This is a genomic window from Denitratisoma sp. agr-D3, assembly GCF_054658675.1.
Genome location: NZ_BAAGIA010000003.1, coordinates 1 through 112862, shown reverse-complemented (window position 1 = coordinate 112862; position 112862 = coordinate 1). Strand labels below are relative to the sequence as shown.

Annotated in this window: 107 protein-coding genes and 7 tRNA genes (1 of these 114 running past the window's edge); 49 read left to right on the top strand and 65 right to left on the bottom strand. The window is 62.2% G+C overall.

Going from position 1 to position 112862, the window contains the following annotated elements:
• Positions 1 to 731, bottom strand: the start of a protein-coding gene (locus ACYQ2U_RS09085) for a DUF748 domain-containing protein (protein WP_459950042.1). Its footprint begins 2224 nt before the window's first position; the window shows 731 of its 2955 coding nt (coding positions 1-731); it begins with the start codon at positions 729 to 731; the stop codon falls past the left edge of the window.
• 170 nt (positions 732 to 901) lie between these two features.
• Between ACYQ2U_RS09085 and ACYQ2U_RS09080 the strand changes: the two genes are divergently transcribed.
• Positions 902 to 1810 carry a cation diffusion facilitator family transporter gene (locus tag ACYQ2U_RS09080; protein WP_459950041.1) on the top strand — a complete coding sequence of 303 codons (909 nt, stop codon included), beginning with the start codon at positions 902 to 904 and terminating at the stop codon, positions 1808 to 1810.
• A gap of 232 nt (positions 1811 to 2042) precedes the next feature.
• Complete coding sequence (locus ACYQ2U_RS09075) at positions 2043 to 3668, top strand: methyl-accepting chemotaxis protein (RefSeq protein ID WP_459950040.1); 1626 nt, start codon at positions 2043 to 2045, stop codon at positions 3666 to 3668.
• An 18-nt stretch (positions 3669 to 3686) separates the two neighbouring features.
• Here the strand turns inward: ACYQ2U_RS09075 and ACYQ2U_RS09070 are convergent, their stop codons facing one another.
• The 3 genes from ACYQ2U_RS09070 to ACYQ2U_RS09060 are packed head-to-tail and all read right to left on the bottom strand — an operon-like array spanning position 3687 to position 6645.
• Positions 3687 to 5204: a 3-hydroxyacyl-CoA dehydrogenase gene (locus ACYQ2U_RS09070; protein ID WP_459950039.1), complete on the bottom strand. Its 1518-nt coding sequence runs from the start codon at positions 5202 to 5204 to the stop codon at positions 3687 to 3689.
• Positions 5205 to 5214: 10 nt separating this feature from the next.
• Entirely contained in the window at positions 5215 to 5898 is a 684-nt protein-coding gene (locus tag ACYQ2U_RS09065) for a nitroreductase (RefSeq protein WP_459950038.1), read from the bottom strand.
• A 27-nt stretch (positions 5899 to 5925) separates the two neighbouring features.
• Positions 5926 to 6645 (bottom strand): response regulator transcription factor, encoded by a 720-nt coding sequence (locus tag ACYQ2U_RS09060; protein WP_459950037.1) that lies wholly within the window; start codon positions 6643 to 6645, stop codon positions 5926 to 5928.
• Positions 6646 to 6835: 190 nt separating this feature from the next.
• Here ACYQ2U_RS09060 and ACYQ2U_RS09055 point away from each other — a divergent pair, with 190 nt between their 5' ends.
• Both ACYQ2U_RS09055 and scpB read left to right on the top strand, forming a co-directional pair.
• The gene (locus ACYQ2U_RS09055; protein ID WP_459950036.1) at positions 6836 to 8476 is read left to right on the top strand and encodes an acyl-CoA synthetase; all 1641 of its coding nucleotides are present in this window, start codon (positions 6836 to 6838) and stop codon (positions 8474 to 8476) included.
• Between the two features lie 7 nt (positions 8477 to 8483).
• Positions 8484 to 9263: a methylmalonyl-CoA decarboxylase gene (gene scpB, locus ACYQ2U_RS09050; protein ID WP_459950035.1), complete on the top strand. Its 780-nt coding sequence runs from the start codon at positions 8484 to 8486 to the stop codon at positions 9261 to 9263.
• An 11-nt stretch (positions 9264 to 9274) separates the two neighbouring features.
• On the opposite strand, the gene ACYQ2U_RS09045 is transcribed toward scpB, so the two are convergent.
• From ACYQ2U_RS09045 to ACYQ2U_RS09010, 8 genes are all read right to left on the bottom strand, one after another.
• Entirely contained in the window at positions 9275 to 9550 is a 276-nt protein-coding gene (locus tag ACYQ2U_RS09045; RefSeq protein WP_459950034.1) for a hypothetical protein, read from the bottom strand.
• 23 nt (positions 9551 to 9573) lie between these two features.
• A complete protein-coding gene (locus tag ACYQ2U_RS09040; protein ID WP_459950033.1) occupies positions 9574 to 10608 on the bottom strand; it encodes a class I SAM-dependent rRNA methyltransferase in 1035 nt (344 codons plus the stop codon).
• A gap of 69 nt (positions 10609 to 10677) precedes the next feature.
• A complete protein-coding gene (locus tag ACYQ2U_RS09035; protein ID WP_459950032.1) occupies positions 10678 to 11409 on the bottom strand; it encodes an LrgB family protein in 732 nt (243 codons plus the stop codon).
• Positions 11406 to 11759 carry a CidA/LrgA family protein gene (locus ACYQ2U_RS09030; RefSeq protein WP_459950031.1) on the bottom strand — a complete coding sequence of 118 codons (354 nt, stop codon included), beginning with the start codon at positions 11757 to 11759 and terminating at the stop codon, positions 11406 to 11408. The genes ACYQ2U_RS09035 and ACYQ2U_RS09030 overlap by 4 nt, the downstream gene beginning before the upstream one ends.
• Before the next feature lie 119 nt (positions 11760 to 11878).
• Positions 11879 to 12082, bottom strand: coding sequence for a YjfB family protein (locus ACYQ2U_RS09025; protein WP_459950030.1), 204 nt, complete (start codon positions 12080 to 12082; stop codon positions 11879 to 11881).
• 135 nt (positions 12083 to 12217) lie between these two features.
• The gene (locus ACYQ2U_RS09020; RefSeq protein WP_459950029.1) at positions 12218 to 14827 is read right to left on the bottom strand and encodes a bifunctional aconitate hydratase 2/2-methylisocitrate dehydratase; all 2610 of its coding nucleotides are present in this window, start codon (positions 14825 to 14827) and stop codon (positions 12218 to 12220) included.
• Between the two features lie 55 nt (positions 14828 to 14882).
• The gene (locus tag ACYQ2U_RS09015; RefSeq protein ID WP_459950028.1) at positions 14883 to 15884 is read right to left on the bottom strand and encodes an HpcH/HpaI aldolase/citrate lyase family protein; all 1002 of its coding nucleotides are present in this window, start codon (positions 15882 to 15884) and stop codon (positions 14883 to 14885) included.
• 42 nt (positions 15885 to 15926) lie between these two features.
• A complete protein-coding gene (locus ACYQ2U_RS09010) occupies positions 15927 to 16916 on the bottom strand; it encodes a malate dehydrogenase (RefSeq protein WP_459950027.1) in 990 nt (329 codons plus the stop codon).
• Between the two features lie 241 nt (positions 16917 to 17157).
• On the opposite strand from ACYQ2U_RS09010, the gene ACYQ2U_RS09005 reads away from it, so the two are divergent.
• The 12 genes from ACYQ2U_RS09005 (at position 17158) to ppk2 (ending at position 31093) form a co-directional block, all read left to right on the top strand.
• Positions 17158 to 17886, top strand: a complete 729-nt coding sequence (locus ACYQ2U_RS09005; RefSeq protein ID WP_459950026.1) for a GntR family transcriptional regulator — start codon at positions 17158 to 17160, stop codon at positions 17884 to 17886.
• Positions 17887 to 17988: 102 nt separating this feature from the next.
• A complete protein-coding gene (gene sdhC / locus ACYQ2U_RS09000) occupies positions 17989 to 18381 on the top strand; it encodes a succinate dehydrogenase, cytochrome b556 subunit (protein WP_459950025.1) in 393 nt (130 codons plus the stop codon).
• Positions 18381 to 18728 (top strand): succinate dehydrogenase, hydrophobic membrane anchor protein, encoded by a 348-nt coding sequence (gene sdhD / locus ACYQ2U_RS08995; RefSeq protein WP_459950024.1) that lies wholly within the window; start codon positions 18381 to 18383, stop codon positions 18726 to 18728. The genes sdhC and sdhD overlap by 1 nt, the downstream gene beginning before the upstream one ends.
• Positions 18729 to 18730: 2 nt before the next feature.
• Positions 18731 to 20515, top strand: a complete 1785-nt coding sequence (sdhA, locus tag ACYQ2U_RS08990) for a succinate dehydrogenase flavoprotein subunit (RefSeq protein ID WP_459950023.1) — start codon at positions 18731 to 18733, stop codon at positions 20513 to 20515.
• A 13-nt stretch (positions 20516 to 20528) separates the two neighbouring features.
• Positions 20529 to 21233, top strand: coding sequence for a succinate dehydrogenase iron-sulfur subunit (locus tag ACYQ2U_RS08985; RefSeq protein WP_459950022.1), 705 nt, complete (start codon positions 20529 to 20531; stop codon positions 21231 to 21233).
• 12 nt (positions 21234 to 21245) lie between these two features.
• Entirely contained in the window at positions 21246 to 21518 is a 273-nt protein-coding gene (locus ACYQ2U_RS08980; protein WP_459950021.1) for an FAD assembly factor SdhE, read from the top strand.
• A 37-nt stretch (positions 21519 to 21555) separates the two neighbouring features.
• Positions 21556 to 22845 (top strand): citrate synthase, encoded by a 1290-nt coding sequence (gene gltA, locus ACYQ2U_RS08975; protein ID WP_459950020.1) that lies wholly within the window; start codon positions 21556 to 21558, stop codon positions 22843 to 22845.
• Between the two features lie 74 nt (positions 22846 to 22919).
• Complete coding sequence (locus ACYQ2U_RS08970; RefSeq protein ID WP_459950560.1) at positions 22920 to 25766, top strand: 2-oxoglutarate dehydrogenase E1 component; 2847 nt, start codon at positions 22920 to 22922, stop codon at positions 25764 to 25766.
• 17 nt (positions 25767 to 25783) lie between these two features.
• Complete coding sequence (odhB, locus tag ACYQ2U_RS08965; RefSeq protein WP_459950019.1) at positions 25784 to 27034, top strand: 2-oxoglutarate dehydrogenase complex dihydrolipoyllysine-residue succinyltransferase; 1251 nt, start codon at positions 25784 to 25786, stop codon at positions 27032 to 27034.
• 130 nt (positions 27035 to 27164) lie between these two features.
• Positions 27165 to 28589: a dihydrolipoyl dehydrogenase gene (gene lpdA, locus ACYQ2U_RS08960; protein ID WP_459950018.1), complete on the top strand. Its 1425-nt coding sequence runs from the start codon at positions 27165 to 27167 to the stop codon at positions 28587 to 28589.
• Positions 28590 to 28656: 67 nt separating this feature from the next.
• Positions 28657 to 29763 carry a cell division protein ZapE gene (gene zapE, locus ACYQ2U_RS08955; RefSeq protein ID WP_459950017.1) on the top strand — a complete coding sequence of 369 codons (1107 nt, stop codon included), beginning with the start codon at positions 28657 to 28659 and terminating at the stop codon, positions 29761 to 29763.
• Between the two features lie 100 nt (positions 29764 to 29863).
• On the top strand, positions 29864 to 31093 hold the full coding sequence (gene ppk2, locus ACYQ2U_RS08950; protein WP_459950016.1) for a polyphosphate kinase 2: 1230 nt from the start codon (positions 29864 to 29866) through the stop codon (positions 31091 to 31093).
• An 81-nt stretch (positions 31094 to 31174) separates the two neighbouring features.
• Here ppk2 and ACYQ2U_RS08945 read toward each other — a convergent pair whose 3' ends face one another.
• The 6 genes from ACYQ2U_RS08945 to ACYQ2U_RS08920 form a co-directional block, all read right to left on the bottom strand.
• Positions 31175 to 31600, bottom strand: a complete 426-nt coding sequence (locus ACYQ2U_RS08945) for a DUF1178 family protein (protein ID WP_459950015.1) — start codon at positions 31598 to 31600, stop codon at positions 31175 to 31177.
• 67 nt (positions 31601 to 31667) lie between these two features.
• Positions 31668 to 32138, bottom strand: coding sequence for a ubiquinone anaerobic biosynthesis accessory factor UbiT (gene ubiT, locus ACYQ2U_RS08940; RefSeq protein ID WP_459950014.1), 471 nt, complete (start codon positions 32136 to 32138; stop codon positions 31668 to 31670).
• The gene (locus ACYQ2U_RS08935; RefSeq protein WP_459950013.1) at positions 32135 to 33043 is read right to left on the bottom strand and encodes a U32 family peptidase; all 909 of its coding nucleotides are present in this window, start codon (positions 33041 to 33043) and stop codon (positions 32135 to 32137) included. The genes ubiT and ACYQ2U_RS08935 overlap by 4 nt, the downstream gene beginning before the upstream one ends.
• Before the next feature lie 59 nt (positions 33044 to 33102).
• Positions 33103 to 34116, bottom strand: a complete 1014-nt coding sequence (ubiU, locus tag ACYQ2U_RS08930) for a ubiquinone anaerobic biosynthesis protein UbiU (protein WP_459950012.1) — start codon at positions 34114 to 34116, stop codon at positions 33103 to 33105.
• Between the two features lie 217 nt (positions 34117 to 34333).
• Positions 34334 to 34409, bottom strand: a tRNA-Asn gene (locus tag ACYQ2U_RS08925).
• Positions 34410 to 34473: 64 nt separating this feature from the next.
• Positions 34474 to 35679, bottom strand: a complete 1206-nt coding sequence (locus ACYQ2U_RS08920) for an amino acid aminotransferase (RefSeq protein ID WP_459950011.1) — start codon at positions 35677 to 35679, stop codon at positions 34474 to 34476.
• Between the two features lie 217 nt (positions 35680 to 35896).
• Between ACYQ2U_RS08920 and ACYQ2U_RS08915 the strand changes: the two genes are divergently transcribed.
• From ACYQ2U_RS08915 to ACYQ2U_RS08895, 5 genes are all read left to right on the top strand, one after another.
• Positions 35897 to 37531: a CTP synthase gene (locus ACYQ2U_RS08915; RefSeq protein ID WP_459950010.1), complete on the top strand. Its 1635-nt coding sequence runs from the start codon at positions 35897 to 35899 to the stop codon at positions 37529 to 37531.
• Positions 37528 to 38355, top strand: a complete 828-nt coding sequence (gene kdsA / locus ACYQ2U_RS08910) for a 3-deoxy-8-phosphooctulonate synthase (RefSeq protein WP_459950009.1) — start codon at positions 37528 to 37530, stop codon at positions 38353 to 38355. The genes ACYQ2U_RS08915 and kdsA overlap by 4 nt, the downstream gene beginning before the upstream one ends.
• A 28-nt stretch (positions 38356 to 38383) precedes the next feature.
• On the top strand, positions 38384 to 39670 hold the full coding sequence (eno, locus tag ACYQ2U_RS08905; RefSeq protein ID WP_459950008.1) for a phosphopyruvate hydratase: 1287 nt from the start codon (positions 38384 to 38386) through the stop codon (positions 39668 to 39670).
• 3 nt (positions 39671 to 39673) lie between these two features.
• Positions 39674 to 39952 carry a cell division protein FtsB gene (ftsB, locus tag ACYQ2U_RS08900; protein WP_459950007.1) on the top strand — a complete coding sequence of 93 codons (279 nt, stop codon included), beginning with the start codon at positions 39674 to 39676 and terminating at the stop codon, positions 39950 to 39952.
• Between the two features lie 59 nt (positions 39953 to 40011).
• A tRNA-Arg gene (locus tag ACYQ2U_RS08895) sits at positions 40012 to 40088 on the top strand.
• 126 nt (positions 40089 to 40214) lie between these two features.
• Here the strand turns inward: ACYQ2U_RS08895 and ACYQ2U_RS08890 are convergent.
• From ACYQ2U_RS08890 to ACYQ2U_RS08860, 7 genes are all read right to left on the bottom strand, one after another.
• A complete protein-coding gene (locus ACYQ2U_RS08890; protein WP_459950006.1) occupies positions 40215 to 41729 on the bottom strand; it encodes an acetyl-CoA hydrolase/transferase family protein in 1515 nt (504 codons plus the stop codon).
• A gap of 243 nt (positions 41730 to 41972) precedes the next feature.
• Positions 41973 to 42048, bottom strand: a tRNA-Gly gene (locus ACYQ2U_RS08885).
• A 17-nt stretch (positions 42049 to 42065) separates the two neighbouring features.
• Positions 42066 to 42139: transfer RNA gene (locus ACYQ2U_RS08880), tRNA-Cys, on the bottom strand.
• Between the two features lie 65 nt (positions 42140 to 42204).
• Positions 42205 to 42280: transfer RNA gene (locus ACYQ2U_RS08875), tRNA-Gly, on the bottom strand.
• A gap of 37 nt (positions 42281 to 42317) precedes the next feature.
• Positions 42318 to 42881, bottom strand: coding sequence for a CDP-diacylglycerol--glycerol-3-phosphate 3-phosphatidyltransferase (gene pgsA / locus ACYQ2U_RS08870; protein WP_459950005.1), 564 nt, complete (start codon positions 42879 to 42881; stop codon positions 42318 to 42320).
• Positions 42882 to 42895: 14 nt separating this feature from the next.
• The gene (gene uvrC / locus ACYQ2U_RS08865) at positions 42896 to 44722 is read right to left on the bottom strand and encodes an excinuclease ABC subunit UvrC (protein ID WP_459950004.1); all 1827 of its coding nucleotides are present in this window, start codon (positions 44720 to 44722) and stop codon (positions 42896 to 42898) included.
• Positions 44715 to 45365, bottom strand: a complete 651-nt coding sequence (locus tag ACYQ2U_RS08860) for a uracil-DNA glycosylase (protein ID WP_459950003.1) — start codon at positions 45363 to 45365, stop codon at positions 44715 to 44717. The genes uvrC and ACYQ2U_RS08860 overlap by 8 nt, the downstream gene beginning before the upstream one ends.
• A gap of 133 nt (positions 45366 to 45498) precedes the next feature.
• Here ACYQ2U_RS08860 and earP point away from each other — a divergent pair, with 133 nt between their 5' ends.
• Positions 45499 to 46611, top strand: coding sequence for an elongation factor P maturation arginine rhamnosyltransferase EarP (gene earP / locus ACYQ2U_RS08855; RefSeq protein ID WP_459950002.1), 1113 nt, complete (start codon positions 45499 to 45501; stop codon positions 46609 to 46611).
• Positions 46612 to 46651: 40 nt separating this feature from the next.
• Positions 46652 to 47209: an elongation factor P gene (gene efp / locus ACYQ2U_RS08850; RefSeq protein WP_459950001.1), complete on the top strand. Its 558-nt coding sequence runs from the start codon at positions 46652 to 46654 to the stop codon at positions 47207 to 47209.
• Between the two features lie 82 nt (positions 47210 to 47291).
• Here efp and ACYQ2U_RS08845 read toward each other — a convergent pair whose 3' ends face one another.
• The 13 genes from ACYQ2U_RS08845 to smpB form a co-directional block, all read right to left on the bottom strand.
• Entirely contained in the window at positions 47292 to 47783 is a 492-nt protein-coding gene (locus tag ACYQ2U_RS08845; protein WP_459950000.1) for a hypothetical protein, read from the bottom strand.
• 70 nt (positions 47784 to 47853) lie between these two features.
• Complete coding sequence (locus ACYQ2U_RS08840; protein WP_459949999.1) at positions 47854 to 49281, bottom strand: sensor domain-containing diguanylate cyclase; 1428 nt, start codon at positions 49279 to 49281, stop codon at positions 47854 to 47856.
• 98 nt (positions 49282 to 49379) lie between these two features.
• Positions 49380 to 49574 (bottom strand): DUF1289 domain-containing protein, encoded by a 195-nt coding sequence (locus ACYQ2U_RS08835; protein WP_459949998.1) that lies wholly within the window; start codon positions 49572 to 49574, stop codon positions 49380 to 49382.
• Positions 49571 to 50623 (bottom strand): beta-N-acetylhexosaminidase, encoded by a 1053-nt coding sequence (nagZ, locus tag ACYQ2U_RS08830; RefSeq protein WP_459949997.1) that lies wholly within the window; start codon positions 50621 to 50623, stop codon positions 49571 to 49573. The genes ACYQ2U_RS08835 and nagZ overlap by 4 nt, the downstream gene beginning before the upstream one ends.
• The gene (gene acpS / locus ACYQ2U_RS08825) at positions 50620 to 50997 is read right to left on the bottom strand and encodes a holo-ACP synthase (RefSeq protein ID WP_459949996.1); all 378 of its coding nucleotides are present in this window, start codon (positions 50995 to 50997) and stop codon (positions 50620 to 50622) included. The genes nagZ and acpS overlap by 4 nt, the downstream gene beginning before the upstream one ends.
• Positions 50994 to 51746 (bottom strand): pyridoxine 5'-phosphate synthase, encoded by a 753-nt coding sequence (locus tag ACYQ2U_RS08820; protein WP_459949995.1) that lies wholly within the window; start codon positions 51744 to 51746, stop codon positions 50994 to 50996. Before ACYQ2U_RS08820 ends, acpS begins: the two co-directional genes overlap by 4 nt.
• Positions 51746 to 52462, bottom strand: coding sequence for a DNA repair protein RecO (gene recO, locus ACYQ2U_RS08815; RefSeq protein WP_459949994.1), 717 nt, complete (start codon positions 52460 to 52462; stop codon positions 51746 to 51748). The genes ACYQ2U_RS08820 and recO overlap by 1 nt, the downstream gene beginning before the upstream one ends.
• A gap of 15 nt (positions 52463 to 52477) precedes the next feature.
• A complete protein-coding gene (gene era / locus ACYQ2U_RS08810) occupies positions 52478 to 53377 on the bottom strand; it encodes a GTPase Era (RefSeq protein WP_459949993.1) in 900 nt (299 codons plus the stop codon).
• A 3-nt stretch (positions 53378 to 53380) separates the two neighbouring features.
• Positions 53381 to 54067, bottom strand: a complete 687-nt coding sequence (rnc, locus tag ACYQ2U_RS08805) for a ribonuclease III (protein WP_459949992.1) — start codon at positions 54065 to 54067, stop codon at positions 53381 to 53383.
• Positions 54064 to 54444: a DUF4845 domain-containing protein gene (locus ACYQ2U_RS08800; protein ID WP_459949991.1), complete on the bottom strand. Its 381-nt coding sequence runs from the start codon at positions 54442 to 54444 to the stop codon at positions 54064 to 54066. The genes rnc and ACYQ2U_RS08800 overlap by 4 nt, the downstream gene beginning before the upstream one ends.
• 10 nt (positions 54445 to 54454) lie before the next feature.
• Positions 54455 to 55243 carry a signal peptidase I gene (gene lepB, locus ACYQ2U_RS08795; RefSeq protein ID WP_459949990.1) on the bottom strand — a complete coding sequence of 263 codons (789 nt, stop codon included), beginning with the start codon at positions 55241 to 55243 and terminating at the stop codon, positions 54455 to 54457.
• A gap of 25 nt (positions 55244 to 55268) precedes the next feature.
• Entirely contained in the window at positions 55269 to 57062 is a 1794-nt protein-coding gene (gene lepA, locus ACYQ2U_RS08790; RefSeq protein WP_459949989.1) for a translation elongation factor 4, read from the bottom strand.
• A gap of 113 nt (positions 57063 to 57175) precedes the next feature.
• Entirely contained in the window at positions 57176 to 57622 is a 447-nt protein-coding gene (gene smpB / locus ACYQ2U_RS08785; protein WP_459949988.1) for an SsrA-binding protein SmpB, read from the bottom strand.
• 59 nt (positions 57623 to 57681) lie between these two features.
• On the opposite strand from smpB, the gene ACYQ2U_RS08780 reads away from it, so the two are divergent.
• From ACYQ2U_RS08780 to guaA, 4 genes are all read left to right on the top strand, one after another.
• Positions 57682 to 58113 (top strand): type II toxin-antitoxin system RatA family toxin, encoded by a 432-nt coding sequence (locus ACYQ2U_RS08780; RefSeq protein WP_459949987.1) that lies wholly within the window; start codon positions 57682 to 57684, stop codon positions 58111 to 58113.
• A complete protein-coding gene (locus tag ACYQ2U_RS08775; protein WP_459949986.1) occupies positions 58106 to 58417 on the top strand; it encodes an RnfH family protein in 312 nt (103 codons plus the stop codon). Before ACYQ2U_RS08780 ends, ACYQ2U_RS08775 begins: the two co-directional genes overlap by 8 nt.
• 108 nt (positions 58418 to 58525) lie before the next feature.
• Positions 58526 to 59986 (top strand): IMP dehydrogenase, encoded by a 1461-nt coding sequence (gene guaB / locus ACYQ2U_RS08770; RefSeq protein WP_459949985.1) that lies wholly within the window; start codon positions 58526 to 58528, stop codon positions 59984 to 59986.
• A gap of 74 nt (positions 59987 to 60060) precedes the next feature.
• The gene (gene guaA, locus ACYQ2U_RS08765) at positions 60061 to 61695 is read left to right on the top strand and encodes a glutamine-hydrolyzing GMP synthase (protein ID WP_459949984.1); all 1635 of its coding nucleotides are present in this window, start codon (positions 60061 to 60063) and stop codon (positions 61693 to 61695) included.
• A 90-nt stretch (positions 61696 to 61785) separates the two neighbouring features.
• Here the strand turns inward: guaA and ACYQ2U_RS08760 are convergent, their stop codons facing one another.
• Positions 61786 to 63696 carry a site-specific recombinase gene (locus tag ACYQ2U_RS08760; RefSeq protein WP_459949983.1) on the bottom strand — a complete coding sequence of 637 codons (1911 nt, stop codon included), beginning with the start codon at positions 63694 to 63696 and terminating at the stop codon, positions 61786 to 61788.
• A gap of 203 nt (positions 63697 to 63899) precedes the next feature.
• Between ACYQ2U_RS08760 and ACYQ2U_RS08755 the strand changes: the two genes are divergently transcribed.
• Positions 63900 to 66173, top strand: coding sequence for an NADP-dependent malic enzyme (locus ACYQ2U_RS08755; protein WP_459949982.1), 2274 nt, complete (start codon positions 63900 to 63902; stop codon positions 66171 to 66173).
• Positions 66174 to 66245: 72 nt separating this feature from the next.
• On the top strand, positions 66246 to 66446 hold the full coding sequence (locus tag ACYQ2U_RS08750; RefSeq protein WP_459949981.1) for a SlyX family protein: 201 nt from the start codon (positions 66246 to 66248) through the stop codon (positions 66444 to 66446).
• A 59-nt stretch (positions 66447 to 66505) separates the two neighbouring features.
• Here the strand turns inward: ACYQ2U_RS08750 and ACYQ2U_RS08745 are convergent, their stop codons facing one another.
• Positions 66506 to 68398, bottom strand: coding sequence for a peptidase U32 family protein (locus ACYQ2U_RS08745; protein ID WP_459949980.1), 1893 nt, complete (start codon positions 68396 to 68398; stop codon positions 66506 to 66508).
• A 144-nt stretch (positions 68399 to 68542) separates the two neighbouring features.
• Between ACYQ2U_RS08745 and ACYQ2U_RS08740 the strand changes: the two genes are divergently transcribed.
• A complete protein-coding gene (locus tag ACYQ2U_RS08740) occupies positions 68543 to 69403 on the top strand; it encodes a sulfurtransferase (protein ID WP_459949979.1) in 861 nt (286 codons plus the stop codon).
• Positions 69404 to 69572: 169 nt separating this feature from the next.
• Entirely contained in the window at positions 69573 to 69854 is a 282-nt protein-coding gene (locus tag ACYQ2U_RS08735; RefSeq protein ID WP_459949978.1) for a hypothetical protein, read from the top strand.
• Positions 69855 to 69953: 99 nt separating this feature from the next.
• Here the strand turns inward: ACYQ2U_RS08735 and ACYQ2U_RS08730 are convergent, their stop codons facing one another.
• From ACYQ2U_RS08730 to ettA, 3 genes are all read right to left on the bottom strand, one after another.
• Positions 69954 to 70928: a tRNA dihydrouridine synthase gene (locus ACYQ2U_RS08730; RefSeq protein WP_459949977.1), complete on the bottom strand. Its 975-nt coding sequence runs from the start codon at positions 70926 to 70928 to the stop codon at positions 69954 to 69956.
• Positions 70929 to 71180: 252 nt separating this feature from the next.
• The gene (locus ACYQ2U_RS08725; protein ID WP_459949976.1) at positions 71181 to 71882 is read right to left on the bottom strand and encodes an outer membrane beta-barrel protein; all 702 of its coding nucleotides are present in this window, start codon (positions 71880 to 71882) and stop codon (positions 71181 to 71183) included.
• Between the two features lie 164 nt (positions 71883 to 72046).
• Positions 72047 to 73711: an energy-dependent translational throttle protein EttA gene (gene ettA, locus ACYQ2U_RS08720; RefSeq protein WP_459949975.1), complete on the bottom strand. Its 1665-nt coding sequence runs from the start codon at positions 73709 to 73711 to the stop codon at positions 72047 to 72049.
• A gap of 175 nt (positions 73712 to 73886) precedes the next feature.
• On the opposite strand from ettA, the gene ACYQ2U_RS08715 reads away from it, so the two are divergent.
• Together ACYQ2U_RS08715 and ACYQ2U_RS08710 are read left to right on the top strand one after the other, a co-directional pair.
• Positions 73887 to 74504, top strand: coding sequence for a c-type cytochrome (locus ACYQ2U_RS08715; RefSeq protein ID WP_459949974.1), 618 nt, complete (start codon positions 73887 to 73889; stop codon positions 74502 to 74504).
• Positions 74505 to 74955: 451 nt separating this feature from the next.
• Positions 74956 to 75486 (top strand): hypothetical protein, encoded by a 531-nt coding sequence (locus tag ACYQ2U_RS08710; RefSeq protein ID WP_459949973.1) that lies wholly within the window; start codon positions 74956 to 74958, stop codon positions 75484 to 75486.
• 121 nt (positions 75487 to 75607) lie between these two features.
• On the opposite strand, the gene ACYQ2U_RS08705 is transcribed toward ACYQ2U_RS08710, so the two are convergent.
• The 4 genes from ACYQ2U_RS08705 to ACYQ2U_RS08690 all read right to left on the bottom strand — a co-directional run bounded on the left by ACYQ2U_RS08705 (position 75608) and on the right by ACYQ2U_RS08690 (position 78518).
• Entirely contained in the window at positions 75608 to 76330 is a 723-nt protein-coding gene (locus ACYQ2U_RS08705) for a hypothetical protein (RefSeq protein WP_459949972.1), read from the bottom strand.
• A gap of 103 nt (positions 76331 to 76433) precedes the next feature.
• Positions 76434 to 76643, bottom strand: a complete 210-nt coding sequence (locus ACYQ2U_RS08700) for a hypothetical protein (RefSeq protein WP_459949971.1) — start codon at positions 76641 to 76643, stop codon at positions 76434 to 76436.
• A 269-nt stretch (positions 76644 to 76912) separates the two neighbouring features.
• Positions 76913 to 78190 carry an FCSD flavin-binding domain-containing protein gene (locus ACYQ2U_RS08695; protein WP_459950559.1) on the bottom strand — a complete coding sequence of 426 codons (1278 nt, stop codon included), beginning with the start codon at positions 78188 to 78190 and terminating at the stop codon, positions 76913 to 76915.
• A gap of 19 nt (positions 78191 to 78209) precedes the next feature.
• On the bottom strand, positions 78210 to 78518 hold the full coding sequence (locus tag ACYQ2U_RS08690; RefSeq protein WP_459949970.1) for a c-type cytochrome: 309 nt from the start codon (positions 78516 to 78518) through the stop codon (positions 78210 to 78212).
• A 170-nt stretch (positions 78519 to 78688) separates the two neighbouring features.
• Between ACYQ2U_RS08690 and soxC the strand changes: the two genes are divergently transcribed.
• From soxC to ACYQ2U_RS08650, 8 genes are all read left to right on the top strand, one after another.
• On the top strand, positions 78689 to 80032 hold the full coding sequence (gene soxC / locus ACYQ2U_RS08685) for a sulfite dehydrogenase (RefSeq protein ID WP_459949969.1): 1344 nt from the start codon (positions 78689 to 78691) through the stop codon (positions 80030 to 80032).
• A complete protein-coding gene (locus tag ACYQ2U_RS08680) occupies positions 80016 to 81104 on the top strand; it encodes a c-type cytochrome (protein WP_459949968.1) in 1089 nt (362 codons plus the stop codon). The genes soxC and ACYQ2U_RS08680 overlap by 17 nt, the downstream gene beginning before the upstream one ends.
• Positions 81105 to 81139: 35 nt before the next feature.
• Positions 81140 to 81610, top strand: a complete 471-nt coding sequence (soxY, locus tag ACYQ2U_RS08675) for a thiosulfate oxidation carrier protein SoxY (RefSeq protein ID WP_459949967.1) — start codon at positions 81140 to 81142, stop codon at positions 81608 to 81610.
• A 21-nt stretch (positions 81611 to 81631) separates the two neighbouring features.
• Positions 81632 to 81943 carry a thiosulfate oxidation carrier complex protein SoxZ gene (gene soxZ, locus ACYQ2U_RS08670; protein ID WP_459949966.1) on the top strand — a complete coding sequence of 104 codons (312 nt, stop codon included), beginning with the start codon at positions 81632 to 81634 and terminating at the stop codon, positions 81941 to 81943.
• A gap of 89 nt (positions 81944 to 82032) precedes the next feature.
• Entirely contained in the window at positions 82033 to 82830 is a 798-nt protein-coding gene (soxA, locus tag ACYQ2U_RS08665; protein ID WP_459949965.1) for a sulfur oxidation c-type cytochrome SoxA, read from the top strand.
• An 11-nt stretch (positions 82831 to 82841) separates the two neighbouring features.
• Positions 82842 to 83504, top strand: coding sequence for a sulfur oxidation c-type cytochrome SoxX (gene soxX / locus ACYQ2U_RS08660; protein ID WP_459949964.1), 663 nt, complete (start codon positions 82842 to 82844; stop codon positions 83502 to 83504).
• A gap of 3 nt (positions 83505 to 83507) precedes the next feature.
• The gene (gene soxB, locus ACYQ2U_RS08655; RefSeq protein WP_459949963.1) at positions 83508 to 85232 is read left to right on the top strand and encodes a thiosulfohydrolase SoxB; all 1725 of its coding nucleotides are present in this window, start codon (positions 83508 to 83510) and stop codon (positions 85230 to 85232) included.
• A 21-nt stretch (positions 85233 to 85253) separates the two neighbouring features.
• On the top strand, positions 85254 to 85868 hold the full coding sequence (locus tag ACYQ2U_RS08650) for a rhodanese-like domain-containing protein (RefSeq protein WP_459949962.1): 615 nt from the start codon (positions 85254 to 85256) through the stop codon (positions 85866 to 85868).
• Between the two features lie 139 nt (positions 85869 to 86007).
• Here ACYQ2U_RS08650 and ACYQ2U_RS08645 read toward each other — a convergent pair whose 3' ends face one another.
• From ACYQ2U_RS08645 to ACYQ2U_RS08625, 5 genes are all read right to left on the bottom strand, one after another.
• Positions 86008 to 86676: a Clp protease ClpP gene (locus ACYQ2U_RS08645; RefSeq protein WP_459949961.1), complete on the bottom strand. Its 669-nt coding sequence runs from the start codon at positions 86674 to 86676 to the stop codon at positions 86008 to 86010.
• 112 nt (positions 86677 to 86788) lie between these two features.
• Positions 86789 to 88666 carry a GGDEF domain-containing protein gene (locus tag ACYQ2U_RS08640; RefSeq protein ID WP_459949960.1) on the bottom strand — a complete coding sequence of 626 codons (1878 nt, stop codon included), beginning with the start codon at positions 88664 to 88666 and terminating at the stop codon, positions 86789 to 86791.
• A 92-nt stretch (positions 88667 to 88758) separates the two neighbouring features.
• On the bottom strand, positions 88759 to 90468 hold the full coding sequence (locus ACYQ2U_RS08635) for a methyl-accepting chemotaxis protein (protein ID WP_459949959.1): 1710 nt from the start codon (positions 90466 to 90468) through the stop codon (positions 88759 to 88761).
• A 109-nt stretch (positions 90469 to 90577) separates the two neighbouring features.
• Entirely contained in the window at positions 90578 to 91087 is a 510-nt protein-coding gene (gene mobB, locus ACYQ2U_RS08630; protein WP_459949958.1) for a molybdopterin-guanine dinucleotide biosynthesis protein B, read from the bottom strand.
• A 59-nt stretch (positions 91088 to 91146) separates the two neighbouring features.
• A complete protein-coding gene (locus ACYQ2U_RS08625) occupies positions 91147 to 92121 on the bottom strand; it encodes an MBL fold metallo-hydrolase (protein ID WP_459949957.1) in 975 nt (324 codons plus the stop codon).
• Positions 92122 to 92218: 97 nt separating this feature from the next.
• On the opposite strand from ACYQ2U_RS08625, the gene ACYQ2U_RS08620 reads away from it, so the two are divergent.
• Positions 92219 to 93196, top strand: coding sequence for a hypothetical protein (locus ACYQ2U_RS08620; RefSeq protein WP_459949956.1), 978 nt, complete (start codon positions 92219 to 92221; stop codon positions 93194 to 93196).
• Between the two features lie 16 nt (positions 93197 to 93212).
• On the opposite strand, the gene ACYQ2U_RS08615 is transcribed toward ACYQ2U_RS08620, so the two are convergent.
• The 11 genes from ACYQ2U_RS08615 to tig form a co-directional block, all read right to left on the bottom strand.
• Entirely contained in the window at positions 93213 to 93791 is a 579-nt protein-coding gene (locus ACYQ2U_RS08615; protein ID WP_459949955.1) for a chemotaxis protein CheX, read from the bottom strand.
• Positions 93788 to 94135, bottom strand: coding sequence for a methyl-accepting chemotaxis protein (locus ACYQ2U_RS08610; RefSeq protein ID WP_459950558.1), 348 nt, complete (start codon positions 94133 to 94135; stop codon positions 93788 to 93790). Before ACYQ2U_RS08610 ends, ACYQ2U_RS08615 begins: the two co-directional genes overlap by 4 nt.
• A 587-nt stretch (positions 94136 to 94722) precedes the next feature.
• Positions 94723 to 95088, bottom strand: a complete 366-nt coding sequence (locus ACYQ2U_RS08605; protein ID WP_459949954.1) for a response regulator — start codon at positions 95086 to 95088, stop codon at positions 94723 to 94725.
• A gap of 25 nt (positions 95089 to 95113) precedes the next feature.
• On the bottom strand, positions 95114 to 96094 hold the full coding sequence (locus ACYQ2U_RS08600) for a chemotaxis protein CheX (protein WP_459949953.1): 981 nt from the start codon (positions 96092 to 96094) through the stop codon (positions 95114 to 95116).
• A 19-nt stretch (positions 96095 to 96113) separates the two neighbouring features.
• Entirely contained in the window at positions 96114 to 98537 is a 2424-nt protein-coding gene (locus ACYQ2U_RS08595; RefSeq protein WP_459949952.1) for an ATP-binding protein, read from the bottom strand.
• Positions 98538 to 98919: 382 nt separating this feature from the next.
• Positions 98920 to 98996 (bottom strand) — tRNA-Asp (locus tag ACYQ2U_RS08590).
• 13 nt (positions 98997 to 99009) lie between these two features.
• Positions 99010 to 99085: transfer RNA gene (locus tag ACYQ2U_RS08585), tRNA-Val, on the bottom strand.
• Positions 99086 to 99144: 59 nt separating this feature from the next.
• On the bottom strand, positions 99145 to 101481 hold the full coding sequence (gene lon, locus ACYQ2U_RS08580; protein WP_459950557.1) for an endopeptidase La: 2337 nt from the start codon (positions 101479 to 101481) through the stop codon (positions 99145 to 99147).
• Between the two features lie 192 nt (positions 101482 to 101673).
• Complete coding sequence (gene clpX / locus ACYQ2U_RS08575; protein WP_459949951.1) at positions 101674 to 102939, bottom strand: ATP-dependent Clp protease ATP-binding subunit ClpX; 1266 nt, start codon at positions 102937 to 102939, stop codon at positions 101674 to 101676.
• A gap of 38 nt (positions 102940 to 102977) precedes the next feature.
• Positions 102978 to 103604 (bottom strand): ATP-dependent Clp endopeptidase proteolytic subunit ClpP, encoded by a 627-nt coding sequence (clpP, locus tag ACYQ2U_RS08570; RefSeq protein WP_459949950.1) that lies wholly within the window; start codon positions 103602 to 103604, stop codon positions 102978 to 102980.
• A gap of 29 nt (positions 103605 to 103633) precedes the next feature.
• Positions 103634 to 104947: a trigger factor gene (tig, locus tag ACYQ2U_RS08565; protein WP_459949949.1), complete on the bottom strand. Its 1314-nt coding sequence runs from the start codon at positions 104945 to 104947 to the stop codon at positions 103634 to 103636.
• Between the two features lie 281 nt (positions 104948 to 105228).
• On the opposite strand from tig, the gene nifV reads away from it, so the two are divergent.
• Genes nifV through nifM form a run of 6 tightly spaced genes read left to right on the top strand, consistent with a single transcriptional unit; the run spans position 105229 to position 109380 of the window.
• Positions 105229 to 106368, top strand: a complete 1140-nt coding sequence (nifV, locus tag ACYQ2U_RS08560; protein WP_459949948.1) for a homocitrate synthase — start codon at positions 105229 to 105231, stop codon at positions 106366 to 106368.
• Positions 106355 to 107149 (top strand): serine O-acetyltransferase, encoded by a 795-nt coding sequence (cysE, locus tag ACYQ2U_RS08555; RefSeq protein WP_459949947.1) that lies wholly within the window; start codon positions 106355 to 106357, stop codon positions 107147 to 107149. The genes nifV and cysE overlap by 14 nt, the downstream gene beginning before the upstream one ends.
• Complete coding sequence (locus tag ACYQ2U_RS08550; protein ID WP_459949946.1) at positions 107142 to 107708, top strand: hypothetical protein; 567 nt, start codon at positions 107142 to 107144, stop codon at positions 107706 to 107708. The genes cysE and ACYQ2U_RS08550 overlap by 8 nt, the downstream gene beginning before the upstream one ends.
• Positions 107709 to 107717: 9 nt before the next feature.
• Positions 107718 to 108032, top strand: coding sequence for a nitrogenase-stabilizing/protective protein NifW (nifW, locus tag ACYQ2U_RS08545; RefSeq protein WP_459949945.1), 315 nt, complete (start codon positions 107718 to 107720; stop codon positions 108030 to 108032).
• 14 nt (positions 108033 to 108046) lie between these two features.
• Positions 108047 to 108520, top strand: coding sequence for a nitrogen fixation protein NifZ (locus ACYQ2U_RS08540; protein WP_459949944.1), 474 nt, complete (start codon positions 108047 to 108049; stop codon positions 108518 to 108520).
• Entirely contained in the window at positions 108517 to 109380 is an 864-nt protein-coding gene (gene nifM, locus ACYQ2U_RS08535; protein ID WP_459949943.1) for a nitrogen fixation protein NifM, read from the top strand. Before ACYQ2U_RS08540 ends, nifM begins: the two co-directional genes overlap by 4 nt.
• A gap of 7 nt (positions 109381 to 109387) precedes the next feature.
• Here the strand turns inward: nifM and ACYQ2U_RS08530 are convergent, their stop codons facing one another.
• Both ACYQ2U_RS08530 and uvrB read right to left on the bottom strand, forming a co-directional pair.
• Positions 109388 to 109663 carry a hypothetical protein gene (locus ACYQ2U_RS08530; protein ID WP_459949942.1) on the bottom strand — a complete coding sequence of 92 codons (276 nt, stop codon included), beginning with the start codon at positions 109661 to 109663 and terminating at the stop codon, positions 109388 to 109390.
• A gap of 216 nt (positions 109664 to 109879) precedes the next feature.
• Positions 109880 to 111976 carry an excinuclease ABC subunit UvrB gene (gene uvrB, locus ACYQ2U_RS08525; protein ID WP_459949941.1) on the bottom strand — a complete coding sequence of 699 codons (2097 nt, stop codon included), beginning with the start codon at positions 111974 to 111976 and terminating at the stop codon, positions 109880 to 109882.
• A 249-nt stretch (positions 111977 to 112225) separates the two neighbouring features.
• On the opposite strand from uvrB, the gene ACYQ2U_RS08520 reads away from it, so the two are divergent.
• Complete coding sequence (locus ACYQ2U_RS08520) at positions 112226 to 112615, top strand: hypothetical protein (RefSeq protein WP_459949940.1); 390 nt, start codon at positions 112226 to 112228, stop codon at positions 112613 to 112615.
• Positions 112616 to 112862 lie beyond the last annotated feature (247 nt).

The following is a 112862-nucleotide window of genomic DNA, read 5'->3' as shown; positions in this document are numbered from 1 at the left end:
GGCAGCTTGGCGTAGGCCATGAGGGGGGTGAGGTCGAGGTTGTCCAGATCGAGATTGACCTGGGCGTCGTGGCCCTGGGCGAAGGGGCGCAGCTTGCCGTCCACACTCAGGGGGGCGCCGTTGATCTTGGCGGCGAACCTGGGCTCGACAAAGACATCCACCTTGGACGGCACGTTGGCAACGAAGGGCACGCCCAGGGCGATGTCGCTGACGGTCTGCTTGCCGCCGGCAACCTTGTCGTTCCAGTCGATCAGGCCGCCTTCCACCTGGATGTTGCTGACGGAAAACTCCGGGGTGGGTTCGTCGTCCTTGGGCTTGTTGAGCCATTCATCCAGCAGGTCGGAAATGTTCAATCGGTCGGCGGATTCACGCACCAGATGGATTTCGGGCTGTACCAGCTTGACCTCGCTGATCACGGGAATGCCGCGGACGAGGGAGGTGGAGGAGAGGTTGACGTAGAGGGACTGGAAGGCCAGCACGTCGCCGATCTTGAAGCCTTGCACCGTGGCCGAGAGGGTGTAGGGGGAGACGGAAATCTTCTCCACGCTGACCGGGCGATGGAGCTTTTCGGAAAGCAGGGTTTCCAGCTGGGTCTTGGCGAAGCCCGGCAGCCAGAAGTAACCCACCAGGCCGAAGATCACCAGAAAAACCCCGAGGGCGATGCCGCCGACGCGCAGGCGGCGCTGCCAGGGGGCGGGAAGGGAGGAGAAGGCGGGCAGGCTGGGTTTCATGCGGTGTTGCTCCGGGGCTTGCGGCAAAGGCACTGGGAACGGTTACTTTACGTCATCGGCTCCGGACTGGCGTTGATGGCGGACACGCTGTCACGAATCGGCGGATTTCGGGCAGTTCAATGCGAGAATCTGCCGGTTATCTTTTTTACGCTTTTGACCTCCGCGATTTCATGCAACCCGTTTCCTTGCATCGCTACGCCTGGCTGTCCATTGCCGCCGCCATCGCCACCATCCTGCTCAAGGGCGTCGCCTGGTGGCTGACCGGCTCGGTGGGGCTGTTTTCCGACGCCATCGAATCCTTCGTCAACCTGGCTGGTGCGCTGATGGCCCTGGCCATGCTGTCCCTGGCCGCCCAGCCCGCCGACGACAACCATGCTTACGGCCACGGCAAGGCGGAATACTTTTCCAGCGCCTTCGAGGGTCTGCTGATCTTCCTGGCGGCCCTGAGCATCGCTTATGCCGCCGTGCAACGGCTGCTCCATCCCCAGCCCCTCGAGGCCCTGGGCGTCGGTCTGGCGGTCTCGGTGCTGGCCTCGGTGATCAACGGTCTGACCGCCAAGATCCTGATGGACGTGGGCCGACGCTACCATTCGATCACCCTGGAGGCGGACGCCCACCATTTGCTGACCGACGTGTGGACCTCCGCCGGCGTCATCGTCGGCCTGTTGTTGGTGCAATGGACCGGCTGGCTATGGCTGGATCCGGTGCTGGCCCTGGTGGTGGCGGGCAATATCGTCTGGACCGGCTGGCGCTTGTTGCAGCGCTCGGCGGCGGGCCTGATGGACGTCTCCCTGCCGGCCGACGAGGTGGCCGCCATCGAGGCGGCGCTGGATGGTTACCGGAGCCAAGGCTTGGACTTCCATGCCTTGCGCACCCGCCAGGCCGGCAGCCGGGCCTTCGTTTCCTTCCATGTGTTGGCCCCCGGCGAATGGACCGTGCAACTGGCCCACGATTGGTCCGAGCGCATCGAGGCCGACGTGCGGCGCGCGGTGCCCCGCGCCCACGTCACCACCCACCTGGAACCTCACGATGATCCGGTTTCGCTGGCGGACGTCGGCCTCGATCGGCCTTTGCGCTAAATCCCGCAAGCCGCGCGGGAAGCGGTTCTCCGGCCTATGGCAAAGGGTATAGGAGCACCGCTTTTTTGTTATTGCCAATGCATAGACTGTCATTGACAAGCCACTTTCTTATGGCATGATGGTGCGGCGCAACAGTGTAGTTGCGCCGTCTGCGCGGCGGGGCTGAACGCCGTCGCCGAGCGCATCAACCGATGCCCTGTGCGGGTGTCGCAGCGTATCCCTCGGTATCCACATGCTTGCACAATTGAAGATTCGTCATCGCCTCGCACTCCTGGTGGCGGGCGCCCTGGTTGTCCTTTGCGTGGTCTCCGCCTACGGTCTGGCGGTGCTGCGCATGAACATCGTCGAAGCCAAGCGCGACAAGGCCTGGCAGGCCGTGGACATGGCCTATAGCGTGGCCGAGTACTACGGCCGGCTCAGCGACGCCGGCAAGCTCGAGCCGATCCAGGCCCGGGACGAGGCCGTGACGGCCATTGCCGCCCTGCGCTACGACGGCGACAACTACATCAGCCAGTACGACACCAGTTACCACATGGTCCGCCATCCGCTGAAGCCGGAAATGAACGGCAAGGACATGAGCGATTTGAAGGACAGCCAAGGCGTTGCCATCGTGGTGGCCTTGGTCGAGGCGGCCAAGCGCGGCAAGGGCGAGGCCGTCGAGTATCTCTGGCCCAAGGGCAGCGATCCCACGCCGCGGCCCAAGCTGGCCATGGCCAAGCTCTACGCGCCATGGGGATTGGTCGTCCAATCCGGCATCTACATGGACGACGTGAGGGAGGAGTTCATCAAGCAGGGGCTGATCATCGGCAGCGGCGTCGTGCTGGGCATGGCGGCCCTGGTGGCGTTTTCCTGGTGGATCGCCCTAAGCATCAGCCGGCCCTTAAGCGATCTGGAACAGTACGTGTCCACCGTGGCCGCCAGCGGCAACCTGCAATTGGCCGTGCCCCTCGACGGTGGCGGCGAAGTCGGCGCCATTACCCATGCCTTCAAGCATCTGGTGGAGCGCTTCGGCACCATCCTGCGTTCGGTTACCCAAACTGCGGAGCAGGTGCACGGGGCTGCGGAGCAGATGGTGGAATCCCTCTGGCGCATCGGCAACAGCACCACCATGCAGAGCGACGCCGCCACTGCGGCGTCCAGTTCGGTGGAGGAAGTAGCCACCAGCCAGGGCCAGACCACCGCCAACTTGCAGCAGTTGGCGAGCCTGGCCCAGACGTCACGGGATCTGACCCGGGAAGGGCGCGAGGTGGTGCATCAGGCCGCCGGGGAAATGGCCGCCATTGCCACCGCCGTGGGACACACGGCGGAGAAGGTGACCAGCCTGGGCAGCGAGTCCCAGAAGATTTCCGAGATCGTCGCGGTGATCCGCGAAATCGCCGACCAGACCAATTTGTTGGCCCTGAACGCCGCCATCGAGGCGGCCCGGGCCGGGGAGAGCGGTCGCGGTTTCGCCGTGGTGGCCGACGAGGTGCGCAAGCTGGCGGAGCGGACGTCTTCTTCCACCCAGCAGATCGGCACCATGATCAATGTCATCCAAAGCGGCACCACCGCCGCCGTGGAGCAGATCAATTCGGTGTCCTGCCAGGCCCAGGCCGGGGCTGGCCTGGCCCGTCAGGCAGGCGACGCGGTGGAAAAAATCGACGGCAGCGTGGCCGAGGTGACCACCTTGTTGGCGAGCGTGGCGGCGGCGTCGGAGCAGCAGTTGCGGGCCAACGACGGGATTTCCCGCAACGTCGAAAGCATTTCCCATCAGGCCCAGGAAAACGCCCAGGCGGTCAACGAGGCGGTGTCCGCCTCCCAGGCCTTGGCGGCGGTGGCCCAGCGTCTGTCCTCCGAGGTTGCCCAGTTCCAGGTCTGAGCTGCGTGAGGCGGGCGTCTAGAGCTCGCCGGTGAGCAGGGAGGCGCCCAGCAGGGCGCGCCGGCGCAGCCAGGGGCTGGGCCGGTAGCGGGGATCCCGATAGACGGTGAACAGGCAATCGAGAATATCGAGAATGCGCTTGGGGCCGATGGCATCCCCTAGGCCCAGCGGGCCATGGGGACAGCCCAGGCCCAGGGTCACGGCCCGGTCGATGTCGGTGGGCGTGGCGATGCCCTGCTGGGCGATGTCGCAGGCCACGTTCACCATGTGGGCCACCACCCGCTGGGCGACGAAGCCGGCACTGTCGCGGATCACCGTCACCTTGCTGCCGTCGGCGGCAAACAGGCCGTGGGCGGCCTGGCGGGTGGCGGCGGAAGTGACGGGGGTGGTCATCAGGGTACGACGTCGTCCCGGTTCCAGCCCGAACAGGACGTCCACGGCGATGGTGCGATGGGCGTCGAGACCTTCCCGGTCGGCGCAGCTGCTGGCGTCCAGTCCCCGTGGCGTGACGATGCAAAGGGCCTTGGCGCTGGGCCGCAGCCCGGTTTCCACGATGGCGCCCAAACGCGTTACCAGTTCGCTGACCGCGCGACCGAATTCAGGATGGGCTTGGCTGATCCAGAGCGGCGGCAGGGCGGCCAGGACCAGGGCCGGCGCCTTGCTTTCCTCCAGGGCGGCGGCGGGGCCGACCACCCGGTCGCCGTCGTAGCGATAGAAACCACGACCACTCTTGCGGCCGAGCAGGCCGGCGGCCAGGTATTGCCGCGTCAGGTGGGACGGACGGAAGCGTGGGTCCTGGAAATACTGTTGGTAGATGGATTCCTGGGCCGGCTGAAAGACATCGATGCCGATCAGGTCCAGCAGTTCCAGGGGGCCGTGGGGGAAGCCGGCGCTCTCGCGCATGATGCGGTCGATGGCGGGCACGTCGGCCACGTTTTCCCCGATCAGGCGCAGGCCTTCGGCGATGTAGGCGCGTCCGGCGTGGTTGACGATGAAGCCGGGGCTGTCCTTGGCCCGCACGGCGGTATGGCCCAGGCGTTGGCCCAGGGCGAGCAGGGCATCGCCGACGGCGGGGGCGGTGAGCAGACCGTCCACCACCTCGACGATTTTCATTGCCGGCGCCGGGTTGAAAAAGTGAAAGCCGGCCACTCGTTCCGGCCGCTGACAGGCGGCGGCGAGGGCGGTGATGGAGAGGGAAAAACTGTTGCTGGCCAGGATGCAGTCCGGCGTCACCACGGCTTCCAGGGCGGCGAAGAGTTGCTGCTTGCTTTCCAGGTGCTCGTCGATGGCCTCCACCACGACCTGGGCCGGCGCCAGGCCGGAAAGGGCCTCCACGCTGCGCAGCCGGGAACGGATGGCGGCGGCATCCTGCTCCGGCGTCGCGGCCAGTTGCCCGGTGATGGTGGCGATGGCGCTGTCCGCCGCGCCCGGGCGGGCATCGAACAAGAGCACCTGCATGCCGGCCTCGGCGGCCAAGCGGGCAATACCGCTGCCCATGGCGCCGGTGCCGACCAGGCCGAGGGTGGCGATGTCCATGGCGGCTTCCTTATTCCACGAAACGGACGAAGTTGGCCAGGGGCTCCCGCTCGGTGACCAGCCGATTGGCCGGTTCCGCCGGGTCTTCGTGGCCCAGGGCCATGCCGCAGATCAGCATCTGGTCGTCGGGGATGCCGAGGCGGGGACAGATGATGCCGTGGAAACGCTGGAATGCCTGCTGCGGGCAGGTGTGCAGGCCATGGCTGCGGGCGGCGGTCATGACGTTCTGCATGTACATGCCCAGGTCCATCCAGGCGCCGTATTCCATGTCCCGGTCCAGGGTGAAGAACAGGCCCACGGGAGCGCCGAAGAAATCGTAGTTGCGGCCCTGCTGGCGCACCATGGCTTCCTTGTCCTCCTTGCCGATGCCCAGCACGCCGTAGAGATCCTTGCCGATCTTGCGCCGGCGGGACAGGTAGGGCTCGCGCCATTGGCGCGGGTAGTACTGGTATTCGTCCTCGTGGCTGGCGTTGTCACTGGCGTAGGCGGCGAGGATGGCGTTGCTCAATTCGTGCCGCGCCGCGCCGGTGCAGACGTAGACGTGCCAGGGTTGGATGTTGGTGCCGCTGGGGGCGCGGGTGGCCAGGGTGAGGATATCCTCGATGGTGGCACGGGGCACCGGCGTGGGCAGAAAGCCGCGCACGGAGCGGCGGCTGGCGATGGCTTCGCGGGCGGACATGGCGGTATCGGTCATGGGGTTTCCTCGAAGGGGATGGGGCAGTCAGGGGGTGGATTCCCAGTGCACGCTGGCGGCCATCAGATAGCCGGCACCGTACACCGTCTTGATCAATTTGGGTTCGTGGGGGTCGTCGCCGAGCCGCTTGCGCAGGCGGGAGACGCGCACGTCGATGCTGCGGTCCAGGGGGGACAGGTCGCTGGTGCCGGCCAGTTGTTCCCGGGTCAGGATGCGGTTGGGTTTTTCCAGCAGCAGCAGGAGCAGCCGGGCCTCGGCGGTGCCGAGGAAATCCTCGCTGCCGTCGGGGGAGACCAGGGAAAAACTGGCGGGGTTGAAGCGCCAGCCGGCGAAGCTGGCCAGCTTGGGACTGTCGCTTTTTTCGCTGCGGTCGTAGCGGCGCAGGATGCTGCGTACCCGGGCCACCAATTCCCGTGGTTCGAAGGGTTTGACCATGTAGTCGTCGGCCCCCAGCTCCAGGCCCAGCACCTTGTCGGAGACGATGCCACGGCCGGTGAGGATGAGCACGCCGCAATCGTGGTGTTGCTGGATTTCCTTCACCACGTCGAGGCCGTCCCGGTCGGGCAGGCCCAGGTCCACGATGCACAGGGCGGGCTGGATCTGGGGAATGTGCCGCAGCAGGTCGGTGCCGGTGCGGAACCATTTGTGGCGGAAACCGAATTCCCCCAGTACCTGGCCCAGGGTGCGGGCCACCAGGGGATCGTCTTCGGCGAGGGCGATCAGACGCGGATCGAAAGTGTTTTCCATTGCGGGCGGCGGAACGAGCTCGTAGCCCCGCAAGTGTATAGCCAATCGGTGTTGGATCGCGCGTGACGGTCAGGGGCCGGGAAAAGGAACGCGTTACGATTGGTTACATTCCTTCTACGCTTGATTAAACTTCACCGGCCAAGATGAGGCAGCCCTGAAGGATTGAAGCGCTTGTTCGGAGGAGGAAGGCGTGTCACAAGATCCCTATGCAATCGGCCTGGAAAAAAACGCGGCCAACTATGTTCCCCTGTCGCCCCTGAGTTTTCTTGAGCGCAGCGCGGCGGTCTATCCGCGACGGCTCAGCGTGATTCACGGCGAGCGGTCGTTTACCTGGGGCGAGACCTACGCCCGCTGTCGTCGCCTGGCTTCCGCCCTGCGCAAGCTGGGCATCGGCAAGGGCGACACGGTGGCGGCCATGCTGCCCAATGTGCCCGCCATGTGCGAAATGCACTTCGGCGTGCCCATGTCCGGGGCGGTGCTCAATACCCTCAATACCCGTCTCGACGCCGAGGCCATCGCCTTCATGCTGGGCCACGGCGAAGCCAAGGTGCTGTTCGTGGACCCGGAGTACCAGCCGGTGGTGGCCAAGGCCCTGAAACTGTTGGAAGGGCCGCCGCCCCGTGTGATCGACGTGTTCGACAGCCAGTACGTGGCCGACAAGCGCATCGGCGACATTGAGTACGAGGACTTCATCGCCGCCGGCGACCCGGATTTCGCCTGGTCCCTGCCCGCGGACGAATGGGATCCGATCTGCCTCAACTACACCTCGGGCACCACGGGTAATCCCAAGGGGGTGGTCTACCACCACCGGGGCGCCTATCTGAACGCCGCCAGCAACATCATTTCCTGGGCCATGCCGCCCCACAGCGCGTATCTGTGGACCCTGCCGATGTTCCACTGCAACGGCTGGTGCTTCCCCTGGACCATGGCCGCCAACGCCGGGATCAACGTCTGCCTGCGGCGCATCGATCCGGCCCTGGTGTACGACCAGATCCGGCGCCACCAGGTCACTCACATGTGCGGCGCGCCCATCGTGTACGGCATGCTGATCAACGCCCCCGAGGCCTTGCGCCAGGGCATCGATTGGTCCATCAACGGCCTGATCGCCGGCGCCGCGCCGCCCCTGGCCATCATCGAGGGGGCGGCCAAGACCGGCTTCAACCTGACCCACGTCTATGGCCTGACCGAAACCTACGGCCCCGCCGCCGTCTGCGCCAAGCAGGAGGGCTGGGACGAGCTGCCCTTGGAGGAGCGGGCCGTGGTCAATGGTCGCCAGGGGGTGCCCTATCACATGCAGCAGGCCATCACGGTGCTGGACCCGGTGACCCTGGAACCGGTGCCGAAGGACGGCGAAACCATGGGCGAGGTGTTCTTCCGCGGCAACCTGACCATGAAGGGGTATTTGAAGAATCCCAAGGCCAGCGAGGAGGCCTTCGCCGGCGGCTGGTTCCACACCGGCGACTTGGCGGTGATGCAGCCCGACGGCTACGTGAAGATCAAGGACCGCTCCAAGGACATCATTATTTCCGGCGGCGAGAACATTTCCTCCCTGGAAGTGGAGGACGTGCTCTACAAGCATCCCGACGTGGTGACCGCCGCTGTGGTGGCCAAGCCCGATCCCAAGTGGGGCGAGGTGCCCTGCGCCTTCGTCGAGCTGCGGACCGGGGCGACGGTGACCGAGGCGGCCATGGTCGAGTACTGCCGCCAGCACCTGGCCCACTTCAAGGTGCCCAAGCAGGTGGTGTTCGGCACGGTGCCCAAGACCTCCACCGGCAAGATCCAGAAATTCATCCTGCGCCAGCGCATGGACTCCCAATCCGCCATCGAGTAGCCGTCCCATGACCCTGATCAACACGTCCCTGGCCGAGGGCGTGGGTTTCATCACCCTCGACAACGACGACAAGTACAACCTGCTGGGGGAACGCTTCGCCTACGAAATCGGCGTCGCCCTGGACGGCTTTGAGCGGGAAAACGCCCGGGCCGTGATCCTGCGGGCCAATCCCGGGGTCAAGGTGTGGTCCGCCGGCTACGACGTGGAAGCCTTGCCGGCGGTGGGGCACGACCCCTTGCAATGGGCCGATCCCCTGCGCAAGCTGGTGCGGGACATCCAGTCCTTTTCGGCGCCGGTGATCGCCCAGGTGACGGGCAGTGTCTGGGGCGGTGCCTGCGAGGCGGTGTTCGCCTGCGATCTGATCGTGGCCAGTCCCGCCTCCACCTTTGCCGTGACGCCGGCGCGCCTGGGCATTCCCTACAACCCCACCGGCCTCACCACCTTCCTCAATGCCGTGCCCCTGGCCGTCGTCAAGGAAATGCTGTTTTCCGCCCGGCCCTTGTCCGCCGCCCGTCTGGAGCGGCTGGGCGCGGTCAATCACGTGGTGGAAGAGGCGGAAATCGGCGCGTTTTGCGAACAGTTGGCGGCGGATATCGCCGCCAACGCCCCCCTCGCGGTGGCGGTGATGAAGGAGCAGTTGCGCCTGTTGTCCGCCGCGCCACCCTTGAGCGCCCAGGAGTTCGAGCGCATCCAGGGCCAGCGGCGGGTGGTCTACGGCAGCGAGGATTACGCCGAGGGTCGGCGCGCCCTGGTGGAAAAGCGCAAACCCGAGTTTCGCGGCGAATAGCTGCCGGGGCGTCAGTCGGCGGCCAGACCTTTTTGCAGCAGTTCGGCGACCAGTTCGTTAAGGGGCACGCCCCGGCTGGCCGCTTGTGCCTGCAAGGTGGCCACCAGATCTTGGTTCAGCTTGACGGCAAAGGGCACCAGGCCCAAGGCCTGGTCGCGGCGGCGCTGTTCCTTCTTGTCCAACGGGGATGCGCCTTGAGCGAAGCGCTCGGGGCTGGCGCTATTGCGCAGTTGGCCGTTGATCTTGAGGCCCAGGTTCTTGTGCAGGTCGGTGAATTTCATCGCCATGGCGGTTTCCTTGGAAAAAACGGTCAAACCCGCAGCAGGGCGACCTTGAGGGGGTGTTGTCCATCGTGGCTGGGGAAGTCGGCTTCGGGCGCGATCCATTCCATCGCGCGGATGGGGCGGCCCGCCTTGCGGGCGCTGCGCTCCAGTTGGTCCAGCCAGGCTTCCCGCTGCACTTGGGCCACGTTGTTGCAGCAGATCAGGGTGCCGCCTTCCTCGGTGCAGAGCAAGGCCGGCTTGAAGACGCCGGGATAATCGTGCACCAGGTCCACCACGCCGAAGGGGCTGCGGGCGTAACGGGGCGGATCGAGAAACACCAGGTCGAAGCGACGCGGCGCCAGCTTGGGGAAGGGCGGCATGGGTTTGCCCCGCACCCGGTCCGGCTGGCCGATGCCGGCGTATTGGCGGGCGGCGGCGAAGACGTCGCTTTTGATGAAGCGGGGGCGGTGGGGCAGGTCGTTGAGGCCGGCATTGCCCTTGCCCACTTGCAGGCTGGATTCGGCGAAGTCCACATTGACGACGAATTCAGCGCCGGCCTTGGCGGCGGCGATGCCGACGCCGCAGGTGTAGGCGAACAGATTGAGGACGGACTTGCCCGCGGCCTCGGCCATGACGCGGCGCCGGGCGGCTCGCAGGTCCAGGAACAGCCAGGGGTCCTGCCCCTGATGGCGGGCCTGGATCTGGTATTGGACGCCCATTTCGCTGGCGATCACGGGCTGCTGGGCAAAGGCCTTTTCCTCGGCACCGAGGGCATTGGCGATGCGCGAATTGCGTTGGCTGCGGTCGTTGTAAACGCGGGTCAGCCCGGGCTGGGCGGCGGCGTAAAAGCCATCGATGGCGGCCAGGGCGGCTTCGTCCAGGGTGTGGTGAAAGCTTTGCACCAGTAACAAATCGCCGTAGCGGTCCACCGTCAGGCCGGTATGGTCCGGCAGGCCCTCGACGCTGCCGTGGAACAGACGATAGCAGGTGGTGGCCTCCGCCTGCCACTGAGGCAGCAGTTCGCGCCGAGCTTGGAAGGCGCGGTCCAGGTGGTCGATCAGGGACGGTGCGGCAGCGGTCATGGCGGATGGGCAAGGGCGAGGGGGCGCCATGTTACCCCGCCCCGCCACGTCCGCCGGGCTTATTTGCCCTTAGCGCAGCCAGGCGGAGAAGAGGGGCAGCAGCAAGGGCAGCAACAGGGCCGTGAGCAGGCCGTTGAGGCCCATGGCCAGGGCGGAGAAGGCGCCCATCTGCTCGTTTTCCTGGAAGGCGCGGGCGGTACCGATGCCGTGGGCGGCGATACCCATGGCGAAGCCCTTCATGGCCGGATCGCGCACCCGCAGCAGGCGGTAGAGGCCGCTGCCACCCACGGCGCCGATGATGCCGGTGGTGAGCACCATCAGCGCGGCAAGGGACGGCAGGCCGCCGAGTTTTTCGGCGATGCCCATGGCGATGGGGGTGGTGACCGACTTGGGCGCCAGGGAAATCAAGGTGACCGGGCTGGCACCCAATAGCTTGCCGATGACCAGGGCCGAGACGATGGCCGTGGCGGAGCCGGCCAGCAGGGCCACGGCGAGGGGCAGGACCATCGCATGAAGGCGGCGGATCTGACCGTAGAGGGGCACGGCCAGGGCCACGGTGGCGGGGCCGAGGAGGAAGTGCACGAACTGGGCGCCGTCGAAATAGGTTTGGTAGGAGGTGCCGGTCAATTCCAGCAGGGGAACCAAGAACAACACCGACAGCAGCACCGGGTTGGCGGCGGGGTGGAACTTGGCCTTGCGGAACACCCAGTGGGCGGCCTGGTAGGCCAGCAGGGTGACGGTGAGGCCCAGCAATGGCGAGGCGGCCAGGTAAGCCCAGACTTCGGTGAAGTTGTGGCTCATGAGGGCTCTCCCGGTGTTTTCGGCGCCAGGGCCTTGAGCACCAGGACAGTGACGGCCATGGCGAGGAAGGTGCTGCCGATCAGGGCGGCGGTGATGGGCAGCCATTCGTCGGCCATGCGCTGGAAGTGCAGCATGACGCCGGTGCCGGCGGGGACGAACATCAGTGACAGGTGTTGCAGCAGGGTGTTGGCGCTGGTTTTGGTGCCTTCGTCGGGGCCGCCGCGCAGGACCAGGGCAAGGAACATCAGGGCCATGCCGATGACGGGGCCGGGAATGGGCAGGCCGAAACTGCGGGCGATGATTTCGCCGACGAGCTGGAAGAGGAGAAGTTGGGTCAGGGCGGCAAGCATGGGAAAACGGGGCGGGGACGAGGTCGCCAGTGTATTACCCCGTCGGAGAAAGCATAAGGCCCCGAAGAGGCTAGGCAGTTTGTACTGCTAGTCTTTAATCGATGGGCGGCCTGAAGGGATCAGGCGAGGACATCCACGTTGTTGCCGAGATGGGGCGGATTGCTGGGGGCCTGGGGCATGACCTGGGCGGCGGCTTCCAGGAGCTGCAACACGCCGGCGCCTTGGAGTTCCATAGCCTTTTTTTGCACCGAAATCTGGGCTTCGGCCAGGGTGCGGGTCTGGGCCAGGTCGGTGGCGAGGGATGCGATGGCACTGACGTCCATGGGATTCTCCTAGGGGCAACGTATCTATTATCGGCCGATTTTCGGGCTTCTTGAATGGAAAACGCCCCGGCCTTGTGGGCCGGGGCGTTGAGGTTGCCGGACAGGGTAAGTCCGGCGGCCTTTAAACGGGACGGATCAGACGGCGACGGTGTCGGCCACTTCCTTGAACTCGGCGATCTGGTCGAAGTTCATGTAGCGGTAGACGTCGGCGGCCTTGGCGTTAACCGCCTTGACCTGCTCCTGGTACTCGGCCACGGTGGGCAGCTTGCCCATCAGGGCGGCCACGGCGGACAGCTCGGCGGAGGCCAAATAGACGCGGGTGTCGATGCCCAGGCGGTTGGGGAAGTTACGGGTCGAGGTGGACACGGCCGTGGAACCCTTCTTGATCTGGGCTTGGTTGCCCATGCAGAGGGAGCAGCCGGGCATTTCCATGCGGGCGCCGGACTTGCCCAGCACCGAGTAGTAGCCTTCCTCGTTGAGGATCATGGCGTCCATCTTGGTGGGCGGGGCGATCCAGAGGCGGGTGGGGATGTCGGACTTGCCGTCCAGTACCTTGCCCGCGGCACGGAAGTGGCCGATGTTGGTCATGCAGGAGCCGATGAAGACCTCGTCGATCTTGTCGCCCTGGACGTCGGACAGCAGCTTCACGTCGTCCGGGTCGTTGGGGCAGGCCAGGATGGGCTCCTTGACGTCGGCCAGGTCGATTTCGATCACGGCAGCGTAGTCGGCGTCGGCGTCGGGGGCCAGCAGGGTGCCGTTGGCAATCCAGTCTTCCATGGACTTGATGCGGCGCTTCAGGGTGCGGGCATCTTCGTAGCCATTGGCGATCATCCACTTCATCAGGGTGATGTTGGAACGCATGTACTCGACGATGGGCTCCTTGTTCAGGCGCACGGTGCAACCGGCGGCGGAACGCTCGGCGGAGGCGTCAGTGAGTTCGAAGGCTTGTTCCACCTTGAGGTCGGGCAGGCCTTCGATTTCCAGGATGCGGCCGGAGAAGATGTTCTTCTTGCCTTGCTTGGCCACGGTCAGCAGGCCTTGCTTGATGGCGTAGTAGGGGATGGCGTTCACCAGGTCGCGCAGGGTGATGCCGCGCTTGCCGGCTTCTTCCATGGAACCCTTGAAGCGCACCAGCACGGATTCGGGCATGTCCAGGGGCATCACGCCGGTGGCGGCGGCGAAGGCCACCAGGCCGGAACCCGCGGGGAAGGAGATGCCGATGGGGAAGCGGGTGTGGCTGTCGCCGCCGGTACCCACGGTGTCGGGCAGCAGCAGGCGGTTGAGCCAGGAGTGGATCACGCCGTCACCGGGACGCAGGGAAACGCCGCCACGGGCAGTGATGAAGGAGGGCAGGGTGCGGTGCATCTTCACGTCCACCAGCTTGGGATAAGCGGCGGTGTGGCAGAAGGACTGCATCACTAGGTCGGCGGAGAAGCCCAGACAGGCCAGGTCCTTCAGCTCGTCGCGGGTCATGGGGCCGGTGGTGTCCTGGGAACCCACGGTGGTCATCTTGGGTTCGCAGTAGGTGCCGGGACGAACACCCTTGCCTTCGGGCAGGCCGCAGGCGCGACCAACCATCTTCTGCGCCAGGGAGAAGCCCTTGCCGGTGTCGGTGGGGGTGCCGGGCAGGCGGAACAGGGTGGAGGCGGGCAGCTTGAGGGCTTCCCGGGCCTTGGCGGTGAGGCCGCGGCCGATGATCAGGTTGATCCGGCCACCGGCGCGGACTTCGTCCAGGATCACCGGGGTCTTGAGCTGGGCTTCGGCGATCACGGCACCGTTCTTGAGGGCGGTGACCTTGGCGGTGGCTTGGTCGATCTTGAGCTCGATCTCGTCACCCATGTTCATCTGGGTCGCGTCGATTTCCACGGGCAGGGCGCCGGCATCTTCCATGGTGTTGAAGAAGATGGGGGCGATCTTGCTACCCAGGCAGACGCCGCCGAAGCGCTTGTTGGGCACGAAGGGGATGTCTTCGCCGGTGAACCAGAGCACGGAGTTGGTGGCGGACTTGCGGGAAGAGCCGGTACCGACCACGTCGCCCACGTAGGCGATCAGGTTGCCCTTCTTGGCCAGGGCTTCCAACTGCTTGACGGGGCCGCGGTTGCCCGGTTCGTCGGCTTCGATGCCGGGACGGGGGTTCTTCAGCATGGCCAGGGCATGCAGGGGGATGTCGGGACGGGACCAGGCATCGGGAGCGGGGGACAGGTCGTCGGTGTTGGTTTCGCCGGTCACCTTGAACACGGTCAGCTTCTGGCTGGCGGGCACTTCGGGGCGGGAGGTGAACCACTCGGCGTCGGCCCAGGATTGCAGCACGGCCTTGGCGTTGGCGTTGCCCTTGTCGGCCAGTTCCTTCACGTCGTGGAAGAAGTCGAACATCAGCAGGGTGTGCTTGAGGGCGTTGGCGGCCACGGCGCCCACTTCGGCGTCGCCGAGGACGTCGATCAGGGGCTTGACGTTGTAGCCGCCAAGCATGGTGCCCAGCAGTTCGGTGGCCTTGGCGCGGGAGATCAGGCCACAGGCTTCTTCGCCCTTGGCAACCTTGGCCAGGAATTCGGCCTTGACCTTGGCGGCGTCGTCCACGCCGGCGGGGACGCGGTAGGTGATCAATTCGACGAGGAAGGCCTCTTCACCTTTGGGCGGGTTCTTCAACAAGCCCACCAGTTCGGTGGTTTGTTGGGCGGACAGGGGCAGCGGGGGGATGCCCAGCGCGGCGCGCTCGGCTACATGCTGGCGGTAGGCTTCAAGCATGGCGGTTCCTCTCGTAGTGTGTGTTAGTAAGTTGAGGGTGAGTCGGATGTGTGCGTCAAACGGTACTGCTAAAAAAACGTTGTTCCACCGCGTCGGGCAAGGTCATGCCGGTGGCCTTGGCCCGTTGCAGCAATTCCCAGTAGTAGCGGTAGGAGGCCCGGTCGTGGAGCTTGCCCTGCCATTGGATCGGGCCCCAGTGGGCCTCCTGGGCGGCGCCGACAATGGCGGCCGCGTCGGCCACGGCATCGAAGTCGGGGCGCATCGCTTCCACGATGGGTTGAATCTGGTTGGGGTGGATGCTCCACATGCGCAGGAAACCGAATTCCTGTCGGGCACGCAGGGCGTCGTTGCGCACCACGTCGCTGTCGCGAATTTCGGTGGTGACGTTGTGGGCCGGCACCACGCCGTTGCCCAGGGCCGCGGCGGCGATTTCGCACTTGGCGCGAGCCACCAGGGGATGTTCGAATTGACCGGGAGAGCTCATGGCACTGCCCGGGATGGCGCCGTGGTGGGCGCTGACGAAATCCATGAGGCCGAAGTCGATGCTTTCCACGTGGGGCAGGGCGGCAATCTGCCAGGCCTCGCGCAGGGCCCCGTGGGTTTCGATCAGGACATGGACGGGAATCTCGCGCACGATGCCGTGCTGACGCCGCAGGTCGTCCAGGTGGCTGATCTGGGTCAGGGCGTCGTCGGCGGATTCCGGCTTGGGCAGCACGATATAGGCCAAGCGGTTGCCGGCCTTGCCGACGATGATGTCGAGGTCGTCCTGCCAATGGGGGTGCCGCACGTCATGGATGCGGGCGCCGACGCGGCCGAAGCGGTTGGCCTCGTCCAGGATGAGGTCGGCGACCAGTTGTGCGTGTTCGGTTTCCTGGCCAGCCTTGGCGCCATCTTCGCAATCGCAGGTGATGTCAAAGATGGGGCCCAATTCGGACTGGAGGGCCAGGGCCTTGCGAATCAGTTTTTCGCTGCCGGCGTAATGCTCACAGGCAGGAAGGAAGGGGAAAGGGGCTTCCCCTTCGTAAAGAATGTCGGCGGGATGGGCGTAGCCGTTCATGAATGTGCGCTCGTCCTGGCTTTCGTCATCCCGCCTTCGGCATCAGGCCAGCATGTCCTTGACGCCGTCCTGCTCTTCTTGCAGTTCCTTCAGGGTGAAGTCCATCTTCTCGCGGGAGAAGGCGTCGATTTCCAGGCCCTGAACGCGCTCGTACTTGCCGTTGGCGCAAGTGACGGGCACGCCGTACATGGTGCCGGCGGGAATGCCGTAGGAACCGTCGGAGGGAATACCCATGGTGACCCACTTGCCGTTGGTGCCCAGGGCCCAGTCACGCATGTGGTCGATGGCGGCGTTGGCAGCGGAAGCCGCGGAGGAAAGGCCACGGGCTTCGATGATGGCGGCACCGCGCTTGCCCACCTTGGGGATGTACTCGTTCTTGTACCAGGCTTCGTCGTTCACGACCTTGGGAGCGGGTTGGCCGCCGATGGTGGTGAAACGGATGTCGGGATACATGGTGGGGGAGTGGTTGCCCCAGACGATCATGCTGTCGATGTCGTTCACGGTCTTGCCGGTCTTGGCAGCCAGTTGGGACAGGGCGCGGTTGTGGTCCAGGCGCAGCATGGCGGTGAAGTTGCCGGCGGGCAGATCGGGCGCGGACTTCATGGCGATCCAGGCGTTGGTGTTGGCGGGGTTGCCGACCACCAGCACCTTGACGTTGCGGGAAGCGACTTTGTTTAGGGCCTTGCCTTGGGTGATGAAGATCTTGGCGTTTTCCAGCAGCAGGTCCTTGCGTTCCATGCCGGGGCCACGGGGACGGGCGCCCACGAGCAGGGCGTAGTCGGCGTCCTTGAAGGCCACTTCGGGATCATCGGTGCCCACCATACCGGCCAGCAGGGGGAAGGCACAGTCTTCCAGTTCCATCATCACGCCCTTCAGAGCGGCCTGGGCCTTCTCCATGGGCAGTTCCAGCATTTGCAGGATGACGGGCTGGTCCTTGCCCAGCATTTCGCCGGAGGCGATGCGGAACAGCAGGGCGTAACCGATTTGGCCGGCGGCGCCGGTGACAGCAACACGGACGGGGGCTTTTGCCATTTGGAGGACTCCTAGTGAGGCAGGTTGCGTGGGAAAAAGCGGGCGGGTGACGGCTGGGCCAAGGTGGCAACGGTGTATACGTCTTGCTGCTTTGTGTACTTGTTGCCAGGCGCTTGTGACTTGCCGGATCGGGATGCATGGTAGTTGCTGCACCCCAAAGTGTCAATAGCTATCTTATGTCTTATATAAGACATAAGATGTGATGTGGACGCATTGGCCTTTTTATGCTCCAATGCGCGCCATGGTCCAGGAGTCCCCAACCTTTAGCCCGTTGTACCGCCAGATCAAGAGCCTGATTATGCAGGGTCTTGAGAGCGGTGAGTGGCGTCCTGGCGAAGCGATTCCCAGCGAGTCGGATTTGGCGGTGCGCTTCAATGTCAGCCAAGGCACCGTGCGTAAGGCCATTGACGAGATGGCGGCGGAGAATCTGGTGGTTCGCCGTCAGGGCAAGGGCACCTATGTCGCCACCCACAACGACCCCAGGGCTTTTTTCCGCTTTCTGCGCCTCGTTCCTCTTTCCGGCGAGGTTGAGCCGTCTCACTCCATGCCGCTCGAGTGCTGGCGCGCCAAGGCGGGGCCCGAGGCGGCCCGTGCCCTGCAAATCAATATTGGCGAACCCATCATCATCGTCCGCCGTCTGCTCCAGTTCTCCGGCAAGCCGGTGGTGGTGGATGAAATCTATCTGTCGGGCGAAGTGTTTACCGGGCTTAGTCTCGATGTACTCAAGGATTACCAGGGTTCGCTGTACAGTCTTTTTGAAAGTCGTTTCGGCGTGCGGATGATCCGTGCCGAGGAACGGATTCGCGCCGTCGCCGCCGATCGGGTCAGCGCGGACCTGCTCGGCGTGGCCGAGGGGGCGCCGTTGCTGTCGGTGGAACGGATCAGTTTCACCTACGGCGACAAGCCGGTGGAGTGGCGGCGGGGGCTCTATTGCACCGCCGAGCATTGTTATCTGAACGAATTGAATTAATTTGTAGTAATCAGGTTTGTGGGTACCTGAACCACCCAGGTTCAGGAGGATTCGCAGCAGGGCCCCGCAAGGGGCGATTCAAAAACTGGGAGATTGATCGACATGCCAGAACTGACCAAACAGCGCCCGAAGTACTTGGCGATTCACGAAATCCGGTTGCCGGTGCCGGGCTTCGTTTCCATTCTGCACCGGGTAAGCGGTGCCGGCCTGTTCCTGGCCTTGCCCTTCCTGCTCTGTCTGTTGCAGTTGTCCCTGGGCTCCGCAGCGGATTTCGCCACCTTCAAGGTCATTACCGGCCATCCCCTCGCCAAGCTGGTGCTGTTCGGTCTGTGCTGGGCCTATCTGCACCACTTCTGCGCCGGCATCCGTTTCCTATTGCTGGACCTGCATGTCGGTATTGAAAAAGAGCAAGCCCGTGCTTCCGCCAAGGGCGTGCTGGTTGTGAGTCTGGGCCTGACCGTGGTCGTCGCCCTCAAGTTCCTGGGAGTGTTCTGATGAAGGCCCGCATCGTCGTAGGTGCCCATTACGGGTTGAAAGACTGGATCGCCCAGCGCGTGACCGCCGTGGTCATGGCGTTGTACACGCTGATCCTTGGCATTGCCATTCTCGCCGGTGGCGCGGACAACCAGGAAAGCTGGCGCGCCCTGATGGGGAATGGTTTCTTCCGCTTTGTTACCCCTTTGTTCGTGCTGTCCCTGATTTACCACGCCTGGATCGGCGTGCGTGACATCTGGATGGACTACGTCAAATGCACCGCCGTCCGTCTGACGCTGCATGTGGTGACGATTCTGGTTCTGGTCGGCTATGCCGTCTGGGCTGTGCAGATTATCTGGAGGCTGTAACAGTGAGCTATACCGTTCGCAAATTTGACGCGGTCATCGTCGGTGCCGGTGGCGCCGGCCTGCGTGCCGCCATCCAACTGTCCGAAGCCGGCTTCAAGACTGCCGTGCTGACCAAGGTTTTCCCCACCCGTTCCCACACCGTGGCTGCCCAGGGTGGTGTCGCCGCCTCCCTCGGCAACTCCGAGGAAGATCATTGGCACTGGCACATGTACGACACCGTCAAGGGCTCCGACTGGCTCGGCGACCAGGACGCGATCGAGTTCATGGTGCGCAAGGCCAATGAATGCGTGGTGGAATTGGAACACTACGGCATGCCCTTCGACCGGCTGGACAACGGCAAGATCTATCAGCGCCCCTTCGGCGGCCACATGTCCAACTTCGGCGAAAAGCCCGTGCGTCGTTCCTGTGCCGCGGCCGACCGTACCGGTCACGCCATGTTGCACGCCATGTACCAGCGCAACGTCAAGGTCAATACCCAGTTCTTCGTCGAATGGCAGGCCCTTGACCTGGTCCGTGACGCCGAAGGCGATGTGCAGGGCGTGACCGCCATGGACATGGAAACCGGCGAAGTCGTCGTGTTCCACGCCAAGGCCACCATCTTCGCCACCGGCGGTGCCGGTCGCATCTTCCATTCCTCCACCAACGCCTTCATCAACACCGGTGACGGCCTGGGCATGGCGGCCCGTGCCGGCATTCCCCTGGAAGACATGGAATTCTGGCAGTTCCACCCCACCGGCGTGGCCGGTGCCGGCGTGCTGATCACTGAAGGTGTTCGTGGCGAAGGCGGCATCCTGCGCAACGCCTCCGGCGAGCGCTTCATGGAGCGTTACGCGCCCAACGCCAAGGACTTGGCTTCCCGTGACGTGGTGTCCCGCGCCATGGTGACCGAAATCAACGAAGGCCGTGGCTGCGGTCCCAACAAGGACTACGTGCTGCTGGACATCACCCACCTGGACCCCGAAACCATCATGAAGCGCCTGCCCGGCATTCGTGAAATCGGTATCCAGTTCGCCGGCGTGGATGCCATCAAGGAACCTCTGCCCGTGGTGCCCACTTGCCACTACCAGATGGGCGGCATTCCCACCAACTACCTCGGTCAAGTGGTGATCCCCGGCAACGGCAACGCCAACAACGTGGTCAACGGCTTCTACGCCGCTGGCGAATGTGCCTGTGCCTCGGTGCACGGCGCCAACCGCCTGGGCACCAACTCCCTGCTGGATCTGCTGGTGTTCGGCAAGTCCGCTGGCGAGACCGCCGTCGAGGACCTGAAGAAGGCCGGCAGCCACAAGCCTCTGGCCACCGAGTCCGTGGAAAAGACCCTGGCCCGCCTGGATCGCCTGAACAACCAGAAGGACGGTGCCAACGTGTACGAAACCCGTCTGGCCATGCAGCGCACCATGCAGAAACATGCCGGCGTGTTCCGTTTCAACGACCTGCTCAAGGAAGGCGTCACCAAGATCATGGAAGTGGCCGATGCCGTGGCCAAGACCGAGATCAAGGACAAGTCCAAGGTGTGGAACACCGCCCGCCAAGAAGCCCTGGAACTGGACAACCTGATCGAAGTGGCCAAGGCCACCATGGTCTCTGCCGAGGCCCGCAAGGAGTCCCGTGGTGCCCACGTCCGCGACGACGCGGTGGATACCCCCGAGACTCCCGATGGCCGCGATGACAAGAACTGGCTGAAGCACACCATCTGGCACCGCGAAGGCAACCGCCTCGAATACAAGCCCGTGCAGATGAAGCCTCTGACCGTGGACACCATCGCCCTCAAGAAGCGCGCTTACTAAAAGGACACATGTAATGACGACCGTCCATTTCAAGATCTACCGCTACGATCCTGATAAAGATGCCAAGCCCTACTATCAGGAAATCTCCATCGAGACCGACTCCACGGACAAGAAGCTGCTGGATGCCCTGGTCAAGCTGAAGGCCAAGGACGACACCCTGTCCTTCCGCCGTTCCTGCCGTGAAGGCGTCTGCGGTTCCGACGCCATGAACATCAACGGCAAGAACGGTCTGGCCTGTCTGACCGACCTGGCTTCGCTGCCCCAGCCCATCGTGCTCAATCCGCTGCCCGGCCTGCCCGTGATCCGCGATCTGATCGTGGACATGACCCAGTTCTTCAAGCAGTACCACTCGATCAAGCCCTACCTGATCAACAACGATCCTCCTCCCGAGCGCGAGCGCCTGCAATCGCCCGAGGATCGCGAAGAGCTGAACGGCCTCTACGAGTGCATCCTGTGCGCCTGCTGCTCCACCTCCTGCCCGTCCTTCTGGTGGAATCCCGACAAGTTCGTCGGTCCCGCCGGTCTGCTCGCCGCCTATCGCTTCATCGCCGACACCCGCGATCAAGCCACCAGCGAGCGTCTGGATAACCTGGAGGATCCGTACCGGCTGTTCCGTTGTCACACCATCATGAACTGTGTCGATGTCTGCCCCAAGGGTCTGAACCCCACCAAGGCCATCGGCAAGATCAAGGACATGATGGTCCGCCGGGCCGTCTGATTGGAGCCTTTCATGGACGAAGCAAAGCGCGCCCGCATCGGTCGGCTCAAATGGCACTGCCGGCGTGCTTTGCTGGAACTGGACATCGTGTTCACCCGATTCTGGGAACTGAACGGCGATGATCTGGACGAAAAAACCGAGGCGGCCCTGACACGGCTGCTGGCGCTGGAAGACCACGATGTATGGGATCTGGTGAACGGTCGTGCTCGTATCGACGACCCGGAGTTGACCGCATTGGCCGAGATGCTGCGCACGCGCTGCATACCCGAGCCAGTGAAGCATTGAAGAACCGAACGTTTGAACGACTTAACAGGGGACAACCATGACGCAACGCAATGCCACCTTGACCGTTGACGGCAAGACCGTCGAATTTCCCGTGATGACCGGCACCCACGGTAACGATGTGATCGACATTCGTACCCTGGGCGGCAAGACCGGCCTGTTCACCTACGATTCCGGTTTCCTTTCCACCGCCAGCTGCCAGTCCAAGGTGACCTTCATCGACGGCGACAAGGGTGAACTGCTGTATCGCGGCTACCCCATCGAACAACTGGCCGACAAGTGCAACTTCCTCGAAGTGACCTACCTGCTGAAGAACGGCGAGCTGCCCAACGCCAAGCAGAAGAGCGACTTCGAAACCACCATCAAGAAGCACACCATGGTGCACGAGCAACTGGTGAAGTTCTACCAGGGCTTCCGCCGCGATGCCCACCCCATGGCCGTCATGGTCGGTGTGGTCGGTGCCCTGTCCGCCTTCTACCACGACGCGATGGACATGTCCGACAAGGAACATCGCAGCATCAGCTTCAACCGTCTGGTCGCCAAGCTGCCCACCATCGTCGCCATGGCCTACAAGTACAACACCGGCCAGCCCTTCATGTATCCCCGCAACGACCTGGACTACACCGCCAACTTCATGTCCATGATGTTCGGTACTCCCTGCGAGGAATACAAGCCCAACCCCGTGCTGGTGCGCGCCCTCGACGTGATCTTCACCCTGCACGCCGACCACGAGCAAAACGCTTCCACCTCCACCGTGCGTCTGGCCGGCTCCTCCGGTGCCAACCCCTTCGCCTGTATCGCTGCCGGCATCGCCTGCCTGTGGGGTCCCGCCCACGGTGGCGCCAATGAGGCCTGCCTGGAAATGCTGGAAGAAATCGGCGACGTGTCCCGCGTCGGCGAGTACATCAAGCGCGCCAAGGACAAGAACGACAGCTTCAAGCTGATGGGCTTCGGTCACCGCGTGTACAAGAACTTCGACCCCCGCGCCAAGCTGATGGGCAAGGTCTGCGCCGACGTGCTGGGCGAACTGGGCCTGGAAAACGACCGCCTGTTCAAGCTGGCCAAGGAACTGGAGAAGATCGCCCTGGAAGACGACTACTTCATCGAGAAGAAGCTCTACCCCAACGTGGACTTCTACTCCGGCATCGTGCAGAAGGCCCTGGGCATCCCCACGTCCATGTTCACCTGCATCTTCGCCCTGGCCCGTACCGTGGGCTGGATGACCCAGTGGGAAGAAATGCTGACCGATCCCGAATACAAGATCGGCCGTCCCCGCCAGCTGTACATCGGCGCCGCCCGCCGCGACGTTCCGTCCATCGACAAGCGTTGATCCGCAACACGGGGGCGGTAGCACGGAGGACGCCCCCGTTTCCATAACACTCACCGCAGAGGGTGAAAACCATGATGAAGCAGATGCTCTCGAACTCGTATCTCTTCGGTACCAATACCCCGTACATCGAAGAGCTCTACGAAGCGTACTTGGCCAACCCGGCCTCGGTTGAGCCCCAGTGGCGCGACTACTTTGACAAACTGTCCACCCTGCCCGGTGCCGGCAGTTACGTCGGTCCCGACGTGGCCCACGGTCCGGTGATCGCCTCCTTTGCCGAACGGGCCAAGGATGGCACCCTGCACACGCCGCCCAAGTCGGTGGTGGCCGACGAGAAACAGGCCAAGGTGACCCAGCTCATCAACGCCTATCGTTTCCTCGGCAACCGCTGGGCGCAGTTGGATCCCCTCAAGCGCATGGAACGTCCCAGCGTGCCCGAACTGGAGCCGTCCTACTACGGCTTCACCGAGGCCGACCTGGGCCAATCCTTTGCCACGGACTCCTTTGCCGTCGCCGTGGGTGCCGAACACGCCACCCTGCGTGAAATTCTTGAAGCCGCCCGCCAAACCTATTGCGGCAGCGTCGGCGCCGAGTACATGTACATCAGCGACACCAAGAAGAAGCTCTGGGTGCAATCGCGCCTGGAAGCCGGTCGCGCCTCTCCCAAGTACTCCGCCGAGGAAAAGAAGCGCTTCCTCGAGCGTTTGACGGCTGCTGAAACCCTTGAGCGCTACCTGCACACCAAGTACGTGGGCCAGAAGCGCTTCTCCCTGGAAGGCGGCGAATCCACTATCGTCGCCATGGACGAACTGGTGCGCGTGGGCGGTGGCCTGGGCGTGCAGGAAATCGTCATCGGCATGGCCCACCGTGGTCGCCTCAACGTGCTGGTGAACACCCTGGGCAAGTCGCCCTCCATGCTGTTCTCCGAGTTCGAAGGCAAGAAGGCCGAAGAGCTGACTGCCGGCGACGTGAAGTACCACATGGGCTTCTCCTCCAACGTCTCCACCCCGGGCGGCCCCGTTCACTTGAACCTGGCTTTCAACCCCTCCCACCTGGAAATCGTCAATCCCGTGGTGGAAGGCTCCGTGTATGCCCGTCAGCGTCGTCGCAACGACACGACCGGCGCCCAGGTGTTGCCGGTGCTGATCCACGGCGACTCCGCCGTGATCGGCCAGGGTGTGAACCAGGAAATGCTGAATTTCTCCCAGACCCGGGGTTACGGTACCGGCGGTACGGTGCACATCGTGGTGAACAACCAGATCGGTTTCACCACCTCCGACATGCGGGATTACCGCTCCACCCTGTATTGCACCGACATCTTCAAGATGATCGAAGTGCCGATCTTCCACGTGAATGGCGACGATCCCGACGCCGTGGCCTTCGTCACCAAGCTTGCCATGGAATTCCGTCAGGAGTTCAAGGAAGACGTGGTGATCGACCTGGTCTGCTTCCGCAAGCTCGGCCACAACGAGCAGGACGAACCCATGGTGACCCAGCCCCTGATGTACAAGAAGGTGCAGGCTCACCCCGGCACCCGCAAGGTGTATAGCGACAAGCTGGTGGCCCAGGGCGTGATCAACGCGGAAGATCCCGACCAGATGATCAAGGACTACCGTGCCGCGCTGGACAAGGGCGAACTGCTCTACAACCCGGTGCTGGCCAACCACGTGCGCCCCTTTGCCACCGACTGGACGCCTTTTGCCGGCCAGAAGTACACCGACAAGTGCGACACCACCGTGCCCGTGGCCGACCTGAAGAAGCTGGCCAAGGCTGTGACGGTGGTGCCCGAGGGCTTCAGCCTGCACTCCCGCGTCGCCAACATCATCGAGGCCCGCAAGCAGATGGGCGAGGGCAAGCTGCCCCTGGATTGGGGCATGGGCGAAACCCTGGCCTACGCCACCCTGGTGATGCAAGGCTACGGCGTGCGCGTGTCCGGCGAGGACTGCGGTCGCGGCACCTTCTTCCATCGCCATGCCGCCCTGCACGACCAGAACCGGGAAAGCTGGGATGAAGGCACTTACGTGCCCCTGCAACACATCGATCCCAAGCAGGCACCCTTCACCGTGATCGACTCGGTGTTGTCCGAAGAAGCCGTCATGGCCTTCGAATACGGCTACTCCACGGCAGAGCCCAACCAACTGACGATCTGGGAAGGCCAGTTCGGCGACTTCGCCAACGGCGCCCAAGTGGTGATCGACCAGTTCATCTCCTCCGGCGAAGCCAAGTGGGGCCGCCTTTCCGGCCTGACCCTGATGCTGCCCCACGGCTACGAAGGCCAGGGCCCTGAGCACTCCTCCGCCCGCATCGAGCGCTACATGCAGTTGTGCGCCGAGCAGAACTGGCAAGTGACGGTGCCCACCACGCCGGCCCAGATCTTCCACCTGCTGCGTCGCCAGATGCTGCGCAAGCTGCGCAAGCCCCTGGTCATTATCACGCCCAAGTCCCTGCTGCGTCACAAGGATGCCGTTTCCTCCCTGGACGACCTGTCCAAGGGCAGCTTCCAGACCGTGATCGGCGAGACCGAGAAGCTGGATCCCAAGAAGGTGACCCGCGTCGTGCTCTGCTCCGGCAAGATCTACTACGAGCTGGTGGCCCACCGCCGTGAGCACAAGATCGAGAACACCGCCATCCTTCGCATGGAACAGCTCTATCCCTTCCCGCAGGAAGCGCTGGAAGCCGAGATGAAGAAGTTCCCCAAGGTCAAGGAAGTGGTCTGGTGCCAGGAAGAACCCCGCAACCAGGGCATGTGGTACTACTTCGTGTCCCGCCAGTTCCTGGTCAATGCCGTGGGCAACGACCAAGAGTTGTTCCTGGTGGCGCGTCCCGCTTCCGCATCCCCGGCCGTCGGCTATTACACCAAGCACAACGCTCAACAAAAAGCGGTTGTTGAAGGCGCGTTCGGCGTCCTCAAAGTGCGCGCTTAATCAGAGGAGAGTCTTACATGCTGCTCGAAGTTAAAGTTCCCCAGTTGTCCGAATCCGTGGCCGAGGCCACCCTGGTCAGCTGGCACAAAAAGGAAGGCGAAGCCGTCGCCCGTGACGAAAACCTGATCGACATCGAAACCGACAAGGTCGTGCTCGAACTGCCGGCACCCGGTGCCGGTGTGATCGTCAAGATCATCAAGGGTAACGGCGAGTCCGTGGTGTCCGGTGAGGTGATCGCACAGATCGACACCGAAGCCGCTGCTGGCGCCGCAGCCCCTGCCGCCGAAGCGCCCAAGGCCGCCGCTGCCGCACCGGCTGCCGCCGCACCCGCTGCCAAGGCTGCCCCCGAAGCCATGCCTGCCGCGCGCAAGATCATGGAAGAAAAAGGCCTCAGCGCCGGCGATGTGACCGGTACCGGTCGCGGTGGTCGCGTCCTCAAGGAAGACGTGCTGGGTACCGGCGCGGCCAAGGCTGCCGCTCCCGCTGCTGCTGCTCCGGCCCCCGCCGTTGCCGCCCGTCCCGCCCTGGCCCAGCCCAGCGTGGTCAACGCCGACAACATCCAGGCCGGTCGTACCGAGCAGCGCGTACCCATGAGCCGCCTGCGTGCCCGGGTTGCCGAGCGTCTGCTGCAATCCCAGGCCACCAACGCCATCCTGACCACCTTCAACGAGGTGAACATGGCGCCGGTGATGGACCTGCGCAACAAGTACAAGGACAAGTTCGAGAAGGAACACGGCGTCAAGCTGGGTTTCATGTCCTTCTTCGTCAAGGCCGCCGTGGCTGCCCTGAAGAAGTATCCCGTGCTGAACGCCTCGGTTGACGGCAACGACATCGTCTATCACGGCTACTTCGACATCGGTATCGCCGTGGGCTCCCCCCGCGGTCTGGTGGTGCCCATCCTGCGCGACGCCGACCAGATGACCCTGGCCCAGATTGAGAAGAAGATCGCCGAGTTCGGCGCCAAGGCCAAGGACGGCAAGCTTTCCATCGAGGAAATGACCGGCGGTACCTTCTCCATTTCCAACGGTGGTGTGTTCGGCTCCATGCTGTCCACCCCCATCATCAACCCGCCCCAGTCCGCGATCCTCGGCATCCACGCCACCAAGGACCGCGCCGTGGTCGAGAACGGTCAAGTGGTGGTGCGTCCCATCAACTACCTGGCCATGTCCTACGACCACCGCATCATCGACGGCCGCGAAGCCGTGCTGGGCCTGGTGGCCATGAAGGACGCCCTGGAAGATCCCGCCCGCTTGCTGCTGGAACTGTGATTGGAACGGGACTAGCGGCTAGGGACTAGAGGCTGGGATTGGATTTGTGCGCCTTACTTGTTATCGGGCGCATCGAATTTCTCCCAGCCTCTAGGTCCTGAGCCCTGGCCCCTTAAAAAAGGGAAAACAAATGAGCAAACAATTCGATGTGGTGGTGATCGGCGCCGGTCCCGGCGGTTACGTGGCGGCCATCCGTGCGGCACAGCTGGGCTTTTCCACCGCTTGCGTGGAAGCCGAGTCCTACGCCGACCCCAAGGGTGAAGTGCGTCTGGGCGGTACTTGCCTGAACGTGGGCTGTATTCCTTCCAAGGCACTGCTGCGCTCTTCCGAACTGCTGGAGGAAGCTAATCACGGCTTCGTCATGCACGGCATTTCCGTGGAAAACGTCAAGATGGACGTGGGCACCATGGTCCGCCGCAAGGACAACATCGTGACCCAGTTGACCAGTGGCATCAAGGGCCTGTTCAAGAAGAACAAGGTCACCCTGCTGTCCGGTCACGGCAAGTTCGCCGGTCGCGATGACGACGTTTGGCTGCTGGATGTGGCCGGTGAGACCGTCAAGGCCAAGAATGTGATCGTGGCCACCGGCTCCAAACCCCGCCACCTGCCCGGCATCGAAGTGGACAACAAGATCGTCTGCGACAACGTGGGTGCCTTGTCCTTCGATTCCGTGCCCAAGCGCCTCGGCGTGATCGGCGCCGGTGTGATTGGCCTGGAACTGGGTTCGGTGTGGAAACGCCTGGGCTCCGAAGTGACCATCCTCGAAGCCGTGCCCGACTTCCTCGCCGCCGCTGACGCGGCCGTGGCCAAGGAAGCCTGGAAGGTGTTCACCCAGAAGCAGGGCCTGGACATCAATCTGGGAGTGAAGATCGGTAAGGTGACCGTGGGCAAGAAGGGCGTCACCGTCGAATACGAGACCGCCGAAGAGTCCAAGAAGCTGGAATGCGATCGTCTGATCGTTTCCGTGGGCCGCATTCCCAACACCGACAACCTCGGTGCCGAGAACGTGGGCCTCAAGATCGACGATCGTGGTCGCATCGAGGTGAACGACTACTGCGAAACCAACCTGCCCAACGTCTGGGCCGTGGGTGACGTGGTGCGCGGTCCCATGCTGGCCCACAAGGGCATGGAAGAAGGCGTCATGGTGGCCGAGCGCTTGGCCGGCCAGGCCGGTCACGTCAATTACGACGCGATTCCCTCTGTCATGTACACCCATCCGGAAATCGCCTGGGTGGGCAAGACCGAGCAGCAGCTCAAGAACGAGGGCATCGAATACCGTAGCGGCCAGATTCCCTTCCTGGCCAACGGCCGCGCCCTGGGTCAAGGCGATACCACCGGTTTCGTCAAGATGCTGGCCTGCGCCAAGACCGACCGTGTGCTCGGCGTGCACGTGATCGGCGCTTCCGCCTCCGAGCTGATTTCCGAGGCCGTGGTGGCCATGGAGTTCGGCGCGTCGTCGGAAGACATCGCCCGCATCTGCCACGCCCACCCGACCTTGTCGGAAGCGATGCACGAAGCCGCCTTGGCGGTGGATAAGCGTCCGCTGCATTTCTGACGCGGACGGTTGTCGATGATGAGGAGTGCGGGGCAACCCCACTCCTCATTTGCTTTTCTGGTGTCCCATGCGTGAAACCCTAAAAAAAATCTGCAAAGACCGGGGCATTACCCCCGACCCCGCCCAACAGGCGGCCGCCGACCGGCTGCAAGTGCTCTACGAGGAATTGCTGGAGTTCCGCCAGGCCCGTAGCAACGCCTTGAAGAAGCTGATTTCCCGTGCCACACCGCCTCGCGGCGTGTATTTCTGGGGCGGGGTCGGTCGTGGCAAAAGCTTCATCATGGATGCGTTTTACGAGTCCGTGCCCTATCGCCGCAAGCGGCGGGTGCATTTCCACGCCTTCATGCACGAAGTGCACGAGTCCCTTAAGCGGCACAAGAACGAAAACGATCCCCTGATGCAAGTCGCCGCCGAGATCGCCAAGACGACCCGGCTGCTGTGTTTCGACGAATTCCATGTGTCCGACATTGCCGACGCCATGATCCTGGGGCGGCTTTTTTCCAGCCTGTTCGAACGGGGCGTGGTGGTGGTGACTACCTCCAATTACCCGCCGGACAACCTTTACCCCAATGGTTTGCAGCGCCATTTGTTCCTGCCCACCATCGATCTGTTGAAGAAAAACCTGGATGTGCTGGAGGTGGATACCGGCGTTGACTACCGCCTGCGCACCCTGGAACGGATCGAAACCTTCCTGGTACCGGCGGACGCCGCTGCCTACAACAAGATGAAGGGGGACTTCCTCAAGATCGCGGGTTCGGAGGGCAAGGGCGGCACCTTGCGCATCCAGGATCGGGATATCCAGGTGGTGCGCCATGCGCCAGGGGTGGTCTGGTTCGACTTTGCCGCCCTGTGCGGCGGAGCCCGTTCCCAGAACGATTATCTGGAGCTGGCCCAGGAAAACCACACCCTGTTGCTCTCCAACATGCCCAAACTGAGCAAGGACCAGGCGTCTGAGGCCCGCCGCTTTACTTGGTTGATCGACGTGCTGTACGACTACCGGGTGAAGCTCATCATCAGCGCCGAGGTGGAGGCCGATGCCCTGTACACCCAGGGGCCCCAGGCTGAGGAATTCAAGCGGACGGTGAGCCGATTGACGGAGATGCGTAGCCGCGAGTACCTGGCCGAGGCCCATCGCTGCGAGGCCAATGGAGGGGATGGGGCGGGGGAAGGTTGACCAAGCGCAAACCCCTGCGGGTTTTGTTTTGTGACTTTTAGGCAGCCGGTGCAAAATGCGGACTGATCCCTGTCTTGTAAAACGAGGAGAGTAAGGTTCCATGGAAAAGAAAACCGCCAAGAAAACCGTTTCCACCGCTACGCCTCAACGGACGCGCTTGTCGGCAGCGTCCATTCCCAAGCCCGTTGCCGTGGTCAAGGCCCGCACCGCGCAAAAATCGGCGGCGCCCAAGCCATCCCGGCCGCGCCGGGTGTCGGCTGGCGATGTGAGTCCGGCCAGTTCCCCCGTCGGAGTCGAACGCTTTGTGGTGAACCAAGCCGTGGCGGCAGCGCAGAATTCCAAGGTGGTTGCCATCAACGATATCGTCAAGGCCGCCGGCAAGGACGGGGTGGAGGCCGTTGCCAAAACTCTGGAATCCATCATCGCCGGTGCCTCTTCCGACGATATCGCCATGTTGCGGGACACCCTGTTCAAGCGCGGGGAGGAAAAGTTGCCGGTCAGTGCCGACGAGGAGTTGGCGGAGGGTTGGCGTAACGGCGGTTATCCCTACAAGAACCTGATGTCCCGCAAGAACTACGAGAAGCAAAAATACCGGCTTCAAGTGGAGTTGCTCAAGCTGCAAGCCTGGGTCAAGGAAACGGGACAGAAGGTGGTGATCGTTTTCGAAGGCCGAGATGCGGCGGGGAAGGGCGGTGCGATCAAACGCTTCATGGAGCACCTGAATCCCCGGGGTGCCCGGGTGGTTGCCTTGGAAAAACCCTCCGAGGTCGAACGTGGGCAATGGTATTTCCAGCGCTATATCCAGAATTTGCCCACGGCGGGTGAAATCGTCCTGTTCGACCGTTCCTGGTACAACCGGGCCGGGGTCGAGCGGGTCATGGGCTTTTGCTCACCCGAGGAATACACCGAATTCATGCGCCAGACCCCGGAGTTTGAGCGGACCCTGGTGCGCAGCGGCATTCATCTGATCAAGTTCTGGTTCTCGGTGAGCCGGGAAGAGCAGCGGCGCCGTTTCAGGGAACGCAAGTCCCACCCGCTCAAGCAATGGAAGCTTTCCCCCATCGACCTCGCCTCCCTGGACAAGTGGGAGGACTACACCAAGGCGAAAGAGGCCATGTTCTTCCATACCGACACGGCGGATGCACCCTGGACGGTGGTGAAGTCGGACTGCAAGAAGCGCGCGCGACTGAATGCCATGCGCTATGTGCTCTACAAGCTGCCCTACGCCAACAAAAACGTCGAGCAGATCGGCCATTTGGACCCCCTCCTGGTGGGGCGCGCCAACGTGGTCTACGAGAAGGGCGAAAAGGAGGGCGAAGCCATCCTTTGAGGGTGTTTCTCCCTCAACGAAAAGGCCCGCAGGAATGCGGGCCTTTTTCATGGTGAAGCAGCAGTAGCTGGGGGCTGGCGCTTAGTGGGTTTCACCCTTGGGCGGGATGGGCAGGGGCAGGATGGGAATGCCTTCTTCCAGAAGCTCCAAGGTTTCCTTGTGGGTTGCATTGCCGCGGATGCTGCGTGGCTCGGCTTCGCCGTAATGGATTTTCCTGGCTTCTTCCGGGAACTTGTCGGCGACGTTTTCGCTGTTGGCGGCGACCTGGGCGACTGCCTGCATGACGGCAGCCAGCACCTGGCTGGCCTGGGGCGCTTCAGCGGTCTGGGCCGGCGCTTCGGTGTTTTTGCCGATGCGGGGATTGGAGGGCAGGCGGCTGATGCTCGTGGACGAACAAACGGCACAAGACACCAGGCCTTGTTGGCATTGGCTTTCAAAGGCCGCGGAGGAGGGGAACCAACCCTCGAATTGATGGCCTTCGGCGCAGTGGAGATTGAGAACGATCATGGGGCGAATGTTACCGTGAATCCGTCCCGTGATCCTCCGCCTGCCATGGCAGGTCTTGCCGGCGGCGTCAGCGGGCGGGTTTTAAGGCCTTGAGGCGGGTGAGAAAGGCAGGCATGGCTGGCCATTCGATGGCGTCCAGCATGTTCTTCACCGCCAAGCCGAGCTCGGTATCTCCTTCAATCGACAGTTCGCGGCGGAAAAACAGGGTATCGGGATCTTCCTGTCTTGCCAACAACTTGAGGAAGGCGGTCAGGTTGGCGCGAAGGATGAGGTCGGGACTGTCGGTTGGCGCGAAAATCGGCAGGAAGCGGCCCCTGCGGTAAGCAAAATGAGCACTGCTGCCGGTATCCAGGACTTCCACGAGGAAACTGCGATTTTCCAGCAACGCCAAACTATCCCGCGCCAATAGTTTCATTTTCGCTGCCGCATTGAGGCCTGTTGTCAGTCCCAGGGCGTGGGGCCATTGTGGCAAGGCACGACCGATGGACGCCACCATGGCGGGGAGCCGAACATCGGGAATGGTCAAGGATCGGGTCATGGTGCGACTCCTCGGGTAGCCGTGGTGGTGTTCGTCGGATGGGCAATACCGGCAGCACCGAGCCAGTAGCCGTTGACCAGGCCCACCGGGTTCCATGCGCTGTCCGCGACAATGGTTGTATTGCCACGCCTTGCCGCGTCGAAGGCGGACAGAATGGCCTCTGTGTGCTGGGGCTGGGGACTGACGCGGATGATGTCGATGCCCAGCCCGCGCAGCTCTTCCATGTGCGGCAACAAGTTGTAGCTCTGGGCCGACATGGTCTGAATGCCGTTGATGGTGAGAAAGGGTTGACCTTCTCGCGTGTTGAGGAGCATGCCTTCGGGGTGGTCGAGGCACTTGAACTGGCAGTCGTCCTTGTTCAGTCCGTAGTGGCGGGCGGTAAAGCAGCGCGCGGAAAAGGCCAGAGGAAGTTTGCCGAACACGAATACCTCGGTTTCAACCCCCGCCGGGCGACCCCGGTGCAGGATTTCCACCAGCGTCCGATCACCCTCCAGGGGCGGAATCCAGCGGCGCATGCCCAGGCGTGCGAAGGTGGCCAGGGTTTCCTCGTTATAGATGTTGAGATGGGGGCCGGCGACGAAGGGGCGTCCCTGACATAGGTTGATCGCCCCCAGATCGTTGGCCTCAATCATGCAGTCCGCTGCGTCAAGCAGGCGGCGCAAGGCTTTCAGGTCGCTTTCCGAGTCCATCAGGGTTTGTGCGGCGATGACCACTTCCTTGCCGCTCTCCGCCAGATCCCGTGCAAGACCGATCCAGTCGCCGTGGCGAAGTTGCTGCCGTCGCGAGCAGACCGTTTCGCCGAGATAGACGATATCCACGGCCAGGTTTTCCGCGATCAGCGCGTAGAACTCGAAAACCTCCTGCTTGGGCCAGAAGTATGGGAGCGGGGCCAAGGCCAGTTTCACGTCTGCAATCCTCCAGATGGTTCGTGCAAGGGGAATGTGCGCCAGATGATGGTGGGCGTTTATCGCCAGGGCCGGTTGTAGGCCCCCAGTGTGGCCTGATTGCCCTCGGACACTTTGGCCAGCTCGCTTTGCCAGTGGGACTTGACCTGGTAGCGCTGGCCGGCGTCAGCCAGGGTGTCCAAGGCGGCACGCAAGGTCCTGGTGACCTGAGCCACGTAGGTTGGACTGCGCTGGCGCCCCTCGACCTTGATCGCGGCGACGCCACTGCTGGCGATCTGCGGCAGGATCTCCAGGGTGTTGAGGCTGGTGGGCTCCTCAAGGGCGTAGTAGGTCTCCCCGGCAACCTCGAACCGCCCCTTGCAGAGGGTTGGGTAGCCGGCCGCTTCGTCGTCGTCGAACTGGTCGATGAGAATGCCGTTGAGCCGGGTGCTCATTCGTCCCGGTGATTTTTCCCACTTGACGTGTTTGGCCGGGGAGCAGGCGCCGACGGTATTGGGCGATTCGCCGGTGGCGTAGGAGGAAAGCCAGCAGCGGCCCTCGTTCATCACGCAGAGGCTGCCGAAGCCGAATACCTCGATTTCCACGGCGGTGTTCTGGATCACATGGGCCACTTGGGCCAGGGTTAATACCCGGGGCAACACTGCGCGACGCACGCCGAACGCCTGTTGGGCGAAATTCACCGCCTCATAGTTGGTCGCCGATCCCTGCACGGATAAATGCAAACGCAAATCGGGATGACGTCGGCTGGCATAGTCGAGCAAACCCACATCGGCCAGGATCACCGCGTCGACGCCCAGGTCGGCGGCCCCATCCACGGCGCGCTGCCAGTCCGCAGCACGGCCTGCTTGAGCAAAGGTGTTGATCGCCATCAGTACCTTGCGGCCACGACTCCGGGCGTAGTGCAGGCCGTCTTGCAGGGACTTGGCGTCAAAGTTCAGCCCGGCGAAATTGCGGGCGTTGGTGTCGTTCTTGTAGCCCAGATAAACCGCGTCAGCGCCATTGTCCACCGCCGCCTTCAGGGCCGGCAGACTGCCGGCGGGGCAAACGAGTTCGGGAATTTGCTGGCGCGACATGGTGGCGCTCACTCGGAAATACGAAGGCTGCGAGTATTCGATAGCGGTCAGGCGATGTCATTGATGCCCATCAACTTTTGCCTGTCGTGAGTAGGCGAGGTGGACGGCAGAAAGAGGAGGGGCGGCGCGAGCCGTCACGCCATAACGCGAGATGGACGTTGTTGGCTGGGGGGGGAAAGCAAAAGGGCCTAACCTTGCGGCTAGGCCCTTCAAATTTTGGCTCCCCGACCTGGGCTCGAACCAGGGACCTACGGATTAACAGTCCGGCGCTCTACCGACTGAGCTATCGGGGAATCGAGAGGCGCGCATTATAGCTGCACCTCTACGGTGGTGCAAGCGTTTCCGCGTTCTTTTTACTTACTTGAGAACGGCGGCAATGGCATCGGCCACGTAGTCGATGTTCTTGCTGTTCAGGGCAGCTACGCAAATGCGACCGGTGCCGACGGCGTAGATGCCGAACTCGGTCTTCAGACGCTCCACTTGTTCGGCGGAAAGGCCGGTGTAGGAGAACATACCCCGTTGCTTGTTGATGAAGCTCATGTCGCGGGCGACACCACGGGCTTGCAGCTTTTCCACCAGGGCGTTGCGCATCTGCTTGATGCGAACGCGCATGCCGGCCAGTTCGTCTTCCCACTGCTGGCGCAGCTCGGGGCTGGACAGCACGGTGGCGACGATGGCGCCGCCGTGGGTGGGCGGGTTGGAGTAGTTGGTGCGGACCACGCGCTTCACCTGGGACATGACGCGACCAGCTTCCTCGGCGCTGGCGGTCACGATGGACAAGGCGCCTACACGCTCGCCGTAGAGGGAGAAGGACTTGGAGAAGGAGCTGGAAACGAAGTATTGCAGGCCGGAGGCGGCGAACAGCTTGAGGGCCACGGCGTCGGCGTCGATGCCTTCGGCAAAGCCCTGGTAGGCCATGTCGATGAAAGCGATCAGGTTCTTGGCCTTGATCAGTTCAACCACTTCCTTCCACTGGGCTTCGGAGAGGTCGGCGCCGGTGGGGTTGTGGCAACAGGCGTGCAACACCAGGATGGTGTCGGCGGCGGCGGCGGACAGGCTGGCCTTCATGCCTTCGAAGTTAACGCCCTGGGTGGCAGCGTCGTAGTAGGCGTAGGTGCCCACTTCAAAACCGGCGGATTCGAACAGGGCGCGGTGGTTTTCCCAGCTGGGGTCGCTGATCAGTACCTTGGCGCTGGGCTTGAGGCGCTTGAGGAAGTCGGCGCCGATCTTGAGGGCACCGGTACCGCCCAGGGCTTCCACGGTGATGACGCGCTTTTCGGTGACCAGGGGGCTGCTGGCACCGAACACCAGGTTTTGCACGGCCTGGTTGTAGCTGACGGGGCCTTCGATGGGCTGGTAGCCGCGGGCAGGCATGGCTTCCAGGCGGGCTTTTTCGGCGGCCTTGACGGCGGTCAGCAGGGGGAGTTTGCCATTGTCATCGTAGTAGACGCCGACGCCGAGGTTCACCTTGGTGCTGCGGGTGTCGGCGTTAAAGGCTTCGTTCAGGCCCAGGATGGGGTCGCGGGGGGCCAGTTCTACGGATGCGAAAAGCGAGGAAGTCATCAGGTGCTCCAGAAAGCGTGTGATTGGCGATGAGGAACAGCAGTGGGATAGGGGCTGCTGCGATGAAAAGGGCCGTAATCATACCGCGATTAATCCCCTGATTTGTCGGCTTTTTAGTTGGGGTTTCAAGTAGCGGCGGGTGCTTGTCGCTGTGTTTGCCGTTGAGGAGTTGGGGGCATTTCCGGTATCATGCGGCTTTCCCGCTGCATCAAATTCCATGACCAAATTTGTATTCGTCACGGGCGGTGTCGTGTCCAGTCTGGGCAAAGGCATTGCTGCCGCATCGTTGGGTGCGATTCTTGAATCCCGCGGACTCAAGGTCACCCACCTCAAGTTAGATCCCTATATCAACGTCGATCCGGGCACCATGAGCCCCTTCCAGCACGGCGAAGTGTTCGTGACGGAAGATGGCGCCGAGACCGACCTGGACTTGGGCCATTACGAGCGCTTCACCAGCGCCAAGATGTCCAAGGCCAACAACTTCACCACCGGCCAGGTTTACGAGTCCGTCATCAAGAAGGAACGCCGCGGCGAATACCTCGGCAAGACGGTGCAGGTGATTCCTCACATCACCGACGAGATCAAGCTCAACATCAAGCGTGGCGCCGGCGATGCCGACGTGGCCATCGTCGAGGTGGGCGGCACCGTGGGCGACATCGAGTCCCTGCCGTTCCTGGAGGCCATCCGCCAGATGGGCATCGAGGAGGGCAAGGACAACGCCTGTTACATCCACCTGACCCTGTTGCCCTACATTCCTACTGCCGGCGAGCTGAAAACAAAGCCGACCCAGCACTCCGTCAAGGAACTGCGGGAAATCGGCATCCAGCCCGACGTGCTGTTGTGTCGCGCCGACCGGGAAGTGCCGGAAGACGAAAAGCGCAAGATCGCGCTGTTCACCAACGTCCAGCCCGAAGCCGTGATCTCGGTGGTGGACGCCGACAGCATCTACAAGATTCCCGCCATGTTGCACGGCCAGATGCTGGACCAGATCGTCTGCCACAAGCTGGATATCCTGGCCAAGGCGGCCGACCTGTCCATCTGGAACAAACTGGTGGATGCCCTCGAGCATCCCGACCACACCGTGGACATCGCCTTCGTCGGCAAGTACGTGGATCTGACCGAGTCCTACAAGTCGCTGATCGAGGCCCTCAACCACGCCGGCCTGCATACGCGTAGCAAGGTGGTCATTCACTACATCGACTCCGAGGAAATCGAGCAGAAGGGCGCCGAGTCCATCCTCAAGCACATGGACGCCATCCTGGTACCGGGGGGCTTCGGTCGTCGCGGCACCGAAGGCAAGATTGCCGCCATCCGTTACGCCCGGGAAAACAAGGTGCCCTATCTGGGTATCTGTCTGGGCATGCAGCTCGCCGTGGTGGAGTTCGCCCGCGACGTGGCCGGCATGGAAGGCGCCCATTCCACCGAGTTCGTCAAGGACACGCCCTTCCCCGTGATCGGTCTGATCACGGAATGGAAGGACCGTACCGGCAAGATCGAAAAGCGCGACGAGAACTCCGACCTGGGCGGCACCATGCGCCTGGGCGGCCAGGTCTGTCAGCTCAAGGACGGTAGCCTGGCGCGGCAAATCTACGGTGCGGCCGAGATCACCGAGCGTCACCGTCATCGTTATGAAGTGAACAACACCCTGTTGGCCCAGCTGGAAGAAAAGGGCCTCAAGGTAGCCGGGCGCGCACCCGTGACCGACCTTTGCGAAATGGTTGAGTTGCCCGATCACCCCTGGTTCGTGGGCTGTCAGTTCCACCCCGAGTTCACTAGCAATCCCCGCACCGGCCATCCCCTGTTCATCGCCTACGTGAAGGCGGCGCTGGTACAGCGGAGCAAGAAGGCGTGAAGCTTTGCGGCTTTGAAGTGGGGCTGGACAAGCCCTTCTTCCTGATTGCCGGGCCCTGCGTGATCGAGTCCAAGCAATTGGCCTTCGACACGGCAGGCCAGCTCAAGGAAATTTGCGATGAACTGGGCATCCCCTTCATCTACAAATCCTCCTACGACAAGGCCAACCGCAGTTCAGGCACCTCGCCCCGCGGCCCCGGCATGGATGCCGGACTGGCGATTTTGGCCGAGGTGAAAAAACAGATCGGCGTGCCGGTGCTGACCGATGTGCACACCGAACAGGAAGTGCCGGCGGTGGCAGCGGTCGTCGACGTGCTGCAAACCCCGGCCTTCCTTTGCCGCCAGACCGATTTCATCCATGCTTGCGCGGCTTCCGGCAAGCCGGTCAACATCAAGAAGGGCCAGTTTCTCGCCCCCGGTGACATGAAGCACGTGGTGGCCAAGGCCAAGGAAGCCAACGGTGGCGCAGACACCATCATGGTCTGCGAGCGCGGTGCTTCCTTCGGCTACAACAACCTGGTGTCCGACATGCGCAGTCTGTCCATCATGCGCGAAACCGCCTGCCCCGTGGTGTTCGACGCCACCCACTCGGTGCAGTTGCCGGGCGGGCAGGGCGCCAGTTCCGGCGGTCAGCGCGAGTTCGTGCCGGTGCTGTCCCGGGCTGCCGTGGCGGTCGGTATTGCCGGCCTGTTCATGGAAACCCATCCCGATCCGGCCAAGGCCTGGTCCGATGGCCCCAATGCCTGGCCCTTGGGTCAGATGAAGGACTTGCTGTCCACCTTGAAATCCATTGACGACCTGGTGAAGCAGCCGGGCATTCTCTAATTCCAACTTTCCATTCTGAGGTTTACTCATGAGCGCAATTGTTGACGTCATCGCCCGTGAAATTCTGGATTCGCGCGGCAATCCCACCGTTGAGGCCGATGTGCTGCTGGAATCCGGCGTCATGGGTCGTGCCGCCGTACCCTCCGGTGCTTCCACCGGTTCCCGCGAAGCCATCGAGCTGCGTGATGGCGATGCCGCCCGCTACCTGGGCAAGGGCGTGCTGCAAGCCGTGGAGAACGTGAACACCGAAATCTCCGAAGCCATCGTCGGCCTCGATGCCGAAGAGCAGGCCTTCATCGACAAGACCCTGCTCGACCTGGACGGCACCGAAAACAAGTCCCGTCTCGGCGCCAATGCCATGCTGGCCGTGTCCATGGCCGTGGCCAAGGCGGCTGCCGAAGAGGCCGGCCTGCCCCTGTACCGCTACTTCGGCGGTTCCGGTCCTATGACCATGCCCGTGCCGATGATGAACGTCATCAACGGCGGCGCCCACGCCAACAACAACCTGGACATCCAGGAGTTCATGATCATGCCCGTGGGTGCCAAGAGCTTCCGCGATGCCCTGCGCTGCGGCGCCGAAGTGTTCCACCACCTGAAGAAGCTGGTGGACAAGAAGGGTTATCCCACCACCGTTGGCGACGAAGGCGGCTTTGCCCCCAACGTGTCCGGCAACGACGAAGCCATCGAACTGATTCTCAAGGCCATCGAGACCGCCGGCTACACTGCTGGACAGGACGTGGTGCTGGCCCTGGACTGCGCCAGCTCCGAGTTCTACAAGGACGGCAAGTACGTGCTGGCTTCCGAGAAGCTGGAACTGTCCTCCGAAGGCTTCGCCGACTACCTGGCCACCCTGGCCGGCAAGTACCCCATCATCAGCATCGAGGACGGCATGGCCGAGGCCGACTGGAACGGTTGGAAGATCCTCACCGACAAGCTGGGCAAGAATGTGCAGATCGTCGGTGACGACCTGTTCGTGACCAATCCCAAGATCCTCAAGGAAGGCATCAGCAAGGGTATCGCCAATTCCATCCTGATCAAGATCAACCAGATCGGCACCCTGACCGAAACCTTTGCCGCCGTCGAGATGGCCAAGCGCGCCGGTTACACCAACGTGATTTCCCACCGTTCCGGCGAAACCGAGGACTCCACCATCGCCGATATCGCCGTGGGCCTCAACGCTGGCCAGATCAAGACCGGTTCCCTGTCCCGTTCCGACCGTATTTCCAAGTACAACCAACTGCTGCGTATCGAAGAGGATCTGGGCGACGCCGTCACCTACCCCGGCATCTCCACCTTCTACAACCTACGCAAGTAACTCATGCGTTGGCCCACCCTGGTGTTGGTCGCCATCATCGTTCTGCTCCAGTATCCCCTGTGGCTGGGCAAAGGCGGCTGGTACCGGGTGTGGGAGATGGACCAGCAACTCAAGGCTCAGCGTAGCGAAAACCAGAAGTTGGAACAGCGCAACGCTGGACTGGAGGCGGAAGTACGGGACTTGAAGTCCGGTTACGAGGCCATCGAGGAACGGGCCCGCTATGAGCTGGGGCTGATCAAGGACGGGGAGCTGTTCGTGCAGATTCCCCAGCGCCAGCCCTGAAAAACATTGCTTGCCTCTTGCCAAAAAAAATAGTTTCTCTATAATGCCGCTTCTCTTCAGCGCCCGTAGCTCATCTGGATAGAGTACTTGGCTACGAACCAAGGGGTAGGAGGTTCGAATCCTTCCGGGCGCGCCAAAGTAGAAAAGAGAGGGCACCTTCGGGTGCCCTCTCTTTTTTTGTTTTCAGTGCCCATGGTTGCCGATGGCAATAAAAAAGCCAGCCCGGTGGGGCTGGCTTGATGTGGCCGGCGGACACGCGCGATTAGAGCATTTTCCCGGTTTCCAGGTAGCGGGTGTGCCAGGCGAAGGCTTCTTGCAGCATGTGGGGGGTTTGCTTGCCGGGTGCCCGTTCCACGGCATGCTTGTAGTAGTCCATCAGCGGCCCGCGGAAGCTGGGGTGGGCGCAATTCTCGATGATCACCTTGGCCCGCTGTTTGGGCGACAGGCCGCGCAGGTCAGCCAGCCCCTGTTCGGTGACGATGATCTGCACGTCGTGCTCGGTGTGGTCCACGTGGGACACCATGGGCACGATGCTGGAGATGGCGCCCTTCTTGGCCTGGGACGGGGTGACAAAAATGGAGATATAGGCATTGCGGGCGAAGTCGCCGGAACCGCCGATGCCGTTCATGATCTGGCTGCCCATGATGTGAGTGGAGTTCACGTTGCCGTAGATGTCGGCTTCGATCAGACCGTTCATGGCGATCACGCCCAGGCGGCGAATGACTTCCGGGTGGTTGCTGATTTCCTGGGGGCGCAGGATGATTTTTTCGCGGAAACGACCGAGGTCCGCGTTGAGTTCGGTCAGGGCGTCGGGACTCAGGGAGAAGGCCGTGGCGGAGGCGCAGCTCATCTTGCCGGACTTGAGCAGTTCCAGCATGCCGTCCTGGATCACCTCGGTATAGGCGGTGAGGTTCTCGAAAGGCCCTTCGTTGAGGCCTGCCAGCACGGCGTTGGCGATGTTGCCCACGCCGGACTGGATGGGCAGCAGATTGCGCGGCAGGCGGCCCATCTTGACCTCGTGTTCAAGGAACTCAAGGATGTGTCCGGCAATCCGGCGCGAGTCCCCATCGGGGGGCGTGAAGGCGGAGTTACGGTCGCTGCTGTTGGTTTCCACCACGGCAATGACCTTGTTCGGATCGACCCGCAGGAAGGGTTCGCCGATGCGGTCGTCGGTCTTGATGATGGGAATCGGCTTGCGGTTCGGCGGCAACTGGGTGCCGTAATACACGTCGTGCATGCCTTCCAGCAGCGGATTTTGCCAGTTGTTGACTTCGAGGATGACCTTGTCCGCCTGGTCCAGCCACGTCTTGTTGTTGCCGATGGAGGAGGAGGGGATCAGACGGCCATCTTCGGTGATGCCGGTCACTTCCACCACGGCTACGTCGAGCTTACCGAGGAAGCCGAACCAGACGAACTGAGCCACGTGGGACAAGTGAATGTCGATGTATTCCATCTCGCCAGCGTTGATGCGCTTGCGGCAGGTGGGATCGGATTGGTAAGGCAGGCGCATCTCGATGCCGTCCACCATGGCGAGGGCGCCGTCGAGTTCGGGGGCGGTGGATGCGCCGGTCCAGACGCCGATGCGGAATTTCTTGCCGTGCAGGTTGGCATCCATGATGCGCTTGGCCAGGGCCGAGGGCACCGCCTTGGGATAACCGGCGCCGGTGAAGCCGCTCATGCCGACGTTGACGCCGAAGGGAATCAGGGCGGCCGCTTCTTCGGCGGACATGATTTTGCTGCGTAGGGCGGGGTTGAGAATGCGTGAGGCGTCCGACATTTTGTCTCCAGAATTTTTAAGTATGAAAACCCTCCGCGATCGCGTTCGCCATCGCTAGGAGCGCGCATTATCCGGGCCATAAATTACGGAAACTTGACGCCATAATTATGCATTACAACATTTGACAAGGAAAGCAAACCTTGCTGCAATGCAGCAGCCATGCGGCTTGGCGATTTATTAGGGATTGCTGAAGGAGACTGGGAAAAAGAAAAAGGGCAGTGCTTTTGCACTGCCCTTTGATGCTGGAGCGGCAGAAGAGTCTCGAACTCTCGACCTATACCTTGGCAAGGTATCGCTCTACCAACTGAGCTACTGCCGCTTGGAAACCTTCAATTTTGGAGGCGCGGGCCGGAGTCGAACCGACCTACACGGATTTGCAATCCGGTGCATAACCGCTTTGCTACCGCGCCAAAACTCGTCGAAACAAGTTCCTGAAACTAAGAGGGGGAAAGCTAGGCTTTCCCCCTATCAAACCTGGAGCGGCAGAAGAGTCTCGAACTCTCGACCTATACCTTGGCAAGGTATCGCTCTACCAACTGAGCTACTGCCGCAGGAGAGGTGCGCATTATAGCGATGTTTCCGTCAGCGTCAACGGCTGCGATCAGAAATTTCGGGCCATGCCTTGCGCAGATAGTAGACCATGGACCACAGGGTCAACACCGCGGCGATGTTCAACAGCCAGACGCCTGCCAGGTTCCAGAGGGGCGAGCCGTAATGGAGCAACAAGGTGATGGCAACCATCTGGGCGGTGGTTTTCAGTTTGCCGACGAAGGAGACAGCGACGCTCTTGGCGGCACCGATTTTCGCCATCCATTCCCGCAGAGCGGAGATGGTAATTTCCCGACCGATGATGATGAAGGCCACGATGGCGTCGGCGCGGTCCAGCTGGACCAGCAACACCAGGGCGGCGGCCACCATCAACTTGTCGGCCACAGGATCGAGGAAGGCACCGAAGGCCGAGGTTTGTTCGAGCTTGCGCGCCAGCCAGCCGTCGAACCAATCGGTGATGGCAGCCGCGACGAACAGCAGCGTAGCGTAGAAGTTTTGCTCACTGGCGGTGAGCATTCCCTTGGGCAGGTAGAAAACGCCGACGAAAAGGGGAATCAACAGGATGCGCGCCCAGGTGAGCAGGTTCGGGATGTTGAGGGGCATGACGTGTCGTTGGTTTAGTGAAGTTCCCGAAAAATGTCTTCCGCCAGTTTGCGGCTGATGCCTTCCACCCGGCACAGGTCTTCAACCGTGGCGGCGCGTACCCCGTCCAGTCCACCGAAGTGGGCCAGCAATTTGCGTCGGCGGGTGGGGCCGATGCCGGCCACGTCTTCCAGGGTGGAACGTCCTCGCGCCTTGGCCCGCCGCGCCCGGTGGCCCGCCACGGCAAAGCGGTGGGCTTCGTCGCGAACTTCCTGGATCAAGTGGAAACCGGCATGGTCCATGGGCAATTGTAGCGGCTCATCGCGCCCCCAGACGAACAGGGTTTCCAGACCGGGTTTGCGTTCTTCACCCTTGGCGATGCCGATGGTGAGCAGGTGGGCAAGATTGAGTTCCGCCAATACTTCCCGTGCGACCCGATGCTGGCCTTTGCCGCCATCGATCAGAATCAAGTCGGGGGCCGGGCTGTCGCCGCTGGCGACCTTGCTGTAGCGCCGCTCCAGGGCTTGGGCCATGGCGGCGTAGTCGTCACCGGGCGTAATGCCGGCAATATTGAAACGCCGGTACTCGCTGCTTTTCATGGCGCCGTCGATGCACACCACGCAGGAGGCAACGGTGCCTTCGCCCATGGTGTGGCTGATGTCGAAGCATTCAATGCGGGCCGGAGCCTCTTCCAGATCGAGGGCGAGGCGCAGGGCCTCCAAGCGTTCCCCGGAACGCGCCCTGGCCTGGCTGCGGGCGGTGATGGCGAGCTTGGCGTTGTTGTCGGCCATTTCCAGCCAGGCCCGTTCCTTCTCGTTGCGGGGGAGGCCGACGGCGACTTTTTTGCCTTCGAACACAGCATCGCATTCCTCGGCAATGTCCCAGGCCACGATCAAGCGGCTGGGGGGCGGGTGTTCCAAGTAGTGTTGGGCGACGAAGGCCGCCAGGGCCTCCACTGGGTCAGCCTCGGCGGTGACGGCGTTGCGCGGGAACAGGGCCTTGTCGCCCAGGTGCAAGCCGCCCCGAACCATGGCCAGGTTGATGCACAGTTCGCCCCGATCGGCCTGGACGGCGATGATGTCCGCGTCCTCCTCGCCAGTGGAACTGACGTATTGCCGGTGCAGTACCGCTTGCAGGGATTTGATTTGGTCACGCAGGGCGGCGGCCTGCTCGAAGTGCAGGGATTCAGCGGCAACCCGCATCTGCTCGGTCAGCCGTTCGATGACCTCCGAGTGGCGGCCCTTGAGGAACAACTCTGCCAGCCGCGCATCGGCGGCGTATTCCTCCTGGCTCACGAGGCCCACGCAGGGCGCCTTGCAGCGCTTGATCTGATGCATCAGGCAGGGCCGTGAACGATTGGCGAAAACCGAGTTTTCGCAAGTACGCAGGAGGAAGGTCTTTTGCAACAACTGGATGCTGTCCCGCACGGCCAAACCACTGGGGAAGGGGCCGAAGTAGCGGGAGCGCTTTTCAAAGCCACCGCGATGGAAGGCCAGTTGGGGGAATTCATCCCCCGAGAGCTTGATGTAGGCGTAGCTCTTATCGTCGCGGAAGAGGATGTTGTACTTGGGCGTGAGCTTCTTGATCAGGGTGTTTTCCAGGATCAAGGCTTCGGCCTCGGAGCGGGTGGCCGTGGTTTCCACATTGGCCACCTGCTGCACCATCAGGGCAATCCGGGGCGATAGGCCGGTGCGCAAAAAATAGCTGCTGACCCGGCGCTTGAGGTTCTTCGCCTTGCCCACATAGAGCACCTGTCCGTCGGCATCGAGCATCCGATACACCCCTGGCGCTTCCGTCAGGGTGGCGAGGAATGCCTTGGCATCGAACGGCGGTGGCGAACTGGCGGCCATGGTGTCAGGCATCGAGATGGCGGCGGATGGTGCGGAATACGTTGTGGAAGGCGGCTTCGGTGAGGCGACCCGTGTTGGTGTTGTAGCGACTGCAATGGTAACTATCCACCAGGGTTTGACCGCTGGGGAGGGCGTGAACGGCGCCATGGCCGAAGGTCAGGGCGCTCTGCTTCATGCCCAGGGCCGTGAGCACGGCCTTATGGGCGATCAGGCCCAAGGCCAGGATTACCCGCAGATCCGGCGCCGACTGGTCGAGTTCTTGGGCCAGCCAGGTGTTGCAGGTCTTGATCTCGCTGGTTTCCGGTTTGTTCTGCGGCGGCAGGCACTTGACCGCATTGGTGATGCGGCAGTCGCGCAGAGTGAGGTCATCGTCGGCAGCGTCCGACGTGGACTTGGAACCGAAACCGAAACGATGCAGGGTGTCGTAAAGCAGGATGCCGGCGTAGTCGCCGGTGAACGGCCGGCCGCTGGCATTGGCCCCGTGCATGCCGGGGGCGAGGCCCACGATCAGCAGCCGGGCCTTGGCATCGCCAAAGGGCAGGACGGGTTTGCAGTAGTAGTCGGGGTGGTCGGCTTTCACTTTGCCAAGGAAGCGGGAAAGGCGGGGACAGGCTGTGCAGTCCGATACGGCGGTGGGGGAAACGGCAGTCTTCATGGCAGCAAAAAACGCAATCCGGAGCGGCGGACCCGCGCCAGGGGAGGGTGAGGGACAAAGGATGGGGCGCGGAGCGGGTATTTCAAGGCGGTTTCCTTGGCGATCCTGTCCCGGCCCGCTAGGATACCGGCCCATGAAACGGGATTGGGACATTTTCTGTGCCGTGGTGGACAACTACGGCGACATTGGGGTCTGCTGGCGGTTGGCTCGGCAACTGGCGAACGAGCATGGGATCAAGGTGCGCTTATGGGTGGATGACCTTGTCCCCCTGGCCCGTCTTTGCCCCGAGGCCGACCCTTCCAGGGAATGCCAGGACGTGCAGGGGGTGACGGTGCGGCGCTGGCAAGCTCCCTTCCCCGACGTGGTTCCCGCAGCGGTGGTGATCGAGGCTTTCGCTTGCGAGTTGCCTGAAAGCTACCTGGTGGCCATGGCCGCCAAGGCCGAGCCCCCATGTTGGATCAACCTGGAGTACCTCTCGGCTGAGGCTTGGGTGGAGGATTGCCATCGCATGGCGTCTCCCCATCCGCGCCTGTCGCTGACCAAGCATTTCTTTTTCCCGGGGTTTACGGCGCGTACCGGAGGGCTGTTGCGGGAATCGGATTACGATCGCCGCCGCGCCGCCTTCGATGCCGAGGCCTTCCGCGCCGAACTCGGCCTGCCGGTACCAGGGGCCGGGGAACTGATCGTGTCCCTGTTCGGCTATGAGAATGATGGCGTGGCCGAATTGCTGGGGGCCTGGGCTGATGGGGAGCGACCGATACGTTGCCTGCTGCCCGAAGGGCGCTTGCTGCCCCAGGTGGCGGCCTTCTTCGGCGGCGGCAGTCGCCATTTCCAGCGTGGTAGCTTGGCCGTCCACGTCCTGCCTTTCCTGCCTCAGCCGGACTATGACCGCCTGCTGTGGCTGTGCGATGTGAATTTCGTCCGTGGCGAGGATTCCTTTGTCCGCGCCCAATGGGCAGCCAAGCCACTGGTTTGGCACATTTATCCCCAGCAGGACCAGCACCATCGCGTCAAGCTATCGGCTTTCCTCGCCCGTTACCAAGCCGGTCTTGACGCGGGGGCGGCCCGCGCCATGGCCGACTTGTGGCTGGCGTGGGAAAACGAGGCCGGTGCCGGCGCCTCTTGGCCGGCTTTCATGGCCGCGCTGCCGGCCTTGTCCGCCCATGCCGAAAGCTGGTCACGGGGGCTCCGGCAGCAGCCCGACTTGGTCACGCAATTGCTGTCTTTTTCAATGGAATCAAGGTAGAATCGCGGGCTTTACTTTTCCCGTCCAAGGCTCGTAAGCAATGAAAACCGCTCAGGAACTCCGCGCAGGCAACGTCGTGATGGTGGGTGCCGACCCCCTCGTCGTGCAAAAGACCGAATACAACAAGTCCGGCCGTAACGCTGCCGTGGTCAAGATCAAGTTCAAGAACTTGCTCTCCGGCGCCAATTCCGAGACCGTTTACAAGGCCGACGACAAGTTCGAGATCGTCCAGCTCGATCGCAAGGAAGTGACCTATTCCTACTTTGCCGATCCCCTCTATGTGTTCATGGACGCCGACTACAACCAGTTTGAAGTCGAAGGCGAAAACATGTCCGACGCCCTCAAGTACCTGGAAGACGGTCTGGCTTGTGAAGTGGTGTTCTACGACGGCAAGGCCATCTCCGTCGAACTGCCCACCACCGTGGTGCGCGAAGTGACCTACACCGAGCCCGCCGTCAAGGGCGACACCTCCGGCAAGGTGATGAAGCCCGCCAAGATCTCCACCGGTTTCGAGTTGCCCGTGCCCCTGTTCGTGGACATCGGCGACAAGATCGAAATCGACACCCGTACCGACGAGTACCGTAACCGGGTCAAATAAGCCGGAGATTTTTAGGCCCGTCGCAGGGCCGATGAACGACAAAGGGCAGCCAAGGCTGCCCTTTTCGTTTGGCACTAGGTGATCAGGCGGTGGCTTCCAGCAGGGAATCCACCACCGAATAGCCGACCCCATCCTCGGGGTCCAGTTCGCGCAGTTTGTCCACCAGGGCGATGGACAAGGCCCGGCCACCCCGTCGCAGTTCGATGAAGGCCAGGGCCTTGAGTGCCCGCAGGGTGTGGCTCCAGGGCGATTCGTTACGGCGGGTGAAGTGCTCAGGGTGCCATTGCTGCCAGTCGGCCGACAGGTTGCATTGGCGCGAGGCCTCGGCCAAGGCCCCGAGGGCGGCTTCGTGGGCGGCGTCGAACTGACGATAGCGGTTATGCAGCTTGATCAGGCAAAACCAGGCGGGCAGGGCGGTTGCCGAAATCGCCAGGGCTTCGCGGAACAGCCGCTCCGCCGTGGCGGGCTCGTCCTGATAGAGGGCGATGCCCTGTTGCAGCTTGGCGTTGACGACTTCTGGCAAGGGACCGAAATAAACCAGGTCCTCCATTTCCAGTTGCAGCATGTGGGTCATCCTTCGTTTGTGGGGTTGATGCCATGAAATGTGTTGTCGGACCAATGCTGCAAGTTGGATGCCAACGGATTCAGGGGGGAATGGCCACGATTCGGTTCTTGCCTTGGGCCTTGGCCTTGTATGTTCCTTCGTCGGCGCGATAGAGGAAGGATTTCATGGTGTCGTTGGGCAGCAATTCCGTGGCGCCGATGCTCACGGTGCAGCTGACGGCCACGTTGCTGGCGGGATGGAGCAGGGTCGAGGCAAAGTCGAGTCGGATGCGTTCGGCCAGAATCACCGCCTGGGACAAGGGCGTCTCGGGCAGCAGGACGACGAATTCCTCCCCACCGTAGCGGTAGCCGCCATCCGTTTTGCGCAGGTTGCGGCGGATGGTGGTGGCCATGGTCTTGAGGGCGTTATCGCCCTCAAGGTGTCCCCAGGTGTCGTTGTATTGTTTGAAGTTATCCACGTCGAGTAGCAGAACGGACAAAGGCGACGCGTAGCGGTTGCAGCGGTAGATCTCCCGTTCCAGGTGCTCGTAGCAACTGCGCAGATTGCCCAGGCCGGTGAGCTCGTCGGTGACGCTGAGCTGGCGATAGCGTTCCTCGCTTTTCATCAGGGCGATTTCCGCCTGCTTGCGCTCGGTGATGTCCTGCAAGGTCTCGATGACGCCGCTGACTTCGCCATGGTCATCCACCAGGGGAGCGGCCGTCAGATAGAGCCAGCGCCCGTTTGTGCCCAGATCGGGGAAGTGCCCCTCCGCTTCGATGGCGCCAGGGATCAGTTGGGAGGCGTGAAAGTGGCCGTCGTAGTATTTCGCCACTTCCGTTGGAGAGGCGCCGTCCAGCAATAGGTCGGCCAGGATCGGGCGGGGTTCCGGATAGGCGGGGAACCACTGGCGCTTGGTGCCGATCAAGTCCTTGGCCGAGACTTCGAACAAGGTTTCATAGGCCCGGTTCATGTGGACGATGGTGTGGTCGCGGTCGATGACGATGCTGGCAACCGAACTGCCGTTGATGATGGCTGCCATCAGGGCCCGTTCCCGTTGCAGGGCAATTTCCGCCTGGCGTCGTGCGGTGACGTCCTGTAGCGTTTCGATGGCGCCGATGATGTTGCCGGCGGTATCCCGCAGCAGGGCGGCGGTGAAGAACAGCCAGCGGCCCTCGGGAGGAAAGCCGGGAAAGAAGTCCTCGGCTTCAAAGGTTCCCTGGTTGAGTTCGGAGGGACGGAACTTGCCATGGTAGTAGCGATCCACCTCGGCTTCGTTGGCGCCCAGCAGCAGCAGGTCGGCCATGGCGGGCCGCTGGGTGGGATAAAAGGGCTGCCAATGGTTGCTGGTGCCCACCACCCGGGTGGCGGGGAAGCCGGTCAGGAGTTCGCAGGCGCGATTCCAGTGGATGACGACGTGGTTGCGATCAATGACGAAGGTCGGTATCGGGTTGAGGTCGACCACCTGCGCCGCCGTGGTTTCCTCAGTGCTGGGGGGACGGGGCTCGCTGCCATCGATGGGGGCTTCCATGACCTACTCCTGTGGAGGGAGGCATTACGCTGGGCGACCTGCTTTTTTTATAGGGTACTACGCAAATACCGATGTCATGTTTGAATTATTCGTGTCTATTATATTTTAGGTAGAAAATAGTTGTCGTGGTGGTCGGCCTTGCGCCCCGCCACCCTTAGCAGTACTGCTCGCCGCTCTTCTTCGCCCAGTTCGCCCCATTGGGCGATTTCCTCCAGGGTGCGGTGACAGCCTTGGCAGAGGTTCCGCTCGGGGTCCATGCGGCAAAGGCCGATACAGGGCGAGGGGGTGATCATGAAAAGCGTTGGGCAATGACGCGCAGGGCGGTCCGGTAGCGCTCGTCCGCTTGCAGGCTGGCCCAGTCGAGCGCCGCTTTAGCGGGCAGCAGCCGCTCGATGCGGCTGGAGACGGTGTCATTGATCTGGGGCTGCCAATCGCGGAGTAGGGTCGCCACGTCGTCCGGCGAGTTGCATACCAGCAGGGCATCGCAGCCGGCGGCGCGGGCCGCCTGGACCCGATGCAGGACATCGCCGGCCACGGCGGCACCGGCCATGGACAGGTCGTCGCTGAAGATCACGCCGCTGAAACCCAGGCTGCTCCTTAGTTTGCCGATCCAGACCGGGGAGAAACCGGCGGGACGTTGGTCCACCTTGGGGTAGATCACATGGGCCGGCATGACCGCGTCGAGGCGCAACAGTTGGTAGGGACGCATGTCTTCCTGGATGGCTTCCCAACTCCGTTCATCGACGGGAATGGCCACGTGGGAATCAGCCTCCACCCAGCCATGGCCGGGGAAGTGCTTGCCGCAGGCACCCATGCCGGCTTCCCTCAGACCCTCGATCAGGGCAGCGGCCAAGCGGGCCACCACGACGGGCTGGCGATGAAAGGAACGGTTGCCGATCACCGTGCTGCGGCCGTAATCCAAGTCCAGCACCGGCGTGAAAGAAAAGTCCACGCCACAGGCGCGCAACTCGGCAGCCAGGACGTAACCCACTTGCCGTGCCGCGCTTTCAGCGATTTCCGCGCCCTGTTCATCCCAGAGCCTGCCCAATTGGGCCATGGCCGGCAAGGCCGTAAAGCCTTCCCGGCAACGCTGTACCCGGCCGCCCTCGTGGTCGATGCTGATGGGCAGGCGCGGGCTGCGCAGGGCGTGGATCTCCGCGCAGAGACGGTCAAGCTGCTCCCGGTCCTGGTAGTTGCGGGAAAACAGGATGATGCCGCCCACCAGGGGGTGGGACAGGCGCTCGCGATCCAGCGCCGTGAGTTCGGTGCCGGCGATGTCGATGAAGAGGGGGCCCAGGGGTTGGCTAATGGGTTGGCTGATGGGCTGGCGGGGCGTATTCATGGGGCCTCGATGACGACGAAGGCGACGACGGTGTCCCGTTCGTCGGAAAGGGAAAGGTGGCAGCGCAGCTGGCGTTGGTCGATATAGGCCGCCAGTTCGCCATGGAAACGAAAGCCGGGTTTGCCGAGTGGGTCGTGGATGATCTCAATGGCAGGGAGCAGCACCGGCGCCCGGATGCCGGTGCCGAGGGCCTTGCCCAGGGCTTCCTTGGCGGCGAAGCGTTTGGTCAGGAAGCGGGCGGGATCATTGCTGGCGCGGCAGTCGTCCCGCTCCTGGGGGGCCAGGCATTTTTCCAAGGCCCGTTCGCCGTGACGTTGGTACAGATCGCCCAGGCGGGCAATCGCGGCGATGTCCGTGCCGATGCCGTGGATCACCGAGCTTGCTCCTCGTCCTGGATGCACTGCAAGTAACGCTTGACGGTGTCGCCGTAGCCGAACTCCAGGGCGTCACCGATCAGGGCGTGGCCGATGGAGACTTCCTGCACGCCGGGCACGGCACGGAGGAAGTCGGCCAGGTTGGCACGATTGAGGTCGTGGCCGGCATTGACGCCCAGGCCCGCATCCAGTGCCGCTTGGGCGGCGGCAGCGAAGCGGGCGAGTTGCGCTGCCTGCTGCGGGCCACCGTGGGCGGCGGCGTAGGGCTCGGTGTAAAGCTCGACCCGGTCGGCGCCCACCGCCTTGGCCAGGGCCATGGCGGCCGGATCGGCGTCCATGAACAGGCTGACCCGCACGCCGAGGGCGTGACACTCTTCGATCAGGGGGCGGACCCGTTCGCCATCGGCTGACAAGTTCCAGCCGTGGTCGGAAGTGAACTGGCCTTCGCTGTCGGGGACGAAGGTGCATTGGTGGGGGCGTACCTGGCGAATGAAATCCATCAGGTTGTGAAAGGGGTTGCCCTCGATGTTGAACTCGGCCTGGGGCCAGCGTTTCATCAGGTCCGCCAGGGCGAACACGTCGTTCTTGCGGATGTGGCGTTCGTCGGACCGGGGGTGGATGGTGATGCCCTGGGCGCCCGCCTCGAGGCAGAGGGTGGCGGCATGGACCACGTTGGGAATATCCAGGTGGCGGGAATTGCGCAGCAACGCAACCTTGTTCACATTGACCGATAGCGCGGTGATGGTCATCACAACTCCTGAAGTTCGACAAAAACCCGCCGCGATTGCAGGGATTGGCCGTTCAAATGATGGGTGATCAGTTGCCGCATCAATGCCTTGCTTTCGGCGCGGGTGCGGGCGTCAGTGTAGTCGTCGGCCGCCATGTCGAGCAGGGTTTTACCTGCCAGGGGCGGCACGCCCTCGTCGCCCCGGGCCTCGACGGCGCCGCGTTCCACCAGATAGAGATAGCGGCCGTCGGTGGTGATGGGCTTGCCTTCAGCGTCCTGGTCCAGGCTCAGGCCGTAGCCGATTTCCCGCAGCAGGATTTTCTCGAAGCGGCGCAGCTCCGGCGCGTCGGCGGCCCCCGTGGCAAGGGCGCCGAGGGCAGCCTCGTAGGCGTCGAACAGCACGGGATGGCCGTCTTCCCGGGGCAGCAGCTTCATCAGCAACTCGTTGAGGTAGTAGCCCAGCAACAGGCAGCGCCCTGACAGGAGCGGCACGCCCCCCAGCCATTCGGCCTTGGCCAAGGTCTTCACTTCCCCCGCGCCGAACCAGCCCAGTTCCAGGGGCTGGAAACCGATCAGCACGCCGCGCAAGGCCGCCCGGGGGCGCCGCGCGCCGCGCGCCAGCATGGGTACGCGGCCATGGTCCCGGGAAAAAACGTCCAGGATCAGGCTGGTTTCGCTGTAGGGATAAGTGTGGAGCAGGTAGGCCCGCTGGTCGTCCACACGCTGTTTGTGCGCCATGGCCGCCTGCCGGGCTTATTCGTAGCCGAGGGATTTCAGGGCGCGCTCGTCGTCGGCCCAGCCGCTCTTGATCTTGACCCAGGTCTCCAGCCAGACCTTGCCGCCGAACAGGTTTTCCATGTCCTTGCGGGCGTCGGTGGAAATGCGCTTGAGCAGTTCGCCGCGCTTGCCGATGACGATGCCCTTGTGGGCTTCCTTGTCCACGATGATGGCGGCGTGGATGCGGCGCAGGTTACCCTCGGTTTCGTATTTCTCGATTTCCACGGCGATGCCGTAGGGCAGCTCTTCGCCCAGGTTGCGGAACAGCTTTTCCCGGATCATCTCGGCGGCGAGGAAGCGCTCGGAACGGTCGGTGATGTCGTCGGCCTCGAACAGGGGCTCGGCTTCCGGCAGGTAGTTCGCTGCGGTCTTGAGCAGCTCCTCCACCGCCAGGCCTTTTTCGGCGCTGATGGGCACGATGTCGCTGAAGGGATATTCGCTGCTGACCTGTTCGATGAAGGGCAGCAGCACGCCTTTGTCCTCCAGCTTGTCCACCTTGTTGATGACCAGGATCACCGGATGGCCGGCGGGCAGCAGCTTGACGATTTCCTGCTCGCCAGGCCCCCAGCGGCCGGCCTCGATGACGAACAACACCACGTTCACGTCGGCCAGGGTTTGGGTGACGCTGCGGTTCATCAGACGGTTCAGGGCGTTCTTGTGCTTGGTCTGGAAGCCGGGGGTGTCCACGAAGATGAACTGGCAGTCGTCGGTGGTGAGAATGCCGTGGATGCGGTGCCGGGTGGTCTGGGCCTTCTTCGAGGTGATGCTCACCTTGGCGCCCACCAAGCGGTTGTTGAGGGTGGACTTGCCCACGTTGGGGCGGCCGACGATGGCGAGGAAGCCGGTCTTGAAGGGGGGGGCGTTTTTTGCGGTCATGGTTTATTTCTTCTTCTGGTGTTTGGCTTCGGCCAGGGGCAGGGCCAGGCGGGCGGCCTCCTGCTCGGCGATGCGGCGACTGCTGCCCAGGCCGCGGGTGGTGATGAACAACTCGGGGACCTCGCATTCCACTTCGAAAGTCTGCGCATGGGCCTCGCCCTGGGTGGCTACCAGGCGGTAGCGGGGCAGGTCCAGGTGCTTGCCTTGCAGGTATTCCTGAAGGGCGGTCTTGGCATCCTTGGCCGATACCTTGGGGTCGATGGCCTCCAACAGCGGCTGGTAGAGGCGGACGATGGCGCCGGCCGCGGTCTCGAAGCCGGCATCCAGATAGATCGCGCCAAAGATGGCCTCCAGGGCATCGGCCAGGATGGACGGGCGACGGAAGCCGCCGCTTTTCAACTCCCCTTCGCCGAGGCGGAGGATGTCCCCCAGGTGTAGCCGCTGGGCCAGTTCGGCCAGGGTGTCCTGCTTGACCAGGCCGGCCCGCAGGCGGGAGAGGTCGCCTTCCTTGGTTTGGGGAAAACGCTCAAACAGTTGGGCGGCGATGGTGCAGTTGAGAATGCTGTCGCCGAGAAATTCCAGCCGCTCGTTGTTGGGGGAGCCGAAACTGCGGTGCGTCAGGGCCTGGAGCAGCAGCTCGGAACGGCCAAAGTCATGGCCCAGCGACCGCTCCAGGTTCTTCGGCGTCATTGCTTGTTGCTGCTGCCCTCAAAGTCGATCAGCAAGCTGAGGTTGGCAACGAGGGGGATCTTCTTGCTGTAGGCGAAGGAAAGCACCACCTGCTCGCCTTCCTTGGTGATGTCCAGGTCCGTGGGGTCCACCGAATTGGCCCGTTCCAGGCCGGCGCGCTTGGCGAAGTTGTCGCGGATTTCCTTGACGCTGGCCGACTTGGTGGCGGGGTCGTTGACCACGGCCTTGATGATCTTGTTCAGGGTCAGGTATTCGATCACGTCCGGCGTGACTTTCATCACCAAAACCGCCGACAGGCCGATGATCACGGCCCAGACCAGCAGGCCGGAGAGGGTCAGGCCCCGTTGCGAAGCGCGGGTGGTGCGATTGCGGTCCATCGTAACTCCCTTACTTGAAGGAACCGATCCGTTTCAGATCGCCAAAGTTGAACCAGATGAAGAAGGCCTTGCCGACGATGTTTTCATCGGGAACGAAGCCCCAGAAGCGGCTGTCGGCGGAGTTGTCCCGGTTGTCGCCCATCATGAAGTAATGGCGGGGGGGGACTTCGCAGACCACGCCCTCGGTATTGTAGTGACATTTGTCCTGATGCTCGAAGGGGTGGGACTGGGCAATGAAGCCCGAGGCGTCCTTGTCGATCAGGATGGCGTGTTCGACGTTGCCAAGTTTCTCGGTGTAGCGGGGGGTATAGAACAGCTTGTCCTTGTCGAGGAATTCGCCATCGGGCTGGATGGGCACAGGCTGGCCGTTCACCGTCAGTTTCTTGTTCAGGTAGGCGATCTTGTCGCCGGGCAGACCCACCACCCGCTTGATGTAGTCCAGGGAGGGATCGACGGGATAGCGGAAGACCATGACGTCGCCACGTTGGGGCTGGCCCACGTCGATCACCTTCTTGTTGATCACCGGCAGGCGGATGCCGTAGGCGAACTTGTTCACCAGGATGAAATCGCCCACCAGCAGGGTGGGGATCATGGAACCGGAGGGAATTTTGTAGGGCTCGATCAGGAAGGAGCGGAGGAAGAACACCGCCAGGATCACCGGGAAGAAGCTGGCGCCGTACTCCACCCAGACCGGCTCCTTGGCGCCCGGTGCCCGGTGCTTGCGGAACACCCATTTGTCCAGGGCCCAGAGGATGCCGGTGGCGACGCAAAGCAGGAACAGGATCAGGGCGAAATTCATGGGGGGGCTTTCGGTGTGGGATTTGTTATTTGTCGTCGACGCGCAGCACGGCGAGGAAGGCTTCCTGGGGAATTTCCACCCGGCCCACTTGCTTCATGCGTTTCTTGCCGGCCTTCTGCTTTTCCAGCAGCTTCTTCTTCCGGGTGATGTCGCCGCCGTAACACTTGGCCAGCACGTCCTTGCGCATGGCCTTGACGTTTTCCCGGGCGACGATGGTGGAGCCGATGGCAGCCTGGATGGCCACTTCGTACATCTGGCGGGGGATAAGTTCCCGCATCTTGGCGGCCAGTTCCCGGCCCCGGTAGGCGGCGTTGGCCCGGTGCACGATGATGGACAGGGCGTCAACCTTCTCGCCGTTGATCAGGATGTCCAGCTTGACCACGTCGGCGGAGCGGTATTCCTTGAAATCGTAGTCCAGGGAGGCATAGCCCCGGGAGACGGATTTGAGCTTGTCGAAGAAGTCCATCACCACTTCGGCCATGGGAATATCGTAGGTGAGTTGCACCTGACGGCCGTGGTAGGCCAAGTTCACCTGGTTGCCGCGCTTGGCCTCGCAGAGGGTGATGACCGAGCCCAGGTATTCCTGGGGCACGAAAATCTTGGCGGTGATGATGGGTTCCCGTACCTCCTGCATCTTCTGGGTTTCGGGCAGCTTGGAGGGGTTTTCCACCTGGATCACGGTGCCGTCGTTGAGGACGACTTCGTAGACCACCGTCGGTGCGGTGGTGATGAGATCCATGTCGAATTCCCGCTCCAGACGCTCCTGCACGATTTCCATGTGCAGCAAGCCGAGGAAGCCGCAACGGAAGCCGAAGCCCAGGGCCTGGGAAACTTCCGGTTCGAACTGGAGGGAGGCGTCGTTGAGGTGCAGCTTTTCCAGGGAGTCGCGCAGGGCGTCGTACTGGTTGGATTCCACCGGGTAGAGCCCGGCGAACACCTGGGATTTGATTTCCTTGAAACCGGGCAGGGGCTCGGCGGCCACCTTGTCGGCGTGGGTCACGGTGTCGCCCACCTTGGCCGACTTGAGTTCCTTGATGCCGGAAATGATGAAGCCCACTTCGCCAGCGGAAAGGCTTTCCTTCGGCTTGGACTTGGGGGTGAACACGCCGACCTGTTCGCACAGATGCACGTCGCCGTTGGACATCAGCTTGATCTTTTCCTTGGCCTTGAGGGTGCCGTCTACCACGCGCACCAGCATCACCACGCCCACGTAGCTGTCGTACCAGGAATCCACGATCAGCGCCTTGAGGGGCGCGTCGGGGTCGCCTTCCGGGGGCGGCATGCGGGCGATCACCGCCTCGATCACGTCATCCACGCCCAGGCCGGTCTTGGCGGAGCAGGGGATGGCGTCGGTGGCGTCGATGCCGATCACGTCCTCGATTTCCTGGCGGGCGTTGTCCGGGTCGGCGGCGGGCAGGTCGATCTTGTTCAGCACCGGCACCACTTCCACACCCAGGTCCAGGGCGGTGTAACAGTTAGCCACGGTCTGGGCTTCCACGCCCTGGGAGGCATCCACCACCAGCAGGGCGCCTTCGCAGGCGGACAGGGAGCGGGAGACCTCGTAGGAAAAGTCCACGTGGCCCGGGGTGTCGATCAGGTTCAGGTTGTAGATCTGGCCGTCCTTGGCCTTGTAGTGCAGGGCCGCCGTCTGGGCCTTGATGGTGATGCCCCGTTCCTTCTCGATATCCATGGAGTCCAGCACCTGGGCTTCCATCTCCCGGTCCGAAAGGCCGCCGCAGCGTTGGATGATGCGGTCGGCCAGGGTGGATTTGCCGTGGTCGATGTGGGCGATGATGGAAAAGTTGCGGATGTGTTTCATGGGCATTCGGGAGGGTTGTACGGCCTAGGCAGGCAAGCGGTTGGTTGCACTGCAATAAAGGGCGCGGATTTTACCTTGAAGCACCGCGATCCGTGAGGGAAAAACCTGATAAATCAGCGCTTGTTACGCATCAATTGGGCTTTCTCGCGTTCCCAATCCCGCTGCTTCTCCGTTTCCCGCTTGTCGTACTGCTTCTTGCCCTTGGCCAGGCCTACTTCCAGCTTGATGCGGCCCTTGCTGAAATGCAGGTCCAGGGGCACCAGGGCGTAGCCGGCCCGTTCCACCTTGCCGATCAGCTTGTTGATCTCTTTTTCGTGCAGCAGCAGCTTGCGGGTCCGCACCGGGTCGGGGTGGACGTGGCTGGAGGCGGTGGACAGGGGACTGAAGTGGGCGCCGATGAGGAAAACCTCGCCGTCCTTGAGCACCACGTAGGCCTCCTTGATCTGGGCCCGGCCGCCCCGGATGGACTTGACCTCCCAACCCTCCAGCACCAGCCCGGCCTCGAAACGTTCTTCGATGAAGTAGTCGTGGAAGGCTTTCTTGTTGTCGACAATGCTCATAAGCTGCGGGAGACGGGGCTGCACGGTAGAATCCGAGGATTGTAAACCAGCAATCCAGCATGGCCGTCGTTGAAAAAACCGTATTGATCGAGCGGACCCCCGCCCAGATGTTCGACTTGGTGGACCGGGTGGAGGACTATCCCCAGTTTCTGCCCTGGTGCGGCGGAACGGAACTGCACGAGCGGACCGACACCACCACGGTGGCGACACTGCATATCAACTACCACGGACTCAAGTCCCACTTTTCCACCAGCAATGAGAAGGAAGCGCCCCACTGGATGACGATCCGCCTGAGGGACGGTCCCCTCAAACAGTTGGACGGTTCCTGGCGCTTCATCCCCCTGGGCGAGGTGGCCTGCAAGATCGAGTTCAAGCTCCGCTACGAGTTTTCCAACAAACTGTTGGAAAAGGCCCTGGGGCCGGTCTTCAACCACATTGCCAACACTTTTGTCGAATCCTTTGTGAAACGGGCCAATCAACGCTATGGCTGAAAACATCAACGTCGAAGTGATCTACGCCCTGTCCGGTCGGCAGGAGCTGGTCAAGGTCAAGCTGCCGGAAGGCAGCACCCTGCAACAGGCCGTGGAGGCTTCCGGCCTGCTGGCCAAATACCCGGAAATCGACCTGGCCAAGGGCAAGTTCGGCATTTTTGCCAAGCTGTCCAAGCTGGATACCCCGGTGCGGGACAAGGACCGGGTGGAAATCTATCGCCCCCTGATCGCCGATCCCAAGGAAGTCCGTAAGCAGCGGGCGGCCGAGGGCAAGGTCATGAAAAAGGGCGGCGGCGAGGAATAGCCCCGCCCGGGCGCGATTCATCCCCACTGCGCTCCGCACCGAACGGCGCAGGCTTGGTCGAACCGACGCTCCTGCGTATAATTGCGCTTTGTCAAAGAGGAAAATCCCATGCGACTCATCCAGAAGGCGCTGACGTTTGATGACGTCCTCCTGGTTCCCGCCCACTCCTCCGTGCTGCCCCGCGAAGTCAGTCTTGCCACGCAGCTCACCCGGAACATCCGCCTCAACATGCCCCTCGTGTCCGCCGCCATGGACACGGTCACCGAGTCTCGCCTGGCCATCGCCCTGGCCCAGGAAGGTGGCATGGGCATCGTGCACAAGAACCTGCCCCCCAAGGCCCAGGCGGCTGAGGTTTCCAAGGTCAAGCGTTACGAAACCGGCGTGCTCAAGGACCCGATCACCATCCCGCCCACCCTGACGGTGCGGGAAGTGCTGGCCCTGACCCGAACCCACCGCATTTCCGGCCTGCCCGTCGTGGACGGCAAGAAAGTGGTCGGCATCGTCACCAACCGCGACCTGCGCTTCGAGGACAACCTGGACCAGACCGTCGGCGCCATGATGACCCCCAAGGAACGCCTGATCACCGTCAAGGAGGGCGCTTCCCTGGAAGAGGCCAAGGCCCTGATGCACAAGCACCGTCTGGAACGGGTGCTGGTGGTCAACGACGCCTTCGAGTTGCGCGGCCTGATGACCGTCAAGGACATCCTCAAGTCCAGCGAACACCCCTATGCCGCCAAGGATGATTCCGGTCGCCTGCGCGTCGGCGCCGCCGTCGGCACCGGCGAAGGTACCGAGGAGCGCGTTGCCCTGTTGGCCGAAGCCGGCGTCGACGTGATCGTGGTCGATACCGCCCATGGCCACTCCGAAGGCGTGCTGCAACGGGTGCAATGGGTCAAGAAGAATTTCCCCCAGGTGGAGGTGATCGGCGGCAACATCGCTACCGCCGCCGCCGCCAAGGCCCTGGTGGACCACGGTGCCGATGCGGTCAAGGTCGGTATCGGCCCCGGCTCCATCTGCACCACCCGCATCGTCGCCGGTGTCGGCGTGCCCCAGATCAGCGCCGTGGATAACGTCGCCAACGCCCTGGCCCCCCTGGGCGTGCCCCTGATCGCCGATGGCGGCATCCGCTACTCCGGTGATATCTCCAAGGCCATCGCCGCCGGCGCCAACTGCGTCATGCTGGGCGGCCTGTTCGCCGGCACCGAGGAAGCGCCGGGCGAAACCGTGCTGTTCCAGGGCCGTTCCTACAAGTCCTACCGGGGCATGGGTTCTCTGGGCGCCATGAAGGACGGCGCTGCCGACCGTTACTTCCAGGATTCCGACGCCAACGTGGAAAAGCTGGTGCCCGAAGGCATCGAAGGTCGCGTGCCCTACAAGGGGCCGGTGACGGCGGTGATCCACCAGCTGATGGGCGGTCTGCGCTCTTCCATGGGTTACGTCGGTTGCCGCACCATCGACGAGATGCGCAGCAAGGCCGAGTTCGTGGAGATCACTTCCGCCGGTATCCGCGAGTCCCACGTGCACGACGTGCAGATCACCAAGGAAGCCCCCAACTACCACGTGGATTGAACCTCAATCCTCTGACGGAACAGCGGCCTGCGGGCCGCTGTTCCTTTTCCAGCAGCAGACTTTCGAGAGTTGCCATGTCCCACCAGAAAATTCTCATCCTCGATTTCGGTTCCCAGGTCACCCAGCTCATCGCCCGTCGCGTGCGGGAGGCCAAGGTTTTCTGCGAAATCCACCCCTACGACGTCTCGGAAGAATTCATCCGCAACTACGGCGCCAAGGGCATCATTCTTTCCGGTGGTCCCAGTTCCGTGACCGAAGGTGATACCCCCCGGGCTCCCGCGGTGGTGTTCGAATTGGGTATCCCCGTGTTGGGCATCTGCTACGGCATGCAGACCATGGCCCAGCAACTGGGCGGCAAGGTCATGACCGCCGAAGCCGCTGGCAAGGCGCGGGAATTCGGTTACTCCGAAGTGCGCGCCCATGGACATACTGCGCTGCTGAAGGACATCGCCGACTTCACCACGGCGGAAGGCCACGGCATGCTCAAGGTGTGGATGAGCCACGGCGATTCCGTCATGGAACTGCCGCCGGGCTTCAAGCTCATGGCGTCCACCCCTTCCTGTCCCATCGCCGGCATGGCGGATGAGGCGCGCAAGTTCTACGCCGTTCAGTTCCACCCGGAAGTGACCCACACCCTGAAGGGCCGCGCCATCCTGGAAAGCTTCGTGCACGGCATCTGCGGCTGCGGCACCGACTGGGTGATGGGCGACTACATCGCCGAAGCCGTGGCTGCCATTCGCGCCCAGGTGGGTAGCGAAGAAGTGATTCTGGGCCTCTCCGGCGGCGTCGATTCCAGCGTGGCCGCCGCGCTGATCCACAAGGCCATCGGCGACCAGCTCACCTGCGTGTTTGTGGACCATGGTCTGCTGCGCCTCAACGAAGGCGACATGGTGATGGACATGTTCGCCCGTAACCTGGGCGTCAAGGTCATCCGTGTGGATGCGGTGGACGACTTCATGGGCAAGCTGGCCGGTGTCTCCGACCCGGAACAGAAGCGCAAGATCATCGGCAAGGAATTCGTCGAAGTCTTCCAGGCCGAATCGAAGAAGCTCACCGCCGCCAAATGGCTGGCCCAGGGCACCATCTACCCGGACGTGATCGAGTCCGCCGGCAAGGGCAAGAAGGGCGCCCACACCATCAAGAGCCACCACAACGTGGGTGGTTTGCCGGAGGACATGCACCTCAAGCTGCTGGAGCCCCTGCGCGAATTGTTCAAGGACGAAGTCCGCGAACTGGGCGTGGCTCTGGGCTTGCCTCGTGAAATGGTCTATCGCCATCCCTTCCCTGGTCCTGGCCTGGGCGTGCGCATCCTGGGCGAAGTGAAGCAGGAATACGCCAAGCTGCTGCAACGGGCCGACGCCATCTTTATCGACGAACTGCGCGCCACCCTGGCCACCGAGCGCGACTTGGCCGCCGGCGCCTGCACCGAGGCCGACATCGGCAAGAGCTGGTACGACCTCACCAGCCAGGCCTTTGCCGTGTTCCTGCCGGTGAAGAGCGTGGGCGTCATGGGTGACGGCCGCACCTACGAAAACGTGGTGGCCCTGCGCGCCGTGGTCACCAGCGACTTCATGACCGCCCACTGGGCCCACTTGCCCTACGAGTTGCTGGGTAAGGTGAGCAACCGCATCATCAACGAAGTGCGCGGTTTGAACCGGGTGGTGTACGACGTTTCCGGCAAGCCGCCTGCCACCATCGAGTGGGAATGAGGCCGCTTGTCTCCACCATAAAAAAACCGGCAGTCTTGCCGGTTTTTTTATGGGCGCTGTTTATGGTGTCCCGTCAGCGGATAAGCCTTCCTAGGCTTGGGGTGGCCTGAAAAAGGAAAAGGGGTTGCGCAGGAAGCGGCGCAGCAGCAAGCCGGCCAGGCTGAGAATCTGATCCGCACCCTGGCGGCGGGATTTCATGGCCACATAAAGCGCCAGGGTGAAGCTGACCGCGAGGTTCACCAGGGCGATGCCGATCACGCCGGCCAAGGCCCAGGGCAGGGCCTGTAGCAGGAAAGGCCGCTCGCCCAGGGCGATGACGGTGCCCATGTTGGCGCTGGAAAAAGCCACGTGGCGAATGTCCACGGGAAGCCCGGTCAGGTTGCCCAGGGCGCCCATCAGGCCGAGATACATGCCGAAAAACAGATTGCCCAAGACGGCGCCATAGTGGGTGTCCACATAGTCGCCAAGACGGCGCGCCCGTTGGGGCTTCATGTGCTTTTCCGCCCAGGCGGCCACCCGTGGGGCAAGCTGGTGATAGCGGGCCTGGTTGTCGAAAAAGCCCGAAACAAGGCCGGAAAGGAACAGTCCCACCCCGGCCACGGCGGCGAAAAACAGGGCTCCGCTATGCAGGGGGTGGATCTCCGTCGTCATGTGGACCAGTTTTTCCGTCGGCGCCAGGGGAACGCCGAAGGCATGGGGCCAGAGCAGGGCGATCACTCCGGCGACGGGCAGGGCCAGTCCCACGTTGCCGAGCACGGCGATGAATTGGGTGCGGACGACGTTCTGAGCCAGATCGCCGAGTTTTTCCATTTCCCGGGGCCGGGATTCCTCCAGGGTGGCGGCGATGGCCGCTGCCGTCATGGCCGGTTGCTTGGTGGCCACGGTGAAGCCGAACAAGTGAATCAGGGCGAAACCGATCGCATAGTTCAAGCCAAAGGCGATGCCCTCGGTCAGCGGCGGCAGGTGCAGTAGCGCCAGCTTGATCTTGAGCATGGCCATGAGGGCGATGACAACTCCGCCGCCGGCCGCGCTGCGGGCCATGCCCCACCAGTCGGCGCGATTGTCGGTGATGTAGTGCTCGCCATGGCGGCTGGCATGGTCGGTGATGTTGCGGGCCAGCAGGCTGATATTCTCGCTGACGAAGCTACCGATCCGATGCCGGGTTTGTTCCGCCGCCAGCAACTGCTTGAAGAGGGGCACCGCCTGATCGGCCTGGGTGAGGGATTGCAGGTCGAGGAGAATTTTCAGGCGCTCGATCAACTGGCGTAGGCGGGCCAGGAGGTAGGTCAGGCGGATGCTGATACCGTTCTCGCCGGCCTTGCGGCGGACGCGATCCAGGGCGGCACCGCACTGGTCGAGCAGGACGTCCACGTCCCGCAGTTCGTCCTCGTCGAGGTGCTCGCCGCCTTCCCGCAATCGAGCCATCAGCGGTAGCAGGGTCGTGTTCTGGGCGAGAAAAGGGGACTCGTGTTGTTCCAGGCCGGGGTCTGCCCGCAGTAATTCACGATCCAGGGCGCCGCCGGCAATGCGGTAGGAGGTATCCCGTATTGCGTCGAGCAGGTTCCGGGTGGCGTCGCGGGCGGCCGGACTGTCGGGGTCCAGGCGCAGGGCCTCCACCAGGGCCAACCACGTGTTGTCGGTAACGGCACCGACCCAAAGATGATCGTCGGGGTGGTGGAAGATCCGTTGCGCCACGCCCTGCAAGGCCCCGTCGTCGGGGATCTCCGGCAGCAGGCGTTGGCTGAGGCGCTGGCCCAGGTCGAGCCAGAAGCCCTGGGCCGAATGGATGCCGGTCTCCCCGTAGAAACCACCCTGATGGGGCAGGGACAGGACCTCCAGCAGATCGACCCCCAACTGGGTCGCGGCGTCGGGATGGCTTTTGAGTTGGGCGACTTCGCGCCGGATATTGCGTTCCGCTTCGGCCGCATCCTCGGGGTCCTGGGGACGTAGTCGATCGATCAGGGCGGCCAGGTGGTCGATGTTGCGTTGTTTGTTTTCCATGTCTGGATGGACCTCCGGGCTGTCGCGGGAGTTCCGCGCGGGGTGAGGCGCCTCATTGTCACTGATTCCCTGGATTGGTGGGAATCGGCTGCCTGGGCTATCATTCGCCCCTTACTCTGATCACATTACAGGAGCGTCGGGGAGGCGCGATGTAGTGGAAATGCAAGGTTTCCCGGATTCTTTCGCCGCCCCGTGACTATTACATGGACGAACAAATCCGCGCAGCAGCCCTCGAATACCATCGTCATCCCAAGCCCGGCAAGATCGCCGTCACGCCCACCAAGTCCCTGGCGTCCCAGTACGATCTGTCCCTGGCCTATTCCCCCGGCGTGGCCGCTGCCTGCAACGAGATCGTGGATGATCCCGTCAATGCCTACCAATACACCTCCCGCGGCAACCTGGTGGCCGTGGTGACCAACGGTACTGCCGTGCTGGGCCTGGGCAATATCGGCGCGCTGGCCGGCAAGCCGGTGATGGAAGGCAAGGGCGTCCTGTTCAAGAAGTTTGCCGGCATCGACGTGTTCGACCTGGAAGTGAACGAGCTGGACCCCGACAAACTGGTGGATATCGTGGCCGCCCTGGAGCCCACCTTCGGCGGCATCAATCTCGAGGACATCAAGGCGCCCGAATGCTTCTACATCGAGAAGAAGCTGCGCGAGCGCATGAAGATTCCCGTCTTCCACGACGACCAGCACGGTACCGCCATCATTACCGGTTCCGCCGTTCTCAACGGCCTGCGGGTGGTGAACAAGGACATCGCCAAGGTCAAGCTGGTCTGCTCCGGCGCCGGTGCCGCCGCCATCGCCTGCCTGGATTTGCTGGTGCAGCTGGGCCTGGATCGCAAGAACGTTACCGTGGTGGATAGCAAGGGCGTCATCTTCGTCGGTCGCGACGAAAAGATGGACGAATCCAAGGCCCGTTACGCCCAGACCACCAATGCCCGTACCCTGGCCGATGCCATGGTAGGCGCCGACATTTTCCTCGGCTTGTCCGCCGGTGGCTTGCTCAAGGCCGAGGCCGTCAAGACCATGGCCGAGAACCCCCTGATCCTGGCCATGGCCAACCCCACGCCGGAAATCCTGCCGGAAGAAGCCAAGGCCGTGCGTCCCGACGCCATCATCGCCACGGGCCGTTCCGACTACCCGAACCAGGTGAACAACGTCCTCTGCTTCCCCTTCATCTTCCGCGGTGCCCTGGACGTGGGCGCCACTACCATCAACGACGAGATGAAGCTGGCCGCCGTGCGCGCCATCGCCGAACTGGCCCATGCCGAGCAGTCCGACGTGGTGTCCGCCGCCTACGGCAACGAAGAACTCAAGTTCGGCCCCGAGTACCTGATTCCCAAGCCCTTCGATCCCCGCCTGATCCTGGTGGTGGCTCCTGCCGTGGCCAAGGCCGCCATGGATTCCGGCGTCGCCGCCCGTCCCCTGGCCAACATCGATGCCTACCGGGAACAGCTCTCCGAGTTCGTCTATCACTCCGGCCTCGCCATGAAGCCGGTGTTCAACGCCGCCCGCAAGAACCCGGCCCGCATCGTCTTCAGCGAAGGCGAGGACGAGCGCGTGCTGCGCGCCGTGCAAACTGTGGTGGACGAAGGCCTGGCCAAGCCCATCCTGGTGGGCCGCCCCGACGTGGTGGAAATGCGCATCGCCCGCGCCGGACTGCGCATCCGTCCCGGCGAGCACTTCGAACTGATCAACCCCGGTTCCGATCCCCGCTACAAGGAACTGTGGGAGGCCTACTACGACATCATGCATCGCCAGGGCGTCAGCGTGGATTACGCCAAGCTGGAAGTGCGCCGCCGCACCACCCTGATCGGCTCTCTGCTGGTCCGCCTGGGCTACGCCGACGGTCTGCTTTGCGGCACCTTCGGCAAGCACGCCCTGCACCGGGAATTCGTGGAAAGCGTGCTGGACAAGCGTGCCGGCATTTCCAGCTACTACGCCATGAACATGCTGATCCTGCCGGAGCGCACCCTGTTCATCTGCGACACCTACGTGAACTACGATCCCACGGCGGAGCAGGTGGCGGAAATGGCCATCCTGGCGGCGGAGGAAATCCGCCGTTTCGGCATTGCGCCCAAGGCGGCCCTGCTGTCCCATTCCAGCTTCGGTACCGACAACACGCCGACCGCGACCAAAATGCGCAAGGCCCTGGAAATCCTCAAGGAGAAGGCCCCCGACCTGGAGGTGGAAGGCGAAATGCACGGCGACGCGGCCCTGTCCGAGTCCATCCGCAATACCGTCTTTCCCCGCTCCCGCCTCAAGGGCCAGGCCAATCTGCTGGTGATGCCCACCCTGGACGCCGCCAACATCGCCTTCAATCTGCTCAAGACCGCCGCCGGCGACGGCCTCACCGTCGGCCCGCTGCTGCTGGGTTCCGACAAGCCGGTGCACATCGTGACCCCCACCGCCACGGTGCGTCGCCTGGTGAACGTGGCGGCCCTGCTGTCGGTGGAAGCCGCCCAGCGTCGCTAGACCAGAACCTGCGTTGCGATAACGCCCCCCGGTCGACGACCGGGGGATGCCGCGAGAGAACAGAGGCGCCGCATGGATGATCGTCTGACCGAGTTGGAGATCAAACTCAGTTTCACCGAGGACCTGGTGGAGGAGTTGAATCGCACGGTTTTTCGCCAGCAGCAACAGATCGACGTGCTGGTGGAACAGGTTCGGGCCCTGCGCCAGCAGGTGAAAACCTCCTTGCCCGACGAGCAGCGCAGCTTGCGGGACGAACTGCCTCCCCACTATTGATGCTTGGCGCCACCGGCTGGCCGGCGCGGCACTTTGCTCAGGCAGCTAGACCCAGGCTGTTAGTGAGCCGCCTTCACCGGAATCAGCGAAATCGCCCGGTGCTTGCGCATCTTGCCCATGACGTGCATTTCGCACTTCTTGCAATCGAACTTCAGCGTCAGCTTGTCCTTGCCCTGATGTAGCGTCATGGGGTCGGGGCGGATGCCCTTCACTTCCTTGGGGCAGAGGTTGAAGCTGTAGCGCAGGCAGTGCTTGGTGATCATCAGCGACACCTCGCCCTTTTCCTCGTTGGCCTCGTAGGCGGCGTCGATCAGCCGCACACCATGCTTGGTGTAGAAGGCCCGTGCCTTGTCGTTGAATACATTGCCCAGATAGGAAAGCTCGGTTTCGGGATAAGCCACGGGCGGTTCCACGGCGGCGCTGCGGGCGGGGCGCTGGTAGGCGCTGGCGCGGGCGATATCCAGGGCTTCCACGGCTTCGCGGCGCAGGCCGTTGGCGGCGGAGGCGGGGATGAAGGGCACGGCCTCGGTGGGCAGGGTGATTTCCACCGCCTCGTAAATCGTGCTGCCCAGCTTGCCCAGGTTTTCCCGCAGGCTGGCGGCGGCCTTCTCGGTGTTTTGGGCGGTTTCATGGGCCAGGGGCAGGGTGGCTCGGGCGCTGATGCCGTCTTCGTCGGCGATGGTCAGTGCGTAGCCCTCATCGGTGGTTGCCAGTTGCAGCCACACACGGATGCGTCGCTCGGCGGATTTCTTTTCCAGCTGCCGCTCAAACTCCTGGTCCCGGTTGCGGTAGAGCACCGTGCCCACCTTGAGGGCCTCCGGTAGGGCAGAAGGAAACAGGCGCTGCACCTTGGCCCGGGCTTCCACCCGGTTCACCCGCAGGCCCACCAGATCTTGGTCGATGTCGAAGAAAGACAGACCGTCGCCGTTGTGGAGTTCTTCCGTGGCTTCCACGTCAAACCACTGGTGGCCGATGAACACCACGGAGCCCACCTCGGTGCCGGAAAACTTGGGCGTATCAAAGGCGCCGATGTCGGCCTTGCGGTCGTTCACAAAGTAATCGGTGGCGCCCCGGTTGAAGGTCTTTTCCGGCTGAGGCACAAAGGTGTAGGTGCTGCGGCCCGAAGAGGCGCGGCGGTATTCCGGCGCATCCTCCATGATCTCGTCCAGCAGTTGCCGGTAGTGGGCGGTGATGTTTTTGACGTAGCTGAGGTCTTTCAGTCGCCCCTCGATCTTGAAGGAGCTGATGCCCGCATCGGCCAGGGCCCGCAGATTGGTGCTCTGATCGTTGTCCTTCATGGAGAGCAGATGTTGCTCGTGGGCCACGATGGCGCCGGTGGGATCGGTCAGGGTGTAGGGCAGGCGGCAAGCCTGGGAACACTCGCCCCGGTTGGCGCTGCGGCCCGTATGGGCGTGGCTGATGTAGCACTGGCCGCTGTAGGCCACGCAGAGGGCACCGTGGATGAAGAACTCCAGGGTCAGGTCGGTCTGGGCGGCAATGGTGGAAATCTGCTTGAGGGTGAGTTCCCGCGCCAGCACGATCTGGGAAAAGCCCACGTCCTGAAGAAAGCGCGCCTTGTCGGCGTGGCGAATGTCGGTCTGGGTGCTGGCGTGAAGCTGGATCGGCGGCAGATCGATTTCCAGCAGCCCCATATCCTGCACGATCAGGGCATCGGCGCCCGCGTCGTAAAGCTGCCAGGCAATGCGCCGGGCGTCCTCCAGCTCGTCGTCCCGCAAAATGGTGTTGAGGGCCACGAATATCTTAGCGTTGTAACGGTGAGCATGGGCCGCCAGCTTGGCAATGTCCGCCACTCCGTTTTCCGCCGAGGTACGGGCGCCAAAGGCCGGACCGCCGATGTACACCGCGTCCGCCCCATGGTCGATGGCCGCCATGCCGAATTCGGCATTCTTGGCGGGGGACAGCAATTCCAGAACTTTGCGGGAAGCGGACATGGGGCAGGGCAGCCGTGGGGGCACAGCGGGGAAAAGCGAAGGGCGCGATTGTAAACCCGTTGGCAAAAAGGAAAAACCGGAGAGAATGGCGGGGCTTAGGCGGACAGGTGCTTGTCCGTCGCTTTTGACCATTCGGAGCCAGTCATGACCACCACCATGCCCCCCATCGTCGATACCGCTTGGCTTGCCGGCCAGTTGGGACAGCCGGACCTGGTGCTGTTCGATGCCTCGGCCTACATGCCCGCCGAGGGCAAGGACGGCAAGGCCGAATATCGCCGCGCCCACCTGCCCGGCGCGCGCTTTTTCGACGTGGACGAGGTGGCCGATCCCGATACCGATTTGCCCCACATGGTGCCCAGCCAGGGCCGTTTTTCCCGTCTGGTGGGCGCCTTGGGCGTGGATAACGCTTGCCGCGTGGTTTTTTACGACCAGAAAGGGCTGTTTTCCGCTGCTCGTGGGTGGTGGCTGTTCTGCCTGTTCGGCCATGACCGGGTGGCCGTGCTCGATGGTGGTCTGCCCAAGTGGCTGGCGGAGGGCAGGGCCATCGAGGCCGGCGAAGCGGCTGCCGCGACGGCCAAGGTGTTCCATCCCAACTTCCGCGCCGAATTGCTGCGAGGCTTGGGCGACATGCGCCGCAATGCCGAAAGCGGGCGGGAACTGGTGCTCGACGCCCGTTCCCGCGAGCGTTTCGACGGCACCGCCCCCGATCCCCGCGCCTGGCTGCCCAGTGGCCACATGCCCTTCAGCCGTAGCCTGCCCTATGGGGAATTACTCAATGAAGACAAGACATTGAAGTCGCCCGCCGAATTGCGGCGGATCTTCGCCGAGGTGGGGGCGGATGGTTCCCAGCCCCTGGTGTGCAGTTGCGGCAGCGGCTTGACGGCCACCATCCTGGCCCTGGGCCTCGCCATCGCCGGCTTGCCGGAGGGGGCGGTTTACGACGGTTCCTGGACCGAATGGGCCGGCCAGGACGACACGCCCGTCCTGCCCGGGCGAAAGTTATAGCGGCCCCAAACCCCTGTTTTCAAAAAAAGCTCAAAACAAATAAGGGAATCGGCTGAAAGCAAAGGGAAAATTTTCTTTCAAATTCCTGTCATCGCTGTCAACCTGACAGGGGGCTCTGCCGTTAATCGCTCCATGGTGGATGACCACCACGTACTTAACGGAGACATCAATGGGTAGCCTTAGCAACGAATCCTTCAACGAATTCCTGGATTCCCTCAAGCTGGCCGGTATTGAAATCACCAACGAAAAAGAACTGCGTGAGCGGCTGGCCGAAGTGCAACACTGGCGTTACGCCTTCCGTACCCTGGCCGCCAATGGCCGCCAACTGGGTATCCGCTTCCAGCAGGGTAATCAGGGCAGCGACGCCAACCGGATTCGCAACACCTTGAATCAGTTCCACTTTCCTCAAGGTACCGACGACATCCTGGCCGCCAGCATCAAGGCCGAATAAGCCGTCCGGCGCGATCAGTACAGAATTCCAAGGCCCGCTTTTGCGGGCCTTTTCTTTTGTCCTTTGCCAGTCTTCTCTTTGCCCATACCCCAGGAGGGGCTAGGCCGCTGCTTGTTGCGGCGCGGGCTGGATGCCGTGGCGGACCAGAATGGGGCTGATCTCGTCACCCAGGCGTGATTCCCGGATGTCCCGGTAGAGGGCTTCCGCCTGGGGGTAGTGGCGGCGCATCAGGCCCAGCCATTGTTTCAGCCGGCCCGGTGTGTGGCGGGGTTCCAGTTTTTGCTGCACCCGCTGCCAAAAATCGGCCACCAGGGGTTGCAACCTCGCCCAGTCCCGTTCCGGGCAGGGGGCCTCGCCGCTGCGCAGGCGCGTTGCCAGCAAGGGGTCGGTCACCGCGCCCCGGCCCAGCATCACGTCGGCACAGCCGCTTACCGCGCGAATGGCCCGGTAGTCCGCTTCATTCCAGACCTCGCCGTTGGCGATGACCGGCACAGGCACGGCTTCGCGGATGCGGGCGATCCATTCCCAGCGCACCTGGGGGCGGTAGCCGTCCTGCTTGGTCCGGCCGTGCACCACCAGCTCGTCCACCCCGCCGGCCACCAGGGCCTGGGCGCAGTCCAGGGCGTAGGCCGTGTCGCTGATGCCCAGCCGCATCTTGGCGCTGAAGGGCATGGTGGCCGGCACCACTTGGCGTACCGCCTGGGTGATTTGGTGCAGCAACTCGGGTTCTTCCAACAGGGCGGCGCCGCCCCGGTTGCGATTGACCAGGGGCGTGGGACAACCGAAATTAAGATCGATGCCCGCCGGGGCCAGCTTCACCAAATGGGCCGCGTTCTGGGCCATGCGGGCCGGGTCCGAGCCTAGCAATTGCACGCGGACGGGCGTCCCCGACAGGGTTTTCGCCCCCGTGCGCAATTCCGGGCTGACTCGGCGGAAATGGCTGTGGGGCAGCAGGGTGCTGGTCACCCGGACGAACTCGGTGACGCACCAGTCGTAGCCGCCGGTGCTGGTCAGCACCGCCCGCAGCACGTCGTCGGCGAGGCCTTCCATGGGGGCGAGGACGAGGCGGCTCATGGGCGGAGCGTTTCGGTATTTGACGAAAAACAATCTTCGGCAAACTGCGTCATTCCCGCGCAGGCGGGAATCCAGCGTCGTTCAGCCATCTCACAAGCCCCTGGATTCCCGCCTGCGCGGGAATGACGTCGGTTCATTGGCGGCAGGAGGTCATGCTGGCGGACGTTCATTGCTCATCAGGTTTCGGGAGGTGTCACAAAAAGGCCATCCCGCAGGATGGCCCCTCTAGGAGATGGGATGGGGATTTTACGGTCAGAACTTGTAGGCCACCCCCATGGTGTAGGTATTCAGGTCGGTACTGCCGGTCGTGGCGCTGTCGCCCAGGCCCTGGTAGCGGTTCCACTCCAGCTTGCCCACCACCCGGTTGCCGAAGTCGTAGCTGACCCCCAGGCCATAGGTGCCGTTGGTGGAACTGTGGCTACCGCCGGAAATGGCATTGGCACCAGTAGACGAGCCCAGGCTCAGCTTGGTGTCGGCGAGGACCACGCCGGCCTTGCCATAAACGGACAGGGCATTGTCGATGGGCAGGATGCCCACCCCCACGGCGGTCCAGCCCGTGGACTTCCAATCGCCCGAAGCCGTGTCGCCGGCCGGGGCGGTCACGTTGCTGTTGACCTTGTACTTGCCGAAATCGGTGTAGCCGCCTTCCACGGCGAAATTGCGGTTGAACTGGTAGCCCAGGTTGAGGCTGTAGGTCGTGTCCCGGCCATCGGTGGACGAGGTGCCGGTGAGGCCCTGGTTGCCCAGCACGCCGTCGATCTGGCTGCCGGAAACGCCGCCGTTGCTGCGGCCCAGGTTGATGCCGCCGTACCAGCCCGTGTCATTGGATTGGGCCTGGGCACCGCCCGCCATCAGGGTGCTGGTGGCGACGATGCCGGCCAGGGCCCAGGAGCGGTAGCGGTTGGCCCAGGACGTGGCGGCGGGCTTGAGTTGGGTTTTTTGTTGGGGTTGCATAAGGACTCCTCTTGGTTAGCGCAAAACGCCAACGCAGTATGGGGAGCCGATATGAACCAACTATTTGCGGAAGGCCGGTCTTGGTTACGGTGGGTAAACGAAACCGGCGCCGGTTTGCAATTGCTTACGCAATGCATCCCGGCGCTGGAGGGGTGTGCCGCCGATCAGCGGCTGATGGGCTTGTAGCGAATGCGCTTGGGCTTGGCGCCTTCCTCGCCCAGGCGCTTCTTCTTGTCGTCTTCGTATTCGCGGTAGTTGCCGGCAAAGAAGCTCCATTGGCTGTCGCCTTCCGCCGCCAGGATGTGGGTACAGATCCGGTCCAGGAACCAGCGGTCGTGGCTGATCACCATGGCGCAGCCGGAGAACTCCAGCAGGGCATCTTCCAGGGCGCGCAGGGTTTCCACGTCCAGGTCGTTGGAGGGTTCGTCCAGCAGCAGCACGTTGCCGCCGGCGATCAGGGTCTTGGCCAGGTGCAGGCGGCCCCGTTCGCCGCCGGACAACTGGCCGACGATCTTGCCCTGGTCGGCGCCCTTGAAGTTGAAGCGGCCGATGTAGGCGCGGCTGGGCATTTCGAACTTGCCCACGGTGAGCACGTCGGCGCCTTCGGCGATGGCGTCGAACACGGTCTTGTCGTCGGCCAGACCTTCCCGGCTTTGGTCCACGGAGGCGATCTTGACGGTGGAGCCGATTTCCACGCTGCCGCTGTCGGGCTGCTCCAGGCCCCGGATCAGCTTGAACAGGGTGGACTTACCGGCGCCGTTGGGGCCGATCACGCCGACGATGGCGCCGGGGGGCACAGTGAAGGACAGGTTGTCGATCAACAGGCGGTCGCCGAAGGACTTGGTGACGTTGTGGAACTCGATCACCTTGTCCCCCAGACGCTCGCCGGGGGGGATGAAGATTTCCTGGGTCTCGTTGCGCTTCTGGTATTCGACGCTGGACATTTCCTCGTAGCGTTGCAGACGGGCTTTGCTCTTGGCTTGGCGGGCCTTGGCGCCCTGACGGACCCATTCCAGTTCCTGCTTCATGGCCTTGCGGTGGGCGTCTTCCTGCTTTTGTTCCTGTTGCAGGCGGGCTTCCTTCTGCTCCAGCCAGGAGGAGTAGTTGCCCTTCCAGGGAATGCCCTGGCCCCGGTCGAGTTCGAGAATCCACTCGGCGGCGTTGTCGAGGAAGTAGCGGTCGTGGGTCACGGCCACCACGGTGCCGGGGAAGCGCACCAGGAACTGCTCCAGCCATTCCACCGACTCGGCGTCCAAGTGGTTGGTGGGTTCGTCCAGCAGCAGCATGTCGGGCTTTTGCAGCAGCAGCTTGCACAGGGCCACGCGGCGCTTCTCTCCGCCGGACAGGTGGCCGATCTTGGCCTCCCAGGGCGGCAGGCGCAGGGCATCGGCGGCGATTTCCAGCTGGTGTTCGGCGTCGGAGCCGCTGGCGGCGATGATGGCTTCCAGGCGGGCTTGTTCTTCCGCCAGCTTGTCGAAGTCGGCGCCTTCCTCGGCGTAGGCGGCGTACACCTCCTCCAGCTTCTGCTGGGCCTGCATTACCTCGCCGAGGGCGGATTCCACTTCCTCGCGCACGGTCTTGTCGGGGTCAAGGCGCGGCTCCTGGGGCAGGTAGCCGATGGAAATATTGGGCTGCCACTGCACCTCGCCGTCGTATTCCTTGTCCTCGCCGGCCATGATGCGCAGCACGGTGGACTTGCCGGCGCCGTTGAGGCCCAGCAGGCCGATCTTGGCGCCGGGGAAGAAGGAAAGGGAAATATCCTTGATGATCTGACGCTTGGGGGGAACGGTCTTGTTCACCCGCAGCATGGACATGACGTATTGGGCCACGGCGGTTTCCTGTGTCGACTGGAAGAAGGAGGGCGAGTTTACCCGAGCCCACCCCATCGGCAGTGACTAACTGGTTTGTCCCGACTCTCTCGCCGTCCAGTCACAAAAATGCTTCAATCCTGTACTATTAGCATCATCTAATACGCTGATGCAATCGAATAAACAGGGGAGAACAATGAAGTCGAGGAAGCTTGTCGTCGCGGCAATCGCCGCATGGGGTCTGGCTGCCGCGGGCGCCTGGGCGGCGGAACCCAAGGTCAATTTGCAACGGGCGGAGGAAATCGTCAGCGGTCGCTGCTTCCTTTGCCACGGGGTTGAAGGGGAGTCCTCCAGTCCGATCTTTCCCCGTTTGGCCGGTCAGCATGCGGAATACGTGGCCAAGCAATTGGCCGATTTCAAGAGCGGACGCCGCAAGAGCGACACCATGAAGCCCCAGGCCATGGAACTGACCCCCGACGAAATGAAGGCCCTGGGGGTGTATTTCCAGGCCAAGCAATCCACTTCCCATGAAATCGAGGACAAGGACCTGGCCGGTGTCGGTCGCTACATCTTCAACAAGGGCAACAAGTTCTCCGGCGTCGCCGCCTGCGCCAGCTGCCACGGCGCCAAGGGCCTGGGTACCGCCCAGTTGCCGCGTCTGGCGGGCCAGCACCCACAGTACATCGAAACCCAGCTCAAGCAGTTCAACAAGCGCGAGCGTACCAACGACAACAACGTGATGCACACCATCGCCTCCAAGCTCACCGAGCTGGAGATCAAGTCCGTTGCGGAATACATCGCCACCCTGGAGTAGGGGGGTAATAAGGCAGCTATAGGGCGGTAAGCGGGGCGGCAAGCGGTCAGGGGGCGAGGAGGTAGGACGCAGGCGGGCGCGGATGCCAAACCCGCAACCCGTTCGCCCTGAGGTATCGAAGGGCGAGTGATGGCACGGCGGCCCGTCCATGGTTCGATACCTCACCACGAACGGGAATGGCCTGGGGTGCCGCGCAGGGGGCATCGGGAGGCGGCAAGGCACACCTGACGTTCCGTTCGCTTGTGGTATCGACAGATGGGACAGTCGGCCGCCAGAAAAAGAAAGAAGCCCAAGCTTGGTTCTCTCTCCCCAGGCGCGATAGGGATAGGGACCGGGTGAGGGGGCACCCTCGCTGCCCGCCAAGCGATTACGGTACTATCCGCTTCCCCCAACCCCGCGTCTTTCCGGCGATTGCCCCATCGCCGACGGGCGCCAGTCCCCGCGCCACGCCATGAGTTCCCGTTCCTCCCGCCAACGCCTCACCCAGCAATTGGTAGACGCTGCCGCTGCCTATCAGGCCGAGGTCGTCATTCCCCATTGCCCGATCTGCGCCAAGCCCTGCTGCAAGCTCGACGCCCTGGTGCTGGAACTGGACTGGCGGGAGCTCAAGACCCTGTGGCAGCTCAAGGAGTCGCGCAAGGCCTTCGACCAGCGGCTGGCCAGCGGCAATGGACCGCAGGAAATCCGCCCCGCCAACGGGCTTTACTACGCCCACAAAAAAGTCTGTCCCGCCTACGTGCCGGGGCAGGGCTGCCGCGTTTACAACCAGGACGTGAAGCCCCCGGGCTGTTCCGACTTTCCCGTGTATGAGAATGGCGGCGAACTCATGGCTGATCTGCGCTGTGAGGCGGTGAACTTGGATGATCTGAAGGAACGCCTGGAGCAGGCGGTGGGGAAGGGTTGCCGGGTGGGGGCGACTGAGGATGAGCAGTTTCCGTTTTTGGTGACGATCTCGCTAAAGAAGGCGATCAGTCGAAAGTGACTGGTTTCGACCCTAACCGGAAGTCGCGGACGCGAGAAAGCTGACGTTCAACGTTGGGCTAACCGACCTTGCGCGGCTTTATGCGCAAGGTCCATGTTGGGCGAAAGGTTAGATGTCGCCTTCATTGATATGGTGTGCGCCCCAGTTGCCTAAGTTCCACGGTGAAGTCAGCCAGATCGTCCATGTCGATTGCGTTGCGCAATAGAAAGACCGTGTCGCCAGAGGAACTAAGCGTGCACTGGTTCAGAGGTGCCCCTAGGTTGTGCCCGGAGACGAGCATAGCCCAGAGAAAGCCACCGAACACGAAACGATATGCAGTGTGGCCGTTGAGGCGAACCCTTCCAGGTTGCATGATGACGCCAGTGAAGGCCTCTGAATCATGCTTGAGCCCAAACATAAAGCAACCATACCGTTCGGGAGAGCCGGGATTTCCAGCGAACAGTAGCCGTCGCAATTCTTCGGCATGCTTTCCAAGTTGGACCTTTTCAAAGAACTTGAGAGAGGAAATGCCGGCTCGCCACAGAATCGAAAGCTGGAACAGCTTGAACTGTTCGTAGTTAAGGCCAGAGACGTACACGATGTTGCCCTCTTGTCGGATCGTGAGAGGTACACCGCCCTTGAGCACCAAACTGGCGTAGCGCTCCCAGATCGAGAACTTCTGTTCGCATGTGTCGCATAGCAACGGTTCTCGTAGGCCCTTTTGCTCACGCCAGTTTCCCTTCTCCGGAATGGTCGATAGAACCTGAAGGCGGTGCTTTTCGTCATAGAGAGTCTCATACAGAAACTCCGGAATAACGTGTGACCGTCTCAGTTCGACATCTTGAAGGCAGAGTGCGCAGGGCATGCGACGTCTAACGTGGAGTTCAGCGGAGCGTACGCTTTAAAGCAGTGTTAGAACTTTTAGCGGGAAAACATAGAAGCCAATAACCTAAACGCTATTACTGCTTTTAATGACCGAGGGCCTTCAGTAGCCCGTTTACGGTCTCTGTCTTTAGAGCAATTGGATCAATACCAACAGACAAAACGGTTTTGCAATAAGGGCAAAGGTAGGAAATACCTCGCCATTTGCTTTGCATACCTACAACAACGTCAACATCTTCGATGGTTACACTCGATATTATTTTTTCGCACTTCGGGCATTTGCCTTGGGAAATCATTTGGTTCTCCTTTGGAGAATGAAAGTTCTAACAGTGTTTACACGGACCGTGGGGTCCGTATAACAATTAATATTGTTGACGTCAGATTTGTTGTTTATTACTCATGACTTTCAGTCACTTGGAATTTCGACGGTCAGTATAACAACACCAATATGCCGGTCTGGATCCGCTTGACATGTATGGCAGCCCGAAGGGCGGCTTTTGGCCCTTAGCCGCCAATAAAAAGCGCCCCGAAGGGCGCTCCCAAAGGACCAACGAGACACTCCTTCTCAGGTCAGCATGTCCGCCCAGATGTTGTGGGCCCAGCCCATGGCGGTCTTGGCTTCCAGTTCGTTGCGGGCGGCGGAGACGCCGCCGGCGCCCTTGACCGGTTGCATGGTCTTGGTGGCGGCGTCGTAGGTGTGCACCGAGGACACGTGGATCACGTTCTTCGGGTCCACGAAGCTGTAGCAGGTGTTCATCACCAGGGGCGCCGGGTTGGGCGCCTCGCCCGCCAGCAGGTTGATGATGGCGGCTGCCGCCAGCTTGGCGTGCTGGTTGGCCATGTGGCCGGACTTGGGCATGGTGGGGGCGGGGAACACCGCATCGCCCAGGACGTGGATGCCGGGGTGGGAGACGGATTCCATGGTCAGCCAGTTGATGTCCACCCAGCGGTTGTTCACCAGCTTGAGACCTGTTTGGGTGGCGATGGCGCCGGCACGGTGGGGCGGGATGACGTTGAGCACGTCGGCCTTCACCTTGTCGAACTCGAGCAGGGCGGTCCTGCTCGCCACGTCCACTTCCTTCAGCTCGCTGTTGTTCTTGTACTCCAGGTGGTTCTTGTAGAGGTCGCTCCAGGCCTTCATGAACAGGGCCTTCTTGGACTGCACGTCCTCGTTGGCGTCGAGCACCAACACCTTGGACTTGGGCTTCTTGGTCTTGAAGTAGTTGGCCACCAGGCAGGCCCGTTCGTAGGGTCCGGGGGGGCAGCGGTAGGGGGCCTTGGGGATGGCGATGGCGTAGACGCCGCCGTCCTTCATGTCCTCCAGTTGCTTGCGCAGGGCCACGGTTTGCGGGCCGGCCTTCCAGGCGTGGAGGATCTTGCCCTGGGCGTCGGCGTTGTTGAGGGTGGGCAGGTCGTTGTACATGAACTCGATGCCCGGCGACAGCACCAGGCGGTCGTAGGCGATTTCGTCGCCCTTGCCGAGCTTGACGGTGCGTTTGTCGGGATTGACCGATACCACTTCGTCTTGAATGACATTCACGCCCCAGGTGCCCTTGAGGCCGGCGTAGGACAGGGTGATGTCGGCCATGGTCTTTTCGCCGCCGATCACCAGGTTGGAAATGGGGCAGGAAACGAAGTCGGTGTTGCGTTCGATCAGGGTGACCTTGACGCCACCTTCGCTCCACATGCGCAGGTACTTGGCCACGGTGGCGCCACCGTAACCGCCACCGACCACGACCACGTGGCCGCCGGCCTTGCTGCCCATGCTGGCGCAGCCGTAAAGGGAGGCGAGGGCGGCACCGCTGGCACCGACCTTGAGGAATTCACGACGTTTCATCAGCATCATTTTTCATCTCCCCTTTTTATTTTTGCGCCGAGAAGTACTCGGCGATCATGGCCAGTTGTTCTTCGCTGTAGCCCTTGCTGATCTGATGCATGATCGTGGCGGGCTTGACGCCGGAACGGAAGTCCTTGAGCTTCTGCAAGAGCTTGTCCTTGGGCTCGCCGGCCAGGGCTTCCATGCCCGCGCCGGGAATGGCCTTGCCGTTGGTGCCGTGGCAGTTGGCGCAGGTGGCGGCCAGGCTGCGGACGACCACCGGGCTGGGCTCGGCCTGGGCGAGCAGGGCTCCCCCGGCCAGACAGGCCGTTGCGATCAGATGCGGTAGTTTCATGATTTGCCTCCTCTTTTTTGTGTGATGTAGGTGCGACGATGTTTTCTGTTGTACCAGCTAGTGCATAAGAAAAATCTTATGGTTTAATATTAAAATAAGAATATCGTTATTCCGTAAAGTTGTGTTGAAAGAAGTGTTGATCTTTTGATCCTGAAAGAGGGGCCCCAACAATGTCAGATCAAACAAGTCCGCGCGGCCGACTGAGGCCCGCCCCGGAAAACTTCCTCAGCGACGAGGATGTGAAACGGGTGGAAAGCGGTCGCCGGGATTTTTTGCGCAAGAGCTTCCTTGCCGCCAGCACCGCCATGGCCAGCGTCGCCAGCGCCCGCGCCCTGGCCGCACCGGCCGGCGAGGATGCCATTCTCAACCTGCCCAGTTGGTCCACGACCCTCGGCCAGGGGGTGGCGACCCGGCCCTACGGCCTGCCGTCACAATATGAAAAAGGGCTGGTACGGCGGGAAAGCCCCGGCCTGACCCGGGTGTCGGGCTCCTCGGTAGCCTTCACCCCCTTGCAGGGCCTGTTCGGCATCATCACGCCCTCCGGTCTGCATTTCGAGCGGCACCACCAGGGCTGGCACGACATAGATCCCTCCAAGCACCGGCTGATGATCAACGGCATGGTGAAGTCGCCCTCGGTGTTCACCATGGACGACATCATGCGCATGCCCTCGGTGTCGCGCATCCACTTCATCGAGTGCGGCGCCAATACCGGCATGGAGTGGGGCAACGTGGCGGTGCCGACGGTGCAATACAGCCACGGCATGCTGTCCTGTTCGGAATTCACCGGCGTGCCCTTGCGCGTGATCCTGGAAAACTGCGGCGCCGACTTCAAGAAGGGCAAGTACATCCTGGCGGAAGGGGCCGACGGTTCCTCCATGACCCGCACCATTCCCATGGAAATGGTGCTCAACGACGAAGTGCTGGTGGCCTACGGCCAGAACGGCGAAATGCTGCGGCCCGAGAACGGCTATCCCCTGCGCCTGGTGGTACCGGGCGTGCAGGGCGTGTCCTGGGTCAAGTGGCTGCGCCGCATCGAAGTGGGCGACATGCCCTGGGCGGCCAAGGACGAGGCGGTGCATTACATCGATTTGCTGCCCGGCGGCAAGCACCGCCAATACACCTCCGTGCAGGAAGCCAAGTCGGTCATCACCAGCCCGTCCGGCGGCCAGGTGCTGCTGGACAAGGGTTACTACAACGTCACCGGTCTAGCCTGGTCGGGCCGGGGCAAGATCAAACAGGTGGACGTGTCCTTCGACGGCGGCATCAACTGGAAGAGCGCCCGCATCGAAGGTCCGGTGCAGAACAAGGCCCTGACCCGCTTCAACATCGGCTGGGTGTGGGACGGCAAGCCCGCCATCCTGCAATCTCGCGCCATGGACGAAACCGGTTTCGTCCAGCCCAGCTACGGCCAGTTGCGTGCCGTGCGGGGTACCAAGTCGATTTATCACAACAATGCCATCCAGTCCTGGAAGGTCAGCGAGTCCGGGGAGGTGAGCAATGTCCAAGTTCTGTAAGTTCGCCACGCTGCTGGCTCTGCCCCTGTTGGCGGCATCGGCCTTCGCCTACGACAAGCTGCCCCAGGAACGCTACGCCGGCATCGGTCGGCCGGCCACCGAAGCGGAAATCAAGGCCTGGGACATCGACGTGCGTCCCGACTTCAAGGGCCTGCCCAAGGGTTCCGGCTCCGTTTCCCACGGCCAGGACTTGTGGGAAGCCAAGTGCGCCACCTGTCACGGCACCTTCGGCGAATCCAACGAGGTGTTCACGCCCCTGATCGGCGGCGTGACCAAGGACGACCAGAAGACCGGCCGGGTGGCTTCCCTGGCCAAGGGCGACGTGCCCCAGCGCACCACCTTCATGAAGGTGGCGACGGTGTCCACTCTGTTCGACTACATCCAGCGCGCCATGCCCTGGACGGCGCCGAAGTCCCTCAAACCCGACGACGTCTACGCCATCCTGGCCTATCTGCTGAACCTGGCCGACATCGTGCCCGAGGACTTCACCCTGTCCGACGCCAACATCCGCGAGGTGCAGAAGAAAATGCCCAACCGCAACGGCATGACCACCGACCACGGCATGTGGCCCGGCGTGCCGGCGAGCAAGGGCGGCATCGGTAACGGCGGCAAGCCCGACACCCACAACACGGCCTGCATGAAGAACTGCAAGACCGAGGTGAAGGTGGCGTCCACCCTGCCGGACTACGCGGAAACCGCCCACGGCAACCTGGCGGAGCAAAACCGCCTGGTGGGTCAGGTGCGGGGCAAGATGCCGGGCCAGTTCGCTGGCCAGAAGGCCGAGACGAAGCCCGATGCCCCATCCCCCGGCAAGGCGATGGCGGCCCTGGCGCAAAAGTCCGGTTGCATGGCTTGTCATGGTATTGGCAATAAGATTGTCGGACCGGCTTTTGCCGACGTGGCGAAGAAATACAAAGGTCAGGACGAGGCGGCCGGCAAGCTGGCCGCCAAGGTCAAGGCTGGCGGGCAGGGCGTTTGGGGCAACATTCCGATGCCACCCCATGCCCACTTGAAGGACGAGGACATCCAGTCCCTCGTCAACTGGGTTTTGTCTGGCTCACCTGCAAACTGAGCCGAAAACTGATTTTCCAAAAGGAGAGACGCAGCATGAACAAGCAAAGACGCGAAGTGCTCAAGGCCGGCGGCAGCCTCGGCCTGCTGAGCATCCTGGCCGGCATCGGCCTGCTCAAGCCCGAGTCGGCCATGGCGGCCTGGAACAAGGCCGCGTTCGAGGCCAAGACCTTCGAGGACACCCTCAAGGCCCTGGGCGTCGAAGGCAAGCCCGCCGACAGTAAGGACATCCTGCTCAACGCCCCGGACATCGCCGAAAACGGCGCCGTGGTGCCGGTGGCCGTGGTCAGCAACATCGCCAACAGCCAATCCATCGCCATCCTGATCGAGAAGAATCCCAACGCCCTGGGCGCCAGCTTCGTGATTCCCGAAGGGACCGAAGCCAACGTCACCACCCGGGTCAAGATGGGCCAGACTTCCAATGTCTATGCTCTGGTCAAGGCCGACGGCAAGTTCTTCATGACCATGAAGGAAGTCAAGGTCACTCTCGGCGGCTGCGGCGGCTGATCACAGGAAGGAGAAAAGAAAATGGGCAATCCGATGAAAATCCGCGCCAGCAGCAAAGAAGGCGTGACCGAAGTGAAGGTGTTGATGAGCCACGAGATGGAAACCGGCCAGCGCAAGGACGCCTCCGGCGCCACCGTGCCCGCCTGGTACATCACCGAGGTCAAGGCGACCTACAAGGACAAGGTGGTGTTGATGGCCGAGTTCGGCCCCGCCGTGTCCAAGAATCCCTACCTGGCCTTCAAGTTCAAGGGCGGCGACAAGGGCGAGAAAGTGGTCGTCAGCTGGACCGACAGCAAGGGTGACAGCCGTTCCGACGAAGGCGTGATCAGCTGATTCGTTGTTGATGATGGCGGCGATCCCGGCATAGAACCGGGCCGCCGCCAGTCGCTTCACCTTCAAGCCAAATCAACAGGAGAAGTCTTATGGTTCCCCTCAGAAAGATATGTCTGACCCTGGGGCTCGCCGCCGTTGCCGGCCTGGCCTGCGCCCAGGATGGCGGCGTCGAGAAGTACCGGGAAATGATCGCCGACGGCAACCCCGCCGACTTGCAGGAAATCCGTGGCGAGGAATTGTGGAAGACCCCGCGTGGGCCGAAGAACGTTTCCCTCGAAGCCTGTGACCTGGGCCTCGGCCCCGGCGTGGTGGACGGCGCCTACGCCCAGCTGCCGCGCTACTTCAAGGACACGGGCAAGGTGATGGACGTGGAGGCCCGGCTGGTTTACTGCATGGTGAACCTGCAAGGGCTCAAGTACGACGAAGTCACCCGCAACTGGTTCTCCAAGCCCGGCAAGGAATCCGACATCGAGGCCCTGGTGACCTTCGTTGGCGCCCGTTCCAATGGCAAGAAGATCCATGTGCCGGCCAAGCACCCCGAGGAAGCCCGGATGCGGGACGTGGGCGAATACATCTTCTATCGCCGCGCCGGTCCCCAGGACTTTTCCTGTGCCATCTGCCACGCCAATGACAACAAGCGCATCCGTCTCCAGGATCTGGGCAATCTGACCACCCGCGAAGGGGCGGGCGTTGCCATGAAATCCTGGCCTTCCTATCGTGTCTCCCAAGGCGCGGTGTGGACCATGCAGCGTCGCCTGATCGACTGCATGCGCCAAGCCCGCTGGCCCGAGCCCAAGTACCTGTCCGATGCCGTGATCGCCCTGGAGGTGTATCTGCAAAACAAGGCATCGGGAACGGTGATGGAAACCCCGGGCATCAAGCGCTAAGGAGAACCGAGATGAAGAAAAAACTGACCTTTGCCCTGGTGACCTTTTCCCTGGGGCTGGCCGCCGCGACGGCCTTTGCCGCCGACAAGGCGCCGATGACCGACAAGAAGGCCCAGGGCGCCGAAGAGGTGTTCATCAAGTCCTTCCGCGCGGACAACCCCTCCTACTGGATGCGCCGGCTTGACCAGGACAGCACCATGAAGCTGTGCAGCCAGTACAAGGACAATCCGCCGCCCAAGGTGCGGCAGAAAATCGAACTGACGGAAAAGGCCACCATCCGCTATCCCGTGGACGGCAAGCTGATGGGCGACTGGAAGGAAGGCGAGAAGCTGGCGTCGGTCGGTACTGGCGGCCACATCGGCTTCATCCAGCCCGATCCCTACGGCCGCCTGCGCGGCGGCAACTGCTATGCCTGCCACCAGTTGGACAAGAAGGAAGTGGCCTACGGCACCATCGGCCCCAGTCTGACCAACTTTGCCAAGCTGCGCGGCCAGAACGGCCAGGTGGATGAGGCGGTGGTGAAGTACGTCTACGACAAGATCTACAACTCCAACGCCTTCTCGGCCTGTACCAACATGCCCCGTTTCGGCCTGCACAACTGGCTGTCACCGGAGCAGATCACCCATCTGGTGGCCTATCTGGTCGATCCCAATTCTCCGGTGAACAAGGACTGAACCATGAGCATGAATCGTCGCGAGTTCCTCCAGGTGCTGGCCGCCGCCAGCGCGGGAGGGCTGGTGTTGAAGGCGGATGCGGCCCAGGCGGAAAAGGCCGCCGCCGCCTTTTACGACCTGCCCCGGTTCGGCAACGTCAGCCTGTTGCACATGACGGACTGCCACGCCCAGCTGCTGCCCATCTACTTCCGCGAGCCCAATGTCAATATCGGGCTCGGCGGCCAGTTGGGCCAGCCGCCTCACCTGGTAGGCGAGGCGCTGCTCAAGCACTTCGGCATGCGGCCGGCCACCCGGGAAAGCTACGCCTTCAGCTATCTGGACTTTGAAAAAGCCGCCAAGGTCTACGGCAAGGTGGGCGGCTTCGCCCATCTTTCCACCCTGGTCAAGCGCCTCAAGGCCAGCCGCCCCGGTTCGCTGCTGCTGGACGGCGGTGATACCTGGCAGGGTTCCGGCACGTCCCTGTGGACCAAGGCCCAGGACATGGTGGATACCTGCAAGCTGTTGGGCGTGGACATCATGACCCTGCACTGGGAATCCACCTACGGCGCCGAGCGGGTGAAGGAGATCGAGGAAAAGGATTTCCAGGGCAAGCTCGACATCGTGGCCCAGAACATCAAGACCGCCGACTTCGGCGACCCGGTGTTCAAGCCCTACGTGATGCGTAACATCAACGGCGTGCCGGTGGCCATCATCGGCCAAGCCTTCCCCTATACGCCCATCGCCAATCCCCGCTACTTCACCCCGGACTGGAACTTCGGCATCCAGGACGACAACATGCAGAAGGTGGTGGACGAGGCCCGTGGCAAGGGTGCCCAGGTGGTGGTGGTGCTGTCCCACAACGGCATGGACGTGGACATCAAGATGGCCTCCCGGGTGCGCGGCATCGACGCCATCCTCGGTGGTCATACCCACGACGGCATGCCGGCGCCGGTGAAGGTGAAGAATGCCGGAGGGCAGACCCTGGTGACCAATGCGGGCTCCAACGGCAAGTTCCTCGGCGTGCTGGATTTCGACGTGAAGAACGGCAAGGTCAGCGACTTCCGCTACAAGCTGCTGCCGGTGTTCGCCAACCTGATCCCGGCCGATCCGGCCATGGACAAGTTGATCGCCGACATCCGCAAGCCCTTCGAAGCCAAGCTGGGCGAGAAATTGGCGGTGACCGAGGGCCTGCTCTATCGGCGCGGAAATTTCAACGGCACCTTCGACCAGTTGATCCTGGATGCGTTGCTCAAGATGAAGAATGCGGAAATCGCCTTCTCCCCGGGGTTCCGCTGGGGCACGTCGCTGCTGCCCGGTCAGGCCATCACCATGGAAAACCTGCTGGACCAGACGGCCATCACCTATCCCTACACCACGGTCAGCAACATGACCGGCGAGCAGATCAAGACGGTGCTGGAAGACGTCTGCGACAACCTGTTCAATCCCGATCCCTACTATCAGCAGGGAGGCGACATGGTGCGGGTGGGCGGTCTGCAATACACCTGCGATCCCACGGCCAAGATGGGCAGCCGCATCCAGAACATGATGCTGGGTGGCAAGCCCATCGACGCTGGCAAGACCTACAAGGTGGCGGGTTGGGCGCCGGTATCGGAAGAAGCCCGCAACGCCGGTGGCGAGCCGATCTGGGACGTGGTTGCCAGCTATCTGCGCCAGGTCAAGACCGTGAAGCCGGTGGCCTTGAACCTGCCGCAACTCAAGGGCATCGCCGGCAACCCTGGCATCGCCTGAGCCGAGAAAGAGGAGGGCACCATGAAAAAAATACTGGCTGGCATCCTGATCGGTGTTTCATTCTGGTCGCCCTTGTCTTTGGCGGCGGACTGGTCGCCCGACAGTCGGGACTGGGCGAATCTGCCCGTCCTCAAGCGGACCCCGTTCGGCCTTTACCTGACGCCCCGGGAAGCCTTCGAGATGAAGGAAAAACTTGGCGCCAAGGTGCTCTTCCTCGACGTGCGGACCCGGGCCGAGGTCATGTACGTGGGCATGGCTTCCGTTGCGGATGCCCTTGTGCCCTATGTCGAGCACCAGGAAATGATGGTGGATTGGGACGACAAACGGAATATCTACCTGTTGGAACCGAACCCGGAGTTCCCCCAGGAGGTCGCCCGTCGTCTCAAGGAAAAGGGCTTGAACAAGGCTTCCCCCATCATTTTGATGTGCCGCTCCGGGGACCGCAGTGCCAAGGCGGCGGACATCCTGAAGATGGAAGGGTATTCCCAAGTCTATAGCGTGGCCGAAGGATTCGAGGGCGACGTGGCCAAGGATGGTCCGAAGGCCGGACAGCGTGTGGTCAATGGCTGGAAGAATGCCGGGCTGCCCTGGAGCTACAAGCTCGACAAAGCAAAAATGTTTTTCCCCTCCCACTGAGGCCCCGGCACCGACCCCGCACGGGTGGGGTCTCGTGTCTGTCGTGGTCGGACGTCACTGGATTCCCGCTTTCGCAGGAATGACGGGGTTTTCCTGATGGCTTCCGCCAAGCTGGCGCGTCAGTACTAACACTAACGCACTAACGCGGCGTCTTGCCCCTCGTCTTTTTCTGCGTCACCGCCGTGGCCACGGTGACCTTGCTCTTGGCTTTCTGAGTTTTCTCGCCGGCCTTGAGGATGCGGATCAGGCGACGGCGGATTTCGTCAGAATCCATCCAGACGTCGCTGCCCTTAAGAATCTTGTTGATCTCCGCCGTGCTCAGGAATGGGCAGCAGATCCGCGTCATGACCTTTTCGAACCAATTGCCGAGGGCGATGACCTCGGCCAACTGCTCGTTGCCCTTGCCGGCGAAACTGCCCGAATAGATGTGGAACATGAGTTGGCAATTGTCGTGCACCACCAGCTCGTCGCCGGCCAGAAAAATGAAGGCCGCCATGGAATAGGCGCGGGCCTCCAGCACCGTGACCACGTGGGCCTCGGAGGCGAGCATGTTGTTGATGATCTGTAGCCCGGTGTCGAAATCCCCGCCCGGCGAATTGATGTGGAGGTAGATCAGGTCGGTTTCCGAGGCCGTGCGCAGGGTGTAGAACAGCTCGGTGTAGTACTGGGGCTCCTGGATTTCCCCGCACAGATAATAGGAAATCTGGTGGATCGGCATCTGCCGTTCGTAGCGGATCAGGCCCTGGAAGGGCGCGGCCTCGGCGATCAGGGGGAGTTCCGCGGGTTCCGGCTTGGTTTTTCTTTGCATGGCACGCCTTTCGAAAAGGCCCGCCAATCCGCCACGTGGGTTAGGGGCGGGCTATGCGTACTCTACTGCATCCAGGCGTTGTCGTGACGAACGCCGGTCAAGCCAAGGCGCATCAGTGGAAGGGTTCCGGCGTGATGCGGGCGGTGACGGTGCCCGATCGGCGCCGCTCGATGAACAGTCCGCTGCCATCGATTTTCTTCTTCGCTTGTTTCTTGGCCAGGGAGATAGCGGCGGAAACCTCGTGGTGGCTTTGCAGCAAGCCGGGCTCCACTTCCACCGCACCGATGGACAGGCTGGGCAGGGGATGGAATACGGGCTGGCCGCGGCGGTCCTCGCCCCAGTAGCCGCCCTGGTTGATGTGCTCGTCGGCGGTGAAGGCCTTGACCCCTTCGTCGAAGCGTTGGATGGCGTTGGTCAGGGCGTCCTTCCAGTTGAGGCTTTGCAGGATCAGGACGAAATCGTCGCCGCCGACGTGGCCGACGAAATCGCGCCGATGGTCGCAGGACTTGCGCAGGATTTCGCCGAGGAACTGGATCACCTGGTCACCCCGGCGGTAGCCGTAGGTGTCGTTGTAGGGCTTGAAGTGGTCCAGGTCGCAGTAGCAGGCGACAAAGCTGCGCTGGCCGGTGAGCAGCCGGTCGATGTGTTCGTTGATGGGCACGTTGCCCGGCAACTGGGTCAACGGATTGGCGTAGCGTGCGGCGCGGATCTGCATGTCGGTGATCAGGGACATCAAGGCCCGGGTGCCGCCCATGCCGACGTAGCGGCCCTGTTCGGTGATGACGAAGCCATCCAGCATGTGGTGGTGGGCCGAGGCGCTGAGGATTTGCCCGGCTTCCTGCACCGTGGTGGTGTGGTCGATCACCAGGGGTTCCGGGTCCATCAGCACGGAGCAGGGCTTGCGACCGTAGATCTCTCGCCGGAAGGGGCGGGCGAAGCGGTCGATCATGTTGTGACGGTTGATGGTGCCGACCGGGGCGCCGCTTTCGTCCACGACGGGCTGGACGAACAGCTCGTTGTTGGCCTCGAAGCGGGAAAAGATTTCGTCGTTGGTCGTCGTCGGCAGGACGGGGGGCGTGGTCGTCATGACGTTACGCACCGTGGCCGTTTCGACACTGATGGAAGAGGCCTGGGGGAAGACGATCAGCGTGCTGTTGGAGAGCAGGCGGATGCTTTCGGCCTGGGGGCTGCGCTCCGGCTGGAACTGGGGGCGGGAGATCAGGAAGCCCTGGCCGAATTCGATGCCCAGGTCGCGCACGGTGGTGAATTCGGCCTCGGTCTCGATGCCCTCGGCGATGATGCGGGCGTGGCTGGCTTCGGACAGTTCCTGCATGGCCTTGACCAACTGGAACTTGAGGGCGTCGTCGGCGATGCCGTTGATGAAGTGGCGGTCGATCTTGACGAACTCGGGCCGCACTTCAGACCACATGCGCAGATTGGAGAAACCCTCGCCCAGGTCGTCCACGGCGATCTGGTAGCCGATCTTGCGATAGGTGGCCAGTTGGTCCCGCAACAGGGAAAAGTCGTTGACGTGCTGGTTCTCGGTGATCTCGATGACGATCTGCTGGGCGCGCAGGCCGATCTCCTGGAGCAGGCGGGCGGTTTCCCCATTGAGGAAAAAGGGATCGGCCAGGCAGGTGGCACTGACGTTGATGAACAGGCGCCCCGGTAGCTTTTGCGCGGCGAACTCGCGGAAGGTGACCTCGCGGCAGAGACGTTCGAGAATTTCGGTCTGGCCGCTGACCCGGGCCAGTTCGAACAGCATCAGGGGACTGAATAGGTCGGTGCCTTCCGGCCCCCGGATCAGGCCCTCGTAGCCGAGATAGCTGCGGGTGCGGAAGTCCAGGATGGGTTGGAAGGCCGGGCGCAGTTGGCGGCGGTCAATGACTTCCTGAAGGCGCCGGATGTTCTCCGGCGTGATGCGAAGCGATTGGCTGCTGGCGATGGTGTTGCTGGCGCCCGCGGCCGGGGAAAGGGCAGAGTGATCCACGGTGGATTCCGGGACTGTGGGGAAGCTGCAAGGCTAATGCCCCTTTGTTACGCCCGTATGACTTTGGCTATAAGCGAGCGCTTATCCTGCGCTTATTCCGTCTTGTAACCGATGCGGACGCCGCCCCAATGCTGGCCCTGGATGTAAACCGGCGCCGAGATGTCGTGCATGATTTCGCCGGTGTCGCGGCGATAGGTCTGGATCAGGAAAGGTTGTTCGTGGCTGCCGCTGCGCTTGCCGACGATGTCGGAGAAGATGCGCTTGGTCCGGTTGCCCACCATGTCCTTGGCCTTGTCGCCGGTCAGGGGCTGGCAGAAACGGTTGTTGTGGGTCGGCACGTAGCCGTTGCGATCGATGGCGATGGCGTAGGCAATGGCGCTGTTGCGGCCGAAGAAGGGCTCCTGGATGTTGGGCAGGAGGCGATCCATCAGGGCATCGTACTTGGTGTGGAACTTTTGCGGATCGGTTTCGGGGATGGGGGCGTAGTTGGTGTCGAACAAGTCCTCGAGGCTGATCTGCTTGCGCCGCACCGCGTCGGTCAGCAGTTCGCTGACGGTGTTGGCCAGTTCTTTGACCTGTTCCGGCATCGCATTGTGGATTTGTCTTGCCGCCTCGCCACTGGGGCCCAGCTTGAACACCGTGCCGATTTCCGCCAGGTTGGTGGCCAGGTAGTTGAGGTGGTTGGCCTCGGTGAGGGTGCTGCGGGCACCTTCGGAATTGCGCTTGGCATGTTCGATGATATCGCCGGCCTGCTCGGCGATGTGCTGGGCCTGGGCCCGCTGTTCCATCATGGTGGTGGCGATCAGGCGGTTCTTTTCCAGGGTGTCGGCGGCGCCCGTGTTGATGAGGATCAGGGCCTCCGCCGCCTGGTTGGCCAGGCTGGAGCCGTTGCGGGCCTGGTCGGTGCCGGCACGGATGGAGTCGATGGCGCTTTGAATCTCGCTCTGGATGGCGTTGATCAAGGTGCTGATCTCGGCGGTGGCCGAGGTGGTGCGTTCGGCGAGCTTGCGCACTTCGTCGGCCACGACGGCGAAGCCCCGACCCTGTTCGCCGGCCCGGGCGGCCTCGATGGCGGCATTCAAGGCCAGCAGATTGGTCTGGTCGGCAATTTCGTGGATGGTCTGGACGATGGCGGAAATGTCCAGGGAACGCTGACCCAGGGCGGAGACGACGGAGGCGGAGTTTTCCACCGTCTGGGTCAGGAGGCCGATTTCCTCGGAGGCTTGGCGGACGATGGTGGCGCCATGTTGGGAGTGCTCCCGAGCGGCCTGGGCAATGCGGGTCGCTTCCTCGGTGATTTCCGCCAAGTGGGCGATGCTGCCGGCCATGGACTCGGCGGCTTCCACCGCGGAGGCCGCGGCCTGGTGTTGCTGCTCCGAGCCCTGGACGGTGATGTCGGCGTCGGCGATGAGTTTTTTGGCGGCGGCGTCCACTTGCTCGGAGTTGAACACCACCCGGCCCACGATGCTCTGGAAGCTGGCCATGAGGGCATTGAAGTCCCCGGCGACGGGACCGGTGGGGCCGATTTGGGCCGCGCGCCGGGACAGGTCGCCGTCGGCCACCGTTTCACGGATGGTTTTGCGCAGTTGGTCGCGGGGGCGCTGGATGGAGATCCGGTAGTGGATCTCGATGGCAACGCCGATCGTGATCGCCGCGACGACGCTGAAGGCGATGCCCCAGATTCCCAGGGTGCCGCCGCTGATGGCAATGGCCGCCAAGCAGGCGCCACCGCAGGCGATACCGGTCAAGAACGGGTAGGTCCATCGCGCCGGTGTGGAGACTGGAGTGGGAATGGTGCTCACGATCTACCTCCTCGTTGCCATCCTTGGGGATGGTTATTGGTTTTATGTGTCTGTCCGATCATGCTGTGTTTTTTATCCAATCGGTCACGGCAGGGATCAGGCAGCGCCATTATCGTATCTTTTCAAGCCTAAGGTAATCGGCGATGAAAAGGGCGATTTGCTCCACGTTGTTTAGATCAAGCAGCGGCAGGTGAGTGTCGATGGGGGCGTCGGTGGCAACCGCCACCACGGCCGGATTGTTGGGCCAGACGGGGGGATTCTCCAGGCTGGGGCGGTGTACCTCGATCTTGGGTAGCGGGTCGCGCTTGTAGCCTTCCACCAGCACCAGGTCGCAGGGCTGGAGGCGGGAAATCAACTCCGCCGCCGATGGTTCTGCTTCCCCCCGGAATTCCTGCATCAAGACAAGGCGTTGGTTGCTGACCAGGAAAACCTCCTGGGCGCCGGCCTGGCGCATGCGCCAGGAGTCCTTGCCGGGGCTATCGAGGTCGAAACCGTGATGGGTGTGCTTGAGGGTGGAAACCTTGAGCCCGCGCTGGACGAACCAATCCACCAGCTGGGTGATCAGGGTGGTCTTGCCGCTGCCGGAAAGCCCGGTAAGACCGAAAACATTCGGTTGCATGGCGCGTAACGGTAATGGACAACGGCCGCATGCTACCCCGCCGGCACGGGGGGTAACCCTTATTTACGCAGGGATTCCTGCTCCATTTGGATATAAACGTTGTAGGCGTTGAGGCGGTTGGCTGCCTCGAAAGCCCGTTGTCCGGCAAAGCGGGACCAGTCGGTGCGCTGGTAGACCTCGTCGAAGGGGACCAGGTCGGCAACCGCGTCCCCCATCGTTTTGCGTAGGAAAACCAGGTATTCCCTGGTGGCGGCAATGTCTGGCAACGGATCGGCGGAAGCGTTGCCATGGCCGGGAATCACCACGGCGGGCTTGCTTTCCAGCATGTGATCCAAGGCCGTCAGCCAGCGGGCCGTGTTGGCATCGCCGACGAAGGGCAGACGGCCGGAGAAAAACAGGTCACCGGCAAAAAGCACTTTTTCCCCGGGCAGGAACAGCATGACGTCGTCCGGCGCGTGGGAGCCATGGACGTCGATCAGGCGCAACTCGACGCCGCCCCGTGTCAAGGCCTGGTCGCCGCTGAACAAGTGGTCCGGCGCAATCAGACGGGTGCGTTCGTCCACCCAGGGGGCCAGGTCACGGCGGCGCTGCGCGAGCCGTTCCTTCGCAATATCCGATGCCAGATATTCCTTCGCACCGACATGAGCCCAGACCTGGGCGCCCAGCGCCTTGAAGGCTTGCAGGCCGTAGAAGTGGTCGGCGTGATAGTGGCTGACGATGACCAGCTTGATGGGAAGCGGGGTGATGTTGCGGATAGCCCGGATCATGCCCTCGCCCAGGGCAGGCGAGCCCAGGCTGTCGAAGACGACGACCTGATCCTTGGTCACGACGAAGCCGGCATTGGACATGTAGCCCTTGTTTTCCTGGGAGGCTGCTCCCGATTCGCCGCGGAAGTACCAGACATGGGGACTGACTTGCTCGGGCCTCAAGTCGATTTTTTCCCCGGCATGACTCAGCCCGGCAGCGACCAAGCCAAGCAGCCAGAGCGCTTGTAGGCTACGCATAAACATTCGGGGCAGGGCGATGGCAGTCATGGTTTTCCTCCTGGTATTGGCTTTATCATCGACGCGCGTTAAAAGCGCCATCTACATTAGCAGATACTGATTTTCCTGCATACCCAAAGGAGTCCGGGTGGATTTTTGGCAAAAATTGCGTGCCTTGCTGGGGCCGACGCCGCCGATGAACGAAGCGATCGTCCATGGCATCACCCATGCGATCGAAGTGGTTGATCCGGTGCTGAACGTGGTTGGCGGCGTGGTTAAGACCCTGGAGCCAGCCGTGGCTACGGCCATGGCCTATTGCGCCGAACTGGTGGCCCAGCTTCCCCCCGCGATCTCGATCAACCGCAGTCATTTTGCGACGGACCCGATGGTTCACGCCATGTTCGCCTCGGCGGACGATATCGATGTGATGTTGGGTCGCAGTACCGCCATGCGGGAATTCCTCGCCGAGGGCGACAATGCTTTTGCCGACGATTGCTATGCCCTGGTCGGCATGCGGCAGAACCAGAAAACCGTGCTGGGCATGGTGCAGCAGGGGGATGTCATCCAGTCCGATGTGCCGCGCCAGTATCTTTACTTTTCCGACCACACCTTGCGGGAGTTGAGTTCCAGCGAGGAAATCACCCGGCACCGACTGCAATTGGCGGCTTTCGACAGCCTGGTTCACCAGTTTGCCGACCAAATGGTGGAAAAGCGGAAGTGCCGCGATGAGCTTCATGCTGCATGGAATGGAGCGCGGGCCAACGGTGGCGGCGAGACCACGGACGAACGCATGGCCCGGCTGCATGAATTGGAGGTCCAGTACCAGGAGAGCACGGCCTCCCTGGCGCCGGAGCGGGTGGTGGAACAGTTGGCGGCTTGGTTGTCGTCCCCCGCCGAGCACATCCGCCTGGAACCCTGGACGGCTACGGTGGATCGGATGGGCGCCTTGGTGGATGCCGACGACGGCAGCGACAGCGAGGTTTGCACCCTGCAATGTCCGCTCTTGGTCGGTCGTGACCGACGGCGCTGGTTGGTCATGCTGGTACGAATCTCCCGCGCGGAAGCGCTGGAGGCCGTGGCGGCGCAAATGAAGTTGCAGGAAGCCAGCCGTTACCTGCTGGTTTAGCCGTTTCCGGCGCACTTCAGAAGAGTTCGAGTTCTCCCGTCGAGGCCTCGGCCACGTCGAAACGATTCACGTGGAAGTCCAGCGTGGCGTTCTTGGCGATGCAGACGAAGATCGCAATCTTGAAACGGGTCGCCTCGTTCACCGTGACGTCGAAGCGCATGGTTTGCGCGGGTTTCAGGATGTCGGCGTAGCTGGCGCATTCGGTGTCGAGGAAAAGGGGCGTCGACATCCCGACATGGCGGAATTCGCTGCTGAGCTGCCGATTTACCGTGCCGCAAATCATGTTGACGAATTCTGCGTAGGCATCCAGCAATGATTGGCCTTTCAGGTCGCCCTTGGGGCTGCGCAGTACTTTCGCCAAGTGCTCGGTGGTGACGTCGTTCAGGTCGAAGTCGAACAGGGCGACAACGCGGAAGGTGTAGGACGAGATGTTCAGCACGATCAGTTTCCGGTTCTTGCCTTCGACCGTCCCACCGGGGGCGTTCAATCGCGTCACGGCACAGTTGTCGTCGGTGCTGGTAACGCTGTTTTCCTTGATGGACTTTTCGAAAAGCCATTCCAGGGCTGCGACTGAGTTCGGGGTGATGGCCATCATGCACTCGCCTGGACGATGAGGTTTTCCACCTTCTCGCTGGTGGCCTTGAGACCGAACACGGCGGTCCGGATCATGTTGCCGCTGGCCTGCATGTCCTGGAAGGTGGTGGTGGTCACCAAGTCATTCTTCAGCAGATTGGTGCGGTAGTTCTGCGACAGCTTTTCCGAAAGCAGGGCCAGGTCGCGGACGCCGTCGGCGACGACGGCAAAGCCGCGCCCCTGCTCGCCGGCCCGGGCGGCTTCGATGGCGGCGTTGAGGGCCAGCATCACCACGTTCTTGACGATGCGCCCGAACTCCTCGTTTTGTTCCTTCAGTTCCTTGTTGTTAACCAGGATGGTCTGCATCTCGTCGTGCCAGCGCTCGATGGTCTTCACCATGTCCAGCAGGAGGTCGATATCGTGCTTGAGGGCCGCATGATCGGCGGCCAGACTGCGGCACAACTCGGTGATTTTTTCGTTGTACTCGCTATGGGTCTGGGACAGATGCTCATCCTTTTCGGCCTGGAGCTTTTTTTCCGTTTCCCTCAGTTCCTGCTCGAAGGTTTCCTGCTGGTGGCCAAGCCGGATTTCGAGGGAGGATATTTCCTTCCGCAACTCGCCGAGTTTGTCATTGACCTCGTCCAGGGGCATCCGAACGGAAAGATCCTGGATCACCTGGTCGTTTTCCTGGATCCGGGCGATCAGGCGTTTTTTATCCTCTCTGTATTTCCACGTGGCCGCGCCGACGCCGAGAGCGGCACCGAGCAACAAAAAAAGAACCGAACCGATACTGACTTCCATTTCAATGCCTTTGACTGATGGGTGCCTGGGCCGCTTCTGGATTGGTCGCCAGGCATTGAAGGAAAATCCTCAAGGCGATGGCGACTCCTTCTTATGCCTCTCCGCAGGGGAGAAGGGCGGCGGGCAACGGGGGCTGCATGTCCTGCGGTCGATCAGCTGACCAGTTTCTTGACCGAGCCAATGACCGCGGCGCCGTTGAAGGGCTTGACGATCCACCCCTTGATGCCGGCTGCCTTGCCGCGATCCTTCATGGCCGGGCTGTTTTCCGTGGTCAGCATGATGATGTTTACGGCGGCGTTCTTGAGTTCGCTACGGATCTTCTCCGCCATGGTCAGACCATCCATATTGGGCATGTTGACGTCGCTGATGACGAGCTTGATGGCGGAGTCCGCCTTCAGCTTGTCCAGGCCATCCTTGCCGTCCACCGCAGCGGTGACGGTCAGGCTGTTGGCCTTGAGAAAGTCGCAAACTTCGTTGCGGACGGTGCTGGAGTCGTCGACGACAAGAATTTGTGCCATTGTTTTTTCCTTGCTTGCAGAGAGGTCAGAAGAGTTCGAGTTCGCCTGCGTCAAACAGGGACTCGACGGTCGGGTTTTCCTTGAACTCGTCGGGGGACCAGTTCAGGTTGAAGACGAAGCGCTGAAAAATGGGTACCGGCGTGCCGTCCTGATTTCCCCGCTCCCGTAGGGTGTACTTGAGGCAGAGTTGGGGATCTTCGGAGCCGAAGGAAATGAAGCGCCGATGGTGATTGATGATGATCGGCACCTGGGTTTGCAAGGAGGTACTCTTGTGATCCTCGTGGCCCACGTAGCGGTTCTTGAAGGATCCCCAGATCATGTTGGTGGCTTCGCCAAGGACGTTGTTCAATTCGCGGAAGGTCATCTCGTCGCCTTCATCCCCGGCATCGCGGCGGATCAGGTTGAGAACTTCCTCCTCCTCGGCTTGCAGCATCATGTAACCCCGGCACCAGCTGCTTTCGATGGCGATCATCGTGAAGACCTCGCCGTAGATGATGCGGTCCTTGACGAGATAGGGGGTTTCGACGTCGATGTCGCAGTTGTGGAACAGGGTTTGCAACGAGGCACTGGTCATTTCGGTGATACCGCGCACCAGGTCGTTCGGGTAGATCCGGTTGAAAATCGAGGCGTCCAGGGTCGCCCGCAGGGTTTGCAGATCGCTGAGGGTATAGGCGCAGCGGAACATTGCCGCGTCCTTTTCATTCAGGCCGGCGACGCTGGCCAATCGATCGCGGCGCAGGAAAATGGGCAGTTCCGGCCGGGAGGCATGGATCTCTCGGGCGAGGGCGATGCCCCGGTCCGGGCGGCCGCCGTAGTGTTCGTGGAGCATGATGCCGCCAAGGTCCACATTGGACTTGAGGATCGCCATGACGGCATCCAGCCCACCCTGTTGGGGCTTGATGGCGACCAGGCCGCACTCCTCGCAGAACATCTTGAGGTTTTCCGAGTGGGCCAGGTCGTTGTCCAGGACGAGGACTTTGCTGATTAGGACGTTGTTGCTGCTCATCGTTCGGGTCGGCTAATGATCAAGCCAGTTTGGAGGCTTCTTGTTGGTCGATCTCGACGTCGACGCTCAATTCGTCCTGGTCAATTTCCTCATGACGACTGGCGGCAATGTCGAAGCCATCGGCGAATTCGGCCAGGTGTTCGGGCAGCGTGACGACGGTTTCGAATTGACGGAAATCGGCGCCCTGGTTTTCATCGGTGAAGCGGATGGTGATCTGTCCGTTCTCCTTCTTGATGAAATCCTGTACCGCATCCATGCCGACGCCGCGGCCAGAGACTTCCGTGACCTTTTCCGCCGTGGAGAAGCCCGGATGGAAGATCAGCCTTGCGGTTTCCTCGTCGCTGAGGGCTGTTGCCGTGTCGATGATGCCCTTCTCCTCAGCCAGTTTGCGGATGCGGGCCAAGGCCAGGCCGCGGCCATCATCCTTGAGGACTAGCTGCAAGTGACCATCGGCCACGTGAACCGAGAGTTCGATGGTGCCGGCGGCGGGCTTGTTCTTTTCGGCGCGTTCTTCCGGCGTCTCCAGGCCGTGGTCCATGGAGTTTCTGACCAGATGCATGAAGGTGTTCTTGAGCACGCCGCTGATTTCGCTGCGGAGGACGTAACCGTGATCCTCGATGTCGATGATCGGGGGCAGTTTGTGCAGTTCCTTGGCCAGGGAGGGGAGGGAGCCGAACACGCCTTCCAGGGTCTCGACGATGCGCTCGGTGCCCAGCAGTCGGAGTGTCTTGCGTACGGCATCGCGGGCGGCGATCAGTTCATGGATGTTGCCGGTGTTGACGTTTTCCAGGCGATTCAGGGTGGCCCGCACCTGTTCCTTGTCGATCATGACGTAGTGTTCGATGCCGCCCTTGCGGCCGGATCCCTTGCGGCCGAGGCTGACTTCGTTGATCCGGGCATAGTGCTCGATGGACTTCTTGACGGTATTCAGTTCTTCCATCAGCGTGGCCTGGTCCCAGGCGATGGTGGGCAGGGGTTTTCTCAGTTCTTCGTAGCGTTGCTCCACCTCGTGGACAACGTTGGTCAGGTTCTGCAAGCCGTATGTCCGGGCGTTGCCCTTGATGGTGTGCATGTTGCGGAACAGCTGGGTGACCGTCGCCGGGTTGTGTTCCGGGTTGTCGCGGATCAGCAGTTCGTTCTCATCCACGAACTTGGTGGAAGAGGTGATGAAGTCGTGGAATTTCTCTTGAGGAACGGACAGAATTTCGCCGATGATTTCCAGTTCGCGCTTCTGTTCGTTGGCTTCGGCGGCGAGCTTGCGCAGTTCGGTCACGTCGCGCACGCACAGCATGATGCGGACGATGATGTCTTCGTCGTTGGTGATCGGGGACCAGCTCAGGTCGAGAACCTTGACCCGGCCATCGGCCATGGTCTTTTCGATTTCCCCCACCATCAGGTGCTGGTTGAATTCGAAATTCATCACGTCCTCGCCGACGCAGGCACCGGCGACAGCCTCGATCTGGGACAGGATGTCGGCGCCCAGGTTGCTGTTGGCGAATAGCAGGTCCATCACGTCGCGGCCGACGATGTCCTGGGTTTCCAGAATGGTTTCCAGATAGGCGGAGTATTCCGGGTGCACCTTGTTGCCCTCGACGATGGTCAGGATGCCCTGGGGCATGTTCTGCAACATGGTGTTGATGTCGGTGGTCTTCTGCTTGAGCTGAGCCGAGCTTTCCTGGATCTTGCCGATCATCAGGTTGAAGGCGACCACGGAATGGCCGATTTCATCCATGCGTTCCACGGGGACCTGGTGGGAAAAGTCCTGGCTGGTGGCGATGTGGCTCATGCCTTCCTGCATCTTGGTGATGGGGATGATGATCTGGCGATACAGCATCATGCCGAAGGCGCTCAGGATCGCCACGATGATCACGGTGACGATGGAGATGCCGGTGGCGGTGGCGGAGAGGTTGTCGTTGAGCGCCGTGATGGCGCTGTCCTTGCTGCGATTCTTCTCAACCCGCAAGGTCTCGACGATTTGCTCCAATTCGCTTTGGAACTGACCGACGCTGGCGAACAAATTGGCTTCCGCCAGGGCCGCCTGACCAGCCAGCTTGAACTGCGCGGTGGTGTTGATGGCGTCGAAGTAGTTGTTCAGACTTTCCTTCGCCTGCTCCACCAGCCCCTTCTGGGCCGTGTCGGTGGCGTATTTGGCTTGCAGTTCGAGGCTTTCTTGCAGCAGCGTCTTTTTCGCCGTCAGCTTGTCGTTGGCCTGGGCGGTGAGGTTGCCGCTGGGGGCCGACACCAGGGCCATGGTGGCCAGCTGTACTTCCTTCAATTGGGAAACCAGGTCGGCGGAGGCCAAGGCGCTGGGAACGACGCCTTCGGTGACGCTCCTCACTTCGGTGGCGTTCATCCGGGCTTGGAAGATCGCGTAGCCGCCAATGGAAAAAATGGCGACAAAAGTCAGGACGATCAATAGGGTGATGCGTTGTCGGATGTTCATTGGCATTAATCCGTAGGAGCTGTGCGGCAAGATGGAGGGAGGGGGTGACAGCGATGGTCACCCTCAATTCATTCTCGCAAAGCAATATGAATTTTCTGTGACTACGGAATATTCCAAAGGTATGAAGCGGGCCATTCTTTGTATATAGAGGCCACTTCGATGCCGGCAGGCAGCGTGCTGGGCGACGACCGCAGTCAGTGCTTTGTGCTCGCGCGACGGCGGCGGCACTGCTCATCATCATTGAGTGACGAAAGCACGGTTTTTCGACAAGGTGCAGGCGGGAGAGGGCTTGCAAGTACGACCTGCATGCTGTTGGATGCTGCGGGAAGGCAAAGACGGGAAATAAAAAAGCCATCCCGGAGGATGGCTTTTTTATTTGATCTGGCGGAGTGGACGGGACTCGAACCCGCGACCCCCGGCGTGACAGGCCGGTATTCTAACCAACTGAACTACCACTCCAATGCGCTGACCTTGGTGGGTGCTGACGGGGTCGAACCGCCGACATTCGCCTTGTAAGGGCGACGCTCTACCAACTGAGCTAAGCACCCGTTCCGTTCAACGGGGCGCGAATTGTACCAGCATTCGCAAATTTTTGGCTGGAGTGTCCTCAGTGCTTGACCAGGGCGGAAGCGGCCGCCTCGGTGCTTTCCGGTTCCTTGGCCGTTACCGGCTCAGCCGGTTCGGGCAAGGGCTCGGGCATGCGCTCGAGGGCCAGTTCCAGCACCTTGTCGATCCACTTGACCGGGATGATTTCGATCCGGTTCTTGATGGTGTCCGGAATCTCGGTCAGGTCCTTGACGTTTTCCTCGGGGATCAGGGCCAAGCGGATGCCGCCACGGACGGCCGCCAGCAGTTTTTCCTTGAGACCACCAATGGGCAACACTTCGCCGCGCAGGGTGATTTCACCGGTCATGGCCACGTCGGCCCGCACCGGAATGCCCGTCAGCACGGACACCAGGGCCGTCGTGATGGCGATGCCGGCGGACGGGCCGTCCTTGGGCGTGGCGCCTTCCGGCAAGTGGATGTGGATGTCGCTGTTCTGATAGAAGTCTTCCTTGATCCCCAGGGCCTTGGCGCGCTTGCGCACCACGCTGAGGGCGGCCTGGATGGACTCCTGCATCACGTCGCCGAGCTTGCCGGTGGTCATGGTCTTGCCCTTGCCAGGCAGGGCCACGGATTCGATGGTCAGCAATTCGCCACCCACCTCGGTCCAGGCCAAACCGGTGACCTGGCCGATCTGGTTTTCCTTCTCGGCCATACCGAAGGTGTAGCGGCGTACGCCCAAGTACTTGTCCAGGGACTTGGCGTTGACCACGATCTTGTTCTTGCGCGGGCGCAGCACCAGGGTCTTGATGACCTTGCGGCAGATCTTGGAGATTTCCCGCTCCAGGGAGCGCACGCCGGCTTCGCGGGTGTAGTAGCGCACGATGTCGCGCAGGGCGTCTTCGGTGACGGTCAATTCATCCTTCTTCACGCCGTTGTTCTTCATCTGCTTGGGCAGCAGATAACGCTGGGCGATGTTGACCTTCTCATCCTCGGTGTAGCCGGAGAGACGGATCACTTCCATCCGGTCCAGCAGGGGCGCGGGGATGTGCAGGGAGTTGGCCGTGGCGACGAACATCACGTCGGACAGGTCGAAGTCCACCTCGATGTAGTGATCCTGGAAGGTGTGGTTCTGCTCGGGATCGAGCACTTCCAGCAGGGCGGAAGAGGGATCGCCACGGAAGTCCTGGCCCAGCTTGTCCACTTCGTCCAGCAGGAACAGGGGATTCTTGACGCCGACCTTGTTCATGCTCTGCAAGATCTTGCCGGGCATGGAACCGATATAGGTGCGACGGTGGCCGCGGATTTCGGCTTCGTCACGGACGCCGCCCAGGGCCATACGGATGAACTTGCGGTTGGTGGCCTTGGCGATGGACTGACCCAGGGAGGTCTTGCCCACGCCGGGAGGGCCGACGAGGCAGAGGATGGGAGCCTTCACCTTGTCCACGCGTTGTTGCACGGCCAGGTATTCGACGATGCGTTCCTTGACCTTCTCCAGGCCGTAGTGGTCCTTGTCGAGAATCTTCTCGGCACCGGCCAGGTCCTTGGAAATGCGGGACTTCTTCTTCCAGGGCAGACCCACCAGGGTTTCGATGTAGTTGCGCACCACGGTGGCTTCCGCCGACATGGGAGACATCAGCTTGAGCTTCTTGAATTCGGACTGGGCCTTGGCCAGGGCTTCCTTGGGCATGCCGGCCAGCTTGATCTTCTTGTCCATCTCCTCGAGGTCGGCACCTTCTTCGCCTTCGCCGAGTTCCTTCTGGATGGCCTTCACTTGTTCGTTCAGGTAGTACTCGCGCTGGCTCTTCTCCATCTGGCGCTTGACGCGGCCACGGATACGCTTTTCCACCTGAAGGATGTCCAGTTCGGTTTCCAGTTGGCCCAGCAGCTTTTCCAGACGATCGCCCACGTCGAACAGTTCCAGTACTTCCTGCTTCAGCTCGAGCTTCAGGGGCAGATGGGCGGCAATGGTGTCGGCTAGGCGACCGGCTTCCTCGATGCCCGCCAGGGAAGTCAGGATTTCCGGCGGGATCTTCTTGTTCAGTTTCACGTACTGGTCGAACTGGGCCAGGATGGCGCGGCGCATGGCCTCGATCTCGTGGTTGCCCACCTCATCGGTGACGATGGGGGTCACGTCGGCGGTGAACACGTTCTTCAGGTCTTCCACATGCTCAACCTTGGCCCGTTGGGCGCCTTCCACCAGCACCTTGACGGTGCCGTCAGGCAGTTTGAGCATTTGCAGCACGTTGGCGATGCAGCCGATGTCGTAGAGGTCGCTGGCATCGGGCTCATCCTTGGCGGCCGACTTCTGGGCCACCAACAGAATGCTCTTGCCGCTTTCCATGGCCATTTCCAGGGCCTTGATGGACTTCGGCCTTCCCACGAAGAGGGGAATGACCATATGGGGGAAAACCACCACGTCGCGCAGGGGCAACAGGGGCAGTTGCAGTTTCTCTTGGGGTAGGTCGAGTTCGCCAGACATGGCTTGTCCTTTAAGTTGATGCCTTGAAACGGATATGGGGGCGACCCCAGTCCGTTTCAAGATTACTACACCCCATTGCAGGGTGCCGAGGGTTTACCCGCAGATATCGACTCAGTTCGCGCCGGAAACCTTGGGTTGCTCGGCGTAAATCAGGATGGGCTGGGCGTTGCCTTCGATCATGTTCTCGTCGATGACCACCTTGGTGACGTTTTCCATGGTGGGCAGCTCGTACATGGTGTCAAGCAGCACGTTTTCAAGGATGGAACGCAGGCCACGGGCGCCAGTCTTGCGCTTGAGGGCGCGGCGGGCAATGGCCTGGATAGCGGTAGGGCGAATTTCCAGTTCGACGCCTTCCATGCCGAACAGCTTCTGATACTGCTTGATCAGGGCATTCTTGGGCTCGATCAGAATCTGCACCAAGGCGGCTTCGTCCAGCTCCTGCAAGGTAGCGATCACCGGCAGGCGACCGACGAATTCGGGAATCAGGCCGAACTTGACCAGATCCTCGGGTTCCACCTGCTTGAGCGTCGTGGTGACGTCCTTGGTGTCCTTGCTCTTCACTTCGGCGCCGAAACCGATGCCGGACTTTTCAGAACGGTTGCGGATCACCTTGTCCAGGCCGTCGAAAGCGCCGCCGCAGATGAACAGGATGTTGGTGGTATCCACCTGGACGAAATCCTGGTTCGGGTGCTTGCGGCCACCTTGCGGAGGCACGGAGGCGGTGGTGCCCTCGATCAGTTTGAGCAGGGCCTGCTGCACGCCTTCACCGGAGACGTCGCGGGTGATGGAGGGATTGTCCGACTTGCGGGAAATCTTGTCGATTTCGTCGATGTAGACGATGCCCTGCTGGGCCTTTTCCACTTCGTAGTCGCACTTTTGCAGCAGCTTCTGGATGATGTTTTCCACGTCCTCGCCCACGTAACCGGCTTCGGTCAGCGTGGTGGCGTCGGCCATGACGAAGGGCACGTTGAGCATGCGGGCCAGGGTCTGGGCCAGCAGGGTCTTGCCGGAGCCCGTGGGGCCCACCAGCAGGATGTTGCTCTTGGCCAGTTCCACGTCCTCGTTGCCCTTGTCGCGATGACGCAGGCGCTTGTAGTGGTTGTACACCGCCACGGCAAGAATCCGCTTGGCGGCGGCCTGGCCGATCACGTACTGGTCGAGGTTGGCGTTGATTTCCCGGGGCGTGGGCAGGTTGGTGCTGCTGCCGCCGTCGTGTTCAGCGGCGACTTCGTCGCGGATGATGTCGTTGCACAACTCGATGCATTCATCGCAGATGAAGACGGAGGGGCCGGCAATCAGCTTTTTGACTTCATGCTGGCTCTTGCCGCAGAAGGAGCAGTAGAGCAGTTTTTCTGTGCCCGTTTTTTTGTCCGTCATGATGATCTCCGTGGGTTGTGCGCTGGGTCAGGCGGGGCTTACTCGGCGCCTTCGGCGCGACGGGTCAGCACCTGGTCCACCAGACCGTATTCCGCTGCCGCAGCGGCGGACAGGAAGTTGTCCCGGTCGGTGTCCTGCTCGATCTTCTCGATGGACTGGCCTGTATGCTCGGCCAGCATGCGGTTGAGCTTGTCCTTGAGGTAGAGGATTTCCTTGGCGTGGATTTCGATATCCGAAGCCTGGCCCTGGAAACCGCCCAGGGGCTGGTGGATCATCACGCGGGAATTGGGCAGGGCGAAACGCTTGCCCTTGGCGCCGGCGGCCAGCAGGAAGGCGCCCATACTGGCGGCTTGGCCGATGCATAGGGTGGATACGTCGGGCTTGATGAACTGCATGGTGTCGTAGATCGCCATGCCCGCCGTGACGGAACCGCCGGGGGAGTTGATGTAGAAGTGGATGTCCTTGTCCGGGTTTTCCGATTCAAGGAACAGCAACTGGGCGACCACCAGATTGGCGGTGGCGTCATTGACCGGGCCCACCAGGAACACGACCCGTTCCCGCAGCAGACGGGAGTAGATGTCGTAGGCCCGTTCGCCGCGACCGCTGGTTTCGATCACCATGGGCACCAGGCCCAGAGCTTGAGGATCCCACTGTTGCTGGTTCATGTCGCTTTCCCTACATCCAGTTGGCAGCATCATGCCGCATTGCCCATCAGCTCGTCAAAATCGACGGCCTTCTCGCTCACTTTTGCCACCGACAGCACCCACTCCACCACATTGTTCTCGGTGGCAAGGGATTCCGCTTCTTGCAGGCGCTGGGGCTGAGAGTAGTACCAGCGTACCACTTCCTGCGGATCCTCGAAGGTTGCTGCAAATTCGTCGATCACGGCACGGACTTGTTCGGGTTTGGCCTTTAGGTCCTGTGCCTTCACCACTTCAGCAAGAAGCAGGCCCAGTTTTACGCGGCGGGTGGCCTGGGGCGTGAACCAGGCGGGTTCGAAGGGCAGGTTGTCGGTGGGCATGCCGCGGGACTTGAAGTCCTGCTTGGTGCCTTCGACCATGTACTGGGCTTCCAGATCCACCAGGGCCTTGGGCACGTCGATGGGGTTGGCGTTGAGCAGGGCTTCCATGACCTGGTTCTTGACCTGGGACTGGAGGCGCTTTTTGACTTCGCGCTCCAGGTTGGCGCGCACTTCGCTGCGCATCTTGGCGAGGTCGCCGTCGGCGATGCCCAGCTGCTTGGCGAACTCAGCATCCACGGCGGGCAGCACGGGGGCTTCCACCTTCTTGCAGGTCAGGTCGAACTGAGCGGTCTTGCCAGCCAGGTTGGGGGCTTGATAGCCCTCGGGGAAGGCGACGTCGATGGTCTTGGTGTCGCCAGCCTTCATGCCTTCCAAGCCCTTGTCGAAGTCGGGCAGCATTTGGCCGCCGCCGACGATCACGGGGAAGTCATTGCCCTTGCCACCTTCGAATTCGACACCGTCCAGGCGGCCAAGGAAGTCGATGGTGATGCGGTCATCTTTTTGAGCGGCGCGGTCGGCGTCCTCGTAGTTCACCCGTTGCTTGCGCAGGGCGTCGAGGGTCTTGTCCACTTCGGCGTCGGTCACGGTGAACACGACTTTCTCGACGGCGGTGGCGGACAGGTCGGCCAGCTTGATTTCGGGGAAAACTTCGAAAACGGCCGTGAATTCGAGCTTCTCGGCATTGGCTTCACCGGCGGCGGCCTTGGGCTCGAAGCGGGGATAGCCGGCCACTTTCAGGTTCTGCTTCTGGGCTTCTTCGCCGAACGCCTTTTCCACGGCGGCGCCGATGGCTTCGGAGCGGGCTTGGTAGCCGTAGTTCTGGGCCACGAGCTTGAAGGGGACCTTGCCCGGACGGAAACCGGCCATCTTGACGGTCTTGGACATCTGCTTGAGACGCTTTTCCACATCGGCTTCAATGGCGGCCATGGCCACGGTCATGTCGATACGGCGCTCCAGCGGGCTGGTTTGGGCTTGTTCCTGAGTCATGTCAAAGGCTTTCTAAAAAATCCAGGGCATTAAATAAACGAATTCCCCGGCGGCAGCGGCCACCGGGGAGAAAAAGTGGCGTCGATTCTACCATTGGCCGCCCATCCCCTTGACGTCCATCTCTGATGGGCCTTTGCCGGTCAATTCTCGGTTTGTTGTGTTTCCGACAATCACGTTCCCGTGGGTTGCTTGCTACGCTAGGTGTTCTATTTATTTCATTGAAAATAAAGGAATTCGTGCTGGGCATCGGATTTGCTCAAGGAAGCGTGGAGGTAATTTCCGTGCAGACACCCAGCCGCAAGATCATCATCAACGACACCACCCTGCGGGACGGCGAGCAATCGGCCGGCGTGGCGTTCACGCTGGACGAAAAACTGGACATTGCCCGCCAATTGGACGCGTTGGGGGTGCCCGAACTGGAAGTAGGCATTCCCGCCATGGGGGAGGTGGAACGGGACAGCATCCGGGCCGTCGCCTCCCTCGGCTTGCGCGCCCGCTTGATGGTCTGGTGCCGCATGCACCAGGCCGACATTCTGCAAGGCGCGGCCCTCGGGGCCCAAATGATGGACATCTCCATCCCCGCTTCCGACCAGCATCTGGCCTATAAGTTGCGGCAGACCCGGGACTGGCTGTTGGCCCAGATCGCCGTGCACGTGCCCTTGGCCCGGGATGCCGGCCTGGAGGTCTGCATCGGCATGGAGGATGCCTCCCGCGCCGATCCCGACTTCCTCGCCCAGATCGCCGAGACTGCGCAAAAGGCCGGGGCCAGCCGTCTGCGCTTTGCCGATACCCTGGGCGTGCTCGAACCTTTCGGCGTTTATGAGCGGATTTCCCATCTGCGGGCTGTTACCGACCTGGATATCGAAATGCACGCCCACGACGACCTCGGCTTGGCCACTGCCAACACCCTGGCGGCCGCCCGGGCCGGGGCGACCCACTTGAACACTACGGTGAATGGCCTGGGAGAACGGGCTGGCAATGCGCCGCTGGAAGAGGTGGTGCTGGGGCTGCACCAGTGCTACGGCTTTGAAACCGGGGTGTCCCTGGATCGTTTTCTTGGTTTGTCCCACGCGGTGGCGGTTGCTTCCGGTCGGCCGATCCATTGGCAGAAGAGCCTGGTGGGCGAGGGCGTATTCACCCACGAAGCCGGCATCCACGTGGATGGCCTGCTCAAGGATCCCAACAACTACCAAGGATTTGATCCCTGTCTGGTGGGGCGCAGCCATCGCATCGTGCTGGGCAAGCATTCCGGTTCCCGCGCCGTGCAACTGGTGATGGCAGGCCTGGGCTACGACCTGAACGAATCCCAGGCCCAGGCCTTGTTGGCGCGGGTGCGCGATTTCGTGGTCTCGGCCAAGCGGCCGCCCGCCGATCATGAACTACTTGCCATGTTCCGGGAGGAACACCATGGACATGTCTGAACTGAATGTGGCGGAACTGACGGTGAGCCAGGCCAAGCCGGGGTTGTTGGCGCTGCTGCGGGAGGATTTGCGTTGCGTCTTCGAGCGCGACCCGGCCGCCCGGTCCACCTTCGAGGTATTGACCACCTATCCTGGTCTGCACGCCATCCTGGCCCAGCGCATCGCCCATGCCCTATGGCGCCGGGGCTGGCGCTACCTGGCCCGGCTGTTGTCCTTCATGGCGCGGATGGTCACCAATATCGACATCCATCCGGGCGCCACCCTGGGCCGCCGCTTTTTCATCGACCACGGTGCTGGCGTCGTGATCGGCGAGACCGCCGAAATCGGCGACGACGTGACCCTCTATCACGGCGTCACCCTGGGCGGCACCACCTGGAACAAGGGCAAGCGCCATCCCACCCTGGGGAACGGCGTAGTGGTGGGCGCCGGCGCCAAGATCCTCGGTGCCATCACCATCCACGACAACGCCCGGGTCGGCGCCAACTCGGTGGTGGTCAAGGATGTCCCCATGGGACGCACCATCGTCGGCATTCCCGGTCGGTTGGTGGGGGAACGCAGCGTCCCCGCTGTCAGCGTCGGCGCCGCCGGCATGGCGATCAATCTCGACCATCACCTGATTCCCGATCCCGTCGGCAAGGCCATGCAATGCCTGCTGGACCGGATCGACCTGCTGGAAGCGGAAGTCCGCGCCCTCAAGGGCCTGCCCGCCGTTGAGGACAAGGAGAATTGCGTCGTCTGTTCCGCCGGCGACCTGTGCTGCGAGGAAAAGCATCGTGACTGAGTCCGACGACATGCCCACGGTTTCCACCGACTTCCTCGACATCGGCGACGAGAGCCTCTATTTCGACGAGACGCCGGTGGCCGAGACGGAAGCCCTGATCGCCGCCGCATCGGAGTTGTACGGCGAGCCCGAGGCCGAGGCCAAGCTGTTGCGGGCCTATTTTCTGGCGCCCGAACAGCTCTCGGTGTTGGTGGCCTTGTATCGTTATTACTTCTACCAGCACCGGTTGGACGACACCCTGGTCGTGGCCGACCGGGCCTTGGCCGTGTCCGCCCGGCGCTTGGATATTTCCCCCGACTGGCAGTCCCTGACGCCCTTCGCCGTGTCCCAGGCAGGCGGCCGCAACATGGGTTTGCTGCGCTTCTACCTGCTGGCGCTAAAGGGCACCGCCGTCGTGCTGCTGCGCCTGGGGCGCATCGTCGAGGCCCGCGCCCGGTTGGAAAAACTGCTTTCCCTTGACGACAAGGACCACCTCGGGGCCGCCGCCCTGTTGGCCGTGGTGAAAGAAGCCCAGGCCGAATCCTTGTTGCGTCCCTCCCTCACCCTTGTAGCCGCCTAGGAGTCCACCATGAGTGCCGAAGAACGCGATTTTGAATCCGACCTGGAAGACCTGGCCTCGGCCGAGGATTTTCTCAATTACTTCGAGGTGCCCTACGACCAGAGCGTGGTCCATGTGAACCGTCTGCACATCCTGCAACGCTTCCACGACTACCTGGCCAAGCAGGAAGCCGGCAAGGCCCCTGAATACGAGGCCTATCGCAAGTGGCTGGTGCTGGCCTACCAGGACTTCGTCAAGTCCGACGCCCTCACCGAGCGGGTGTTCTCCGTACTGCAAAAGGCCGGTGGCACTTCCTTCATGCCAGCCGGCGATATCTTCAAATAAGCGAGTACGCGACCATGCAGCCCCGTTGGGATTATGGCGACGCCGTGCGGGTCACCCGCAACGTGCGCAATGACGGCACCTACCCCGGTCTTGATCCCGGGGCTTTCCTGGTTCGGCGTGGCAGCATCGGTTACGTCATCAACGTCGGCACCTTTCTTCAGGACCAGATCATCTACTCGGTGAACTTCCTGGAGGAGGGCAAGGTGGTCGGTTGCCGCGAGGAGGAGTTGATCGGCCGCGATGAGGAATGGTTGCCCAGCCGCTTTGAGTTCCGCGAAAAGGTGAAGGCGGCCAAGGCCCTGTCCATCCGCGGCGAGGTCAAGGTACCCCTCGACAGCGTGGGCGAGGTGATCAAGGTGATCCGCAGCGAGGGCGCCAGCAGCGTCATTTACCACATCCATTTCAGCTGTCTGCCCGGCGAGCCCCTGATGGTGCCCGAATCCGCGCTGGCGCCGGCGGAAGCCAAGCCCGAGGAGGCCGACGAATGAATGCTCCCGTCAGCGCCTATCTGACCCTGAAGCTGGCCCAGCAGCTTTTCCAAAAGAATCCCGACGTGCTGGCGCCGGAAGAGCGGCAGCGGGTGGACAAGGTGGCCGCCAAGCAGCGGGAACTGGAAGCCCTGATCCTGGCGACGCCCGAGGCTGCCCAGGTGGCCTTGCCGGAATCCTCGGTCAAGACCAGCCTCAAGGAAATCCGCCAGCGTTACGAGAACGATGACGACTTCCACGCCGACCTGGACCGCATCGGCCTCAGCGAGGCCACCCTGCGTGAAGCGGTGGAGCGGGACCTGACCGTGGAGGCCGTGCTGGAGAAAGTGGCGGCCCGCGCCGCCAAGGTGAGCGACACCGACGTGGAAATCTTCTACTTCATGCACAAGGACCGCTTTACCAAGCCCGCCAGCCGAACCCTGCGCCACATCCTGATCACCATCAATCCCGAGTACAAGGAAAACGACCGGGAAACCGCCCTGGCCAGGCTGGAAGCCGTGCGCAAACGTCTGCTCAAGGAACCCCAGCGTTTCGAGGAGCAGGCCCTCAAGCATTCCGAATGCCCCACCGCCATGAATGGCGGCCTGTTGGGTAACGTCACCCCCGGCCAGCTTTACCCGGAGTTGGAGCCGGCGGCTTTCGCGCTACAGGCGGGAGAGATATCGGAAGTATTGGAGTCGCCGGTGGGCTTTCACATCATCTATTGCGAAGCCGTCAACGACGCCGCCATCATGCCCCTGGCCGAAGCCCGGGAGCGGGTGCATCGGCACTTGCTGGGTCAGCGGCAGAAGATTTGCCAGAAGTCGTGGATCAACAGCCTGATCCAGGCGGGGAAAGATCAGGAGCCGGAGGCGGCTTAGAAAAAAATTATCTCCTCCGCAGCAGAGTCGATCTGTGATGTTGATATCTGCGGTGATATTGATCAGTTTTTAGATTTTTAACTTCGATTCGGAGTTTTTCGAGCTCAAGTTCCAGTTTGTCTTGCTGAAGTTTGGCGAGGCTGTCGTCTCGGAGTTGAATTTTCTTGTACCAAGCAAATGCGCCAAAAAAACTAAGAGCGATTCCAATACCAAGAGTTGAGCCAATGACGGTGTTAGCGGTTTTCTCATTCTCTTTGGTGACGTTAAGCAACTTCTTGTGCATTTGTAGCAAGTCTTCTTCGGCCTTGTTTCTCTGTGTGTTTGCTTCTAGCGGAATGACTATTTCTGCGTACCTTACTTTTCTGTCGAGAGAGGACGTGTACGTAGACACTAACGAGAATATTGAAGTGATGATGAGTGCCAATCCGAACAGGCAAGTGAACTTGTAAATGTTGTCAGTGGCGATTGGAAAGGAGGGCGTCATTATTCAGAAATCCTCTTAATCATCCTTGGCAGCCAGCGGAGCATCATGCGCCTCTCCGCCAAAGGCCATCTGCTTCAAACGGAACAGTTCATCCCGTGCGGCGGCAGCTTCCTCGAACTCCAGGTTTTTGGCGTGCTCCTGCATGGCCTTTTCCAGGCGCTTGATTTCCTTCGCCATCGCCTTTTCGCTCATGGCTTCGTACTTGGCTTGCTGCTGGGCGACCTTCAAATCCTGGTTGGCGATTTCGTGGTCGTACACGCCGTCGATGATGTCCTTGATGCGCTTGCTGACCCCCTTGGGGGTGATGCCGTGTGCGGCGTTGTGGGCGAGCTGCTTGTCACGACGGCGCTCGGTTTCCTTCATGGCCCGGGCCATGGAGTCCGTCACTCGGTCGGCGTAGAGGATGGCGGTGCCGTTCAGATGGCGGGCGGCGCGGCCGATGGTCTGGATCAGGCTGCGCTCGGAACGGAGGAAGCCTTCCTTGTCGGCATCGAGAATGGCCACCAGGGACACCTCGGGAATGTCCAGGCCTTCCCGTAGCAGGTTGATGCCGATCAGCACGTCGAACACCCCCAGGCGCAGGTCGCGGATGATTTCCACCCGCTCCACGGTGTCGATGTCCGAGTGCAGGTAGCGCACCTTGATGCCGTTGTCGCCCAGGTATTCGGTGAGCTGTTCCGCCAGGCGCTTGGTCAGCACGGTGACCAGTACGCGCTCTTCCCTGGCGGTGCGTTTTTTGATTTCTCCCAGCAGGTCGTCCACCTGGGTGAGGGCGGGGCGGACGATCACTTCCGGGTCCACCAGGCCGGTGGGGCGCACCACCTGTTCCACCACCTGGCCCTGGTGCTGGGCCTCGTAGTCCGCCGGGGTGGCGGAAACGAAAATGGTCTGGGGCATCAGGCGTTCGAATTCCTCGAACTTAAGGGGGCGGTTGTCCAGTGCCGAGGGCAGGCGGAAGCCGTAGCCCACCAGGTTTTCCTTGCGTGAACGGTCGCCCTTGTACATGGCGCCCACCTGGGACACGGCCACGTGGGATTCGTCGATGAAGAACAGGGCATCCGCGGGCAGGTAGTCGATCAACGTCGGTGGTGCTTCGCCGGCCTTGCGGCCCGACAGATGGCGGGAGTAGTTTTCGATGCCCTTGCAGAAACCCAGTTGTTCCAGCATTTCCAGGTCGAAGCGGGTGCGCTGCTCGATGCGCTGGCACTCCACCAGCTTCTGCTCTTTCTGGAAGAACTCGATGCGTTCCCGCAGTTCGGTCTTGATGTTCTCGATGGCCTTCAGCACCGTGGCCCGGGGGGTGACGTAGTGGCTGGAGGGATAGACAGTGAAGCGCCCCAGCTTCTGCCGGACGTGACCGGTGAGGGGATCGAACAGGGCGATGGTCTCGACCTCGTCGTCGAACAGGGTGACCCGCACCGCATGCTCGGCGTTTTCCGCCGGGAAAATATCGATCACGTCGCCCCGCACCCGGTAAACGCCGCGCTTGAAGTCCATCTCGTTGCGTTCGTACTGCATTTCCGACAGGCGGCGAATGATGTCCCGCTGGCCCATTTTCTCGCCCTGGCGCAGGTGCAGGATCATGGAGTGGTAATCCACCGGGTCGCCGATACCGTAGATGCAGGACACGGTGGCCACGATCACCACGTCGCGCCGTTCCAGCAGGCTTTTGGTGGCCGAGAGCCGCATCTGCTCGATGTGCTCGTTGATGGACGAGTCCTTCTCGATGAATAAATCCCGGGCCGGCACGTAGGCTTCCGGCTGGTAGTAGTCGTAGTAGGAGACGAAGTACTCCACCGCGTTCTCGGGGAAGAATTCGCGGAACTCCGAGTAGAGCTGGGCGGCCAGGGTCTTGTTGGGTGCCAGTATCAGGGCCGGGCGGCCCATCTGGGCGATCACGTTGGCCATGGTGTAGGTCTTGCCCGAACCGGTCACGCCGAGCAGGGTCTGGAAGGCGAGGCCGTCCTCCAGCCCTTCCACCAGCTTGGCGATGGCGGTGGGCTGGTCCCCGGCAGGGGGGAAGGGTTGGTGCAGCTTGAATACCCGGTTGGGGAATTCGATGATCTCGGCCAAAACGGTATCTCCAGACGGGGCGGGCGCGGTAGGCGCCATTCTAGGCGGTCGCTCGTGCCGGCGGGGTGGCGCGGCTGGCTTCTATGACCTTGTAGATAGGGCCTGGCACGGAATTCGCCAATAGATCATCAGACGCCGGAAAAGCGGCGTGTTCTTCCCCGTAATCTTGCTTTAAAGCCAATTATTGCCGCCGCCGTCATGAAAAACGGCAGGGTTTGCCGGAAAAGCAAGCAGCGGGGATCGAGGAGCGGTCCCTGGGACCGTTCCACCCTGAAAGGAGAGTGTTCCATGCGTAAATCTGCTCAACGTCGTTCCGCCGTGCTGCCCATGAATGCCAAGAACCGGGTCAAGACCGAACTGCCCGCCTTGCTGGCCTTGGAGGCCATAGGCGAAACTTGGTTTTCGCCCCAGCACCAAATGGACTTGCTGGCCGTTGCCTTGGTGGTGACCGAACTGGCCGAGCCCGATTCGGTTCAGGCGATCTGCGCCGCCGAACTGCAACGCTTGTGCAGCGCCCCCATCACCCTGGAGGAAAAGGTGGACGTCGCCATGAAACTGGCCGAATGCCTGCCTTGGCTCCAACTCCAGCAGAACGTCCGGGTACAAGCCGCGCTGGAAAAAATGATCGCCGGCTGCGGGCCGACGGCTGAAACGCAAGCTCAGGCGCTGAGCGCGTAAACAAAAGCCCCGAGCTTCGTTCGGGGCTTTTGTCACAGGCGGTGCAGGTGGGCTTGTGTCCATCTGGGCGTAGGTCAATCCCGCCATCCGCTGCGCGGACCGTCTTGTGCCTCCATGGGGTGTAAGCCGGCGCGATTTTTGGCACTGTTTTGCGCTGCTTTTGGCACTGCCAAGATCAAAAAAAGCGCCCGGCGGGCGCTTGTCGTTACCGGGAGGCTGCGGCTGCTAAGGTGGCCTTTAGCTTCTC

Coding starts and splice junctions, on each gene's coding strand:
- ACYQ2U_RS09080 (WP_459950041.1), top strand. CDS start 902: ATGCAACCCGTTTCCTTGCATCGCTACGCCTGGCTGTCCATTGCCGCC.
- ACYQ2U_RS09075 (WP_459950040.1), top strand. CDS start 2,043: ATGCTTGCACAATTGAAGATTCGTCATCGCCTCGCACTCCTGGTGGCG.
- ACYQ2U_RS09070 (WP_459950039.1), bottom strand. CDS start 5,204: ATGGACATCGCCACCCTCGGCCTGGTCGGCACCGGCGCCATGGGCAGC.
- ACYQ2U_RS09065 (WP_459950038.1), bottom strand. CDS start 5,898: ATGACCGATACCGCCATGTCCGCCCGCGAAGCCATCGCCAGCCGCCGC.
- ACYQ2U_RS09060 (WP_459950037.1), bottom strand. CDS start 6,645: ATGGAAAACACTTTCGATCCGCGTCTGATCGCCCTCGCCGAAGACGAT.
- scpB (WP_459950035.1), top strand. CDS start 8,484: ATGACCCTGATCAACACGTCCCTGGCCGAGGGCGTGGGTTTCATCACC.
- ACYQ2U_RS09045 (WP_459950034.1), bottom strand. CDS start 9,550: ATGGCGATGAAATTCACCGACCTGCACAAGAACCTGGGCCTCAAGATC.
- ACYQ2U_RS09040 (WP_459950033.1), bottom strand. CDS start 10,608: ATGACCGCTGCCGCACCGTCCCTGATCGACCACCTGGACCGCGCCTTC.
- ACYQ2U_RS09035 (WP_459950032.1), bottom strand. CDS start 11,409: ATGAGCCACAACTTCACCGAAGTCTGGGCTTACCTGGCCGCCTCGCCA.
- ACYQ2U_RS09030 (WP_459950031.1), bottom strand. CDS start 11,759: ATGCTTGCCGCCCTGACCCAACTTCTCCTCTTCCAGCTCGTCGGCGAA.
- ACYQ2U_RS09025 (WP_459950030.1), bottom strand. CDS start 12,082: ATGGACGTCAGTGCCATCGCATCCCTCGCCACCGACCTGGCCCAGACC.
- ACYQ2U_RS09020 (WP_459950029.1), bottom strand. CDS start 14,827: ATGCTTGAAGCCTACCGCCAGCATGTAGCCGAGCGCGCCGCGCTGGGC.
- ACYQ2U_RS09015 (WP_459950028.1), bottom strand. CDS start 15,884: ATGAACGGCTACGCCCATCCCGCCGACATTCTTTACGAAGGGGAAGCC.
- ACYQ2U_RS09010 (WP_459950027.1), bottom strand. CDS start 16,916: ATGGCAAAAGCCCCCGTCCGTGTTGCTGTCACCGGCGCCGCCGGCCAA.
- ACYQ2U_RS09005 (WP_459950026.1), top strand. CDS start 17,158: ATGGTCCAGGAGTCCCCAACCTTTAGCCCGTTGTACCGCCAGATCAAG.
- sdhC (WP_459950025.1), top strand. CDS start 17,989: ATGCCAGAACTGACCAAACAGCGCCCGAAGTACTTGGCGATTCACGAA.
- sdhD (WP_459950024.1), top strand. CDS start 18,381: ATGAAGGCCCGCATCGTCGTAGGTGCCCATTACGGGTTGAAAGACTGG.
- ACYQ2U_RS08985 (WP_459950022.1), top strand. CDS start 20,529: ATGACGACCGTCCATTTCAAGATCTACCGCTACGATCCTGATAAAGAT.
- ACYQ2U_RS08980 (WP_459950021.1), top strand. CDS start 21,246: ATGGACGAAGCAAAGCGCGCCCGCATCGGTCGGCTCAAATGGCACTGC.
- gltA (WP_459950020.1), top strand. CDS start 21,556: ATGACGCAACGCAATGCCACCTTGACCGTTGACGGCAAGACCGTCGAA.
- ACYQ2U_RS08970 (WP_459950560.1), top strand. CDS start 22,920: ATGAAGCAGATGCTCTCGAACTCGTATCTCTTCGGTACCAATACCCCG.
- odhB (WP_459950019.1), top strand. CDS start 25,784: ATGCTGCTCGAAGTTAAAGTTCCCCAGTTGTCCGAATCCGTGGCCGAG.
- lpdA (WP_459950018.1), top strand. CDS start 27,165: ATGAGCAAACAATTCGATGTGGTGGTGATCGGCGCCGGTCCCGGCGGT.
- zapE (WP_459950017.1), top strand. CDS start 28,657: ATGCGTGAAACCCTAAAAAAAATCTGCAAAGACCGGGGCATTACCCCC.
- ppk2 (WP_459950016.1), top strand. CDS start 29,864: ATGGAAAAGAAAACCGCCAAGAAAACCGTTTCCACCGCTACGCCTCAA.
- ACYQ2U_RS08945 (WP_459950015.1), bottom strand. CDS start 31,600: ATGATCGTTCTCAATCTCCACTGCGCCGAAGGCCATCAATTCGAGGGT.
- ubiT (WP_459950014.1), bottom strand. CDS start 32,138: ATGACCCGATCCTTGACCATTCCCGATGTTCGGCTCCCCGCCATGGTG.
- ubiU (WP_459950012.1), bottom strand. CDS start 34,116: ATGTCGCGCCAGCAAATTCCCGAACTCGTTTGCCCCGCCGGCAGTCTG.
- ACYQ2U_RS08920 (WP_459950011.1), bottom strand. CDS start 35,679: ATGACTTCCTCGCTTTTCGCATCCGTAGAACTGGCCCCCCGCGACCCC.
- ACYQ2U_RS08915 (WP_459950010.1), top strand. CDS start 35,897: ATGACCAAATTTGTATTCGTCACGGGCGGTGTCGTGTCCAGTCTGGGC.
- eno (WP_459950008.1), top strand. CDS start 38,384: ATGAGCGCAATTGTTGACGTCATCGCCCGTGAAATTCTGGATTCGCGC.
- ftsB (WP_459950007.1), top strand. CDS start 39,674: ATGCGTTGGCCCACCCTGGTGTTGGTCGCCATCATCGTTCTGCTCCAG.
- ACYQ2U_RS08890 (WP_459950006.1), bottom strand. CDS start 41,729: ATGTCGGACGCCTCACGCATTCTCAACCCCGCCCTACGCAGCAAAATC.
- pgsA (WP_459950005.1), bottom strand. CDS start 42,881: ATGCCCCTCAACATCCCGAACCTGCTCACCTGGGCGCGCATCCTGTTG.
- uvrC (WP_459950004.1), bottom strand. CDS start 44,722: ATGCCTGACACCATGGCCGCCAGTTCGCCACCGCCGTTCGATGCCAAG.
- ACYQ2U_RS08860 (WP_459950003.1), bottom strand. CDS start 45,365: ATGAAGACTGCCGTTTCCCCCACCGCCGTATCGGACTGCACAGCCTGT.
- earP (WP_459950002.1), top strand. CDS start 45,499: ATGAAACGGGATTGGGACATTTTCTGTGCCGTGGTGGACAACTACGGC.
- efp (WP_459950001.1), top strand. CDS start 46,652: ATGAAAACCGCTCAGGAACTCCGCGCAGGCAACGTCGTGATGGTGGGT.
- ACYQ2U_RS08845 (WP_459950000.1), bottom strand. CDS start 47,783: ATGACCCACATGCTGCAACTGGAAATGGAGGACCTGGTTTATTTCGGT.
- ACYQ2U_RS08840 (WP_459949999.1), bottom strand. CDS start 49,281: ATGGAAGCCCCCATCGATGGCAGCGAGCCCCGTCCCCCCAGCACTGAG.
- ACYQ2U_RS08835 (WP_459949998.1), bottom strand. CDS start 49,574: ATGATCACCCCCTCGCCCTGTATCGGCCTTTGCCGCATGGACCCCGAG.
- nagZ (WP_459949997.1), bottom strand. CDS start 50,623: ATGAATACGCCCCGCCAGCCCATCAGCCAACCCATTAGCCAACCCCTG.
- ACYQ2U_RS08820 (WP_459949995.1), bottom strand. CDS start 51,746: ATGACCATCACCGCGCTATCGGTCAATGTGAACAAGGTTGCGTTGCTG.
- recO (WP_459949994.1), bottom strand. CDS start 52,462: ATGGCGCACAAACAGCGTGTGGACGACCAGCGGGCCTACCTGCTCCAC.
- era (WP_459949993.1), bottom strand. CDS start 53,377: ATGACCGCAAAAAACGCCCCCCCCTTCAAGACCGGCTTCCTCGCCATC.
- rnc (WP_459949992.1), bottom strand. CDS start 54,067: ATGACGCCGAAGAACCTGGAGCGGTCGCTGGGCCATGACTTTGGCCGT.
- ACYQ2U_RS08800 (WP_459949991.1), bottom strand. CDS start 54,444: ATGGACCGCAATCGCACCACCCGCGCTTCGCAACGGGGCCTGACCCTC.
- lepB (WP_459949990.1), bottom strand. CDS start 55,243: ATGAATTTCGCCCTGATCCTGTTCCTGCTTTGCGTCGCCACCGGCATC.
- lepA (WP_459949989.1), bottom strand. CDS start 57,062: ATGAAACACATCCGCAACTTTTCCATCATCGCCCACATCGACCACGGC.
- smpB (WP_459949988.1), bottom strand. CDS start 57,622: ATGAGCATTGTCGACAACAAGAAAGCCTTCCACGACTACTTCATCGAA.
- ACYQ2U_RS08780 (WP_459949987.1), top strand. CDS start 57,682: ATGGCCGTCGTTGAAAAAACCGTATTGATCGAGCGGACCCCCGCCCAG.
- ACYQ2U_RS08775 (WP_459949986.1), top strand. CDS start 58,106: ATGGCTGAAAACATCAACGTCGAAGTGATCTACGCCCTGTCCGGTCGG.
- guaB (WP_459949985.1), top strand. CDS start 58,526: ATGCGACTCATCCAGAAGGCGCTGACGTTTGATGACGTCCTCCTGGTT.
- guaA (WP_459949984.1), top strand. CDS start 60,061: ATGTCCCACCAGAAAATTCTCATCCTCGATTTCGGTTCCCAGGTCACC.
- ACYQ2U_RS08760 (WP_459949983.1), bottom strand. CDS start 63,696: ATGGAAAACAAACAACGCAACATCGACCACCTGGCCGCCCTGATCGAT.
- ACYQ2U_RS08755 (WP_459949982.1), top strand. CDS start 63,900: ATGGACGAACAAATCCGCGCAGCAGCCCTCGAATACCATCGTCATCCC.
- ACYQ2U_RS08750 (WP_459949981.1), top strand. CDS start 66,246: ATGGATGATCGTCTGACCGAGTTGGAGATCAAACTCAGTTTCACCGAG.
- ACYQ2U_RS08745 (WP_459949980.1), bottom strand. CDS start 68,398: ATGTCCGCTTCCCGCAAAGTTCTGGAATTGCTGTCCCCCGCCAAGAAT.
- ACYQ2U_RS08740 (WP_459949979.1), top strand. CDS start 68,543: ATGACCACCACCATGCCCCCCATCGTCGATACCGCTTGGCTTGCCGGC.
- ACYQ2U_RS08735 (WP_459949978.1), top strand. CDS start 69,573: ATGGGTAGCCTTAGCAACGAATCCTTCAACGAATTCCTGGATTCCCTC.
- ACYQ2U_RS08730 (WP_459949977.1), bottom strand. CDS start 70,928: ATGAGCCGCCTCGTCCTCGCCCCCATGGAAGGCCTCGCCGACGACGTG.
- ACYQ2U_RS08725 (WP_459949976.1), bottom strand. CDS start 71,882: ATGCAACCCCAACAAAAAACCCAACTCAAGCCCGCCGCCACGTCCTGG.
- ACYQ2U_RS08715 (WP_459949974.1), top strand. CDS start 73,887: ATGAAGTCGAGGAAGCTTGTCGTCGCGGCAATCGCCGCATGGGGTCTG.
- ACYQ2U_RS08710 (WP_459949973.1), top strand. CDS start 74,956: ATGAGTTCCCGTTCCTCCCGCCAACGCCTCACCCAGCAATTGGTAGAC.
- ACYQ2U_RS08705 (WP_459949972.1), bottom strand. CDS start 76,330: ATGCCCTGCGCACTCTGCCTTCAAGATGTCGAACTGAGACGGTCACAC.
- ACYQ2U_RS08700 (WP_459949971.1), bottom strand. CDS start 76,643: ATGATTTCCCAAGGCAAATGCCCGAAGTGCGAAAAAATAATATCGAGT.
- ACYQ2U_RS08695 (WP_459950559.1), bottom strand. CDS start 78,190: ATGCTGATGAAACGTCGTGAATTCCTCAAGGTCGGTGCCAGCGGTGCC.
- ACYQ2U_RS08690 (WP_459949970.1), bottom strand. CDS start 78,518: ATGAAACTACCGCATCTGATCGCAACGGCCTGTCTGGCCGGGGGAGCC.
- soxC (WP_459949969.1), top strand. CDS start 78,689: ATGTCAGATCAAACAAGTCCGCGCGGCCGACTGAGGCCCGCCCCGGAA.
- ACYQ2U_RS08680 (WP_459949968.1), top strand. CDS start 80,016: ATGTCCAAGTTCTGTAAGTTCGCCACGCTGCTGGCTCTGCCCCTGTTG.
- soxY (WP_459949967.1), top strand. CDS start 81,140: ATGAACAAGCAAAGACGCGAAGTGCTCAAGGCCGGCGGCAGCCTCGGC.
- soxZ (WP_459949966.1), top strand. CDS start 81,632: ATGGGCAATCCGATGAAAATCCGCGCCAGCAGCAAAGAAGGCGTGACC.
- soxA (WP_459949965.1), top strand. CDS start 82,033: ATGGTTCCCCTCAGAAAGATATGTCTGACCCTGGGGCTCGCCGCCGTT.
- soxX (WP_459949964.1), top strand. CDS start 82,842: ATGAAGAAAAAACTGACCTTTGCCCTGGTGACCTTTTCCCTGGGGCTG.
- soxB (WP_459949963.1), top strand. CDS start 83,508: ATGAGCATGAATCGTCGCGAGTTCCTCCAGGTGCTGGCCGCCGCCAGC.
- ACYQ2U_RS08650 (WP_459949962.1), top strand. CDS start 85,254: ATGAAAAAAATACTGGCTGGCATCCTGATCGGTGTTTCATTCTGGTCG.
- ACYQ2U_RS08645 (WP_459949961.1), bottom strand. CDS start 86,676: ATGCAAAGAAAAACCAAGCCGGAACCCGCGGAACTCCCCCTGATCGCC.
- mobB (WP_459949958.1), bottom strand. CDS start 91,087: ATGCAACCGAATGTTTTCGGTCTTACCGGGCTTTCCGGCAGCGGCAAG.
- ACYQ2U_RS08625 (WP_459949957.1), bottom strand. CDS start 92,121: ATGACTGCCATCGCCCTGCCCCGAATGTTTATGCGTAGCCTACAAGCG.
- ACYQ2U_RS08615 (WP_459949955.1), bottom strand. CDS start 93,791: ATGATGGCCATCACCCCGAACTCAGTCGCAGCCCTGGAATGGCTTTTC.
- ACYQ2U_RS08610 (WP_459950558.1), bottom strand. CDS start 94,135: ATGCAGACCATCCTGGTTAACAACAAGGAACTGAAGGAACAAAACGAG.
- ACYQ2U_RS08605 (WP_459949954.1), bottom strand. CDS start 95,088: ATGGCACAAATTCTTGTCGTCGACGACTCCAGCACCGTCCGCAACGAA.
- ACYQ2U_RS08600 (WP_459949953.1), bottom strand. CDS start 96,094: ATGAGCAGCAACAACGTCCTAATCAGCAAAGTCCTCGTCCTGGACAAC.
- ACYQ2U_RS08595 (WP_459949952.1), bottom strand. CDS start 98,537: ATGAACATCCGACAACGCATCACCCTATTGATCGTCCTGACTTTTGTC.
- lon (WP_459950557.1), bottom strand. CDS start 101,481: ATGGTCATTCCCCTCTTCGTGGGAAGGCCGAAGTCCATCAAGGCCCTG.
- clpX (WP_459949951.1), bottom strand. CDS start 102,939: ATGACGGACAAAAAAACGGGCACAGAAAAACTGCTCTACTGCTCCTTC.
- clpP (WP_459949950.1), bottom strand. CDS start 103,604: ATGAACCAGCAACAGTGGGATCCTCAAGCTCTGGGCCTGGTGCCCATG.
- tig (WP_459949949.1), bottom strand. CDS start 104,947: ATGACTCAGGAACAAGCCCAAACCAGCCCGCTGGAGCGCCGTATCGAC.
- cysE (WP_459949947.1), top strand. CDS start 106,355: ATGGACATGTCTGAACTGAATGTGGCGGAACTGACGGTGAGCCAGGCC.
- nifW (WP_459949945.1), top strand. CDS start 107,718: ATGAGTGCCGAAGAACGCGATTTTGAATCCGACCTGGAAGACCTGGCC.
- ACYQ2U_RS08540 (WP_459949944.1), top strand. CDS start 108,047: ATGCAGCCCCGTTGGGATTATGGCGACGCCGTGCGGGTCACCCGCAAC.
- nifM (WP_459949943.1), top strand. CDS start 108,517: ATGAATGCTCCCGTCAGCGCCTATCTGACCCTGAAGCTGGCCCAGCAG.
- ACYQ2U_RS08530 (WP_459949942.1), bottom strand. CDS start 109,663: ATGCACAAGAAGTTGCTTAACGTCACCAAAGAGAATGAGAAAACCGCT.
- uvrB (WP_459949941.1), bottom strand. CDS start 111,976: ATGGCGCCTACCGCGCCCGCCCCGTCTGGAGATACCGTTTTGGCCGAG.
- ACYQ2U_RS08520 (WP_459949940.1), top strand. CDS start 112,226: ATGCGTAAATCTGCTCAACGTCGTTCCGCCGTGCTGCCCATGAATGCC.